The following is a 115343-nucleotide window of genomic DNA, read 5'->3' as shown; positions in this document are numbered from 1 at the left end:
ATAATCCGATTAAAAAATACATCGGAACCAGCATGAGTTCCCAGAATACGTAGAACAGGATCAGGTCAAGTGCCAGAAAAACACCCATAATACCAGCCTCTATGGCGAGCAGGAGCGCAGCGAAAACAGGCCAGTGATACTTGACCGAATGCCATGATACCAATATCGCGATTGGGATGAGTAAGGCTGTCAATAAAACCAATAGCAGGCTGAGTCCATCCATGCCGAGCAGAAATTGAATACCCATGGAAGGGATCCAAGATGCTCGGACGATGTACATATATCCATCAGAGCCGGGATCGGCAAACCACCAGAGACCCAGGGCAATCAGAAGCTCGGCGACAGAAAAAAGCAGTACCGCCCTGCGGGCCATAACAACATTGCTGTGCCAAGCCAGAACGATCAACAAGGCGCCAGATAAAGGCAAAAAGATTAAAACACTCAACCAGTACATCATAAATTTACCATAACCAGTAGCCCAATAAGAAGACAGCCCCAGTACAAATCATCAGAGCATAACGATTCAACAGGCCATTTTGTGCGGTGCTGAGTTGCGCATGTCCGAAACGCAATCCCGACAGCAAACCATTCAATCCCCTATTCAGCACGCCGTACTCGAATCCGGTGCGACAATATGTGGCGAAAACCTTGTATCCGCGTGTCATTTTATGCAGCATAGCGTCAATCAGTAGTGACTCTATCAATTTAAAAAAATGGGCCAGTTTGAAATAACCGCCTACCAGTACAATTTTATACGTAGCATCAAATTTCCAGCCATCACGCAAGAAATCCGACAGTGGAATGCGGTAACCTGCTTTTTCGCGGCGCGCCAGCAAAAAAGCAATGCCCACGCCCAGTAGAGGCAGTAAACTGGCTATTAACTGCAATACGTATACTGTCGCAAGCGGTGGATGTTTTGCTGCGCTAAATTCATTTTCAAGCCAGGTACTCCAGAGTCGTGGTCCTGACCATCCTGCCGGGAACTCCACAAAACCGGCTGTAATACTGAGTATAGCCAGGATGTACAGGGGCCACGCCATTAATCCATTGATGGTGGGGGAAGTTGAATCAGCCTTTTGAGAATTGTGAAATAGCAGAAAATACGTCCGGAATATATAAATTGAGGTTAGGAATGCACCCAACGCCGCAATAACCCAGAGCAGCTGACCGGTCGACGCCGGCCAGACGGCGGTCAGAATGGCTTCTTTGCTGTAAAACCCGGCGGTGATCACGGGGATGCCCGCAAGCGAAGCGGCGCCGACCAGAAAGCACCCGTGCATCAGAAGAGAGTGGCCGCCATGGCTTCCCAGACGGTGAATGTCATGTTCATCGTTGTTGGCCTGAATGATTGCACCTGCGGTGAGAAACAGCAAAGACTTAAAAAAAGCGTGTGTAACCAGATGAAACAGCGCGAATGCATATGCGCCGCAGCCCAGCGCTAGAAACATATAACCGATCTGGCTGATTGTTGAGTAGGCCAGTACGCGTTTCAAATCATTTTGCGCCAGTGCCGAACTGGCTCCATAAAGTACCGTCACCGCGCCAATGGCTGCTACCGTCCATTGTACCAGCGGTGTCAGTTCAAATAGCGGATGCATACGGGCAATCAGATAAACGCCGGCTGTCACCATGGTGGCGGCATGAATCAGTGCGGAAACAGGACTCGGTCCGGCCATCGCATCAGGCAACCAGACTTGTAGTGGAATCTGCGCTGATTTGCCGATAGCGCCGGCGAAAATCATAAAAGCTGTAATTGCGGCCAGTTGCGAATTAGATTGCCACTGTTCAGAGATGGCATCAAACAAAACTGGCAGCGATAGCGTATTAAATTGACTGAACAGCAGAAAGATACCAAGCGCCAGCAACAGATCGCCGATGCGCGTGGTGATAAATGCCTTGCGCCCAGCAGAGGCACGCACAGGGTCACGGTACCAGAACCCGATTAAGGCAAATGAACAGAGTCCCACCAGTTCCCATCCCAGATAGAGTAATAGCAGATTGTCGGCCAGTACCAGCAACAGCATGCCGCCTAAAAACAGATTAAGAAAAAAATAATAGCGGCGAAAGTCATTGTCTTTCGCCATAAAAGCAATCGAATAGAGATGAATCAGAAAGCCGACGCCGCTGACGACACTGACCATAACCAGAGAGAGCCGGTCAAGCATCAATCCGACAGTGGGGCGCCAATCACCAACCGCCATCCAGGTGTATACTGTTTGCTGCAAAGGCTGAGTGTTCGAAGCCCCGTTAAGCCATGCCAACAGCACGGTCAAAAAAGCTGCGGCTGCTGCGCAGCTGGCAAGAACGGCGACATGTCTGTATCGCAAGAAGCCACCCAGCAATACGATGATCAAGGCGCCGAGGATGGGTGCGCCGGGTATCAGCCATAGCAACTGATTCACGGCGGGCCTCTGTCGATATTGTCTTTGAGCAGGTTTAATTTGTCTGCCCGTGTTGTATTAAGGTGCTCAAATGCGAGCCATACCAGAATCAGCGCAATCGCCAGTTCTGCGGCCGTGACAACCGTCAGGAAGATCGTCAGTATCTGACCATCGGCGTTCTTCCAGTACTGACCGGCCGCTATGGCTGTCAACGCGGCGCCGTTGAACATAACTTCCAGTCCCATCAAAATAAACAGCAGCTCGCGGCGAACCAGGATGATCAGCAATCCCAGCGAGAACAGCAACGCGGCGATGATGAGACTATGGCTGAGCGGGATCATAAGCGCTTCTTTCGGCTGAGATAAAGTACGGCAATGAGCGCGGCCAGCAGTAAAACAGCCGCAGCTTCCACCACCAGAAGATAAGGCCCGAATAACGATTCGCCGACCACTTTGGGTTCGATAACTGTGATTGTTTCATCTGTTGATTCGGGTAAAAGTCCAAAAAATAACACCAGCAATTCCAGCCATAGAATCAATGCCAAAAGAGCAGGTCCTTTCCAGCCAGCAGAGAAAATCGGCAGTTGTTCCTGTGTGGGCCGCAGATTCATTACCATAATCAAAAATAAAAATAACACCATGATGGCGCCTGCATAAATCATGACTTGCAGTGCAGCCATCAATGGGGCGCCGAGCAGGAAAAACAACAGTGCCAGCGCCAGTAAGGCAACGACAAGATACAGTGCTGCGTGTATCGGGTTTCGAACGATCAGTATCGAACCGGCTGCCAGCACGGTAACAGTAGCGGTAAGATAAAAAATAATTTCATACATAACTGTTTCCACAGATTCGATACAGTTTCAAATTATCCTTGCTATATATTCTCGTGTACATCATGCAGATTATGGTAAGTTGCTGTCCCGATCAACGGGCGGGGTGTCGCACTCAGCTTCACCAATTGCCTTGCCGGCTATAGCTACGCCAGCGCGGCGATAAAAATTGTAACCGGGATGTTTTCCCTGCCCGTCAATCAATAATTGCTGTTTGTCGTAAACCAGGCTTGCATGGTGTTTTTCACACATTTCAAAATCCGGTGTCAGCTGGATGGCCAGCGTTGGACAGGCTTCCTCGCAAAACCCACAAAAAATGCAGCGGCTGAAATCAATGGTGAAAGTTTCAGGGTAGCGCCGCCCTTCGTCCAGTTGCCGCGACTGCAGATGGATGCAGTCCACGGGACAAACCGCCGAACAGAGATAGCAGGCTACACAACGTTCCTCGCCGTCAGGGTCGCGCGTCAGCACGATGCGTCCACGCCAGCGGGCTGGCAAAGGGCGCTTTACGTCAGGGTAAGGTATCGTATCGCGTTTGGTAAATGCATGGCGAAGCACTGTCCATAGTGATCGTAGTAATCCGGTTCCATGCCTTGATTGGTAAGATGGGGTCGGTTTTTTTAGCATGAATCAGCCTTTTATCCAGAACAGCCCGATTACGGCAGTTATCATGAGGTTAATCAGTGCCGCAGGCAATAACAGTTTCCAGCCAAAGCTCATCAACTGATCGTAACGCAACCTGGGCATGCTTGTACGCAGCCAGAAGAACAGAAGAATCAATATCAGCATTTTTATTGCAAACCAACAGACACCTGGCAGCCAGGGACCATGCCATCCGCCCAGAAACAGTACGGTTGCAAGTGCGGCAATCAGCAAAACACCTATGTATTCACCTAAGAAAAAGAGCGCAAACTGAATACCACCATATTCGGTGTTATAACCTGCAGCCAGTTCATTTTCCGCTTCGGGAAGATCAAATGGCAGGCGGTTTGTCTCTGCAATGCCACAAACCAGAAATATAAAAAAGCCAATTGGCTGCAAAAAAATAAAAGGTAACGACTGGGCTGCGACAATATCGACCAGACTGAATGATCCGCTTAGCATCACTACGCCCATAAGCGCAAGCCCCATTGGTAATTCGTAGCTGATCATCTGCGCCGCGGACCTTAGACCGCCAAACAGGGGATATTTGCTGTTTGAGGCCCATCCGCCAAGCATGATGCCGTAAACCCGCAGCGATGAGAGTGCCAGAACAAACAACAACGCGATGTTGATGTCAGCCAGCCACCAGCCATCATCGACGGGTACGACAGCGAAACTCAGTAGTGCAGTAAAAGGTACAATGATCGGTGCAATAGTATAGATACTGCGATCAGCAAAAGGGGGAGTGAAATGCTCTTTGGTGATCAGCTTGAGAAGATCAGCGACAGGTTGCAACAACCCGAAGGGCCCGGCGCGGTTCGGGCCGAGCCGGTCTTGCAACAAGGCCAGTACACGCCGTTCTGCATATACCATGAATGCAGCAATTAAAAACAGCGAAAGCAGAACCAGCAACAGTATTGAGAATGCAAACAGCCATTGGGTAATCGTCATACAAGTTGCTCCAGATTAAGCGAATCTCCATGGCCGATACCCAGTCGGACAAGCATGCTGCGCGGGATGGCGATAGTCTCATTTGCAACGCTCGGGTTGATTTGTACGCATGTTTCCACAGAATAGACAGAATTCCATAGTCTGACGCTGCTACCGCTTTTTAAACTGGCACGAGCGGCTGATTCAGGATTGATCAGTGCTGTGTCTGGAGGTGCAAGTTCCGTCAGCGCGGGAGAAAAGCCGGCGAGCGGTTCGTCGCCTAACCAGCTTGTCAGTGCTGCTTGCCAGCCGTTATCGGATGAGTACGGCTCGGTTTGCATCAATTCGTTATTTCGTATGGGCAAGTGTTGGGCGGAAATCTGTACACCTGGCGTACCGGGTGTTGGTGCTTGAAAACCGGGAAAGCTGTCCTGTAGCATGGATGCGGCATCACAGAGCTGGTTTTCCAGCAAGCGGGATATCTCTGAGATGATATCTGCTGTGCTGGGTAGATATTCCGGACGATGAAATACTGTGGAAAATCCCTGGGCACGACCTTCGTAATTGACAAATGTGCCGCTACGCTCAGGCCAGGCGGCAACGGGAATCAGTATATCGGCTGCCTCTGCCGTAGCGGTTGCGATACAGTCCAGTACAATCAGTGTATTAATTTTTTGGCGTGCTACGCGCCAGCGTGCTCCGGAACGTGGCTCGCTGAACGGATCGCTGCCGGCCACGATCAGTGTCTGGACTTCGCCTCGTTCAACTGCTTTCAGCAAACTAACTGTATCGCCCGCCGCGGAAAGCAGGGCGGCGCCGTAGGCATTGGGGCCGGGTAATACATATATGAGCTGTGCTGCTGGCTCGAATGCTTTAGCCAACTCCGCCAGCGCGATTATGTCTTGTGCAGTCGAAGTTTCTACAACACCGGCCATCAGAGGCTGGCGTGCCTGTGACAGTGTTGCAGCGATTGTTTTTATAGTTTGAGTGACTGCATCGTTAGTCTCGGGTTGTCTGCTAATCTGCCTGTACAGTTGCGTTAGCATATCGTGTATTTCACGGGGGGCTACAGTTGCAGCCGTGGATGCGAATTGCGTCAATGGCGCAACGCTGCTGTGCAGCATGGCCAGTTTGGCGCCATTGCGCCAGGCCTGGCGCAAGGCAAGGTCAATCATTGGTGCATGAACGGTCAGATCGCCTGTAATTAAAGCAGCGTCAATCTGCTCCAGGGCTGCGAGATGCGGTGTATTGTCGAGTTCCTGCATCCGGCTGACAGCGGTGAGCGTTGCTGCTTCCAGTTCGGGATCATTGAATGCCGTAAAAATGCCTTTCAAATCATTTAACAAACTCCGAAGCATCACGTTGCCTTCCAGATCTTCGCGCACGGATCCGATTCCGCCAGTACGTTCCGCTGCAGCCTGTATTTTTCTGGCTGCCGCGGCAAGAGCACTCCGGTAATCTGTATTGATTCCTGAAACGCGTGGTGACAAGGGCCGGGTATTGTGTTCACTATACTGATGGCCGTATCGCCCCCTGTCGCAAATAAACCAGCGGTTCAATTCTTGGTGTGCGCGATTACGCACTCTGCGTAGCGTGCCATCCCGGGCTCCCGGCAGTGTATTGCAGCCGACGCTGCAATGTGGGCAAATGGACGGTGCGGTTTTTAAATCCCAGGTGCGTGCAAAATGCTGACGAAAGACAGCATCGGTAAATACGCCAGTCGGACAGATTTCAACCAGGTTGCCGGCAAAGGGGTTTTCCAGCGGGCCATCCTGAAAGCGGCCGAAATACACTTCGTTACGCAAGCGCATGGCACCAAGGTCATTGCCCAATGCATAGTCCTGGTAAAAACGTGTGCAACGGTAGCAGGTGATGCATCGGTTCATTTCATGGTGGATCAACGGGCCAAGATCCTGGTTTGGGAAGGTGCGCTTGTTACCACGGTAGCGTCGGTAAGACGGACCACAGGCAACAGTCATTTCCTGCAGATGACACTCACCTCCTTCATCACAGATGGGACAGTCATGAGGGTGATTGATCATCAGCAGCTCGATAACATGCCTTCTGACCTGTTGCGCTGCTGCGGCTGAGAGCGATACTTCCAACCCTTTTTGGGCGGGTTCAAGGCAGGCCATAACCACGCGTGCGTTTTTATCAGAATCCTTGGGGTTGATTTCGACAGCACAGAGACGGCATGCACCCAGACTGCCAAGCGCAGCGTGATAGCAAAAATGTGGAATCTGGATATCCGCTTCCAGCGCGGCCTGCAGAATATTTTCTCCGGGTTCGAATGTAACGCTTTGGCCGTCAATCAGAAATGTATCCATTTTATACCGCTTCCTTTCTGCTAGCATCGAATGGGCAGCGTTGGGTTATGATATGCTGCTCGTAGTGTTCATGAAAATCTTTAAGGCTGCTGACGAGTGGCATGACCGCTCCGGGTGCAAAAGCGCAAAAGGATTGCGTTGCTATTGTGGAACAGAGTTCATCCAGCAGTGCCAGATCATCGGCTGAACCATTCCCGGTTGCAATGGCGTTCAGAATTTGTACCAGGTAGGGCAACCCGTCGCGGCAGGGAGTGCAGAATCCACAGGATTCGCGCGCAAAGAAGCGCGTGAGATTCAACACGGTTTCGATCGGACAGGTGGTGTCGTCCAGAATAATCAGACTGCCTGTACCGAGCCGGGAACCTGCTTCGGCAACCGGATCGAAATCCATGGGTACATCCAGATGCTGGGGCAGCAAAAATGGAGTTGAAGCACCGCCGGGCAGAAAACCGAGCAACGTTCTCTCGTCATTATCCAAACCTCCAGCATGTTTATAGATCAATTCCCTTGCCGGCGTGCCGCAGGGCAATTCGAATACACCCGGATGCTTTACTTTACCACTGATGCAGAACAGCTTCGTTCCGCAGCCGCCATTGATACCAAGACGGCGAAACCATTCGGCACCGTTCATCAGTATATGCGGCACATTGACCAGAGTTTCGACATTATTGGTAGTCGTAGGTTGTCCCCAGAGCCCGTGCGTGCTCGGACGCGGAATTTTAGGACGTGGATTGGGGCGTTTGCCTTCGATGGCATTGATCTGGGCGGTTTCCTCGCCACAGATATACCGTCCGCCACTGAGGTGAACGTCGATATGCAGATCAAAACCGCTGCCCCCGAGATTGCGTCCCAACAATCCGGCTGTTTCCGCTTCACGGATTGCCTGAATCAGCCTGTGGCCACCTTTGGCGTACTCGCCCCTGACAAATATAAAAGCGCGTTCGGCCTGGAGTGCGAAGGCAGAAACAATAACGGACTCAATAATGGCATGTGGAGCGCCGTAAAGCAGGTAACGATCCTTGAATGTGCCCGGTTCGGATTCATCAAGATTACATACCAGATAACGCGGTGACGGCGCATCTGCTCCCCGCAAACGCCATTTCATTCCGCATGAAAAACCGGCGCCGCCCCGACCGCGTAGATTGGCAGCTTCCACTGTTTCAATTATTTTTTCAGGTTTGAGATCAAATGCGGTATTCAGACTGCGATAACCCCCAGTAGCCTGGTAAGCGGCCAGATTCTGCGGATTGTCTTGATCGAGATGACGCGTCAATATGGCTTCCATACACTATTCTTCTGTTTGTAGACGTTTCAGTAGTGTTTCCAGCAATGTGCGATTCAAAGGGCCTGCAGCTTCGCCGTCAACCAGGGCTGCAGGTGCCTTGTCACACAGGCCCAGACAGATGCTTGGCAAGACGGTTGGCGCGCATTCTGACGCGAGGCCGCCAAGGGGAGCACCGAGATAGTTTTCGGCTGCGGTCAGTAGCTGGTCCGCGCCGCGCATGCTGCAACAAACGCTGTCGCATATCTGGACAATATGGCGTCCAGTCGGGCAACGGTAAATCAGGCTGTAAAATGTCGCCAGTTCTTCAATCTCTGTTGAGGACAAGCCAGTGACTTCGGCAATTTTTTCAATGGCGGCGTCGTCAAGATATCCGGTTTCGGATTGCAAGGACAGCATGGCCGGTACCGCTGCTTCCCGGCGATCCGGATGATCGGGTGGCAGATTGGCCAAATCTTTTTGCAATGTATCTATATCAGTCATACGAACGCTCCCGTTAACGGTCGATATCAGCCAGGATATAATCAATGGACCCGAGAATGGCAAACAGGTCAGCGAGAAAATGCCCGGTTGCTAGTAACGCCAGCGCCTGCATGTGCGGAAAAGAAGGCGTGCGGATGCGCAGACGGTGTGGGTGTTCGGTGCCATTACTGACCACATAATAGCCATTCATGCCTTTGGGTGCCTCAGTAATAAACAGGCTTTCTCCTGCAGGAAACGTCATGCCATGCCCTACAGTGATAAAATGATGAATCAGCGTTTCAATGTCCTGCAACGTTGCCGCTTTTCTCGCAAAGGCGTAACGTGCCTGGTCGGAGAGTACTGGCCCTTCCGGCATATTTGCCATTGCCTGTTCGACAATACGCAGGCTTTGACGAATTTCTTCCAGTCGTAATTCGGCGCGGGCCAGCGAATCGCCTTCTGTAGCAGTCGGCACATCGAAATCATAGTGTTCGTAGCCGCTGTAGGGGCGGCGTTTACGCAAATCCCAGTCAACCCCGCTGGCGCGTAGATTGGGGCCGCTGATTCCCCAGTCAATTGCATTCTGCGCGGACATTATGCCGATGCCACGGCTGCGGCGACGCATAATAGTATTTCCGGTCAGTAATGCCTGGTATTCATCGACCGCATCAGGCATGCGCTTTAAAAAAGCCCGTAGTGCTGGGTTCCACCCCTCCGGTAGGTCCAGGGCAACGCCGCCGATACGGAAGAAAGCCGGATGCATGCGGCCACCCGTTATCATCTCCATAACATCGAACAGATATTCGCGATCGCGAAAGGTGTAAAATGGCGGGGCCAACGCACCCAGGTCATGTGAATAGCTGGCCAGCCAAACCAGATGACTGGAGATACGAAACAGTTCGCAGAGCATGACGCGCATGACCTGCGCCCGTTCCGGCACTTCAATTCCGGCTAGTTGCTCGACTGCCAGGACATAGGGCAATTCATTCTGTACACCGGAGAGATAATCGATCCGGTCGGTATAGGGAATATAGCTGTGATACGTCTGGCGTTCGGCCATTTTTTCAGCACCGCGATGGTGGAAACCGATCTCCGGACGTACACTGCGGATTGTTTCACCTTCCAGCCGGACAACCAGGCGCAGCAAACCGTGGGTGCCGGGATGCGTGGGGCCGATATTCAGCGTGATTTCATTTTCAGCGCTTCCGGGCTCGTGATAATCCTCGGCACGATAGCTCTCCATGATTGTACGATATCGTTCTTCCGGAAGACTGTAGGGCGCCATTTCCGTGGCGCGACTCGGATGTTCCTTGCGCAGAGGATGGCCCTCCCAGTATTCAGGCATCAGAATACGCTGCAGGTTTGGGTGATCGCTGATATAAATACCGAACATGTCGTAGAGTTCGCGCTCGTACCAGTTGGCACATTGCCAGACAGAGCAGATGCTGGGCAATACCGGAGCGTTTGAAGGTACGTGCACCTTAATACGCAGGTCCGTATTACCGGATAGCGATAACAGTTGATAAAATACTGTCAATTTGCTGTTGCGTTCTGTATCGTCGATTGCGGAAAGATCGAAAAGCATCTCATATCGCGGTGTCGCAGTATATTTCAGAAATTTCAGGGTGTCAGCAATCTGCTCCGGAGCCACTGATACGGTACTAATACTGTCGCACGGCAATCTGTCGATAACAGCGTCGAAGCGGGTTGTTAGCTGATTCATGAGTTTCGCATCCGTATCAGCCATCTTTGTCTCCGACTCTCAAACCAAGCGGGCGATGTTCGCGGCCGATCGAATCCTGTAGCAAAACCAGTCCTTCAAGTAAGGCCTCAGGTCTTGGCGGGCAGCCTGGTACGTAGACGTCGACCGGGAGAATACGGTCAATCCCCTGAACTACGCTATAGATATCATACATTCCGCCGGAATTGGCGCAAGAACCCATGGAAATAACCCATTTAGGCTCAAGCATCTGATTGTACAGGCGCACAATCATGGGGGCCATTTTGATGAACACAGTACCTGAAACAATTAACAGATCAGCCTGCCTCGGTGAGCCGCGCATTACTTCAGCGCCGAAACGGGCGATGTCGTGGCGTGGTGTAAATGATGCCATCATCTCAACGAAGCAGCATGAAAGGCCAAAGTTAAATGGCCACAAAGAATATTTTCGTCCCCAGGAGACCATTTCCTCGAGTCGGCCGAAAACTGCTGTTAATGGTCCTTGGTTGTTTTGTCCGAAATCCACTCCAGACCCCCCTTTCGCCACTCATAAATCAAGCCAAACAGCAGAATCAAAATAAAAACACACGCGCCGATTACTCCTCTGATGCCGAGCTCCCAGTAAGTCACCGCCCAGATAAACAAGAATGCGGCTTCTATATCAAATATCAGAAAAGAGACTGCAATGACGTAGAATGATACTGGCATACGTGTTCGTGCATCACCCGTTGGTGGAACACCGCACTCAAATGGTTGTTCTTTGTCCCACTGAGCACGATAACTGCCCAGCCATCGTGCTATCCATAACAAGCTGCCTAACACAAACAGAATCAACAACGAAAAAGAACCGATTAAGGCAGCAGGTTCCATATTTTGCACTTTGGACACCTCCCATGGACATATATACAGTCGGGTATTTGTCGACTGCACGAAAAAATATTTGCGCAGAAGCGGCTATAGCGATTAAAGAAAATAATCGCCCGGGTAATATAAGTTTCAATAAAACGCTACGATAAGTCAAATTAAAAGTCAAGCCGGGTGATTCGAGTGTCTCAGCGAAATGTGAGCGTACTGGACTAGAGTGCTATACTGTGCTTATAGTGCCTGTAGACGAAACGGATTGTGCAAGTATTTCTAGGAAACCAGTAGGAGATATAGAATGAAAACTGTAGGGCAATTGCTTGATGAGAAAGGTCATGAAGTCAAAAGTATCGCGCCGGAAACTGCGCTCACAGAAGCCATGCAGCTGATGGCAGACAGTAATATCGGTGCTTTGCTGGTTATGCAGGATGAAAAACTTGTGGGAATTTTGACAGAAAGGGATTTTTCTCGAAAATCGTATTTAATGAACAAACCTGTCAAAGATATGCGAGTCAATGAAATCATGACGCGTCAGGTAGCTTATGTACATCCGGATTATACCAACAAGGACTGTATGGCGTTGATTACCGAAATGCGTGTGCGTCATTTACCTGTTCTGGAAAATGACCGCGTAGTTGGCCTGATTTCCATTGGTGATCTGGTAAAAGACATCATTTCAGAGCATCAATTCATCATTCATCAGTTGGAGCGTTATATATATAGTACACCGGAATAACACGCACCGGTAACAGCTTGAGAGCAGGAGTTTAAAAGACTGTCTGCCTAGGCTGAGTGTCAGTGTCTGTCGTGTCTGGTTCTTTTGGTTTCATAATCGCATGAAGGTTTTTAGTGTGCTGTTTAAGTGGCCGGTTCATTAAACCGGCCATTTGAAACCAGAACGATTGGAACAGTCCTGCTTTTATGCAGATCATAGCTCAGAGATATTTTCTTTTGGGCCTACACGACTGCTATTAAACGATGCTATACATTACATTGTTACAATTTGTCTGCGTGATCACGAAGGTACTCTGAGACTCCCTCCGGACTTGCTTTCATGCCTGTATCTCCTTTTTTCCAGCCAGCCGGGCAGAGTTCACCCTGTTCCTCAAAAAATTGCAACGCATCTACCATTCGCAACATTTCGTCAACATCGCGTCCAAGTGGCAAATCATTGACGACTTGGTGTCGAACAATGCTTTTTTTGTCGATCAGAAAAGAACCTCTAAGAGCGACATGATTCGGATGACTGATACCGTATGCTTTCATAACCTCGCCACCGAGATCCGATACCAGGGTGATATCAATCGGTCCGATACCTCCTTGGGTTATGGGTGTGTTGCGCCATGCATAATGTGTAAAATGTGAATCTACAGATACACCGATGACTTCTACATTGCGTTGCTGAAAATCCTTGGCACGATGTGAGTGGGCGATAATTTCCGAAGGACAGACAAAGGTAAAATCCAGCGGATAAAAAAACAGCACTGCATATTTGTCTCGAATATGTGCATGAAAATTAAAATTTTCATCAATACTGCCGTCGGGTAAGACAGCAGGTTTAGTAAAATCGGGAGCAAGAGACGTGACAAGTGTAGACATAAATTAACCTTTTAATGTTATTTGAGAGTTCTGGATTTTAGGTGATCCGGCTTATACATTTCAGTTCAGTGCATACAGATAATTTAAATAAAATCTGTTTCATTTTATGAAATATGTTTGTTGGTTTTACTACGTAAAGGTTCAGTAATAATGCTCGTAAAGCTACATTTAAAAGTATGGAAACTACAAAAAGATGAATGAACATCAATCTGAATACAATGCAGTCTTACGAAACAAATCCGCTTTGGAGATTGTAAACTGGGGTATTTCCAGAGCGAACAATCGGGCAATGGTGTCAACCAGTTTCGGCCCTCTGGAGGCCGTTGTTCTTCATCTCTGCACCCGGGTGCAGCCTGATATTCCTGTACTTTGGATAGATCATGGGTACAACAGACCTGCGACTTATCGACATGCCGAGAAACTCAGGGAAACGCTGAATCTTAATCTCAAAATCTACGTACCCAGGCTGACTGCCGCGTATCGAGACGCAATTTATGGGCCTGTTCCGAGTATTGACGATGAAGCAGAGCTTATGAAATTCAGCGAGATGATGAAATTAGAGCCTTTTAACCGTGGTATGAATGAACTTGCACCGACCGTTTGGTTCACGTCATTACGCAGAGTACAAAATCAGTTTCGTGAAAAACTGGATATTGTCTCCGAAGACAATATTTACGGGACAATTAAACTAAACCCTGTTTTTATTGGACAGATGCCGATATGGAGGCCTATCTAGTACAACATGGTCTTCCAAATGAATGGGATTACTTTGATCCGGCCAAAGCGGAACAAAAACGAGAATGCGGACTGCATGTCAGATGAATGTTTATTTCTGGTTTTGTAGAAATTGGGCATTCAACAATCAGATAAAAAATATCATGTTGAAATGACTGGCTTGCAATTGCAGCGACGGCAGCTTCAATCGTTTTTCTTTGTCTGGATGAAATACGATGCAATGGGTTATTGATTATATTCAGCCTTATTCTACTGCAAGTAGCAAATACCAGCTACATACAGAGGGTCTCAATACAATTCCAGAGGATTCAAATAATGGCTTGCGGTTTCATGCAAGCCATTATTAAAAAAACAGGGATATATACAAGTTTAATGTTTGATGACACGATTCGTCATTTTATCCTCTGCGCCCGACTGAATTGTAGCTGCCGAAGCTGGTATTGGCGTTGGTACAGATTGCGGTTTGTGTTCAAGCGCAATCTCCAGAACCTGGTCAATCCATTTGACAGGTTTGATGGTTAGGCTGCTCTTGATATTTTCTGGAATATCCGCAAGATCTTTGACGTTTTTTTCTGGAATGATCACTTTCTTGATACCGCCGCGGTGTGCAGCCAGCAGTTTCTCCTTGAGGCCACCTATTGGCAGTACTTCACCGCGCAATGTGATTTCTCCGGTCATTGCTACATCAGATCTAACGGCAATATCTGTCAGCGTTGATACCATGGCTACACAGATACCGATACCAGCACTGGGGCCGTCTTTCGGAGTGGCGCCCTCGGGCAGATGAATGTGAATGTCCTTTTTCTGATAGAACTCTTCCTGTATGCCCAGTAGATGAGAGCGACTGCGAACAACCGATAATGCCGCCTGTATGGATTCTTGCATAACTTCACCGAGTTTACCGGTGGTTATGGTTTTTCCTTTGCCCGGGACGACCACAGCTTCTATGGTCAGTAACTCACCACCCACTTCTGTCCATGCCAGTCCAGTAACCTGTCCGATCTGGTTTTCTTTCTCGGCAACGCCGTACGAGTAACGACGCACACCCAGAAACTTGTCAAGATTGCGTGAGGTAACAGATACCTTTTTCTTCTCACTGTCCAGCAACAACTCCTTGACAGATTTTCTGCAGGTTTTGGAGATTTCGCGTTCCAGCGCGCGAACACCTGATTCACGCGTGTAGTATCGCACGATGTCGCGCAATGCCGTGTCTGAAAGCGAAAGCTCGCTTTTCTTCAACCCATTGTTTTTTAACTGCTTTGGCAGTAGGTATTTTGAGGCTATATTCAGTTTCTCATCTTCGGTATATCCGGACAGATGAATTACTTCCAGACGGTCGAGTAGGGCAGGCGGAATATTCAATGAATTGGCAGTTGCCACAAACATCACATCCGATAAGTCATATTCGACTTCGACATAATGATCGACAAATGTATGATTTTGTTCTGGATCAAGTACCTCCAGTAATGCCGATGCAGGATCACCGCGAAAATCCATTCCCATCTTATCCACTTCATCCAGAAGAAATAACGGATTCTTAACACCAACTTTGGTCATATTCTGCAGGATTTTTCCAGGCATTGAACCAATATACGTTTTACGGTGACCGCGTATTTCAGCTTCATCCCTGACGCCACCGAGCGCCATACGAATAAATTTTCTATTTACTGCTCGTGCAATGGATTGTCCAAGAGATGTTTTGCCAACTCCGGGCGGTCCAACAAGGCAGAGTATCGGTGCTTTCAGTTTGTCAACCCGTTGCTGAACAGCCAGGTATTCGACAATTCGTTCTTTAACTTTTTCTAAACCATAATGATCTTCATTTAAAACAATTTCGGCTGCACTAAGATCCATGCTGATCTTGTTTTTCTTTTTCCAGGGCAAACCAATCAGCACATCAATATAGTTACGCACAACGGTTGCTTCCGCGGACATTGGCGACATCAGGCGCAGCTTTCTGAGTTCGGATTCTGCTTTTTCGCGTGCTTCCTTGGGCATATGGGCCGCTTTGATTTTGCGCTCAATTTCCTCCAGATCAGCGCCATCTTCTCCTTCTCCAAGTTCTTTCTGAATGGCCTTAACCTGTTCATTCAGATAATAGTCGCGCTGACTTTTTTCCATCTGACGCTTAACCCTGCCGCGTATACGTTTCTCTACCTGCAGGATATCCAGCTCGGTTTCCAGAAGTCCAAGCAAGTGTTCTAATCTTTTGGCGACATCAATAATTTCCAGTATGTCCTGTTTCTGCTCCAGCTTTAAGGGTAGGTAAGCGGCAATAGTGTCGGCAAGACGACCAGCTTCATCTATTCCTCCCAGCGACGTAATAATTTCTGGCGGGATTTTTTTATTGAGTTTGACGTATTGATCAAATTGCGTCATCAAAGCCCGTCGCATTGCTTCTGCCTCGGGTTTATCGTCCGGCTCTTGTCCGATTGGTACGGCTTTTCCATCGAAATGGCTTTCGGCGTCAATGAATTCAAGTATACGGGCACGTTGATTGCCTTCAACCAGAACTTTAACAGTACCATCCGGTAATTTAAGCATCTGTAAAATATTGGCAATACTGCAGACATCGTACATGTCGTCAGGTTCCGGTTCATCTTTGGACGCTACTTTTTGTGCGACCAGCAAAATGTTTTTGTTGGACTCCATTGCAAGTTCAAGTGCTTTAATTGATTTTTGCCGTCCGACAAATAACGGAATTACCATATGCGGAAATACGACCACGTCCCGCAGTGGGAGTAGTGGCAGTATCAATTGTTCAGAATTATCTACTAGGGAAGTCATATCTGTTTACTTTTTAAATTGAATTGTTGCATCTAACAATGAGTATATGTCCGCTTATCAAAATCTCAAGCCTATATTGTGTATAACAGTAACATAGTTCCAACTACAAAATGATAAAAACAGTAGGGTAATTTTATGTTTTTTCGATTATGTTAAAGGTATCACTGCTGTCCCGTTTAGGGGTTTAACTCGTTGAAATTACTAAACAAACAATTCTCATGTCCTAGACAAATCTAAACGTTTAATTTTTCATTTATTTCAATAAGTTATAACAACATTGGCTTCAAGTTAACGGGACAGCAGTGTAAAGGTATCAATTGTCATGTCGAATCCATGACATGCTTCAACACATTTAACAATAAATGATGGATTGAAGGCAAAGAAGAGAGTGAAAGGCTGAGGGCGAGATGCAAACAGAAATATTTTGAATTTAGGTCATTACAATCAAGCAATGCAATATTTCTGTTTGATCAAAAAATGTTGGGACTAACTTGAAGTTTTTGCGACTTTTTGTTGTTCTGAATAAATTAATATTGGCTTAATATCTTCATTCGCTACATTGAAATCAATAACAACTTTTGTTACGTTCTCGAGAGAAGGCAGATCGTACATGATATCAAGTAAAATATCTTCCATGATTGAACGCAAGCCGCGTGCACCGGTTTTGCGTGAAAGTGCTTTCTGGGCAATAGCCTTGAGAGCGGCCTCGCGGAATTCCAAATCGACGCCGCCTTCCATGTTAAACATTTTCCAATACTGTTTAACCAGTGCATTTTTGGGTTCGGTCAGAATCTGCACCAGAGCATCTTCGTTGAGTTCATCCAGCGTAGCAACAACAGGCAGGCGACCGACGAATTCAGGAATTAAACCAAATTTGACCAGATCTTCGGGTTCTACACCCTGCAGGACTTTATTGATGTCCTTACGCTTCTGGCTTCTTACATCGGCACCAAATCCAATTCCGCCTTTTTCCGAGCGTGCACGGATGACTTTGTCCAAACCGTCAAATGCACCACCACAAATGAATAATATGTTCGTTGTGTCGACCTGGACAAATTCCTGGTTCGGATGTTTGCGACCGCCTTGTGGCGGAACCATCGCAGTAGTACCCTCGATTAGCTTTAACAGCGCCTGCTGAACACCTTCACCGGAAACATCGCGAGTGATTGAGGGGTTATCGGATTTGCGCGAGATTTTGTCTATTTCATCAATGTAAACGATACCACGCTGCGCTTTTTCAGCATCGTAATTACATTTTTGCAGTAGTTTCTGAATGATATTCTCGACGTCTTCACCAACATAACCGGCTTCTGTCAATGCGGTTGCGTCCGCCATAATGAAAGGTACATCAAGCAACCGAGCCAGCGTTTGCGCCAACAAAGTCTTTCCCGAACCTGTCGGGCCAATCAGCAGGATATTACTCTTGGACAGCTCTATTTCATCACTATCGTTCGGTTTTGAAATATTCTTCAATCGCTTATAGTGATTGTATACAGCAACCGATAGAATCCTCTTGGCAGATTCCTGTCCAATAACGTATTGATCCAGCGTTTGTTTGATTTCATGTGGCACAGGCAAGTTGGATTTGACCAGCTTGGTAGCCTCGTCACCCTGCATTTCCTCGCGAATGATATCGTTACACAATTCAATACATTCATCACAAATAAAAACCGAAGGACCTGCAATCAGTTTTCTTACCTCATGCTGGCTTTTACCGCAAAATGAACAGTAAAGCAGTTTCTCGCTATTAGTTTTTTCTGCCATATAATCTTTATCCTGACGTCATTTAGCCAATGGCAATGTTAAAAATACAATACACTATTATTAAAAATGTTTAATCGGCAGTTTCATCGCGATGTGTTAGTACAGCGTCTACCAATCCATAACTAACTGATTCTTCAGCGCTTAAAAAGTTATCACGATCAGTGTCCTTTTCTATTTCTGTTATCGGCTGGCCGGTATGCTTTGCCATAATTTCGTTTAGCCGCGATTTCAAATAAAGAATTTCTCTTGCATGAATTTCAATGTCAGACGCCTGACCCTGAAAACCACCAAGCGGCTGGTGAATCATCACTCGTGAATTCGGCAGACAGTACCGTTTGCCTTTTGCGCCTGCTGTTAATAGCAATGCTCCCATGCTGGCCGCTTGTCCGATACATAATGTACTGATATCTGGTTTAATGTATTGCATTGTATCGTAAATGGCAAGTCCTGCTGAGACCACGCCGCCAGGAGAGTTGATATATAAATGAATATCCTTTTCAGCATTCTCCGATTCAAGGAAAAGCAATTGCGCAACTACAAGATTCGCGGTCGTTTCATTCACCGGCCCAACCATAAAAACGACTCGTTCTTTTAACAGTCGCGAATAAATGTCGTATGCGCGTTCTCCACGTCCACTTGTTTCTATGACCATCGGAATCAGTCCAAGGTTTCTTGGTTGCATGGCTTGCTGCCATTCAAAGTTTTCCGTCATATCAGGCAATCCCCATCAATTCGTCAAATGTCACTGGCTTCTCAACCACTTTTACCTGTTGTAACACCCATTGCACTACATTGGCTTCTAAAGCTATTGATTCTGCTTCCTGAAGACGGTCTTTGGATGCATAATGCCATTTCACAATTTCTTCAGGGTTTTCGTAGCTCCGGGCACTTTCTTCAATTACTTTTCGTACTTGTTCGGGTGTTGCTTTTAGCTGATGTATTTTAAGCAGTTCGGCCAAGATGAGCCCGAGCTTTATTCGATGCTCCGCTTTATTTTTGAACATATCGGGTGTTAGTTGGATGTCATCAGCCTGCATACCTCGCGCGCTAAAGTCCTGACGCGCATTTTCCATCAACCGCGTGGCTTCCTGATCAACAAGCGCTTTTGGTGCGTCAATCGGTATGGCTTCCATTAGGCGCTGCATTGCCTGATCTTTGAGCTTTGAATTGATGCGCTTCGTGATTTCGTGTTCCAGATCGTGGCGTATGTCTTCGCGCATTTTTTCAAGGTCACCATCCTGAATACCCAGTTGTTTTGCAAATTCTTGATCTACCTCCGGCAGCACGGGCAGTTCTACAGATTTCAGTTTGACATTGAAAACAACAGTTTTTCCAGCGATTTCTTTACCGTGATAATCTTCAGGGAATACTACGTCAAATGTTTTTTCATCGCCTGCCTTCATTCCTATTAGTGCGGCTTCAAAATCTTTGATGAATTTTCCATCGCCAGCTGTCAGATAAACATCTTTACCTTCGCCTCCCGGAAAATCTTCTCCATTGATCTTTCCGTGAAAGTCGACTTTAACACGATCACCCTCTATGGCTGCGCGTTCGGCAGTTTGATATTGAACATGTTGTTTCCGTATCATTTCAATGGTTTTGTCAATATCCTCTGCAGCAACCTGAGTTACCGGCTTCTCGATTGATAACTCGCTTAAATCGCCTACAACTATGTCCGGGTATACTTCAAATTGGGCACTGAACGCATACAGTGCGGAATTATCGCTGTTTTGTTTGGTTTCATAGCGTGGGTAGCCGACGACCTGAAGATTATGTTCCTTGACAGCTTCACTGAATTTTTTGCTTAATGCATCCCCGAGCACTTCCTGTTGTACTTCTGCGCCATACCGTTGCGATACCAGTTTTAATGGAACTTTACCAGGCCGAAAACCATGCATCTTGACTTTCTTTGCCAGTTGTTTCAGGCGCTTGTTTACTTCTTCCTGTATTTGGTCTTGTGGAATGGATATATCGATACGACGTTCAAGGGCTCCGAGATTTTCTACATTTGATTGCATTAAAATTCCTGACTGATTGAATAACAAGGTAAAAAAAAATATTCAAGTGTACATTAATATATTGTGACTACAAAAAAAAGAGCTTTGCTTTGTAATTAATTAGCATGCAGTAAGCCGAATATCGAAAAACAGCAAAGACAAATAATCAATTTGTGGTGCGAAAGGGGGGACTCGAACCCCCACACCTTGCGGCGCCAGAACCTAAATCTGGTGCGTCTACCAATTCCGCCACTTTCGCTCAGTTCTTGTTTTGAATTTCCTTTTAGCGTGTGTTTTATACAACCTTATGATTATACCCGTTTAACTGGAATTTAGTATTAAATGATGCATTTAGCATAGAATGATTTCGCCTTTTATTGCCCGGCTGTCAGGGCCCATAAGAAACAAGTATACTGACATCAGGTCTTCCGGTTGGGGTAACGTTTTTTTTACTTCTCCGGGATGCGTTTTTACGCGTTGTGGTGTATTAACCGCTCCGGGAATTAATGCGTTGATACGCAAATTAGGTAGCATACTCCATTCATCCGCCTGTATTTTTACGAATGCTTCAATTCCTGCCTTGGCGACCGAAAATCCTCCCCAATATGCTTTGGGGTAATGGCCATATGTGCTTCCCGTCATAATGATGCTGGCATCAGGCGCGGTTTTCAATAGGGGCAAGCAGGCCTTGGTCAATGCAAATGGCGCTATCAGATTGACTTGTAACAGGGTCTGCCATTGTTCGAGTGTCTGAGACTCCATTGGACTCGGTCCATGAAGAAAAGCCGCATTATGCAAGATGCCGTCGAGTCGTCCCAATTGTTCAGTAATCGCCTGCGCTAACAGGGTGTAATCTTTTTCTGCTGCTTTTTCCAGATCCAGTGGGTAAATGACGGGTTGCGCAGTATCGAGTGATTCAATCTCGTCATATACGCGTTCCAGTTTCTTGGTTGATTTGCCATGCAGTATGACGATTGCTCCATGTTTTGCAAAAGTAATTGCCGCGGTGCGTCCTAACCCCTGTCCAGCGCCTGTTACAAGAATGACGCGATTTTGCAACAAGTTTTCGGGTGCTGAATAATTTCTATACTGGTTCATGTAGCAAACTGTATCATGTATCAGGTATCTCGATAAAAGAATAAGGGACGTAATTGTTTTGTATTCCCAGGCATTCCTGCTAAACCAGATCATCTGGATTACATTTACTTAAAAAAAAGCAACAACCCGATGCGAACAGGGTTGTTGCTTGATGTTGGCAGGTTCGCTATGGCAATGAACCATAACGCTTTGGGCGTATTACATATCCATGCCGCCCATGCCGCCCATGCCGCCCATGCCGCCCATGCCGCCCGGGACACCGGCAGGTTCCTCTTTCGGTAATTCCGCAACCATGGCATCAGTAGTCAGAATCAAACTGGCAACAGATGCAGCATTTTGGAGTGCGGAGCGCGTTACTTTAGTAGGATCAAGGACGCCGCTTTCAACCATGTCCCCGTACTCTCCTGTAGCGGCGTTATAGCCAAAGTTACCGCTACCCTCGACTACTTTGTTAACAACAACAGAAGGTTCATCGCCCGAGTTCAGCACAATCTGACGCAGTGGCTCTTCAAGTGCGCGTATAACGATCTTGATTCCGGCATCCTGATCATGGTTCTCTCCTTTCAGTTTATTGATAACCGGAATTGTCCTCAGCAGTGCGACACCGCCACCGGCAATGACGCCTTCTTCGACAGCTGCGCGTGTTGCATGCAAGGCATCTTCAACACGTGCCTTTTTCTCTTTCATTTCTACTTCGGTCGCAGCGCCGACTTTAATCAGTGCAACACCGCCGGCAAGTTTGGCTACCCGTTCTTGAAGTTTCTCTTTATCATAATCGCTGCTTGCTTCTTCAATGAGTGCGCGAATCTGTTTGACACGGCCTTCGATATTGGCTGCATCACCCGCGCCATCAATGATTGTCGTATTTTCTTTGCCAACTTCGACGCGTTTTGCCTGACCCAGGTTGTCCAGCGTGACTTTCTCAAGCGACAAACCAACTTCTTCTGAAATAACAGTACCGCCGGTCAGAATGGCGATATCTTCAAGCATGGCTTTGCGGCGATCGCCAAATCCTGGCGCTTTAACAGCGCATGTTTTCAAGATGCCGCGAATGTTGTTTACCACCAGTGTAGCCAGCGCTTCGCCTTCAATATCTTCTGCGATAATCAGTAATGGTTTGCTGGCCTTGGCAACTTGCTCCAGAACAGGCAGTAAGTCCCGTATATTGGATATCTTTTTATCATGAAGCAAAATATAAGGGTCTTCCAGTAGTGCAATTTGTTTTTCAGCACTGCTGACAAAATAAGGAGACAGGTAGCCACGGTCGAACTGCATGCCTTCAACCACTTCCAGTTCATTCTCGAGCCCTGAGCCGTCCTCAACCGAGATCACACCTTCTTTGCCTACTTTGTCCATCGCGTCAGCAATAATTTTGCCAATTTCAGCGTCTGAATTTGCAGAGATGCTGCCAACCTGGGCGATTTCTTTTGCTGTCGCACAGGGTTTTGACATTTTTTTCAATTCTTCCACCGTAGCACTGACTGCCTTGTCAATACCGCGCTTTAAATCCATCGGGTTCATTCCTGCGGCGACATAGCGCATACCTTCTTTAACAATTGATTGTGCCAGTACTGTTGCGGTTGTCGTTCCATCACCAGCTACGTCGGATGTTTTGCTGGACACTTCCTTGAGCATTTGAGCGCCCATATTTTCAAACTTGTCTTTCAGTTCGATTTCTTTAGCAACTGAAACGCCATCCTTGGTAATTGTTGGTGCGCCGTATGCGCGGTCCAGCACAACATTACGACCCTTTGGTCCCAGCGTCACTTTAACTGCATCAGCCAGTATATTGACTCCATCAATCAGTTTATGGCGTGCTACATCTCCAAATTTTACTTCTTTTGCTGACATAATTTTCTTTCTCCTAATTCTTTAACCTATAGTTTTGCAAGACACATCTTAATTTAGCCGGATAACATCAGCTTTCGATGACACCCATGATGTCTTCTTCGCGCATCACCAACAGCTCTTCGCCCTCAACTTTGACAGCCTGACCGGAATATTTGCCGAACAATACTTTATCGCCCACTTTTACTTCTAATGCGCGTACATTGCCATCATCGCCTACTTTACCTTTACCGACCGCCAGAATTTCACCCTGATCGGGTTTTTCAGTGGCGCTGTCTGGAATCACGATCCCCGATGCTGTTTTGCGCTCTTCCTCCAGCCGTCTAACGATTACGCGGTCATGTAATGGACGAATTTTCATGCTTTTGTCTCCTATTAAAAATTTACGCAACTATTTGAAATATTGAGTCAATCAATTGATATGCTGTTCTGATAAGCCCAGGATTTTATAATCTGGAAAAATATTAGCACTCGCTATCAATGAGTGCTAGCAATAATAAGGCCTGTTTCGAAGAATTTCAAGGCTATCATTAAGAAATTTTTTTGTTGTGAAAGGGAAAAGTGCAATTGGGGTGTTCAGAAAGAAAACCCGGATCGAAGAATCGAATCTGTTCAGATATATTGAGATTTGATATGTTGTGACTGTTGTTTAGAGTAACAGACTTTCTGACAGTAGTAAGAAAAGCGAATTCAAGTTTCTCGGTTCAACCAGTCTTCACGCATTTTTCGCGCCTGAGAGAATGATTCTTTTAGCGCTTTTCCGTCACTGTTTGTCAACATAGACTGTAGACAGCTTAACTCTTCCTGATACGCTATTATCTGTTTTATCAGCGCTTCCCGGTTAGCTAAGCAGATATCGCGCCACATTTCAGGTGAACTGCTGGCGATACGAGTGAAATCACGAAACCCACTGCCGACAAAACGCAGTAAATTTTCTGAATGATTTGAGTTTTTGTGCAGATAATTCATTAGTGTGAATGCTAGGATATGCGGCAAATGACTGGTGGCGGCGAGTATCTCATCGTGTTCCTCCATTCGCATATGCGAGACTTTCGCTCCACAAGCCAGCCATAGTGCTGAGGTCAATTCGATTGCCATTTTTTGTGTTTCTTCAATAGGGGTGAGAATGACATGTTTGTTGATATACAGGTCATTCTGCGCTGCCAGAACGCCACTGTATTCGGCACCTGCAATCGGGTGTCCGGGAACGAAGTTTTTCAGATGAACGCCTAAATGATTGCGTGCTGCTGCGACGACATCCTGTTTGGTGCTGCCGGCGTCAGAGATGACAGTACTGTGTTCCAGACATGGTGCAATCTGTGCCATGATGTGTTCGGTTTGGCCGACAGGCATGGCGAGCAGAATAAAATCAGCTCCTTCCAGCGCCGATGTCAAATCCGTTGCAATTTCATCAATCACGCCAAGAGCCAGCGCGCGCTGCATATTTTCCTGACTGCGCCCGACGCCGACTATATTACTGGCGATGCCCGCCTTGCGTATAGCAAGACCAAACGAACCGCCAATCAGACCGACACCGATAATAACTAGTTTGTTCAGCGTGATGAGTGCCATGAATATTTTGATAATGATTTAAGTGTTCGATCTACAATTAGATCTGGGTAGTATCATATTGATAGAGCACTAGTGCTATTTCAATTTGATATTGCCGGATAAAGCTGTTTAAGTTTTATCCGTGCATCCTCAGTTGTAAATCGCCACTCAATTGTCATAGCAGATCGGTTTCGTGTTGTTGTCCATGCATCGACTTCTTTGCGTACAGTTTCCATATCAGCTAATCGACGATTAAGACATTGCCCCGACAATGCACTGATATTAGGCAATATCAAGTTGATAGAGCACTAGTGTAGATACCGGCCGATATAAACGGTTGTCGTGAGCGCTACTTACGAGTTTCTACCTGCATTAGTTCTTCCGTGTCTGCCGCAATCGTATTTTGTGGTTTGCGTCTCGGTCTTCTTGCAGGTGCAGATTGATCTTCCTTCAAATCGATTTTTTCGGGTGGCGTTTCAATCATGACCAGGCCGCTCTCCTCCAGATCCAGATCTTTTGCAGTTGGTTGCTCGACACGCTCTGCCGGTTCGAGTGCGGGTGTGTCCCCCGATTCTTCTGGCTGCGATGACCGGGCTGAGAAAGCAGGTTCTGTAGTCGCCGTTTCACTCGTATCTGCGGATTGTTGCGTTTCGTCGGTTGCGGTTTTTTTCCCCGCATTACGTTGTTGCGTGGAATCCTCTTCAGACTGATTCCGTGAATCATCTGGAGAAGACATCGACACGACCGGGATTTCTTCAGCAGAATGGTCCGACTTTGGCGGTGATTGAATAGCCGGTTCATTTTCGGCGGTGGTCGCGGCCTGTTCAGAAACTTCTTGTTTGGCAGCTGTGGCCGTTCGATTACGGGCTGAACGGTCCCGCTGTTTTGTATTGCGGCGCCTGCGTGGCCGTTTCTTTTCGTCCGGTGTTGTTGCAGGACTCTCAATTCCTTCGGAATCTGGAGAAACGGGCGTATCTGACGACAGCAGTTGTGACGTTGCTCCACCCTGATTCAATTCTTGTGAAGAAGGCTGTTGCTTGTTTTGCGTGCTTTGTTTTTCAGCATCGACTGATTCAGCAGTTGCAGGTGGCTCACTGGTTAACATGTCGGGTTTGCTGTTTGTGGAGCTTTGGCTAACAGTTTCCCTGGGAGACTGTTTCGATTGCATATAATCTTTACGGTCACTACGATTGCGCGAGCGACCCCGTCCGCGGCTGGATCGTTTCGGTTTTTCCTGAGATGATGAAATGATTCGCTCGTTTGCGATGGCCTGTTCCTGGTTATCGCCGTTTTCTTCGCTATGCGCCGGTTTGAACCAACTGAAAAATTTGTCCAGCAGTGAGGAGTCTCTGGATTTTTCTTCACGAACAGGTGCGGGCTGCGCTGGTGTGACACCCTGGACGACCGCTTTTTGGCGTTCCTGTTTGGGTTTTTTTTCTGTTAACTCGGGAATCAGATCCTCGGTGACCTTTTCGACCATTTTATAGCTTGCCTGCAGCTCGCTTTGTTTGATGTCTTCATGACGCAACCTGGTGATTTTGTATTTGGGCGTTTCCAGGTGAATATTGGGGATCAGGGTTATATCGACCTTGAGACGCTCTTCAATTTCGTATATTTCCGAACGTTTTTCGTTCAGCAAATAGGTGGCGACATCGATGGGTAACTGCACATGCAATGCGCTTGTGCGTTCTTTCATGACTTCTTCCTGAATAATACGCAAAACATGCAGCGCTGACGAATCGGTCCCCCGAATGTGTCCGGTACCATGGCAACGTGGACAGGGTGTGTAATTGCTTTCTCCCAGTGACGGGCGCAATCGCTGCCGCGATAGTTCCAAAAGTCCGAAGCGGGAAATCCTGCCGACCTGTACGCGTGCACGATCCTGGCGCAGTGCTTCGTGAAGACGCGCTTCGACTTCTCGTTGATTGCGTGATGCGTCCATATCGATGAAATCGATGACAATCAGTCCACCCAGGTCACGCAAACGCAATTGTCTTGCAATTTCATCTGCAGCTTCAAGATTTGTGTTCAATGCAGTATGTTCGATATCTGCACCACGGATTGCGCGCGCTGAATTAACGTCAATCGCTACCAGGGCCTCTGTATGGTCAAGTACGATTGATCCGCCTGACGGTAAAGTTACCTGCCGCGAATAGGCTGTTTCGATCTGATGTTCGATTTGAAAACGGGAGAACAGGGGGACATCATCATGGTAAAACTTAAGGCGATCGACATTGGCAGGCATTACGTGCGTCATAAACTGGCAGGCCTGCTCGTATATTTCACGGTTATCGATCAGGATTTCACCAATTTCATAATTGAAGTAGTCCCGTATCGCGCGAATTACCAGACTGCTTTCCTGATAAATGAGAAACACGCCGCTCTGGTTGTTGGCCGCTTCTTCAATGGCGTGCCAGAGTTGTGTCAGATAATTCAGGTCCCATTGCAGTTCATCTTCGCTGCGTCCGATACCTGCGGTGCGCGCGATGACGCTCATGCCTTCAGGTATTTCCAGTTTACCGAGGACTTCGCGCAATTCATTACGCTCATCTCCTGTAATACGTCTGGAAACGCCACCACTATTGGGGTTATTAGGAATCAGTACAAGATAACGCCCGGCAAGCGAGATATAGGTGGTTAATGCCGCTCCTTTCAATCCGCGTTCGTCTTTGTCTACCTGAACAATCAATTCAAGGCCTTCATGAAGATGGTTCTGGATGCGATTTGCAGATATATCCGATTGCTCTCCAAAGCAATACGGTGAAATTTCCTTGAATGGAAGAAATCCGTGGCGTTCGCAGCCGTAATCGACAAACGCCGCTTCAAGACTGGGTTCTAGTCGTGTGATAACGGCTTTATAGATATTGCTTTTGCGTTGCTCTTTACTAATTGATTCGATATCAAGGTCAACCAGTTTCTGACCATTGACGATTGCAACACGCAACTCCTCGGGTTGTGTTGCATTAAATAACATTCGTCTCATTTATATGCCTAACGTGTATTTACACAATGATAAATTTTTAAAAACATAATTGAGATGACGAGATTTGAGCCGGATTGGTATGGTGTTTTAGTTTTATTGTTTTGAATAAGCAATTTTTGTTATAAACAAGCTTTTTTGGCTGCTTGTCTGTCAGAAACAGACTTTTTTGTTTATTATTATATTATCTATTATGAGAAATTATTGAATTAAATTCGTGAATCTTGAATATATATTTCATTCACTGTATTTAAAAAAAGACAGTTTGATTTGGCGATTTGGCTGATGTTAAGTAAAATAGGCGCTATCGGGGAGGAAGTGAAGCAAGAAAAGAATAAATAGAAAACGGAAAATCCTGATACCACAACACACAAAAATCAAAAATAAATTCCTATAATCTCATCCGGATACTACATCTTTCTATTTTATTAAAATACTACGCCACTACGCGCTTTAATAAAATACACTGTACATCACAAAAACGTAATTATAAGTAAAATACAACACACAGGCAAAATTTTCTTTTGAATGCATCAGTTGTAATTGAAAGCATTGTTGAAGACGGCGACAATCAGCGAATTGATAATTTCTTTTTCAAACGCTTTAAAAACGTACCGAAAAGTCATATTTACCAGTTGTTGCGCAGCGGACAAGTGCGGGTAAATGGTAAACGGGTAGGTTTTCACTACCGTTTGCAGCAAGGCGACCAACTACGTATTCCACCAGTTCGCACTGCTTCGACACACCATTCGCAGCGGCAAAAGAAACATCCATCCACCTTTATCTCTTTTGATGTTGTCTTTGAGGATGCGGTATTGCTGGCCGTGAATAAACCATCAGGAATTGCGGTACATGGTGGAAGCGGTGTCAGTTTTGGTGTGATCGAGCAGTTGCGCGCGCAGAGACCGGATTGCAGATTTCTTGAACTGGTACATCGACTGGACAGGGAAACGTCTGGCGTATTGTTGCTGGCAAAAAAACGCAGTGCACTGGTTGAGTTGCATCGACAGATTCGTACAGGTCAGACCAAGAAGCATTACCACGTTATGGTAAAAGGAAAGTGGTCCAATCCGAAACAGGATGTAACAATACCGTTAATTAAATACAAGACTACGGAAGGTGAGCGACGTGTAGCGGTCGCAACAGCCAGTAAAGCCCGGTTTCATGGTAACGATGCGCCTAAAGTGATGGCTGCGCATACACAGTTCAAGCTGATTAGGGCGTGGCAAAATTTTAGTTTGCTTGATGCAGAACTTAAAACAGGACGTACGCACCAGATCCGTGTTCATCTGGCTCATCTGGGTTATCCGATCGTTGGTGATGACAAGTATGGTGATTTTGCTTTAAACAAAAAGCTGAATAAAAACCGCAACAAGTATGATGAGGTGCCCACTTTGGCAAGAATGTTCTTACATGCAGGCAGTATTATGTTTCAACATCCGTCAGGCGGGCAATGGCTAAAACTTAAGGCACCCCTGCCTGAGGAATTGCAGGCGTTTATGACACGGCTAGACGCGGCTGTAAATAAATGGACATAATAGCGAAGAAAACTACAGAAATATAAATTTTGGAGAAAATTTGTATCTTATAATTGTGAGTCTGGGTTTCAGCTTCCGGAATGAATGGTTGCCAAATCATCGTGTATCATGGTTCGCAGGACAGTCCAGACATTTTCGGCGATTTTTTTCTGGGCCAAGGCGGTTGGATGGATACCATCTCTCTGAAAAAACTCATGTTTCTCACCAAATCCGGCCAATAGAAAAGGAACCAGACCGGTTTGATAGTTATGTGCAAGTTGCGGGTAAATGTCTTGGAACTTCTGCGTATAGGTCATGCCATAATTGGGCGGTAGCTGCATGCCGACGAGCAGGACAGATGCATTGTTTTGCTGGCAAATCTTGATAATCGCTTCAAGGTTTTCGTAAATTGTTTTGATAGCGGTACCACGTAGACCATCATTGGCGCCTAGACCCAGAATGACAATATCCGGACGGTGTTGTTCGATCGCCCGGGTGATTCGATTTCTTCCGCCGAGGGTGGTTTCGCCACTGACGCTGGTATTAACTACGCGAAAAAAAGGAGACAGTTCCAGTAACTGTTGTTCAAGCAGATGAACCCAGCCGGCCTCTGTTGGGATACCATAGTTTGCAGAAAGACTGTCTCCAAACACCATAATGGTCGTTGTTTGCTGACTGGTCGCTGTTGCAGCGCCGGGTGTTACAAATAAGAAAAAAACTATAATTGTTAGGAAATGTTTCATGGCTTCACCTAAACTTGTTAAAGAATTATTATTACAGACTGATACGCTGACTAAACAGGTCAGTACCGGCGACAAAAAACTGACTATTTTAAAGGACATTACCCTTGAAGTGAAAGCCGGTGAAGCTGTCGCAATTGTTGGCGCGTCTGGTTCAGGAAAATCGACCCTGTTGGGTTTGCTTGCAGGTTTGGATGTGCCAACGTCCGGTAAAGTTCATCTGGATGGAACAGACATTTTTGCATTGGATGAAGACAGCAGGGCGGCCCTGCGTGGAAAAATTCTCGGTTTTGTTTTTCAGTCGTTTCAATTGCTGCCTGCTTTGACGGCATTAGAAAATGTCATGTTGCCGCTCGAGCTCTCCGGTAGTCCCTCCGCCGATTCGACTGCCTACAAGTTACTGGAACGCGTCGGCTTGAAAATGCGTTTAAATCATTACCCCAAGCAACTATCAGGCGGTGAACAGCAGCGTGTTGCAATCGCGCGGGCGTTTGCCACTGATCCAAAACTATTGCTTGCCGATGAACCGACAGGTAATCTTGATTCGTCAACCGGTAAACAGATCATCGAGCTGATGTTTGAACTCAATCGTGAACACGGCACAACGCTGGTGTTGGTGACGCACGATGAAGAATTGTCTCAACGCTGCTCTCGTCAGATTCGACTGGTCGATGGTATGCTGGCATGAACGACCGCTAAATATTCCAACTATCTCATTAGACCAGACAGGCCGGGTTTCTAATCAGAACCGTTTAATTGAACATTATTTTCTCCCGGGTATGGCTTTATAAGCGCCAAACTTCGATTTGGCAATAATGAGATTACAATGAAGGATGAATAGTGGGGTTGATAGCGGTGCTGGCGATCAGGTTTTCTAAATGATCCGGTTTGGCACGATATGCATTATTGAATGCAATAAACCTGAAAATTTTTTTTGTCACCAGATATCAGCCGGTAGTTAAGAATACCTTGGCTAATGCTGATCAAATTCGTTAATCGATAACATCAAATCCTGCATCTTCGATAGCGGTTCTTAATTGATTAACGCTCACAGTGGACGGGTTGTGTTCAATGACGGCCTCACCGGGGTCGAGAGAGACTTCAACCCGGCTGATATCCGGCAGTTTCCCAAGTACGGTTTTGACACTGTTGACACATCCCTGGCAGGTCATTCCCTGAATTTTTATAGTGGTTGTCTGCATTTATTTGCACTTCCTTTAATGATTGGCTTGCCAGCGCTTCAATAATAGTGAATTACTGACTACAGATACTGAGCTCATTGCCATGGCAGCGCCGGCAATAATCGGATTCAGCATGCCGACTGCAGCCAGCGGAATACCCAGTGAATTATAGATGAAGGCAAAAAACAGATTCTGGCGTATTTTTCTGAGTGTGGCACGTGACAGCGAAATGGCATCGGCCACGCTCATCAGATCGTTGCGTATTAACGTAATATCTGCTGTTTCAATAGCCACATCCGAGCCTGTACCAATAGCAAAACTAACATCTGCTTCGGCCAATGCCGGTGCATCATTGATGCCGTCACCCACCATGCCGGTAAATTCTCCATTTGCTTTCAGTTTTCTGACCTCTTCCGCTTTGTCCTGCGGTAATACTTCAGCACGGTATTCAGTGATGCCGGTATGCTTGGCGATCGCGTCAGCTGTGATCTTGTTATCGCCAGTTAGCATAACTACTTTTATATCCATTTGCTGCAAGCGTTCAATCGCGCGCACAGATGTATCCCGCAATTGGTCTGCGATAGCAAGATAGCCCAGAACCTGTGGACTGTCATCCAATCCAGTTTTCGCCACAGCGATGACTGTTTTGCCTTCCGTCTGCAACGTGACGATTAATGATTTGTCCAATTGAACGTTATGTTGTGTTAGAAATCTGGGGGAGCCTAGGATATACAGGCTGCTCTCTATTCGAGCCTTGATGCCGCCACCCGCGACAGCAGAAAATTCTGCTACCGGTTTAAGCTTAATCTTCATTTTTTTTCCGCATTCGTTTACAGCCAGAGCAAGCGGATGTTCTGATCCTTGTTCCAGCGATGCAGCAATCTGTATCAAATCAGTCTTGCTGATCGACTGGACGGGCAAGATATCGGTTACCTTGGGTTTTCCTTCGGTCAAAGTGCCGGTTTTATCTACAATGATTGTTCGAATTTTTTCAGCGTGTTCCAGGGCTGCTGCATTCTTGACCAGAACACCCGTCTGGGCACCACGCCCGGTACCGACCATGATAGCCGTCGGTGTTGCCAGTCCCAGTGCACACGGGCATGCGATGACGAGTACAGACACGGCATGGATCAATGCTGTTACGAATATACCGGTTAGCCACCAGGTTAAGGCAAGTGTGAGAATGCTGATAACGACAACGACTGGCACGAAAACTCCTGAGATAGTATCGGCCATGCGTTGGATCGGGGCTTTTGAGCCTTGCGCTTCTTCGACTAAGCGTATAATGGCGGCAAGCTGTGTTTGTGCGCCGACGCTGGTTGCTCGACATTTAAGCATGCCTTGCTGATTAGTGGTTGCCGCAAAAACCTTGGTTCCGGGCTGTTTGCTGACCGGCAGGCTTTCACCGGTCAGCATCGATTCATTGACACTGGAAGAACCTTCTACAACAATACCATCGACTGGAAGGTTTTCACCGGGGCGAACGATGAACACATCGTTTACCTGCAACGTATCTGCAGGTACCTCAACCATTTGACCATCTTGTTCGATACGCGCTGTTTTTGGCTGCAGTTTGATGAGCGCCTCAATCGCATCTGAAGTCCTGCTTTTGGCGCGCGCTTCCATCAGTTTTCCCAGCAACACCAGTGTAATAATTGCCGCACTGGCCTCAAAATAAACATGCTGTTCCAGTGAGAACGCCGTTACAACAGCGCTGAAGATATACGCCATGCTTGTTCCCAGTGCAACCAGGACATCCATGTTGGCTCCGCCGCCGCGCAATGCATTCCAGGCACCCGTATAAAAACGCTTGCCTATCCAGAATTGTACCGGCGTTGCGAGCATCCATTGAAGCCACCGCGGCAGCACATCCATATCATGACCGGTAAACATGGCGCCCATCTGCGATACCAGAGGCAGAGTGAGTGCGGCTGAAATCCAGAATAAACGCAGTTCGGCCTGGTAGGCGGCCTGACGGCGTGCTTTCTCTTCGGCATGATTTGTTTCGCTGATTTCTTTGGCGCCATAACCTGCTTTTTCGACCGTGGTGATGAGTTGGTCTTTGGTCACCAGGCCGGGTATGAAATCAACTTTCGCTGTTTCTGTCGCAACATTAACCTGTGCTTTGACACCGGGCAACGCATTCAATGCATTCTCGATATGTCCTCCGCACGCGGCACAGGTCATCCTGTACAGCTGCAGTTGCAGCATCTGTGGTGCGATCTGAAAACCGGCCTTTTCGATAGCGTGGATAAGCGTACTTGTTTCGATCTGCCGGTCGTCATAGTGGACACGCGCTTTCTCGCTGGCGAAATTGACAACCGCTTCTACACCCGGCAGTTTATTCAGATTTTTTTCGATGCGGGCCGCGCAGGCTGCACAGGTCATGCCCGCTATTGGAAGCTCAATTTGCTTGAGCGTGGCTGTGTTCATTTTTGTTCGTCATATTTCAGTCCAGTCAATCGATAGTTTGTCATCGACACAAACAATATGTCAGTCATGACTATCATATGGCGTGAAAAATTGTAAAATTCAAGTGTGTAGCCGACAATTTTTAATGATTGAAATGATTCGGTACCAGCAGGCCGTCAATCAATTGAATGCTGTCACCGCGGTGCAGGTAAGATGCGTCGGGAACCCGGATTATTTGCTGTGTGCCATCATTCATGGTAACGCCCACGTGATAATCAGGATGATGTCCACCAGTACGGCCGGAATGCGGATGTGCGCCGTGCTCGACAATTTCTTTTGCTATGGTGCCCGCCACGATACCGCTGGTGATCGCGCTGTGTGTGTTTTCCTGACCAATGATACGAATGAAGTCAATGACCCCGCAATTAATACAGCCGGATTGCGCTGATGCTTGAGGAAAAGGCGTACTTTGAGGGATCGTTGCAGGTGGACAATGAATAATACCCGCATCGGTGCTTTTGATGCTGATGCTGTTCCTGGCCCCTTTAATTGCAGTACCTGTACGCTGCATGGTTCGGGGCGGCGGGTATAAATCGGGTTTAGAGCCAGGAACAGGTATCAATGATTGCCTGGCGGATTGCTGCGCTTCGGATTCATTGGTCTCGCCAGGCTGACTCCATGCAGCTGTGGCAGCTGAAATCAAGGCGGCAGTCCAGGCAGCCAGAATCAAGCTTTTTTTGCTAACGCGCATTATATTACCTCACCGTATTGATTCTGATTTGTAATAAAGTAATTACAGAAGCCAAACTTTGAGTCTAAAAGAAAGGATAAGTTTCTTCAACTTTGTGCAATGTGCAATGGCCATTGCAAGGAAGATCAGAAATAACAATCACTATGATTATTCATCATAGTTATGTGTTGTCATTTTCAGAATGATCTGACCTTGTTTTATCGTTTTCTTGTTTGTCTTTTTTTAGAGTCAGCGCAGCAATAATGATACCGGCCTCATATAACAGGCATAATGGGACTGCCAGCATGAACTGGGAAATGACATCAGGCGGTGTAACAATGGCAGCAATGACAAACGATCCAACGATAACGTAAGGACGAATCTCCCGAAGTTTTTCAATCGTAATAAAGCCGGTTTTGACGAGAACCATCACGACAACAGGCACTTCAAATGTTATGCCGAACGCCATGAACATGGATAAGACAAAACTGAGATATTTATTGATGTCGGTCATTACAGCAACGCCTTCCGGTGCAAAATAGGTGATAAATTCGAACACCAGAGGGAGAGCTGCAAAATAAGCGAACAGCATACCAGAAAAAAATAGCAAACTGCCGGCGAACACGAGTGGCAGTGCCAGACGCTTTTCATGTGTATACAGGCCAGGGGCGATGAAGGCCCAGGTCTGATACAACGTATGTGGCAGCGCAATGACAAAGGCGAGCATCATTGCGACTTTCATTGGTACAAAAAAGGGGGTGGCGACATCTGTAGCAATCATTTGTCCCCCTTGAGGCAGTTTTTCCAATAGCGGCTGTGCCAGCATTGTGTAAAGTTCCCGGGCATAAAATGCGCAGGGTATAAAACCGATCAACAGGCCGCTGATTATACGAATCAGCCGGGTGCGCAATTCCACCAGGTGCGATAAAAGCGATCCTTCAATGGTCATGGTGGCTAACTGAGGCGTGTGGACGATGGAGTGGTCATGATTGGTGCAAATCAGAAATATGAGCGACCGTTAAGGTGAAGACTGGTTGTGGTCAGTTGATTGCTGGCGGGATGTAGAAGCAGTCGATTCTGTTTCCGACTCCGGCCCCGATCGCGAACGGGAGTCATTCGGGTGTGTCTGAACAGCCTTGTTGTTTGATTCAGATTCAGTCACCGATTTGATTTCGTTTATCTCCTTGCGTACGGAGTCTTCTATTGATTGCACGGTATCCTGCATGGTGTGATGCATCTGCTTTAGCTCCTCCATGCGTATTTCATTATGAATGTCGGTTCTGACACTGTAAACAAACTGCCGGCATCGACTGATCAGATGACCCAATGTCCGCGCCACCTGGGGTAACCGCTCAGGTCCCACGACTATCAGAGCAATGATAGATATGATCAAAATTTCAAAAAAACTGATATCGAACATGTTACTGCCGTAAATAGCCAGATACTGTCAAATCAACAATGCTGGAAGCGTCTATTGCCTATATATCATTGCTTTGTCGAGTATTAATCGCAATGAATTGTGTCACGTTTTAGGCTGGGAGTTTTCCTTGTCCTTGGGTGTGCCGACAGTATGATTGTTGTTATCGGATTTCTGTTCGTTTGGTTTATTGGTATTCTGGGCTGTTTCCGTGCCAAATGTTTCTTTATTCGTAGGTTCATCATCAAATGTGAGGCTGTCAGGGTCTGAAGTGTGGGATGCGTTTTTTTCAGAATCTGCATCTTTCATGCCTTCCTTGAAGCTTTTGATGGCGCTGCCAAGATCTCCGCCAAGATTGCGCAGTTTTTTTGTACCGAAAACCAGAACAACGATAATTAATACAACGATCCAATGCCAGATACTGAATGTACCCATTTCTGCCTCCTGTGTTCTATCGAACAGTATTAGCTTTTTTGCATCATGGCAGGCAGACGCTCCTTACTGCCGATAATATGGATATGCAAATGAAAAACTTCCTGGCCACCAACACGGCCAGTATTAATAATCGTGCGAAAGCCTTCAATACACCCCTGTTCTTTCGCAAGCTCTGGTGCCAATAATAGCATTTTTCCGAGTATCGCCTGATGCGTTTTTTCGCATTCCATGAGCGATGCAATGTGCATTCTGGGTATAATCAGAAAATGTACCGGTGCAGCCGGATTAATATCATTAAATGCAATGAGATCATCATCCTCATAAACGATCTGTGCTGGAATTTCTTTGCGTACAATTTTGCAGAATATACAGCCGTCATTTTCCATCATGTTTATCCTTTTTCACCAGCATCCCGAGAGGCTTTTTCGACGATGCCGGAAACACCTTCGCGTCTTTCCAGTTCCTGTAGCACGTCTGCTGGCGTCAATCCATGATATGCCAGCAGGATCAGACAATGAAACCAGAGATCCGCGGTTTCCCGGACAACGTGCTGCGCATCGCCATCTTTTGAAGCCATTAATGTCTCTGCAGATTCCTCTGCAATTTTTTTTAGAATTTTATCATGCCCGCTGTGAAGCAGTTTTGCGACATATGAACTGTCAGCATCAGCATGCTTGCGAGTTTCGATGGTTTCTGCCAAACGATCCAGTATGGTAGGTTGCATTATTTCTTATAAATCGTATCCGGATTTTTTAGAATTGGTGATGTTATAACCCATTGTTTATTTTCAAGTTTCCTGAAAAAGCAATGATGCCTGCCGGTATGGCAGGCGATGCCGCCATTCTGTTCTACGCTTAACAGTACAACATCGCCGTCGCAATCAAGGCGGATGTCTTTTATTTTTTGTGTATGGCCTGACTCTTCACCCTTGTGCCAGAGCTTTTTGCGAGAGCGGGACCAGTAGACTGCTTCGCCTTTTTCAACCGTTAATTTAAGCGCATCCCGGTTCATCCAGGCAACCATTAAAACTGTTCCACTTTCGGCTTCCTGCGCAATCACCGGAACCAGTCCATCATCAGACCAATTAATTTCACTCAACCATGTCGAAGTCATCGGGTGTAAATAATAAGATAATCTCGATTTATTCTATCACTATAGGCGGACTTCGATACCATTATCGGCCATACGCTGCTTGGCCTGGTTGATGGTGAATTCTCCATAATGAAAGATACTGGCGGCCAGTACCGCGTCCGCATGACCATTCAGAATGCCATCAACCAGATGGTCCAGGTTGCCAACGCCGCCGCTGGCAATAACAGGAATGTCGATGGCGTCTGCAACAGCGCGCGTCAGTGCAATATCAAAACCATTACGCGTACCGTCTCTGTCCATGCTGGTCAACAGAATCTCGCCTGCGCCCAGTGCCTGCATTTTATTGGCCCATTCAATCACGTCAATACCTGTTGGTTTTCGTCCTCCATGTGTGAAGACCTCCCAGCGGGGTTCGTGATTTTCAACGATAACCCGCTTGGCATCAATCGCGACCACAATGCACTGTGCGCCGTAGTGGTCCGAAGCGTCGGACACCAACTGTGGATTAAGAACAGCCGATGTATTGATGCTGACTTTGTCGGCCCCGGCGTTGAGCAGTCTGCGCACGTCTTCAACTTTTCGAATCCCCCCGCCAACTGTCAACGGAATAAAAACCTGCGACGCCACAGCTTCAATAATATGAAGAATCAGGTCACGGTCGTCCGAACTGGCGGTAATATCCAGAAAAGTCAATTCATCCGCGCCCTGTTCATCGTAGCGGCGTGCAATTTCGACAGGATCGCCGGCATCGCGTAACTCGACAAAGTTAACACCTTTTACAACGCGTCCATTGGTGACGTCAAGACACGGAATAATTCGTTTAGCAAGACCCATGGGTTGGATGCCTGTAAAGGGAAAGTTTAGGAAAGTGCATGCAGCAACGAAAACAGTAAGGCAACGTTATCAGAAACCGTAGCTCTTGCGGAGTTCGTCGGCGAGTGCCTGCGCAGCTTTAAAATCCAGCGTGCCTTCATAAATCGCGCGGCCAGTGATTGCGCCCATGACACCTTCAGTTTCAATTGAGCACAATGTTCGCACATCTTCCATATCAGTAATGCCGCCGCTGGCGATGACAGGGATGGTCAGCTTGCTGGCCAGATCAACAGTCGCCTTGACATTGACGCCATTGAGCATGCCATCGCGTCCGATATCGGTATAAATAATGGCCTCAACACCGTAATCCTCGAATTTAACAGCCAGATCAATGACGTCATGGCCGGTGACTTTAGACCATCCGTCTACCGCGACCTTGCCCTCTTTTGCATCAAGTCCGACCAGGATATGACCTGGGAATGCGTTACAGGCGTCGTGCAAAAAACCGGGAATCTTGACTGCGGCCGTACCGATAATGATATAACTGACACCTTCGTCAAGATAGCTCTCTATGGTATCCAGATCGCGGATACCGCCACCCAGTTGAATCGGGATTTGGTTGTCGATCGCCTGTACGATTTCCCGAATCGCATTTTTATTTTTGGGTTTACCGGCAAATGCGCCATTCAGGTCAACCAGATGCAATCGTCGTGCGCCCTGGTCCAGCCAGTGTGCTGCCATTTCTCCCGGGTTTTCCGAGAAGACGGTGGCGTTTTCCATCACGCCTTGTTTCAGACGTACACAGTGTCCATCTTTTAGATCAATTGCAGGAATAATCAGCATGCCAAATTCATCAAGAGTTGAGTTGTTAAACCGAGTTTGTCTGTACCTACTTGTACGAAAGAAGGCAATTTCAGGTTTCCGGAGTCCATCTTGTAAAGTTGCGTAAAAGCGTCAGTCCCGTATGATCACTTTTTTCAGGATGAAACTGTACCGCGAAAATGTTGTTTTTTGCAACTGCGCAGGTAAATGCAAACGGATAATGGCTCTGTGCGGCAATAATGGTGGAGTCCGGTGTGTCAACATAATAGCTGTGGACAAAATAAAACCGTTCATCGTTGGCAATATCCGACCAGAGCGGATGGTCATGCGTGTGGAATACCTGGTTCCAGCCCATATGGGGTACTTTAAGTTTTTGCCCGTCAGGCATCGTCATGGCTGCTGCGGGGAAATGTACAACTTTGCCGGGCAGAATACTTAACCCCCTGACATGACCTTCTTCACTTTCCTCGAACAGCATCTGCAGGCCGATGCAGATACCAAGGAACGGTTTGTTTTGGGCCGCCTGCACGACTGCGTCGTGTAGCCCGTGTGTGTTCAGCGCATGCATGCAGTTTGGCATCGCTCCCTGACCGGGGACGACAACCCGCTGTGCGCGACCGACAACTGCCGGATCACTGGTCACGGTGACCGTGGCCTCAGGCGCAACATGCTCGAGTGCCTTATGGACGGACCGCAGGTTTCCCATTCCGTAATCAACTACTGCTATATCGGTCATTGCTGGTTAAAAAGGGAAGAATGAGATCAGCTTATAACATGCCTTTGGTTGATGGGACGACGTCAACGGCTTTCTGGTCATATTCGAGTGCCATTCGCAGCGCGCGGCCAAAGGCCTTGAATATGGTTTCTGCCTGATGGTGTGCATTTTTACCGGCCAGATTATCGATATGCAAAGTAACCAGTGCATGGTTGACGAAGCCCTGAAAAAATTCATTGATCAGGTCGACATCGAAATCGCCAATACGGGCCCGGACGAATTCGGCATTCAACGACAGGCCGGGGCGCCCTGACAAATCGATGACAACGCGGGAAAGCGCTTCATCAAGCGGCACATACGCATGTCCGTAGCGGCGGACGCCTTTTTTGTCACCGAGTGCCCTGGTGAAAGCCTGGCCGAGAGTAATGCCGATGTCTTCAACGGTATGGTGCGCGTCGATATGCAGATCGCCTTTGGCCGAAATTTCCAGATCCAGCATGCCATGACGTGCGATCTGGTCGAGCATGTGTTCCAGAAACGGTACACCTGTATTCATTACGGCGTGGCCGCTGCCATCCAGATTCAGGCTGACCGCGATCTGGGTCTCCAGCGTGTTACGTGTGACTTGGGCCTGGCGCATGGATCAACAAGGTTATTGAAGCAGGTTTTGCGGACCGGGATTGGTTGAATCTGAATTTATTCACTTAACACTTAATAATAATGTTTTTAATGCTGTAATGAATTGTGTGTTTTCTTCTGGCGTGCCAACTGTAACACGCAGGCAATTATCCAACAAGGCATGCGTGCGATCAAGATTTTTAATTAAAATATTGCGCTGTTTAAGCTTATGAAACAGATCACCGGCATTATTGACACGAAACAGGATGAAATTGGCGTCCGAAGGAAATACCTTCAATCCATCGATGGCGCTTAACTGTGCGTGCAATCGCACACGTTCGTTTTTGATAAGTTCCGCTTGATTCAGCAGTACATCCATGTGGCGTAACACTGTTTGTGTGACGCGTTGCGTCAATATGCTGACGTTATACGGCAGGCGCAGTTTTTCAAATTCGGACAGCCACGCCGGGCGGCCAATGAGCAACCCCAGCCGCAGCCCCGCCAGTCCAAGCTTGGACAATGTGCGCATCAGCAGCAGATTGGGGTAATCAGCCAGCTTGCCTATGACACTGGCATCGGCAAACGCGTGATACGCTTCGTCGATCACCACGATTCCGGGCGTTGCCTCAATAATTTTCAGTATGGTGCTTTCGTCAAACAGGTTGCCGGTTGGGTTGTTGGGATAGGCGAGAAAAATAACAGCCGGATGATGGCGTGCTATGGCTTCCAGCATGGCGTCGAGGTCAAGTGCAAAATCCGCAGTCAAAGGCACGCCTGTGTACTGCATGTTGGCAAACGTCGCAATCATGCGAAACATGACAAACGCAGGTTCAACACTCATCACAATGGCGCCGGGCCGTGCTGTCGCCATGGCAATAATCTGGATGATTTCATCAGAACCGTTGCCGAGCATGACATCCATTTGGTCCGGAATTATCAGCGCTTTGCGCAGCGCCGTTTTCAAATCAGTTGCGTTCGGATCGGGGTAGCGGTTGATCGGTGCGGCAGCTGCAATGCTCGAGATCTCGCTTTGCAAAGCCTGCGGTAACGCATACGGATTTTCCATTGCATCAAGCTTGACCATGCCGGTTGCCGGCGGAACATGGTAGGCCTTCAGCGCGAGAACTTCAGGACGGATAATGTCGGATGGGTTATAAGAATGTGGCATTCCGGCATTTTAACTTGGATGGGGCAAATTTTGTTGCAAAAACGAATAATAAGTGTAGAGGAAATTTTTATGATCCTGATTGGTAGCCGTCAGTATATAAAAAAACACCCCTGTTACGGGGTGTGCATATTGCTGTGAAGCGAAATATGTTTTAGCAAATGGAGCTTGCAGTTGCTGTAGATGTTTGGCAGCCTCCAGTAATCTGCCAAGTGAGTGTGCCAGCCCCAGCAACAGGTACAGGTGTAAGCACGTATGTGTCAGCAGCTGTAATGCCATTAGAAGCAACTGGCGTGGCTGTTATTACACCCGCATTATCAACAACGATACCTCCAACTTGTCCTGTTGCAACTGCCAGATCATTAGGTACACCAAATAGTGCTCGAGATGCGGCTCCTGTTGTACCGGTTGCTGGAACCTGAACTGCGCCGGCATTATTGCAGCCACCCGTTTGGAAACATACCTCGACAGCGGTTTTGTATGGAGCTGTAGCATTTATAACCTCTGTATATCTGGCTTTCAATGTGTAGTTTTGATAAGCAGGTACTGCAATCGCAGCCAGAATACCGATAATCGCGACAACGATCATCAATTCAATCAATGTAAAACCTTGTTGTGTTTTGTGCATGTTGAGTCTCCTAAAATTAGTTTTTTTCATTCCACACAGTGTGTGTGATTTATTAAAAGCAGGAATCGTGCCAGTTTTTGTTCTAACATCTTTTTAATTGCCAAAAACTTCATTCCACAGCGCGATAACGGCAAGGCGGCCGTCGTTTAACTGCTCGGTTTCGACACGGTTAAGTGCCTGCACAGTGCCGTCGGTTGTAGGCGTGCCTGTCAGGTTGTCGTCGCTGTTGAGCCGCTGGCGGTGCTGGGTGCGACGGAATTCGCGATAAGCGCGGCGGGCTTTCTCCGCGTTTTCGGCCGAGATCAGGTTCAGTTGCGCAGCCAGTTTCAGTAACGCGATATTACCGATGTTGCCCGTCAGTTCGGGGTGTCGGTGTGCATGACCGAGGATGAGGAATTGTACGATAAATTCCACGTCAATAATGCCGCCACGGTCGTGTTTGATGTCAAACAGTGCAGTCTGGTTAGGGTGCGCGTCGCGCATTTTTTCGCGCATGGATAATATGTTCTCTTTCAGTTGCTGTAAATCACGTTGCCGGCAAAGTATTTCTTTTCTTGTTGATTCAAAGGCCTGCGCAACTTCCCCGTCGCCGGCGGCGCAGCGGGCGCGGGTCAGGGCCTGATGTTCCCAGACCCATGCCTGGCCGTGCTGGTATTGCGAAAAGGCCTCGATTGAATGTACCCACAAGCCGCTGTTGCCGTTGGGCCTGAGACGTAAATCAGTGGCATAAAGCAATCCGGCCGACGTCTGGCTGGTGAGCCAGGTATTGACGCTGTGTGCCAGTTTTGTATATGTTTCCGCTGCATCGGGGTGGTCGTCGTCAAACAAAAAAACAATATCGAGGTCGGACGCATAGCCGAGTTCTTTACCGCCCAGCTTGCCGTAACCAATGATGGCGAAGCGCGGTGTGTTACGATGTCGCTTTCTGAGACCGTTCCAGGCCAGTATCAGCACGGTTTCCAGAACCAGATCTGCCAGTGCGGTCAAATGATCGCTTAACGTTTCCAGTTTAAGCGAACCTTCCAGGTCTGTCGCCAGCAATCGAAAGACCTGCGCATGCTGAAAGTGACGCAAATGGTCCATTTGCCACCCAATTACGTCACTTTTAGGCTTGTTGACATGATTGAGCTGGGAAGCCAGCTCGTTTTTCAGTGCTTCCCAGTCCGGCAGGGGGTTGGGCTCCTGATGCCGCAACAGTTCATCGAGTACAATTGGATGCCTGCCCAGGTAATCGCTGGCCCATTGACTGATGCTGACAAGTTTGGCCACGCGCGGCAGTGTATCGGGGTGCTCCAGCAGGAGCGTCAGGTAGGATGCCGGCGATGATTTCTGCGAACTGATGGCTTCAAGCAGTTTGAGCATGCGTTCCAGCGTGGTTTCCACGGGTGGAAACCGGACAATTGTCTCAATCATGGCGGGCAACAGCATGCGGATCTTGTGCTGACTCAGTTCGGGCAGCTGCAGATAAAACTGGCTTTGATAGAACTGTTGTACACGTTCAGAGATTTTTGTGGGCTCGTCGAAACCCAGCGTGCTCAATTGTGATGCAGCAGCCTCTTTTTGCGCTGCATTCTCCGGCTGGGCTTGCCACAGGTGCGACAAAATATCGTGCGTGGGTGATTTTTTAGGCGCTGCAAAGATCAGCTCAAAATGATGAGAAACATGCATGCGGTGGACTTCGAGTTGCTGCAAAAACTTTTCGTAGCTTTGAAATCCCATTGATGTTGCGATAATCTCCCGATCTTCATTGCTGCCTGGCAGTGTCTGCGTTTGCTGGTCGTCGAGAAATTGCAGACGGTGTTCAAGCTTGCGTAAAAAACGGTATGCATCCACCAGTTCTGTGACTGTTTGGACGGGTAGCTGCTGTTTTCGCTGCAACTGCTGCAGAACGTCCAGTGTCGGACGGATGCACAGGTCGACGTCATGTCCGCCGCGTATCAGTTGAAAAACCTGTGTGATGAATTCAATTTCACGAATGCCGCCCGGGCCCAGCTTGATGTTGTCGTGCATTTCACGGCGTTCCACCTCTTTACGCACCTGTCTGTGCAGACTGCGCATTGAAGCGTATGCGCCGAAATCCAGGTACTTGCGAAATACAAATGGTTTGACGACTTGTTCCATCAGTCTGGATTCATCGTCTACAGATGTGTTTTCGGAAATCACGCGCCCCTTGATCCATGCATGGCGCTCCCATTCACGCCCTTGCGTCTGAAAATATTCTTTCAGCATATCGAAACTGATTGCCAGTGGACTGCACTCGCCATGCGGACGCAGCCGCATATCGACCCTGAAAACATATCCGTCAACGGTGTAGTCGTTCAAACTGGCGATTAACTTTCGGCCTAGGCGTGCAAAGAATTCATGATTCGAAATGGATTTCTTTCCATCGGTTTTACCATCTTCAGGATATACGAATATCAGATCGACGTCGGAGGATACATTGAGTTCGCGACCGCCGAGTTTGCCCATGGCGACGACCAGCAATTGCTGAGACTGGTTAGTGCCTTTCTTTTTTGGCGAACCGAAACGCTCGGGAGCGGACAGCCATTTTTCATGGTGGCTGAGCGCGTAGTTGATACTGATTTCAGCCAGATCGGTCATGGTTGACATCACTTCTGCCAGTTCGGCGTGTCCGCTGATATCGCGAACAGCCAGCCGCGATATGACCTGTCTGCGCAATATGCGCAAAATGCTGTTTAACCCGAATTCATCATGTACAGCGATGTTGGTGCCACACTGCAAAAAATCCTGCATTTCGGTCTTGTGGAAAGGGCGGGATGCGCTGCTGAGTAGCCTGGCTTTTTGCGAAGGATCGCTGTTGATAATACGCTGAAGAAACCGGCTGAAGGAGATTGCCTGCTCGAAATCAATAGTGATTGTCGGATTGTTTGTGTTCATGGCTTATTGTAACGCTAGTAAAATGATTTCCGAAAAAATGGTGCTTAGTTATATGTTGCTGTTTTTGAATTGTATAAAACAAAATAATGTCATCGGATAATTGAAAATAGAATCACACCAGAGTAGATGTTAGAATCAGTGTTTGGTTTTAGTGCGAAGCATGTCGCGCCGATTGATTTGCGTGTCAATCAATTTGCGACTAAAACCCCGGTATTTTTATAAGAATAAGATAGTTGAAAATAAAAATTGTGTGACCATGTTGAACGATCCTGAAAATTATAGCCATGTTGCCTCCGAAGATGGCAAGGGATTCCTGGTTGCAGCCATACAAATGGCGTCGGGCCCCAGTGTTGATGCGAATCTGGAAGAAGCAGCACGGCATATTGAAGATGCAGTTTCGCAGCAGGCAAGACTGGTTGTATTGCCAGAGTATTTCTGCATTATGGGGATGAAGGATGCAGATAAGCTATTGGTGATGGAACAGTTTGAGGACGGACCGATCCAGAAGTTTCTCAGCGAAACTGCAAAACGTTTCGGCATATGGCTGGTCGGTGGTTCTGTGCCCCTGGTTTCTCCCGATCCGAATAAAGTCTACAATAGCTGTCTGGTATATGCTGACGATGGCAGCCTGGCAGCGCGATACGACAAAATTCATCTGTTTGGTTTGAGCATGGGACAGGAAAACTATGCGGAGGATAAAACCATCATGGCAGGTGATGAAATTGTGACCCTGGATTCCCCTTTTGGCCGAATCGGGTTGTCGATCTGTTATGATCTACGGTTTCCGGAACTTTATCGCAGGATGGAAGCTGTAGATATCATTCTTGCACCCGCGGCGTTTACCGCTGTTACCGGTAAAGCGCACTGGGAAGTTCTGCTGCGTGCCCGTGCAATTGAAAATCTGGCATATGTAATTGCTCCAGCGCAGGGCGGGTATCATGTCAATGGGCGCGAAACCAATGGGGACAGTATGATTGTGGATCCCTGGGGGTGTGTTATTAAACGTCTGCCGCGAGGATCGGGTGCGGTCGTGGCTAAACTGGATCCGGAATACCAGGCCCGGATACGTAAAAGTCTGCCGGCGCTCAAACATCGTAAACTGCATTATATGTAACCATAACCGCGATTATGCTGGTTGAATTCAAACAAAAACGAATAGTGAGATCATGACCGAAGCATCCGATTTTTTTGTTATAGCTGATAATTGCTTGTTATCGCCTTATAATATCGACACAAATAACCTGCAGCAGGTTTTCGGCCAGTTACTCAGGCATCAAATTGATTATGCGGATTTGTATTTTCAGTATCACCGCTCGGAGAGCTGGGTGCTGGAAGAGGGTATTGTCAAGTCCGGCAGTTTTAATATCGAGCAGGGCGTCGGTGTACGGGCAATCAGCGGTGACAAAACGGCTTTTGCGTATTCAGACGATATCAGTATGGCAGCGCTGGAGTCAGCCGCAAAAGCGACGCGGGCGATCGCAAATCAGGGAGAAAATCGATCGGTAAAAGTAGGCCGAAGTGTGAATATTCAAGGCCGGTCTTTATTGTATGCACCCGAAGATCCTTTGTTGAGTCTGGGCGATACAGATAAGATTTCAATCCTGGAAAGACTTGAAAAGCTTGCCCGTGCACAGGATACGCGTGTGATTCAGGTGATGGCGTCTCTTGCCGGTGAATATGAGGTCATTCTGGTGACGAGAAGTGACGGTGTGCTGGCTGCCGATGTCAGGCCGCTTGTACGTTTGTCGTTGCAGGTTATTGCCGAGGAGAATGGACGCAGGGAACAAGGTGTGGCCGGCGGAGGTGGCCGGTTTGACTATGATTATTTTTCAGATGCCGTATTACAGGAATATGCGGCAAAGGCAGTGCATCAGGCTGTAACGAATCTCGAAGCGCGCGCTGCGCCGGCAGGAACGATGACAGTTGTTCTAGGCAGCGGCTGGCCTGGCATATTGCTGCATGAAGCGATCGGGCACGGTCTCGAGGGTGATTTCAATCGTAAAGGAAGTTCAGCGTTTTCAGGACGAATTGGGCAGCGCGTAGCAGCTCCGGGCGTCACTGTGGTGGATGACGGAACGATCCCGCGCAGAAGAGGTTCTTTGAATATTGATGACGAGGGTAATCCCACGCGGTGTACGACACTCATCGAAGATGGCATTCTACGGGGCTATATGCAAGACAGTTTGAACGCGCGCCTGATGAATCTGCCGGTCACGGGAAACGGGCGTCGTGAGTCTTTTGCACATATTCCGATGCCTCGCATGACGAACACCTACATGCATAATGGCAATATGGATGTAGAGGAGATTATTGCATCCGTTAAAGACGGGCTTTATGCCGTCAACTTCGGTGGCGGTCAAGTAGACATTACCAGTGGTAAATTTGTTTTTTCCGCCGCCGAGGCCTATCTGATAGAAAATGGTAAGATTACCAGCCCGGTAAAAGGTGCGACACTGATAGGCAACGGGCCCGATGTGCTGACCCGTGTATCCATGATCGGAAATGATTTGTCTTTGGATCCGGGTGTTGGTACCTGCGGTAAAGACGGGCAAAGCGTTCCTGTTGGTGTGGGCCAGCCAACACTGCGTGTTGACGGCCTTACAGTGGGCGGTACAGGACATGAATAACCGCTGATAAAAGGGTATTTTATATTTAACAGAAATTGATTTTGGGATGCAAACAGGATGAATGAGGAATTAACCGGAGCGGAGATTACAATTCGCTGCCTGCAAGCGGAGGGAGTTGATTGTATTTTCGGCTATCCGGGTGGGGCAGTACTGTTTATTTACGATGAATTGTTCAAGCAGGACAAAGTAAGGCATATTCTCGTCAGACATGAGCAGGCTGCAGTGCATGCGGCTGACGGATATGCTCGGTCCAGCAATAAAGTGGGCGTGGCGCTGGTGACATCAGGGCCAGGTGTAACCAATGCCGTTACAGGCATCGCAACAGCCTACATGGACTCGATTCCCATGGTTGTGATCAGCGGACAGGTACCAACCAATGCGATCGGGCTGGATGCTTTTCAGGAAGTCGATACCGTTGGCATCACACGCCCCTGTGTAAAGCATAACTTTTTAGTCAATGATATCAGTGAATTGGCCAATACGATAAAAAAAGCGTTTTATATAGCGGCAACCGGTCGGCCTGGCCCGGTGCTGGTTGATATTCCCAAGGATGTGACACAGCAGAAAATGACCTTCACATACCCGGAAAAAATTTCGATGCGTTCATATAATCCTGTCATTCGGGGTAATCTGAAGCAAGTCAAAAAAGCAGTGGAACTGATTCTGAGTGCGAAAAGGCCGGTTGTTTACACCGGTGGTGGCGTTATTCTCAGTGATGCCGCGAAGCAGTTGACCGAACTGGTTAAAATGCTGGATTTTCCCTGTACCAATACATTAATGGGGCTGGGCGGTTTTCCAGCCACGGACAAGCAGTTTATCGGTATGCTGGGTATGCATGGTACGTACGAGGCCAATATGGCGATGCAGTATTGTGACGTACTGATTGCCATTGGAGCGCGTTTTGATGATCGTGTCATCGGGAATCCCAAACATTTTTACAATGAAAACCGGAAAATCATCCATATTGATATTGACCCGTCGTCGATTTCAAAGCGTGTAAAAGTCGATATACCGATTGTTGGAAATGTACCTGATGTCCTGAAGGAATTAATAAAATTGCTAAAAAGCACCAAGGAAGATCCGGATCAGACTGCATTAGCTGAATGGTGGAAGCAGATAGATTTATGGCGCGAGCGCGACTGTCTCAAGTTCGACAGACAAAGTGAAATAATCAAGCCACAGATGGTCGTCGAGAAACTTTATGAGATTACCAAGGGAGATGCGTTTGTAACCTCCGATGTTGGACAGCATCAAATGTGGGCTGCACAGTTCTACAAATTTGATAAGCCGCGTCGATGGATTAATTCGGGTGGCTTAGGCACGATGGGTTTTGGAATGCCAGCCGCCATGGGGGTGCAGCTTGCCAATCCCAAAGGTAAGGTTGCATGTATAACGGGTGAAGCCAGCATTCAAATGTGCATACAGGAATTATCGACATGCAAGCAGTATAAACTGCCGCTAAAAATCGTTAATTTGAATAACCGCTATATGGGTATGGTGCGGCAATGGCAGGAATTTTTTCACGGTAACCGTTATGCCGAGTCCTATATGGATGCATTGCCTGATTTTATCAAGCTTGCGGAAAGCTACGGCCATGTCGGTATACGGATAGAGCGTCCTGAAGATGTGGAGGGTGCGTTGCAGGAAGCATTCAAGCTTAAGGATCAGCTGGTATTTCTGGACTTTATTACTGACCAGACTGAGAATGTGTTCCCAATGGTGCCGGGGGGTAAAGGCCTCTCGGAAATGATTCTGGTATAAAACAAATGCGACATATTATTTCACTGTTAATGGAAAATGAAGCGGGCGCGTTATCTCGTGTAGCAGGCCTTTTCTCTGCTCGAGGGTATAATATTGAATCGCTCTCGGTGGCGCCTACCGAAGATCCGACGTTATCTCGAATGACACTGGTAACATCTGGGTCCGACGAAGTGATTGAGCAGGTTACGAAGCAGCTTAACAAGTTGATTGAAATTGTTAAAGTGATTGACCTGAGCGATGGAAATCATATTGAACGTGAGCTGATGCTGGTAAAAGTAAAAGCAGTCGGTGTAGATCGTGATGAAATAAAACGACTGGCCGATATTTTTCGCGGCTGCATTATCGATGTTACGGATAAATCGTATACGATTGAAGTGACGGGGACAAGCTCCAAGCTGGATGCATTTCTGGAAGCTATTGATAATAGCGCCGTTTTAGAGACAGTTCGAACGGGTGCTTCCGGTATCGGACGCGGAGATTGGGTTTTGAAGGTATAATCTGCGTTTATTCTCAAAAGATGGCGGTTCAGTTACTCGAGACTGGAAACCGCTTGCCTAGCTTTGGCTGATTGTAATTAATTATAAAGGGAAATAATGAAAGTTTTTTACGATAAAGATGCAGATTTATCTTTGATCAAACAAAAAAAAGTAACCATTGTCGGTTATGGCTCACAAGGACATGCACATGCAAATAACCTGAGTGAATCCGGTGTTCAGGTAACAGTTGGACTGCGTAAAGGGGGAGCATCCTGGGGAAAGGCTGAAAAAGCAGGGCTGAACGTCAAGGATGTAGCGGATTCAGTCAAGGATGCGGATGTTGTCATGGTGCTATTGCCCGACGAACAAATGGCGTCCGTCTATGTCAACGAAATTGAGCCCGGATTAAAGCAAAATGCCACATTGGCTTTTGCGCATGGCTTCAACATTCACTATGGCCAGATCTCTCCACGCGATGATCTGGATGTGATTATGATTGCACCAAAGGGACCTGGTCATCTGGTTCGTTCAACATATCTTCAGGGTGGCGGTGTGCCGTCGCTGATCGCGGTACATCAGGATAAATCCGGTCAAGCCAGAGATGTGGCATTGTCGTATGCGGCTGCGAATGGCGGTACTCGCGGGGGCGTTATTGAAACAAGTTTCCGCGAAGAAACGGAAACGGATTTGTTCGGGGAGCAGGTCGTTTTATGCGGTGGACTGACAGCATTGATTCAAACCGGATTTGAGACGCTGGTTGAAGCAGGCTACGCGCCGGAAATGGCCTATTTCGAGTGTCTGCACGAAGTGAAATTAATTGTGGATTTGATTTACGAAGGCGGCATTGCCAATATGCGTTATTCGATTTCTAACAATGCTGAATATGGTGATATTTCAAGAGGGCCACGAATCATCACGGAGGAGACACGTGCCGAGATGCGAAACATTCTGCGCCAGATACAGACTGGTGAATATGCCCGTGAATTCATTCTTGAAAACCAGTCAGGTGCATCGATGTTGAAATCAAGCAGACGCCTCGCGTCCGAGCATCAAATTGAACAGGTAGGCACCCAACTGCGCGCTATGATGCCATGGATTAAAAAGAACCAGCTGGTCGATCAAGGTAAGAACTAATTCGATGTGATGCGATCATTAAGGTTATGTTGGTTACTACACACTTTTTGTTATAGAGTCTTATGTCAAATTATCCGCATCCATTGATTGCCAGAGAAGGCTGGCTTTTTATCGCGATTGCTTTTCTGGCCGCTATCCTGGTAAATATTTACGCCGGTTTTATCTGGGCGGTATTTTTCTGGTTAATCGCTGTTTTTGTGTTGCAGTTTTTCCGTGACCCACCGCGTGAAGTACCGCTGGTTCCCAACGCGGTGCTGTCACCAGCCGATGGCAGGATCGTTGCTGTAGAGCAGGTGCACGATCCTTATTTAAACCGAGAAGCCGTCAAAGTCAGCGTGTTTATGAATGTTTTCAATGTACATTCCAACCGTAGTCCGGTTGAGGGTGATGTCCATGATAAATGGTATTTCCCCGGAAAATTTTTTAATGCGGATTTACCCAAAGCTTCTCTGGAAAATGAGCGTAACGCATTATGGATCAAAACTGATGACGGCTCTGATGTGACGTGTGTGCAGGTGGCGGGCCTTATTGCCAAGCGAATATTATGCAGTGTAGTACCTGGTGATCATCTGTCTAAAGGTCAACGATTTGGATTCATTCGGTTTGGTTCGCGTGTTGATGTATATCTGCCGCCCGAAACCAAAATTAACGTCAATATCGGTGATAAGGTGTACGCGACGACAACAGTATTGGCAGAGCTTAGAAAAGCATAAAACCGTCGGGTTACACGTATTGCTAAATCGGCCGTTTTATCCATATCTTCTATCAGAGGAGTTTGATATTGATTCACGTGACACTCGTATAATTCGTGGTATAGCATTTTTATTTTATTTTTCTGAGAAATCACAACATGTCTGAATCTCAGCCCGAACCTGTCGTGACACAATCTCGGTTACGCCGTCGCGGTATTTATTTGCTGCCCAATCTGTTTACAACCGCAGCGTTGTTTGCCGGTTTTTATGCGATTGTTCAAGCGATGAATGGAAATTTTGAACATTCTGCAGTTGCCGTTTTTATTGCTATGGTGCTTGACGGTCTAGATGGCCGTGTAGCAAGAATGACACATTCACAAAGCGAGTTTGGTGCTGAATACGACAGTATGTCAGACATGGTTTCATTCGGAGTCGCCCCTGCACTGATTATGTACGAATGGGCGTTAAAAGAAATGGGGCAACTGGGTTGGATTGCGGCATTTATTTACTGTGCCTGTGCGGCATTGAGACTGGCACGTTTCAATACCAATATTCATGTCATTGATAAACGGTTTTTCCAAGGGCTGCCCAGTCCTGCAGCCGCAGCCCTAATTGCGGGCCTGGTATGGGTGATGCTTGATTTTCAGGTGTCTGGAACTGATATCAAATGGCTTGCGTTAATTGTGACTCTGTTCGCCGGTTTGACCATGGTCAGTAATATTCCTTTTCACAGCGGTAAAGATATCAATCTGAAAAAAAGAGTGCCGTTTGTTACAATTTTGCTGCTGTTGCTGTTCTTTTTTGTATTAATTCCAAGTCATCCGCCTGTGGTGTTATTTTGTCTGTTTTTGGGCTATGCGTTGTCGGGATATATAATCAAAGTATGGCGGTTCGGTAAGAGCAGAAAAAAAAATGATTCTTCGGATTTATCATCATAACTATTGCACAAAATAAAAAAAGTATTTATATTCCTGCATTATGATGTGTATACCGTTTTCATATCCTAATTATCTCCTTGCCCTGTTGCCTGGTTCTTTAGAATTTTGGTGGCTGCTGCGCCTTGTGCGCTGAATATCTAGAATCCCTCCTTTTTGTTTCAAACTTATAAAATCCAACTGAGCGGATTTTATATCCCGAGTATGATATTTCTTCCAGAAGCGGAGCTATAGATGCAAGAACATTTGATTATTTTTGATACGACATTGCGCGATGGTGAGCAAAGCCCAGGTGCTTCCATGACAAAAGAAGAAAAGGTGCGCATTGCATGGCAACTGGAGCACATGGGTGTAGATGTGATTGAAGCAGGTTTTCCTGCAGCGTCTAATGGTGATTTTGAGGCGGTCAGGGCTGTGGCCGAATCGGTCAAGGAAAGTATAGTTTGCGGTTTGGCACGTGCGATAGAAGCCGATATCAGACGAACAGGGGATGCCCTTAATAATACCGGACCTTCGCGTATTCACACATTCATAGCGACGTCTCCCATCCATATGAAAAATAAGCTGCGCATGTCGCCAGAGCAGGTGATAGAGCAAGCGGTTAAAGCAATCAAATGGGCAAGCGAATATACCGACAATATCGAATTTTCACCAGAAGATGCGGGACGTTCTGAAATCGATTTTTTATGCAGAATCATTGAGAAAGTTATCGAGGCTGGAGCTAAAACAATTAATATTCCGGATACTGTTGGTTATACCATGCCTGAGCAATTTGGCAAATTAATCCGTACATTACGTGAAAAGATACCCAATTCGGACCGGGCTGTTTTTTCCGTCCACTGTCACAATGATCTTGGGCTCGCTGTCGCAAACTCATTATCAGCAGTATTGAATGGAGCGCGCCAGGTTGAGTGCACCATCAACGGGCTTGGTGAACGCGCTGGCAACGCATCATTGGAGGAAATCGTAATGGCCGTTCGAACACGCCAGGATTACTTTCCGTGTGATACTAAAATCAACACTAAACACATCGTGCCAGCCAGTAAGCTGGTTTCAGGTATTACGGGTTTTCCTGTGCAGCCCAATAAGGCGATTGTGGGTGCCAATGCCTTTGCGCACGAATCCGGCATTCACCAGGATGGTGTATTAAAGCATCGTGAAACTTATGAAATCATGCGAGCAGAAGACGTGGGTTGGGGAGCAAATAAATTGCTACTCGGTAAACACTCCGGTCGTAATGCATTTCGTAGCCGATTAAAAGAGCTCGGTATTGAGCTGGAATCTGAGGAAGTGCTGAACAATACATTTATGCGATTTAAGGAGTTAGCAGATAAAAAGCATGAAATTTTTGATGAGGATTTGCAGGCGTTGGTGTCGGACGAGGCGCTTGTGCCACAGGAGCGGTATCGTCTGCTGTCTTTAAAAATACGTTGCGAAACGGGTGAAACTCCATATGCCTGTATTGTTATTTCCGATCATGGTAATGAAATGCAGGCGGAATCGGACGGTAGTGGTCCGGTTGACGCGACATTTTGTGCCATAGAGAAACTGTTGAGAAGCGGAGCGCAGCTTCAGCTGTTCTCGGTTAACAATATTACCAGTGGAACCGATGCGCAAGGGGAAGTGACTGTCCGTTTACAGAAATCTGATCGAATCGTCAATGGTCATGGCGCGGATACGGATATAGTCGTAGCTTCTGCTAAGGCCTATTTGAGTGCGTTGAATAAATTGCATAGCAAGCTGGAACGCGCGCATCCACAGGTTTAGGTTGCCGTTTTCCCAGATTGCTGGTAACAGCGCCACAATTGAAAATGAAGTATGAGAATCGAAATGACGACCAGACGTGTTCCTGGACAGACATTGAGACGCGATGGCGCTGACTGTTTCAAGCTGTAGATGTTTTGATTAATACTTAAAAGGTAACGACGCATGTCTGGACGGTTTTTTAGTTTTCCGTGTGGTTTTCTGATGCTGTTGCTCGCGATTGAAATACAGGCATTTCAATTCAAAGATACTGACGGAAAGGTTCATACACTGGCTGACTACAAGGGGCGCTGGGTAATTGTCAACTTTTGGGCAACATGGTGCCCTCCCTGCCTGGAGGAAATTCCTGACCTGATAGCTTTGTATGAAGACCGTAAAGATGTGATGGTAATTGGTGTTGCCATGGAGTTTACTGATCCGGCTGTGGTAATGGAGTTTGCCCGGTCTTTGGAAATTACTTATCCGACAGTACTTGGTAACAGGCGAATGGCTTCACAGCTGGATGATATTTCGCTGCTGCCAAGTACTTATTTTTTCGATCCTGAGGGAAGGCCTGCGGCTCGTCAGCGAGGAATCGTAACGCGTGAAAGTATTGAGGATTTTATAAACACAAGATAACGTTCGTGTCGAACATTGATCGCCTTGTTTATATGGCTGGTTGTGAATATTGCCAGGTACTGTGTAATAAATTAAATACAAGCTGTGGGTATGTGGCTTGTCCCAGACTGCCATTGTAACGGCCGAGTGCGCGGAAATAGTCGCCGTTTTCTTTGTTGAGATAATGCCTGAGTATCATGCAGCCATATCTTAAATTGACACGAAGATGAAACAGGTTATGCGTTTCTTCCCCGATTGTTTCAATCCAGAATGGCATAATTTGCATGTATCCTCGCGCACCGGCATGAGATATGGCATATTTCCTAAATCCGCTTTCAACCTGAATTACACTGAGTACAAGCTGTGGATCGAGTCCGGCACGTGCTGCTTCATAATAAACGGTTCGTAAAAACGATTCGCGTTCGTCCTTATTTGGTTTAAAGCGTTTAAGGCGTTCACTCATTACAGATAGCCATGTATTGTCTGTCGCTAGCTTGGCATATTCCTGGTTAGTCACTGCAATATCATTGATCTCTGTTTGTGTGAAGATTTGCGTGCTGATAATGAGGTGTTCATAACGCTGAATGTTGGCGTATGCGGTGATCGGAAATAGTAAAAGTAAAAGAGTAGCAGTTAATTGATACATAGTTTCGCTTTGATAAAAGTGTTGATTTCATCCAGGGCGACTGTTTGTGCTTCTTGATCGGTACGTCCTTTATATTCAACGCATGCCTGTTTTAAACTGCGTTCACTGACGACGATCCGGTGAGGTATGCCAATCAACTCCATATCGGCAAACATTACACCAGGCCGTTCATTACGGTTATCCAGCAATACATCGATGCTTGAACATAAAAACTGCGTATAAAGTTTTTCAGCTTCGAAACGTACCTGTTCACTTTTGTGCATACCGATGGGGATAATAGCCAGTTGGAACGGCGCCATGGATTCTGGAAAAATAATACCTTGATCATCGTTATTTTGCTCTATTGCCGCTGCAACGATACGAGAAATACCAATGCCATAACAACCCATTTCAAGGTTTTGGGTCTGTCCGTGCTCATTCAGATATTGTGCTTTCATCATCTCTGAATATTTTGTGCGCAATTTGAATATGTGACCTACTTCGATACCTCGACAGATTTCCAGAATTCCTTTGCCATCAGGTGATAACTCACCTGCGGCTACGTTGCGAATATCAAATACATGCCGGGGCTGCTCAAGATCACGCCCAAAGTTGACATTGATGAAATGAAAACCTTCTTCATTGGCGCCACAGATAAAATTATTCATATCCATGACTGCCGTATCAGCAATAACTGTAGTTTTTAATCCTACGGGTCCGATATAGCCTGGAATTGTGCCGGTTTCATTCAGGATGGTTGTTTCATCGGCCATCTCATAACCAGTTAAAAAAGGTATTTTCCGAACCTTGAGTTCATTTAGCTGATGATCGCCTCGCAATAATATTAAATACAGGGTGTCGTTTGCAGAAACTGCGAGTGTTTTAACCGTTTTGTGTATCGGTATATCAAGAAAATCAGCAACTTCAGTGCATGTTTTCTGATTTGGGGTGGATATTTTTTTTAATTCACCGACTGGATCATCCGGCGTTGCATCAGGTAAACGCGATGTGGCGAGTTCTATATTTGCGGCATAATCCGAGTCAGGGCAAAATACTATGATGTCTTCTCCCGATTCTGCCAGGACGTGAAATTCATGTGACCCGCTTCCGCCAATAGCGCCTGGATCAGCCGAAACAGAACGGAAGTTGAGTCCAAGCCGGGTAAAAATCCGGTTATAAGTTTCATGCATGAGTTGATATGTGTCATCCAGGCTGGTGGGATTGGCATGAAAAGAGTAGGCATCTTTCATCAGAAATTCTCGTGCTCGCATGACCCCAAAACGCGGTCTTATTTCATCACGGAATTTTGTTTGTATTTGATAAAAATTGAGTGGCAGTTGACGATAACTGCTGATCTCGCGACGAGCAATATCAGTAATAATCTCTTCGTGGGTTGGACCAAAGCAAAAATCATGATCATGGCGGTCCTTTATTTTTAACATTTGTGGACCAAAAACATCCCACCTGCCTGATTCTTGCCATAATTCGGCGGGCTGTATGGCTGGCATAAGCAGTTCGATAGCCCCACTTCGATTCATTTCTTCGCGGACGATAGACTCGATTTTCCGCAAAACCTTCAGGCCGATCGGCATCCAAGTATATAGGCCGCTGCCAAGTCGTTTGATCAACCCTGCGCGTAGCATCAGCTTGTGACTGATAAGTTCGGCTTCAGCAGGTGCTTCTTTAAGCGTGGAAATAAAAAATTGCGAGACGCGCATGCCAGATTCCATTATGATTAAAAAGGAAGCAATTCTACCGTGAATTATATTTTCAGGTATAAATACTCTTTCTTGTTTGTAACAAAGGAATTATTCCTGATTTCACATAGAATGAATGTTTATTGCGTCGGTTTAATCTATTGCTGTTTGAATGATACTTTTAATCTGCACCAAAGTATGAAAAAATCCACATTATATTTTAATGGGGCAGATGGATTGTTTGCATGATTGACCGTAATGGATATCGCCCAAATGTCGGCATTATTTTGCTTAATTCGAAAAATGAGGTGTTTTGGGGAAAACGAATCAGGCAAAATTCATGGCAATTTCCACAAGGGGGCATAAAGTCGGGAGAGAGCCCTGAGCAGGCTATGTATCGGGAATTGGCCGAAGAGGTTGGTTTGCTTCCCAACCATGTCAGGATTGTAGGCCGTACTCGAGATTGGTTGCGTTACGAGGTGCCAGAAAAATGGATCAGACGCGAATGGCGTGGGAATTACAAAGGACAAAAGCAGATCTGGTATTTGTTGCGACTGATTGGCAAGGACAGTGATGTGTCTTTGCGTAAAAGCGCTCATCCCGAGTTTGATGCCTGGCGGTGGAACCAATATTGGGTAGAACTTGATTCCGTAGTTGAGTTTAAACGTAAAGTCTATAAGCAGGCATTGACGGAGCTGTCTCGCTTGTTGTCTGTTAACGTGGAGAACACGACTGATAAATAGCGATGCTCCGAGATGTTTGCTCTGGTTATAGTAGGTTTGTGTGTATGGGTCGAAAAAGTTTTTAGAAATGGAAAAACTTGTCATGCGTATCCTTTGCTTTAAGGATATGCAGGTCAATAACAAGAGAACAGGGGCAGAATCATGCTCCTTTTTTATTGAGTTCCCACTGAAGTTTTTTTAGGCGTAATCGGCTGCGCCCTTTTTAGCCGAAGGAATTTAAGGGAGATTATCGATGATGATACGTATACTGATGACATCGATGCTGTTAATCAGCACGCTTGTCGTTTCGTCCGCTGTGTCTGCTTCAAACGAGCCAATTCAACCAATCAAGGCTGTTACACCAAAAGATCCTGCTCTTGTAGAGTTAGGTAAAATGTTGTTTTTTGATCCGCGCCTATCCAAATCAGGCTGGATATCCTGTAACTCATGCCATAATCTGAGCATGGGTGGAACAGATAATATTCCAACATCGATAGGTCATGCCTGGCAGGAGGGACCTATTAATGCACCAACAGTGTTGAATTCAAGCATGAATCTTGCGCAGTTTTGGGATGGGCGCGCTAAAGATTTGAAAGAGCAGGCTGGTGGACCAATCGCGAATCCAGGGGAGATGGCTTCTACACATGAACTGGCTGTCAGTGTTTTAAATTCGATACCACAATATCGGGCAAAATTTGAAAAGGCTTTTGGCTCGGATAAGGTTGATATCGACCGGGTGACGACCGCAATTGCTGCATTTGAGGAAACGTTGGTTACCCCTGGGTCGCGCTTCGATAAATGGCTTGAAGGGGACAAAAACGCACTTAATAAACAAGAACTCGATGGGTATAAGCTGTTCAAGAGCAGTGGTTGTACAGGCTGTCACAATGGTCCAGCTGTGGGCGGAGCGCTCTACCAAAAACTTGGTGTTCATCATCCGTACGAAACAGATAGTAAAATTGAGGGTCGTAAGGCTGTAACCGGCAAAGACACGGATTTAAATGTTTTCAAAGTACCAACGTTGCGCAATATCGAACTGACTTATCCTTATTTTCATGACGGTGCGGTTTGGACGCTTGAGGAAGCTGTTAAAATAATGGGCAAGCTACAGCTCGACCGTGATTTCAATAAAAAAGAGATCGACAGCATTGTCGCCTTCCTGAAAACGCTCACAGGTGAACAACCTGATATTAAATTACCTATTCTTCCACCATCCAATAACGATACACCAAGACCCCAGCCATTTTAGGGATTAAATGACTTGGTTTGTTTCAGAAAAGGAAGTAAACTATTTTATCAGTTAGTTAGTCTTTCCCAGGCTGTTTAATCAGCCTGGCTATCTTGATAACATTGCTATTGCTTTGTTTAACCGGGCTGGGAATCATTTTAGCCTTACGCTTTTTAATTATATTGAGGTGCTAATGACTTGCTAAGAAAAACTAGTATTCTGAAAAGTATCAGGGGTACTGGATTTGCATATCAAAATCAAGTAGAGTCATTACTCCTATAATTAATAATTAAAACAGGGAGCCACGCATGGGTACCAAGGGCCAGTTATTGCAGGATCCGTTTCTGAATATTTTGCGTAAAGAACATATACCTGTATCGATTTATTTAGTGAACGGCATTAAATTGCAAGGACATATTGACTCTTTTGATCAGTATGTTGTGTTATTAAAAAATTCGGTGACACAAATGGTATATAAACATGCTATATCAACTGTCGTACCTGCGAGAGCAGTGACCTTGCCTATTGAAGTTCCTGAATCGAGAGATACTTAATGCCTGACAGGTCAGGTATTCAACATACACGAAACAAGAATGCCGCGATCTTAGTCAATCTTGACTTTGGTGACGGTATGAGTAATGAGCGCCTGCAAGAGCTGCAGCAGCTTGCAGCCAGTGATCAGATTACAGTATGTGCTGTCGTTGAAGGAAAACGTATGTGTCCCGATGCGAAAACATATGTAGGCAGCGGAAAAGTTGCAGAAATTGAGCAGCTGCTCGCAAGTGCTGGTGCCAATATGGTAATTTTTAATCATGATCTCAGTCCTGCACAGCAACGTAACCTGATGCAGCAGCTGGATTGCCCAGTAGTTGATCGTACCAGTTTGATACTGGACATTTTTGCGCAGAGAGCCAAAAGTCACGAAGGGAAATTGCAGGTTGAACTCGCGCAGCTAGAACACCTGGCAACACGTTTAGTTCGTGGCTGGACTCACTTAGAACGACAAAAAGGTGGTATCGGTCTGCGTGGACCAGGAGAAACACAGCTGGAAACAGATCGTCGCTTATTGAGAAAGCGTGTCAAACTGCTTAAGGAAAAGTTAGTGAATCTGGAACGTCAACGCAAAGTCCAACGCCGTTCTAGGAGACGATCAAAAGTTTTGTCGGTTTCCATAGTAGGTTATACCAATGCAGGCAAATCAACTTTATTTAATCGACTGACGCGATCAGAAACATATGCAGCGGATCAATTGTTTGCGACACTGGATACAACAACGAGAAAACTGTTCATTCCTGAACGCGGCCCGGTTGTCATTTCGGACACAGTAGGGTTTATTCGAGACTTACCTCATACACTGGTTGCAGCATTTCGGGCAACACTTGAGGAGACTGTAGAGGCCGACATATTGTTGCATGTCGTGGATATTTGTAGTCCAAATAAAGATGAGCAGATAGAAGAAGTAAATAAACTCTTGGCGGAAATAGGAGCAGACGAAATTCCCCAAATTATGGTGTATAACAAAATTGATTTATGCGATTCGCAAGAAAAGTGCGTAGGTTTTATGCGGGATGAATATGATAGAATATCGCGCATACGACTAAGTGCTAAAACGGGAGAGGGGCTTGATTTTATTAGACAGGCATTGTCTGAGGCACTTTCGAAAGAAGTTGAATCAATGAATAAGACGCTGGCGGGCTGTATTAATTGAGCGCGGAAGTGCTGTGGTTTGATTTAATTTTAAACAAATGAAACAGGAAGAATTATGGGTTTAAATGATCCTCAATGGGGAAAAAACAAAGGTGATTCCGGGCCACCTGATCTGGATGAGGTTTTACGTAACGTTAATAAAAAGATTAATAACATATTTGGTTCTAAAGAAGGCAAAGGCGGCGGTCCACGAGGTAAGGAACCAAAGCAGCACAGCCGCGGTAGTATCATTCTGATCCTGGGTTTATTGCTTGTTGTCTGGGTGGCCAGTGGGTTTTATATTGTCAACGAAGGTCACCGAGGTGTGGTTTTGCGTTTTGGTGCATATGTCAATACGACTCCAGCTGGTTTGCGTTGGCATTTGCCATATCCGATTGAGAAAGTTGAGCTTGTTAATGTCAGTCAGGTTCGTACGGTAGAAATCGGTTATCGTAATAATGTCAGAAGTAAAGTTTTACGCGAGTCACTGATGCTGACTGACGATGAGAATATTATTGATATCCAGTTTGCTGTACAGTATATCTTGAATGATCCAGAAAAATTTCTGTTCAATAATAGAGACCCGGACGATTCCGTACTACAGGCCGCTGAAACGGCGATCAGGCAGATCATCGGTAAAAGTAAAATGGACTATGTTCTTTACGAGGGTCGCGAGCAGGTTGCGTCGGCTGCAACAGTTCTGATGCAGGAGATTCTTGATCGCTACCAGGTCGGTATAGCAATCAGTAGAGTAACAATGCAGAATGCGCAGCCGCCAGAACAGGTTCAGGCAGCCTTCGATGATGCTGTTAAAGCTGGTCAGGACAGGGAGCGCCAAAAGAATGAAGGTCAGGCATATGCTAATGACGTAATACCAAGGGCGCGAGGTGAAGCTGAACGCTTGATCGAACAATCGCAAGGTTATAAAGCGCGTGTTGTTTCAAGTGCAAAAGGTGATGCGAGCCGTTTTGAACAAATTCTTCAGGAATACAGCAAGGCCCCGGGTGTGACTCGTGAGCGTCTTTATCTGGATATGATGCAGCAGGTATTGTCCAGCACCAGTAAAATTATGGTTGATCAGCAAAGTGGCAGTAATTTGTTGTACTTGCCTCTGGACAAGTTAATTGGCAGCGGCTCATCCTCAACAGCGTCGCCAGCAAAGAACACAACACAATCATCCATGGTACCTGAGACGATGACAGACAATAGTGTCCGGTCGCGCGAGTCGTTTCGTGGACGCGAAAGGGAGATGAGATAAATGAAGAGTTTTACATCAGTTTTAATGGGCGTTGTAGTCGTGGGCTTTTTACTGGCTACCTCTGCAATTTATATTGTCGATGAACGACAACAGGCTATTTTGTTTCAACTGGGTGAGGTTGTCGATGTCAAAACTGAACCCGGGTTGTATTTTAAAATCCCAGTCGCACAAAATGTACGCTTTTTTGAAAAACGTATTTTAACGATGGACTCAGAGGAACCGGAGCGCTTTATTACTTCGGAGAAAAAGAACGTTCTTGTGGATCTGTTTGTGAAGTGGCGTATCATCGATGTGAAACAATATTTTATCAGTGTGCGTGGTGATGAAAGCCTGGCGCAGATTCGTCTGGCACAGACGATCAATGCAAGCTTGCGTGACGAATTTGGTAATCGAACGGTTCACGACGTGGTATCTGGTGAAAGAGACGTGATCATGGAGATCATGCGTCAGAAAGCTGATGTCGATGCACGAACCATTGGCGTAGAGGTGGTTGACGTACGCTTGAAACGTGTAGATTTGCCACAGGAAGTAAGTGAGTCTGTCTATCGCAGAATGGAGGCTGAACGTAAGCGTGTAGCGAATGAACTACGTTCGACGGGTGCAGCCGAATCAGAAAAAATTCGTGCTGACGCAGACCGCCAGCGTGAGGTCATTTTGGCAGAAGCCTACCGGGAGGCCCAGACAACTATGGGTGAGGGAGACCGGGAAGCAGCCGCGATCTATGCGGGTGCATTTGAACAAGATGCTGAATTTTATTCATTCTGGCGTAGTATGGATGCCTACAAAAATACCTTTAAGCATAAAAACGATATGATGGTATTGGAACCTAAATCAGAATTTTTCAAGTATCTTAAAGATCCGACCAGCAATTGATACATGATGGCAAAAATTTTGTTGAGAGACAGTTTGCATACAAGCTTTACTGATTCGATAGCTAAACCTGTTGCTTCGTTGTGACAGTAATTACGATCGTGTCAGAATAGTGAATCTGATTATTGGTATATTAGTTTTTAGCCTAAATCAGTGTATCAATAAAACAAAAGGCGCTCGCTGAAGAAGATAGTTTTACTTCCATTTGCGGCGCTTTTGTTTTTTTACAGCGTAATAATCCTATAAATTTCAAATATACTGAGTTTGGTGAGGGGAAGTGTTATATGTTTGAGACTTTTCTGATGGCATTTGCACTTATGCTGATTCTAGAAGGTTTGTTACCGTTTATTTCACCACGTATTTGGCGTGAGACATTCAAGAAATTAACAGAGATCCATGATGGACAGATTCGATTTATTGGATTGACATCAATGCTCATAGGGTTGGCGTTGTTTTTGATACTAAGCTGATTTTTCCATTTTACTCATTTCTATAGTTTTACCATGCGTAATTGGCTACTGCCTGAGTATATTGAAGATATTCTGCCTGCAGAGGCGTTGCATATTGAAACGATGCGAAGGCGCATTATTGATTTGCTGCTGCTCCATGGCTATCAACAGGTTTTTCCGCCTTTACTTGAATATGAGGAATCTTTGTTGACCGGTAGTGGAAGCGACATGAGTCTGCAAATGTTCAAGGTAATTGATCAGCTCAGTGGCAGAATGATGGGTTTGCGTGCTGATATGACCCCACAAGTAGCGCGAATTGATGCGCATTTATTAAACTGTGATGGTATAACTCGGCTCTGTTATGCAAACAGCGTGTTGCATACAGTACCAATCAGTCTGACACAAACACGTGAACCGTTGCAGATTGGGGCAGAGCTATACGGTCATGGTGGAATGGAAAGTGATATTGAAATCCAGCAATTGATGTTGGCATGTCTTGCGATTGCCGGATTGAACCAAGTACATCTGGATCTTGGACATGTGGCAGTCTTTAGAGGAATTATCAAAAATGCCAATATTTCATCAGAGATGGAAGCTGAATTGTTTACAGTATTGCAGGCAAAGGATATCTCAGCGTTAAAAGAAATTTGTCGTAAACTTAAACAAAGTACACGGGAGGCATTGTTGCTGCTACCCGAATTATATGGTGGTATGGAAATTTTGCGGGAGGCAAAGAAGCGTTTGCCTTCGCAGAATGAGATTTTATCAGCTATTGATCAGCTCGAGTGGATCAGTGAAGAACTGCAGCCGATTGTTGAGACCGTTGCCTTTGATTTGGCAGATTTGCGAGGGTATCACTATCATACCGGCATGGTTTTTGCCGCATACGCACGAGGTTGTTCGAATGCCATCGCACTGGGTGGGCGATATGATGAGATTGGTAAGGCATTTGGAAGAGCCAGGCCTGCTACGGGCTTCAGCATGGATTTGCGAGAGTTGTCCAGGCTTGTTGAGCAAAAATCATATCCGAAGGGTATAAGTGCTCCCTATAACAAAAAAGACAAGGAATTGAATTCGATAATAGCGCGTTTACGTCAAGAAGGACATATTGTCATCATAGAATTACCGGGGCAATCAGAAATTGCCCTGAATTGCGATAGACGGCTTGTTATGCATAACGGTACGTGGAATGTAGAGCAGATTGAATTCATTGAAAATTAGAGGATGAATCTAGAGATTTTGTATGGTAACTAAAAATGTTGTTGTGATTGGCACACAATGGGGAGATGAGGGCAAAGGGAAAGTTGTTGATTGGTTGACAGACCATGCCCAAGGTGTTGTTCGTTTTCAAGGCGGTCACAATGCGGGTCATACACTAGTAATTGGCGAAAACAAAACAATTTTGCATTTGATTCCGTCAGGAATTTTACGCGATGATGTGATCTGTTACATAGGAAATGGCGTCGTTGTGTCGCCTGAAGCGCTATTAAAAGAAGTAGATATGCTTGAGCAGATGGATGTTGATATCAATGGTCGATTACGTATCAGCGAAGCATGTCCACTTATATTACCTTGTCACACCGCACTTGATCATGCCCGCGAGCGTGCCAGGGGTGTTAGTAAAATTGGTACAACCGGACGTGGTATCGGTCCGGCCTATGAAGATAAAGTCGCACGTCGTGCAATACGGTTGCAGGATTTGTTTCATAGAGACCGTCTTGCAGCAAAACTTGGTGAAGTATTGGATTATCATAATTTTGTTTTAAAAAACTATTTCAATGCATCTATAGTCGATTTTCAAAAAACGCTGGATGATTTGATTATGCAGTCAGAGCGCATAAAACCGTGGGTTGCAGACATACCTCAACTTTTATTTGATGCTTGTAAGGCTGGTGATAATTTATTGTTTGAAGGTGCCCAGGGCACGCTGCTAGATATTGATCATGGTACTTACCCCTTTGTAACTTCCAGTAATTGTACAGCTGGAGCAGCAGCAGCCGGGAGTGGGGTTGGTCCACAGATGCTGCATTATGTGCTAGGTATTACTAAAGCCTATACAACTCGTGTTGGCTCCGGTCCGTTTCCAACAGAACTGGAGGATGAAATTGGCCATCGCTTGGCTGAACGCGGCCATGAGTTTGGTTCGACGACCGGTCGTCCAAGGCGCTGTGGTTGGTTTGATGCTGTTGCAATGAGGCGATCAATACAGATTAATGGTGTCACAGGGCTGTGTATGACCAAGCTAGACGTACTGGACGGTGTAGAGGTATTAAATATCTGTGTTGGCTACCGACTGAGTAATGGTCAACAGTCTGATGTGTTGCCGGTTGGTGCGGATGATCTGCACCAATGCGAGCCAATCTATGAGGCGATTCCGGGGTGGTCAGCCGGGACAGGTGGTATCCAGAATTTTAGCCAATTACCAAAAGCGGCTCAAAATTATTTAAAGAGAATTGAAGACATATGTCAGACGCCGATTGACATGATTTCTACAGGTCCGGATCGAAAGGATACCATTGTTCTACGTCATCCATTTGAATAACCGGGAGAATGCGCCACAGTTTCATTAGGGGCATTTTTTCCAGTATAGCCTTTGGTATTTGAGCACGTGGCAATAATTGTAGATCAATGGAGTATCAACATAATGGAAAATATGGTTGAAACTGGCTAACCGGCATCCAATTCATTTTGAGTTTGAATCTGAGCAGGCGGTTATATCGATTCTCGAAATATTTTAAGTGTTATTTGGATTCAATCGTAACAGTCCATTAATCCTGCTAAGTTTTCATTTACACCAATTCCTGGCAACGTTCATTTTTCTGAGAATCTCTCTTACTAGAGTAAATATACATGAATAATTTAATCCTTACTGATGTAGCAGTCGACACATGGGTGCAAGACGGTCCGGCAAAGATGGAGGATTTACTGGGCTCCGTAGTACTGATTGAGGTTTTTCAGGTAAATTGTCCTGGTTGTTTTTTGTATGCGCTTCCGAATGCAATACAGCTCCATGAGAAATATAGTGACCACGGTCTTGTAATAATTGCCCTGGCAACTGCTTTTGAAGATTATGATAAAAATACATTGGAGAATCTTCGGTTGCTCGTTGGAACCGGAGAAGTGATCGGGGAAACATTTAAAGCACTCAATCAACGCGGTTTGCTGGTTGATCATTCCAAACTGCCATGGAAACTTCCTTTTGCAGTGGGTATGGACCGGATAGAGCCGGATAATGAGCCAGTAACAGAAGAACGTGTGCTGGCCTACGCGCGACAATTACTGGGGCAATTTGATCAGTTGCAAGAGGATCAACAGCAGGCAATCAAGAATCAAATCCAGACTTTTCTTGAACAAAAACATATGAAAGCTGAAACATTTGAGCGTTTCTCGTTACAAGGGACGCCCTCGGCTATTTTGTTTGACAGAAAAGGAATGCTACAGGATGTGTCATTTGGTCAAGTGGCTCATAAACAGTCAGCCATTGAACAGCTTTTGGCCCAAAATTGAATACGCTGAATATCAGAGCCAGCAACTAACTTTAGTAAGTGCATAAATTTTCATGCTAGTACTATCAATATGATATTGATAGAGTACCAGATAAATCGGTAGTTTTGAAAAATCGTCTTCCTGCCAGTATTTTGCATGATTCAGTTCGCCGGCCCTGAGCTGTCAGGGAAGAATGAAATGAATAGAAGCGGAGAATGTGTTGTTTAATCTGTGCCTGAATATAATTCAGACTCTTAAAACAACGATCTAACTGTAAAATAGATACAGATTAAAATAAATAAAAGGGGGCTCCCCGCAGATGCCGTCAGACCATCATCTTGAACCTGATGGTTCAAGGTGGTCGTCTCCCGGGTACTTCAGGCAAACCCGTACAGGTTCGCACACCAGCACCACTTTAGTCAACAACCAAATTTGATAATTGGTTCAAAGAATTTCAGCCTTAAACGCGCATAGCAGGGAGCTATTTTTATTAAACAGATAAATGCTTGATTACTATTAAATACACTGATTATCAAGCGTTAAAGCTATTTCTTAATCAATACATCATTAATTCTTTTACGAATATGAGCTATTCTACGCTTAATCTCGTCAATGTCAAAGCCGCTTGATTGGCGCAGAATAAGCAATTCGTGCGCTATGCTCAGTGCAGCGGCAATAACAATTCGATCAGAATCAATCATTTTGCCCTCCTGCCTGATTTTTTGAATTTTGTTTTCCAGTAATTCTGCAGCTAATAACAGTTCGGAGCGTTCTTGCTCGGAACAGCTGATATTGAATTCGCGTCCCATGATTGTGACTTTTAGAATATCTTCCTTATTCATGATCAGGTAGATGCTGTAAAAGGATTTCCAGACGACTGCTGGCAATATGAATTTTTTCTGTTAATTTTTCGTTCCTGGCACTGGTTTCTGCAAGCTGCTGACGTAGCTTTGTATTTTCAATGCAGATCTCCTGATACTGACGTATGAGCCGGTCGACTTCCTCCGCTAGAAATTTGAGTTCTGAGTCCATGAATATCCAAGGAAGATCTGCAAGACGATGCTCAGGTAAGACTATTCGATAATAGAGATTACTTCAAGTCTACCACACCCACTATAGTTTGTTGTGTGTACCATCACAGAATGGTGCATTACCTGTTTTTTTGCATGTACAAAGCCAGGCCGATTTATTTTCATTGACGGAGAAAGCTCTGGGTGTAAAAGTCGTATTTTTATGCGATCCATCACAAAATGGCTGTGATTGGCTGCGACCGCATGAGCACCAAAAGTATTGCTTGCTTGCTTCCAACTGAACTTCGATCGGTGAAAAGGTTTTTTTACTTTCTTGGTTCATATACGTGCTCCAGTTTAATTGATACGGTATTCGGTTTATTCAGACGGGTGGATATTTGTTTATGTAATAGGTTTGTAAATCAGGACAGTCTCTCAATTGAATAAACGCAAAGCATTGGAGCCGCCAGCGACAATATTATTTTCTTTCATGGAGGCCTGAATATTAACCAGCTGCTGTTTGCTTCTGGCAAGCCCATTCTCACTAAGCGGGACGCGGTTGTCATCGACCATAATACCCCCAAGTGTATTGGCAAAAATCTTTGCCAGATGTGTCATCTGATCAAAAACCTTTTCACCATTGGCCACCCGAGGCACATCCAGTAAAAAGGTAACGCCGTGCGTGGTAATTGTTTTCATTTTCTCCGGTTTGAATGAGTCCGATTCATAATTTGTAAGTGTAAACAAAACATGATTATTTTCGTCACGATATTTGAAAATACCATCGGCTTCGAGCTTAAAGCCGGAAGCTTCTGCGAGTGCTCTGATTTTTGTACCGACAAAAGCACCGTTATCTTTGCTGATAATATTGATGCCAATCATCACATCGACATCAGCGCAAAATTTATCGAGAACAATAGCCTGTTCATGGGCGTTTACGATATCAGGGCAATCGGCATTGGCTCTGATGTGCGAAGCAAAATCCTGTACCGTGTCCCGAAACTTCGATAGATCGATTTCTCTGATCGGCCCCGATCTATCTGCCAATAAAAGACAGCCTTTCAGGCTGATATAATTTGAATTCTCAGCCGTTGCTCCCGCAGTTATTTCCTCCCATGTGCTGGATTTTTGTCTTCTTCCAAGCCAAATCAGAGGCTTGCTGAATTCATACTTTCTTTGTATAAGCTTGTTTAGTTCGTCACCGGGAATTATTTCGTCTGCAGATATGATAACAACATAATTTGAACGGCTATCATATACGTCTGCAGTAGGTAAAGTTTCTGTCGAAGAAGATGTTTCAATTTCGGGGCTGTCGATTTGCAAGCTATTATCTCCAGAGAGATTGTCTGGCTCGTCGATTAGGGAATGTTGGGGCGGGGATGGATTGTTTGAAAAGAAGCCTTGACCGAGTTCTGGTTCTATTCTTTTGTGCGGTTCACGCTGTTTGTGGTCATTGTTTTTTTTAAATAGAGCATCGTCATGTTGATGATCCAGGGTTGATTCAATTTTACGTCGGTAACGTATTTGTTGTACCCAGTTAAAAATAGCAACGCCGACAATGATAACTATGCCGATAAAAATCAAACTGACTTGTAAGTCGCTCATATTCAATAAATCCATACTATTTCCTTAACATCTCGATACACATGAATATTCCTGAAAAGGCAATCATTTTCATGGCTGCCGGGTGAAACTTTTACTACTATGAAAGTGCAGTCTCCTTGTTTCTGACCGGATTTACAGCATTTGCAATATCTACAGCAACAACACTGGAGATTCCTTGATTCTGCATTGTAATGCCGATTAGCTGCTGCGCAATTTCCATTGTAATTTTATTATGACTGATAAACAAAAACTGTGTCTGTTGTGACAGTTTTTTAACCAGTTCGCAAAAGCGTGTCGTATTTGCATCATCAAGGGGTGCGTCAACCTCGTCCAGCAAACAGAAAGGGGCTGGCTTTAAACGAAATAATGCAAAGATCAGTGCTAATGCGGTAAGTGCTTTTTCACCGCCGGATAACAGGTGCAGCGAATTGTTTTTTTTGCCGGGGGGTTGTGCGGTCAACATCAATCCAGATTCGAGTATTGTACCTTCGCAAAGAATCAGCTCGGCTTTTCCACCAGAAAATATAACTGGAAAAATTTCGTTTAAATTGTGATTTACCGCATGGAAAGTTTCCTGCAAACGTTTCCTGGTTTCTTGATCGATTTGGTCGATGGCATCTTCAAGGATGTTCATGGCTTCTTTAAGATCCCGGACCTGAGTGTTTAACGTGTCTGAACGTTGACTGGCAGCTTCGAGCTCCTTAATCGCCGCGAGGTTGACAGTACCCATCGCTGTTATTTGTTTGTTGATTTGATTAATCTCGGCCTGCAAAGCGGATATGCTTTTCTGATTTACGAATTCCATCAATTCAGCTTCAGCCGCCTGAGATTCGCTGAGTTGCTCTGCATATCGTTCTTCCAGCAGATTGTATTCCTGTGTTTTTAAGTGCAGCTTGCTCAATGATTCTCGTATTGCTGTTTGTTTTTGTTCCGAAGCCATCAGCATGTTTTCAATCGTCTGAATCTGTTTTCTAGCAATATCTAGCTGATTGCGCCTCTCCGTAACGCTTTTTTCCAGGGCCGTGCTTTGTAACCTGCATTCATGTAGTTGATTTGTTAGCAGCGAGTCGTCCTGCCCGTTTTTCTCCGATAATACTTGATTGTGCTTTGCAGAGAGATGTGTAATTTCCGCTTCACATGTTTTGATTGAATTTAATATATCACTGATTTTATTCTGACATATTTTTTCGTTAAAAACTGCTTCCTGAATTTTTTTGTTGTAGTTTTGAATTTTTAACTGACGGTCTGCAAGCTGTTGGCGGGCAATTGCCAATGCATTTTTTGCTGAATCAACTTGTTGCCTTGTGGTTTCGATTTGGCTCTGGAGATCTGATAATTGTGTTTCGGCATGTGTTTTTTGAGTAGTTTCTGTGACCAGCTCCTGATCGATCTCTGCAAGCTCTTTCGTGATCATGCTTTTACGTTGTTCGACCTGTTGATGAATTTGAGAGAGTTTTGTTTTTTCAAGCTGCAAACGATGCTGTTGCTGTGTCAGTTGCTGCAAGCGTGTGCGCTCCGCTTGAGTGGCTTCATAGAGCTTATCCAGGTTTGTCGAGGACTGATCAAGAAATGACTGCTGAACTTTCAGTTTTTTTTCCAGCGCATTTATTTCAGTTTGTATTTGGTCGAGTTCACGCTGCCTGGACAGAACGCCATGTAGCTGTGATTCTGGAGAATGAAAGCTGATGCTGCTGCGGGTAATAATGTGACCCTCAGGTGTGACAAATTTTTCATCTGAATTAAGATGGCCCCTTTGCTGAATGGCGTCATGTATATGATCTACAGCAAACACGTGTTTGAGCCATTCATTAAGGACTGGCTCGATAGATTGATCGCTGCACGACAAAAAGCCTGCCAAAGCTCGCCAGTTTTTACGATTGGCAGGAAAATCCGGATGATCAGCGTTATTATGGTCTTCATGCTGACGGAACTCAAAGATAGACAGTTTTCCCGGAGGGATATCATTTTTCCAGTTGTGGACAAATTCCAACTGCGCAAATCCCAGACTGTTGAGGCGTTCGCGTAAAATGGACTCAAGTGCATTCTCCCAATCTTTCTCGATATATATGCACTGCCATAAGCGCGGCTGAGTTTCCAGATTATGTTTGTGTAACCAATCTTTTAGCGCATCATTATTTTCAATCTTTTGCTGTAAATTGTGCAGCGCATTAAATTGGGCCTGTAAATGGGATATTTTTTTTTGAAGTTCGTTTACTTGTGAAGCGATTTTATCTTTACGGGCACTCTCTAATGAATAATCGGTATTTGTCTGCTTTAATGTTTTTTCTGCCTGGCTTAACTGGTCGCGTATTTTTTCAGAATTCAGTTCAAGGTTTTGTATTGTCTCGTGATCAGGGGCTGGCAGCGTATTGAATTCTGTAAGCAAGCGATTATTGCGCGATTGGAGTTGCTGAATCATTCTGTTTGCATGCTGAATGTGGGTTCTTTTCAGGCTATCGGCTCTTTCAGCCATGATTAGCTTTTGTTGAAGTGAATCGAATGCTTTTTGACATTGATCATAAGCTTGCTCTGATTCGGGTAGGTTGTCATTTTCTGCTTGGCAGATTTGCATACTGGTTTCGCGCAAGGCCTGTGCCTGATTACTTTCTTCATGCCAGTGCTTCAGGTTGTCTTTAGCAGTGTCGATCTGCTGTCGATTTCGGGTGATCTGTTTTTCTAGATCAAGTATCTGGACTGCAAGTCGTTCCCTGTTTTTATGAAATTGCGTTATTTCCTGTTCGATACGGGCTTTATCTGCGTTGGCGGCATATAACCTTCCCTGCAGCTCATGCAACTCTTCACCAAGTTGATGTTCGTGTGTACGTGCTGTTTCCCTTTGGGCTCTGCAGGATTGTGTTGAAGTGATTTCCGTTTCTAGTGCTTGTTCTTCTGCCTTAATTTCTTTATCTAAGCGCTGACGCTTGTTAATGACTTCATTTTTTTGTTGTAGCCAGAGTATTTGTTGTGTTTTTTGCAGCTGCTGCTTGAGTGAATTGTATTTGCAGGCGATCTCAGCCTGACTGTTTAGGTGATCTATCTGTTTGTTAAGTTCACTGAGGATATCTTCAATGCGAGTAAGGTTTTTGCGAGTATCAGCAAGCCTTAATTCTGTTTCGTGTCTTCTTTCACGATATTTGGAGATGCCCGCTGCTTCCTCAAGAAAATATTTTAATTCCTGAGGCTTCGCCTCTATGATGCGTGAAATCATGCCCTGTTCAATGATGGCATAACCGCGGCCACCGATACCGGTACCGTGAAAAAGGTCGGCTACATCGCGGCGCCTGACATGAATATTGTTGATGTAATAATTCGAATTGCCTTCTCGTTGAATAATGCGTTTTATGGCAATTTCCGAGTAACCGGACCAGGCACCGATTGCTTTGCCCTGACTGTTATCAAATACCAATTCGACACTGGCCCGGCCAACAGGTTTTCGTTGCGCAGTGCCACCGAAAATAACATCCTGCATGGATTCGCCGCGTAGTGCCGACGCTTTGGATTCACCCAGTACCCAGCGTACAGCATCTATAATGTTGGATTTGCCGCAGCCGTTGGGGCCTACAATACCAACCAGATCGTTGTTTACCGGAATAGCAGTCGGTTCAACGAATGATTTAAAGCCGGCAAGTTTGATTTTAGTAAGACGCAATTTATTGAGCTGGATACAGTTATAATAGGATAATTCCATAGCGCGTACTGCATGCGAAACTGCGGGTAGCGATATTTGTTTTATTGTAACTGAATTAATCGTAATAAGAGAATGTTGAATGTCAACTAAACCCAGCAAGCAGCTTGAAACATTTCCCAATCCTTTCGTTAAAAGGGATTATCAAATTCATATGGAGATACCAGAGTTTACGTGTGTATGCCCTAAAACCGGTCAGCCTGATTTCGCCACTTTGACATTGGATTACATTCCAGATAAAAAATGTATCGAGCTTAAAAGCCTCAAATTATATATCTGGTCATATCGAGACGAAGCTGCTTTCCATGAAGCGGTGACTAACCGGATACTTGAAGACCTTGTAGGTGTGTTAAAACCGAGATATATCCGTTTGGCTGCACGTTTTTTCGTGCGTGGTGGTATATTTACCAATGTGATTGCTGATCATCAAAAATCTGGCTGGACGCCGCAGCCGCTTATAACACTGCATCATTGTGATGAGCAATCAAGCACAAGGAAATGACGGATTCATACTATATTGCAGTAATCACTACATGAAGATTGTGGATTCAGACAGAAATAAACGGCAATAGCCATTTCCGCACCTGCTGAATCCACATAGTACGGCGCACAGAGCTACAGTAATTATGTGAGAGGTATTTAATAATTTTTTGCGCTATTATTATGATTGTAATGTCTCAATGTTAGTAGCAGAACTATCTCAAGCGGTTGAATAGCTGGGTGTTCCGAATAATACTTGCAATACTATATGCATGAATTCCGTTAGGAATTTGGCATGAGTTTTCAGTTGTAGCGGATGATCAATGAACTATTGCACTTGGTTTGTTGTCTTCAATAAAGTAGCTAATTGGTTTTCGTGATCCTTTTGAATAGGTATACTTGATCCCGCTGGCTTTTAATCAAAGCCATGTTGCAATTAAAGCAGTTTTATTAATTCTTAATGCGCAAGGATCAGGCAGGATGGGCGATCGTGAAATCGATCAGCAATTAGTGGAGCGGGTACAAAATGGCGATAAGCGGGCGTTTGACTTATTGGTAGCTAAATATCAGCGCAAGTTGACACGTTTACTATCACAGTTCATACGGGATTCGTCCGAAGTTGAAGATGTCGTGCAAGAGGCTTTTATCAAAGCCTACAGGGCACTGCCTTCGTTTCGAGGTGACAGCGCCTTTTACACTTGGTTGTACCGAATAGGTATTAATACCGCTAAAAACTATCTGGTGTCTCAAGGTAGAAAAGCGCCGACCTTGCAGGGCATTGATAGTGACGAAGCTGAAAATTATGAAGAAGGCGGCGTTTTGCGTGAGATGCATACGCCTGAAAGTGAACTGATGAGTAAACAGATTGCTCAAACAGTGAACCAGACGCTGGAAGAATTGCCAGATGAGTTAAGAACTGCAATCATATTGCGAGAAATAGAAGGACTGAGTTATGAAGAAATCGCGAACATCATGGAATGCCCGATAGGTACAGTACGTTCGCGTATTTTTAGAGCGCGTGAAGCAATATCTGAGAAATTACGCCCGCTACTGGGTACAAGCAAAGATAAGAGGTGGTAAAGTGAAAAGCAAGGTTTCCGAATTAATGGATGGTGAACTCACTGGCTCTGATGCCAGTAAAATAATTGAAGCACTCAAAAAGAACCAGGAATTGCATCAGGATTGGGAAACTTTTCATTTAATCGGTGATATCCTTAGGCAACCGGATACTCCGCCAACAGACCTTACCGATCGTGTCAGACAACAACTTGAAACAGAACCTACAGTACTTTCACCCAACAAACCCACTCACAGAAATTCCAAAGCAAAAGTATTTGCATTTGCAACAGCAGCATCGGTAGTTGCAATGGTAACTGCATGGTTTGTCATGCATGATGTATACCTGCAAACGCAACCAGTCGTTGTGGCGGAACAATCAGGCAGCCAAATAGAGACTGATAGAACTGTGGGTTCAGGTTCAATGCTGGTGTCTCACCCACAAACTGCTCGACCTTATCAGGTTACTCATCCATATCCAAATACTTCAGCAGAGGAAATGAACAACTATCTTTTTTATCATAATTTCCAAAACCATTATAAAGAATTATCTTCTGGACAGGCCAAATATGGCAGTCAATCAGCCTATATTTATCCAGTGACTGGCGCTCACGATAATTTCCATGATCAATATGGTAGATGAAAAACCCTGTATTACCTGTTTTTTTGTTGTTTGTACTGACATTCCAGGCGGTTGGCGCTGAACCTAATACCCAGTCTCATGCACGTGCATACGACTGGTTACAGAGAATCGCTGAAGCACCGCGTCAACAAAATTATCACGGAACCTTTGTATATTATGCCGATGGTCATATAGAAACATCACAAATCACGCATCGCGTGGATCATGATGATGAGTATGACAAAATAGAAGTTTTGGATGGCATGGCGCGTATTGTTTATCGCTACAACGATGAGATGAAGTGCTACATGCCGGGCAGTAAGAAAGTCTATACCGAAACACGCTGGTTTAGAAAATTTTTTCCGGATCTGCTGCCGCATCCAACAGAGCGAATTCGTGATAATTATAATATGGAGATTGATGGACAGGAGCGTATCGCAGGCTATGACGCCCAGATTATAAAACTGATACCAAAAGATAACTTGCGATATGGGCACAAATTCTGGATTGATATTGACAGCGGCCTGCTGCTGAAAGCCGCTGTGATAGACAAAGAAGATATCGTTGAACAATATGCGTTCGCGCAGCTGAAAATCGGTAAAGATATTGACGAAGAGTCGCTGAGTACAGAATCAATATCAACCCAAAACTGGAAGCAGGTAGATTTAACGACGGTACATCTGGATGAAGGTGAACTGAAATGGCGATTAGGAGAATTACCTGCAGGGTTTGAAAAGCTTGCTGAAATGAGACGTAAGCTTGCGGGAAAAAGCACGATGATTGATCATATTGTTCTATCCGATGATATAGCTACCGTGTCTATTTTTATAGAACCAGTCAAGACAGATGATACCCCTCCGGTTCCGGGTTTCTATTCAAGTCGTGGCGCGATAAATATATACGTGCGCGAACTGGAGAACAACAAAATAACAACTGTGGGAGAAGTTCCGCTAAACACGATTAAGTTAATTGGTGATGCTGTGTTTGCACAACAATGAAGATAACTCCTGTCACGATTTGTCGTTGTTTCGACAATACGTGAAGCAAAATACACTTGCTATGAATCGCGCTATGTAAGCGCTTTTTTATTGGCGGTTCAAGTAGGATATGCCTGTTATCACTTTCAGCAGCCGGGCGGGAAATGTAATGAACTACCCGTTTCTTTACTTTATAGAAAAAACTAGTTTATGGTATACATAGCTTAAATATGATGGAAATACAGAGGTTAATAATAATGGTGCGTAACTTAATAGGGATGTGGTTAATTGTCGCCACAGGGATTGTTTATGCTCAAACGAGTGAGTTGCCGAATTTTACAGGTCTCGTGGAAAAATACGGTGCGACCGTCGTTAATATTAGTACAACGCAGTCACAGCAGAATGCAGTTACACAATTTTTTCCTGAGATCCCAAACCTTCCCAAGGATTCACCATTTTACGAATTCTTCAGACGACACATGGAGCCATTTGCAACACCCAGAAGATCCGAGCCAAGATCAATGGGTTCCGGTTTTATTATCAGTGCTGATGGTTATATTCTGACAAATGCGCATGTCGTTGAATCAGCGGAGGAAATTACCGTCAAATTGAATGATAAACGTGAATTTATCGGTGACGTGATCGGTACCGATAAAAAAACTGATATAGCGTTGATAAAAATTGACGCCGAAAATTTACAAACTGTTAATCGAGGCGATCCGGAAAAACTCAAAGTCGGAGAATGGGTGGTTGCGATTGGATCGCCATTTGGTTTTGAAAACAGTGTTACAGCCGGTATTGTCAGTGCAAAAGGGCGGTCTTTGGCGCAGGAAAATTATGTGCCTTTTATTCAGACTGATGTTGCCATTAATCCGGGTAATTCCGGTGGCCCCCTATTCAATATGCATGGTGAAGTGGTTGGTATTAATTCACAGATTTACAGTCGAACAGGCGGATTTATGGGGCTGTCATTTGCCATACCGATCAATGTTGCAACAGATATAGCAGACCAGCTTAAAATATCCGGGGTCGTTCGGCGTGGAAGAATCGGTGTGCTAATACAAGAGGTAACAAAGGAATTAGCCGATTCATTTGGTTTGTCCGATACACGTGGGGCACTGGTTGTTTCAGTTGAAAAAAATGGTCCAGCAGATGTTGCCGGTGTACAGGCGCGTGACATTATTTTGTCTTTCAACGGTGAGGAAGTTGAGGCTTCTGCTGATTTGCCGCGCATTGTTGGAAATACAGCGCCCGACTCGAAAGTAAAGGTAAAAATCTGGCGGGATGGCTCCATCAAGATGCTTCAGTTGAAAGTGGGGGAAATTCCTACCGAGGAATCAGACCAGCATTCTCAAAGTAAACAAAATCAAATAACCGACAAATCCAATCGTCTGGGACTTGTGCTGAGTGAATTGACTGATGAGCAGAAAAAGCAACTGGAAATAGAGAATGGTCTGCTGGTGGAGGATATACAACCAGGAATTGCAAGCCAATCAGGTGTGCGCAAAGGCGATATTATTTTAGGTTTTAACAGTAAAGATATTGGAAGTGTTAAACAGTTTAATCAGTTGCTGGAAAAAGTGGAAGGCGGGCGCAATATTGCCTTGCTGGTCAAACGGGGTGATCTGACGACCTTTATCACTATGAAATTAATTAACGACGAATAATAATGTTTTGTTAGTCATGATAAAAACTGATTCGGCTGTCGACGATCTGGTTGTTTACAGTCGTGAGGCGTGTCATTTATGTACACAAATGATACAAGCACTGAAGGAGTGTCAGGAACGGTTATCGTTTGATTTTCAAGTTATTGATATTGATACGGATCCAGAACTGGTGAGTAGATTCAACGATAAGATACCCGTATTAGCGTCACTCTCTAATCAAGAGATAATCTGTCATTATCATCTGGATATGAATGCTCTGGATGATTATCTTGCCAGATTTCGATAAAATGCTGCATCGTAATTCAGAATCATGGATGGTCCGGCTGTTAAACAGCTGGAGTTCAGATAACTTCGGTTCAATTGACTAGTCGGATCATTCCCTCGAAATCCTAATGCAGCGAATACGTAATTTCTCCATTATTGCCCATATTGATCATGGCAAATCGACACTTGCAGATCGTCTTATTCAATACTGTGGCGGTCTGTCGGAACGCGAAATGGAAGAACAGGTTCTTGACTCCATGGATCTGGAGCGTGAAAGAGGTATCACCATTAAGGCGCAGACAGTCGCGTTGCAGTATAAAGCGAGAGATGGTGAGATCTACCTGCTCAATTTGATTGATACGCCTGGCCATGTGGATTTCTCATATGAAGTTTCACGATCCCTGGCTGCTTGTGAAGGTGCTTTACTGGTAGTTGATGCATCTCAGGGTGTGGAAGCGCAGACTGTTGCAAATTGCTATACTGCAATCGATCAGGGCGTTGAGGTGGTACCTGTTCTGAATAAAATTGATTTGCCGGCCGCCGATCCTGAAAGAGTAATTGAAAATATCGAGGATGTTATTGGCATAGATGCGCATAACGCTTTACATGTCAGTGCCAAAACGGGCGTTGGTATAGAAGCAGTCCTAGAGTCTGTTGTGAGCCGGATTCCAGCTCCGGTTGGTGATCCTGATGCGCCGTTAAAAGCGCTCATTATTGATTCCTGGTTCGATAATTATGTCGGTGTCGTCATACTGGTGCGTATTTTTGACGGCGTGCTCAAACCCGGAGAAAAGATTCTGTTGATGGCTAGCAACGTTACCCATCTTTGTGAACAAGTAGGTGTGTTTATACCCAGGGCTTTAAATCGGGATGCATTGAGTGCAGGCGAAGTTGGTTTTGTGATTTCTGGGATTAAAGAACTTGACGTTGCCAAAGTAGGCGATACTGTTACATTGGCACAAAATCCAGCAAAAAAACCTTTACAGGGTTTTAAAGAGATCAAGCCACAGGTTTTTGCCGGATTATATCCGGTGGAATCCAACCAATATGATGCATTACGATCAGCCCTGGAAAAGCTCAGACTCAATGATTCCTCTCTTCAATTCGAGCCGGAAACTTCTCAGGCGCTCGGTTTTGGATTCCGCTGCGGGTTTCTGGGGCTATTGCATATGGATATTGTGCAAGAACGTCTCGAAAGAGAATATGATATGGATTTGATCACGACAGCGCCTACCGTTGTCTATCAGATTCAGATGCGGGACGGATCAGTAATTGAAATCGATAATCCATCAAAAATTCCGGACCTGTCAAAAATCACCGAAATTCGGGAGCCTATTATTTCGACCACCATTCTGGTGCCTGAAGAGTATGTCGGAGCTGTAATAACCCTTTGCGTCAATAAGCGTGGTATCCAAAAAAACATGCAATATATGGGTAAACAGGTCATGCTGACATATGAAATGCCTTTAAATGAGGTCGTGATGGATTTTTTTGACCGGTTAAAATCTACCAGCCGCGGTTATGCATCACTTGATTATGAGTTTAAGGAATTCCGTGCATCGGACCTGGTCAAGTTGGATATACTGATAAATGGTGACAGGGTCGATGCGTTATCGTTAATTGTTCATCGCAGCAGCAGTCAATACCGTGGCCGGGAACTGGTGCAAAAAATGCGACAACTTATTCCCAGACAAATGTTCGATATAGCCGTACAGGCAGCCGTAGGTGCACATATTATTGCCAGAGAAACTGTCAAAGCTTTGCGGAAAAATGTACTGGCAAAATGCTATGGAGGCGATATCACCCGCAAGCGTAAATTGCTCGAAAAGCAAAAAGCTGGTAAAAAAAGGATGAAGCGGGTTGGTAATGTAGAGATTCCTCAGGAAGCTTTTCTGGCAATTTTACAAACTGACACCAAATCGTAAATGGCAGCATGCCGAAAAAATACAAAATTTAATCCCAAGGGAAATGTAATTGAAGTCGAGCTGATCGTTCAGTATATTCGATGCAGTTGAAACAAGGCTAAAACAGGTGAATCGAGATGAATGGGCTGTGTAATAAGTGAATATGCTACTTTTTAACGCAGCAGTGACAACATGGATGGTTTCTCGGCTGCCTGATAATAATTACATAAAAAACACAGAAAGGTAATTACATGAATTTTCCTTTGATTTTATTTTCTTTGCTGGTGATTACCGGTGCCGTATGGGTGCTTGATTATTTAATATGGCGCCATAAACGCAAGCAGGATGAAGATGAGCCTTGGTGGATTGAATATCCTAAGAGTTTTTTCCCAATCATTTTAATTGTATTCTGTTTGCGTTCGTTTATTATTGAACCATTCAAGATCCCTTCAGGTTCCATGATTCCAACTTTGATTGTTGGTGATTTTATTCTGGTCAATAAGTATGTGTATGGTATTCGGCTGCCGGTTATTAATAAAAAAATAATTGACATGGATAGCCCTGAAGCCGGAGATGTTCTGGTATTTCGTTTTCCTGAGGATCCTTCCATAGACTACATTAAACGTGTTGTCGGTGTTCCCGGTGACGTAGTTACTTATCATAATAAGAAGTTGTTTATTAATGATAAAATAGTTGAGCAGGTGTATGAGGGTGACTATAAATATGTAGAACCCGGACTGGGTTACATTTATTCTGAGAAATATACTGAATATCTCGGAGAAGCCAATCATTCGATTCTGGTAAGCCGTGAAGTCAATGGCTTGCAATATGCCAGCGTGCGCGAGTTTCCTTTTCGCGAAAACTGTCAATACAGCCGTACTGGATTTACTTGTACAGTTCCGCCGGGAAACTACTTTACTTTGGGTGATAACAGGGATAGCAGTAGCGATAGTCGGTATTGGGGATTTGTACCGGACGAAAATATTGTAGGCAAGGCATTTATGATCTGGTGGAATTTTGGTGATTTTGATCGAATCGGTCAGTTTATTCAGTAGTCTGGTCCATTTTTCTCGGGAGGGTGTCATGAATCTGTGTGGGCAACATACAAATCAATACGGTATTACTTTAACAGGTATGCTGTTCTGGTCTGTAGTGCTGATTCTGTTTGTGTTGCTGGGTATGAAAGTAGCGCCGGTTTATATTGAAAATGCATCGATAAAAAAAAATCTGGTGGCGGTTGCTAGTGATTCCGCACTAAATAAAGCAACTCCCAACCAGATCAGGCTTGCATTCTCCAAGCGTGCACAGATCGATGGTATTACGGCGATTACAGCAAAAGACATTAAGATAGCCCGTGAGAACGGACAAAACATTCTGAGTGTGGTTTATTCAGAAAAAGTACCCCTGTTTGCAAATATTTCTTTGCAATTCGATTTTGATATGCAAAGTAACTGACGTAGCAGAGAAACTGAAGATAATTACTATAGAAATAACATGCGGACCAATCGGGAAAACAAGGTGAATTTATTCTGCAACCGGCTCGGATACCAGTTTGTCAGACCTGAATTGCTGCATGAAGCCTTAACGCATCGCAGTCACAGTATAGTGCACAATGAACGTATGGAATTCTTGGGTGACAGTGTGCTCAATTGTGCGGTTGCCGCGTTAATCTACAAAAAATTCCATGATCTTCCTGAAGGACGACTTTCCCGTTTGCGTGCGGGTATGGTTAATCAGAAAGCTTTGTCTGAAATGGCGATGCAGTTGGGGCTGGATCAGTTGATTCGGTTGGGCGAAGGCGAAATCAGAAGCGGAGGAGACCAGCGGCCGTCAATTCTGGCCGATGCTCTGGAAGCTGTTTTTGGCGCGATTTATCTGGACAGCAGTTTTGCTCAGGCAGAGACTGTTATTGCCAGATTATATACGCCCGTCCTTGAAACAATCGATCATTCTACGCATGGAAAAGATCCCAAAACCCTGTTGCAGGAATTAATGCAAAGCCAGAAACTGAATTTGCCGGCATATACTGTAGTTACTACAACAGGGAAAGCACATCAGCAAAAATTCAGAGTGGAGTGTTTCATACCGGAATTCAATATTCGTACGTTTGGAGAAGGTTCCAGTCGCCGCAGTGCCGAACAGGCCGCTGCAAAAAAAGCTTACGAGATTGCCTGCGTTGCTGACTCTCTTTCGTAGCCATTTTTGATGATAGCTGTATAACAAAGCATAATAAAATAACAGGTCTCGTCATGCAGTCTGATACTCATTTTCGCACCGGTTATGTTGCTATTGTAGGTCGGCCAAATGTTGGCAAGTCGACCTTGCTTAATAGTCTGATTCAACAAAAAATCAGCATAACATCCCGAAAAGCTCAAACAACGCGTTATCGAATACACGGTATTTTGACAGAACAGCATTCACAGATCATTTTTGTGGATACGCCAGGTTTTCAGGTGCGATACAAAAATCGTATGAATACCGCGATGAACAAGGTTGTGGCGCAAAGCATGCAGGAGGTCGATGTGATTTTATTTGTCATCGAGGCGTTGCGTTTCGATGAGCGAGACAGTCTTGTGCTCGAACGTTTACCCAGGACAGTGCCGGTTATACTGGTCGTGAACAAAATTGACCGAATAACGGATAAAAACCTGTTGTTGCCCTTCCTTGACGAGATGAGCAGGCAATTTGATTTTGTAGCGTTGTCTCCGGTGAGCGCAGCTGGTCGATTGCAGCTGGGGGGGCTGGTTGATGCAATTCGTCCGTATTTGCCGGAAAATCCACCTTTATATCATGCAGACGATATAACCGATAAAAATGTCCGCTTTATTGCTGCTGAACTGATACGTGAGAAACTATTTCGTTTGATTGGAGATGAAATACCTTATTCCACAAGCGTGATTATTGACCGGTTTGTCGAAACAGAAAAGCTGATCACAATATATGCGACAATTCTGATTGATAAGCCCGGACAGAAAGCTATTATTATTGGAAAAAAAGGTGAAAAAATGAAGCTGATCTCGAGTCAGGCGCGTAAAGAAATGGAATTGCTGTTTAATAAGAAGGTTTTTTTGCAGGTTTGGGTGAAGGTGCGTAGTGGATGGGCAAATGATGCGCATGTTCTGAAACAGCTTGGTCATGAATAGTCTTGTTTCAGTGATAATTCAACTGAGGATACGGCAAGCGACATTCTGAAAACGATTGGAAACAAGTCTGGCTTTAAAGGGCCTTTAACGTGGAATGAAACAATATGGTGGAACTTGGCGTCAATATTGATCATGTGGCAACACTTAGACAAGCACGTGGCACCATCTATCCGAGCCCTGTCGATGCGGCACGCATTGCCGAATCGGCGGGTGCCGATGCGATAACGCTGCATTTGCGTGAAGACAGGCGGCATATTCAGGACAGTGACGTGGAAGAGTTGCGCGCTATACTGACAACACGAATGAATCTTGAAAGTGCGGTGACAGTTGAAATGATTGAAATTGCGCTGCGTATCAAACCGGATGATATATGCCTTGTACCAGAGCGTCGCGAAGAATTGACTACGGAAGGAGGGCTTGATGTTGTTAAACAGTTCGAACAGATTAAACGCGCATGCCAACAATTAAACCAAGCGGGCATACGTGTTTCGCTTTTCATCAACGCGGATCCGGAACAGATCGATGCTGCCGCTCAATCGGGTGCATCGGTTATCGAAATTCACACGGGTAGTTATGCCGATGCAACAACTGAAGAATCAAGAATCAAAGAGCTGGAGAAAATAAAGCATGCGGTTGCATTTGGTATTCAGCGGAATCTGAAAGTCAATGCCGGCCATGGGCTGCACTACCAGAATGTTCAGGCGATAGCTGCAATCCCAGGTGTATCGGAGCTTAATATTGGTCATGCCATTATTGGACATGCCATTTTTGTGGGTCTTGACAAGGCAGTAAGAGAAATGAAACGGTTGATTTCCGAGGCAGGCAGGTGATTTATGGAATCGGTACCGACCTGGTCGATCCGGCAAGGATCGCGCGTTCGATAGAACGGTACGGCGATAAATTTGCGCGTCGTATATTGACGCAGCCTGAATGGCAGGAATACCAGAGCAGTAGTAAACCTGTATTGTTTCTGGCAGGACGGTTTGCAGCCAAAGAAGCATTCTCAAAAGCAATAGGCACAGGGTTGCGTCATCCGGTAAATCTTGATTTCATTACGATTGCTCATGATAAGCTTGGCAGGCCTTATTTTGAATTTCATCCCGTACTCAACCGGTATATTTACGACCAGGGCATTGTTGGCCATTTCCTGTCTATCAGCGATGAAATGAACGCCGCCTGTGCGTTTGTTGTTCTGGAGAAATAGCGATGGCTCTTGGGCCAATCATGCTGGATATCGGTGCCACTGAACTGACAGATGAGGATAAGCGGCGATTGATGCATCCTCTGACCGGCGGCGTTATTCTGTTTTCACGAAATTACGCGTCCCGAAAACAGCTGATGGCGCTGGCTCAGGAGATTAAAGCACTCAGAACACCGCATTTGCTGATCGCTGTTGACCAGGAGGGTGGTCGGGTACAGCGTTTTAAAACAGATTTCTCCCGGCTGCCCGCGATGCGTGAACTGGGAAAAATCTGGGATCAGAATCCGGTACGGGCGCGTCATCTTGCCAGACAGACAGGGTTTGTACTTGCAGCTGAATTAGTGGTCGCCGGAGTTGATCTGAGCTTTACTCCTGTTCTGGATATTGATCATGGGCAAAGCAGTGTTATTGGCGATCGGGCGTTTCATCGGGATCCTCAGATTGTCTCAACACTGGGACATGCGCTAATGACCGGTCTGAAAGCCGGCGGTATGCAGGCTGTTGGCAAGCATTTTCCAGGTCATGGTGGTATACAGGCTGATTCGCATCTTGAGAAATCTGTTGATCTGCGTCGGTATGCTGATATCGAGATGGACGACCTGGTTCCGTTTCAACGCATGATCAATTTGGGATTGGCTGGCATCATGGCGGCGCATGTGATTTATCCAGATGTGGATCAGTATCCCGCAGGATTTTCGAGCAGATGGCTTGAAAGCATACTGCGACAGCAGCTGCAGTTTGAAGGCTGCATTTTCAGTGACGATTTAAGTATGCAAGGTGCTGCGTATTTCAGTTCTATTGTTGCACGCGCTTCGGCTGCGCTCAAGGCGGGATGTGATATGATTCTAGTTTGCAATGACTCAGATGCCGTTGACGAATTACTGGATACGCTGCAATGGGATAGCTCGGCGATCAGTATCGCTCGAGTGGCGCGTATGCACGCTAAAAGGGCTTTTGCTTCAATGGTCAAGCTGCGGGAGAATGAAGCATATGCACAGGCCATCCGAGAGGTGGCTGCTATTGGTGATCCGAACGGATTATTGCCTTTCTAGTCTGGGTCGCACTACTCGCATTGACCTCGTATAGATCCCTCACAGGTGATCGGCTACTATTTTTTGTGTGTATCAATTCTACTAGTGCGTTATAGGGAACGGGGCGGCTGAAATAATATCCTTGCTGATGATAGCACTGATGCTGCAGTAATATCTGGTTTTGCTCTGCCGTTTCGACACCCTCTGCGACAACCATTAGTCCCATGTTATTTCCCAGGCCAATAATGGCCTGAACAATTGTTAGATCGCTTTGGTTCTGATCGAGTGTTCGCACGAAGGACTTATCGATTTTCAAAATATCTATTGGCAGTTCCCGCAATAGTGTCAGTGAAGAATAACCTGTGCCAAAATCATCCAGCGCAATAAGAATGTTTAACTGCTTGAGTGTTTTCAGGATAATGCTTACGCGCTCAATGTTATTGACGATGGAGCTTTCAGTGATTTCAAGTATCAAAGAACCGGCCGGTAATTGAGTATCCTGCAGCGTCTTTAAAATGGTTTGTAGAAAATTTTTATTCATTAACTGGCGAGGATTAACATTGACTGCTACATTGACCGGATATCCCTGTTGCAGAAGCCGATAGGCGGATAGGCAGGACATTCTCAGCACCAGTTCACCCAGTTGTTCAATCAAACCAACATTTTCCGCCAGCGGGATAAATTCGCTGGGAGATAAAAATCCCCTCGTGGGATGTGGCCAGCGTACCAGTGCTTCCATGCGGGTTATCTGGTGGGTTCTGGCATTTATGATGGGTTGAAAAAAAACCTGAAGCTCATCATTAAGAATAGCGGTCCGCAGCTCCTTTTCCAGTTCCAGACGATCACGGGTCCAGGCTATGGATGATTCGGGAGAATAATATTCAAAACGGTTGCCGCCTTCCCGTTTTACAGTGTGCATGGCTGTTTCTGCTCGTTTCAGCAAAATTTCACTGACCAATCCGTCATTCGGATACCGGCTGATTCCGATGCTGGCGGCAACAAAAATTTCCATACCATCAATTTCAAATTTTTGTTTAATGGCATCCAAAATTTGCTGTGCCATTTCAGCAGAAGAATCAAAATTTTCCAGATGGTCGAACAGCACAATAAATTCATCGCCCCCCCATCGGGCAATGCAATCGTTGTGCTGCACTGTTTCAAACAGACGGGAAGAGACCATTCTAAGTAATTTATCCCCAGCCTGATGGCCCATTGCATCATTGATTTTTTTAAAATTATCCAGTGCAACAAAAAAAACGGTGATTCTTTTGCCAGTATCTTCAGTTTCCTGAATCATCTGTTCAAACTGTGACAATAATTTTGAACGGTTTGGCAGTTTGGTCAACGCGTCATAACTTTCCTGGTATGCAACCTGCTGGGCCAGTTCGATTGTATCGGTAAGATCAGTGATTGCAATAACAGAACCGATCAGTATTTTTTGTTCGTCATACAATTGATTGCGCGTAATTCTTACCGAACGTTCATCGCCATATCGTGTTTTCAGTCTGCATTCCATGACACCGGGGCTGTCCAGATCGTGTGTCAATATTTTGTTCACGGCGCTTTCGCCGGGCAGGCTGGCGCAATTCGAGTGAATATGCAATATCTGCTGCAGATTTCTATTCTTGATCAGATTGAATTCCGTGCGCAATATATTCTCTGCACCTTTGTTGACATAGGCAACAAGATCGTTGGCATCGGTTATGATGACACCATCCTTTATTGATTCCAGCGCCATGCTGGAACGTAATTTAGTAATCAGGAAAGAGCGTATAAACTGATTAATGCGCTGCCAGTTTGCTAAGGGATAAGCCGCCAGTGTCCCCAATAAGGCCGCGCCGGGGGGGATCCATATATGAACGGTTTTAAGTAACTGATAGATTGAAAATATACCGGTTATTGATATAAAAATCAGTATTGGGACAGTCAGATTTCTTTTTGTCAAACTGGTGCCCAGCAGCACAAGCATGATCCAGGCGACCGAGATTATTGCAACCCACGTGTTTGGAACCGGATATGTAGCGCGATCATGCTGCAACATTGAATAAACATTCGCGTGCCACTCGGCCCCTGACATGAATTGATGATTCAAGGAGGATGTCGGCGTCGCAAAACGTGTTCCGATACCTGCAGCAGTTACTCCGACAATGAGTGTCTTGTCTTTCAGGCTGGCGAGAATATCATCATCGAACAGAACATTTGCGTAGGATATCTGATTAAAACTGCCGGGTCTGCCCAGATAGGGTATTAATACTTCATCGGCACGATACCAGTGTTTGCTTTGGCCTGACGGTTTTTCATCTTCTTCTCGGAGAAAATGCTGTTTTGCTGATGCCGGATTGATCAGTGCCTGCGCCAAGGCGGGCCACGTCGGAGTATTAATGCCGGCGTTGAGAAACACGCGCCGAACTATGCCGTCACTATCAATTTCTATGTCGGCATGCCCCAGTACGGCATGATTTCTGAAGAGCGGAAGCGGTGCGACGATGTGAAGCGATTCAGTGTGCGCTGTAGATACCGGTGCCAGTGGTAACACGACATTGCCATGTGACGCAATCGCCGAAGCCAGTAACTGATCGGCATGCGGGTTGTTGGATTGCGGTTCTGAAAAAAGCAGATCCAGAGCGAGATGCTGATTGCCAATCAAATTCAGACGATTGATAAGCGCTGCATGTATGTCTCTAGGCCATGGCCATCTACCGATAATACCGAGACTCTGATCATCTATGGCAATGATGACGATGTCCGAATCCTGTGAATAGGGGATCAATGTAGATAATTTATCGTAGATCATGAAATCAAGTCGCTCCAGAATCTCTGTAAACGCAAGAATGCCAACACTCGTCAGAAGTATCGAAATACGTAAAACATATGTATTTATTTTGCGTCCCAGATTTTGAAGAAAAATCATATCAGCACAAGCAAAGGGAGAAGCAGTAATAGCATCATCCAGTAAGGAAAGTCGCGCGGTATTTCAACCATTTGCGGCAACCCCCAAGGCCCTTCAAAACCATCTGACTCAATTGTTTTGATGCGTAAAAAATATGTCCCGCCAGCAGGTTTCTGGATCGTGATACTGGAGGCTTCGGTTGTTTCGTCATGAATAATGTCAGAAAATGATTCGTCGCGTGCAAATTGAAAATGAAATCGCTGCCCTTCTGCAGCGGCTCGCCAGGCAAACGTCAGGTCCTGCTCATCAATTTCTGTTTTTTCCAGAGCGGGACCAGGGAAAGGGACTCTGAAGGGCATGGCATCACTGAACGGACCAGCGCCTTCCGTTGGTGAAACTGCAGCAATTTGCCAGAAGTAGTGGCCGGGTGCGAGCGATTCGGCCTTGGATAGAGCCAGGGCATTTTTTTTCAGTTCAGGATTAAAGTAGACCAGATCGCTAAAATCGATGTCTTTACTAATCATCACTATATAATGTACCGGTTCGGATTGACTGGTCCAGGTGAATTCCTGATTGTCTGGTGTCGTTGCGCTGCCGGGAAGCGGAGCTGTGACAAAGGGTGGCTCGGGGCGGGCATTCAGCGCAAAAGGCATGACGGCGTCTTTTCCCTCTAAACCGAATTTATCGATGCCGCGTATTCGAAGCCAGTATTCACCGTCGGGTATATCGCCATCGCGAAATGGGAGCGTTGTGGTAGTAAATTCAGAAACAAGATTGTCGAAGTCCGGATCCAGCGCTATTTGCGTACGGTAGGCATGGGCCCCGTTAAGGGGGGTTAAATGAATAACCAGTGGCAGACTCTCGTAATAACCGGACGTCCCGGACAAATCAGGTGGCGGTAAAAGGACGACGGGTGTCATGGGAGGTTCATCCCGGGAAGTGACTGTGCCAAAACCGGCAGGAACAATGACATGTTTTTTGGAACCACTGACATTGATGATGCCGGACAGTACCTCGCTGGCGGTTCCGGATCTCATTTCAACTGTGCCAACACGGAAGTCGGTGCCCCTAACGGAACTGACTGCCGATGGTGTTTGAATACGAAAACGCTTATCCTGATGAGTATCACGTGGTACAGAGTTTTCAGTTCGCCCCTGTTCAAGATGAATTAGCGTGTCGATCAGGCCAAAGTCACCGTATATACGCATTTTATCCAGACGAATGCGGCTGTTATCCTGAACGCGCATACGAGAGTTGTCTGCGAACTCAATGGTGACAAACGAGTCATTCTCAGCTCGAATTGTGTCGCCTGTATATAATTCCATTCCCGGTTCTGCAAGAATCTCGCCCCGGTTGCTACGCTCAATGAGCACCGTGCCCTGGACATGGTTGACTCGCGCAGTAACTGCATCCGATATCTGTGACCAGGCAACCGGTATTCTGAGTTTCTTACCAGGAGGAATGACATAAGGATCCTTGATGCGATTCATTTGCTGCAGGCGCTGGACATACTGTACACCTGTCAGATGACGCTCTGACAGATTCCATAGATTGTCGCCGGGTTTTACAGTATAAATCCATTCATTAGCGACCGCACGAGCTGGTAAACATAATAAGAGGGTACACAGACAGCAAAGTAAGCGGTTTCGAAGCAGGTTAGATCCTTGATAAATAAAATCCAGGTACATGCCATTTCCTCGTCAATAATTTTAGATTGGAAAGATTTGCCTAATGTATATTCTCAGAATTTCGGTGTTATTGGATTTAATTGCAGATTTGCAATCTGGTTCCAATCGTCAATTAATATCTGTATTCAGGAAATCAAGCAATTATATCGACCTGTGTGCCGACGGCTACTCTGTCAAACAAATCCAGTAGATCGTGATTTGAGATACGGATACATCCGATAGAGCCCGGTTTTCCCATTTCAACGCTATCGGGGCTACCATGGATGTAAATATATCTCTGCATGGTGTCGACTGTTCCGAGTCGATTGAAACCCGGTTCGCAGCCTGACAGCCATAAAATTCGTGTCAGAATCCAATCCCGGGCCGGGTATCGTTCTCCTAACTCGGGTGAATATATTTCTCCGGTCGGTCGGCGGCGAACGAACACTGTATTGACTGGTTGCTCGGAACCAATTTTGGCGCGAACAATATGCTTCCCCAGCGGTGTGCAGAAGCTTCCGTTTTGTTGGCCGGTGCCATTTTTTGCAGAAGAGATCTGATAACGGCGGATGAGTTGACTGTCATCGTTAAGTAAATCGAGTTGTTGCTTGCGGATGGAGATATTTATTTTCATCATTGCCGGATTGCATTGGAGCAGGTTACAGCGTTGATTGTTTTTTTGCGGCGTCGAGCAAAGAAATGTTTAAGCAACATACTGGCTTCATCGGCTAATACCCCGCCCTCGACCTGCATATGATGATTCAGTCTTGTTTCTGCGGGCAGGTTGATGATGCTGCCGCATACACCGGTTTTGGGATCGGTCGCAGCGTAGACCAAACGTTCAATTCGTGCGTGAAAAAGCGCACCGATACACATCGTACAAGGCTCCAGCGTGACATACAGTGTACAGTTAAGAAGGCGGTAATTATTCATGTTGTAACCGCAATCACGTAATGCCATGACCTCAGCGTGTGCCGTTGGATCTCGTGTTGTGATAGGACAATTAAAACCGCGTCCGATAATCCTTTCGTTGTGTACGATTATGGCACCAACTGGCACTTCGCCCAATTGTTGCGCTTTACTGGCCTGCTCGAGCGCTGAACGCATGAATTGAATATCTCTCATTATCTGTACCACTTGTGACAGTTTAATGCAATCTCGTAAAGATTCAAATCCCTAAGTAAGTTTTATGATACATTTCGGCAATATCATATTGATAGAGTACTAGTTCTGTTTCAGTTTAATGACAGTTATTGGTAAATGAATACACAGGCAACAGATCAGTTAAACACTGTACGTGACTGGTTGCGTTTTGCAGTCAGTAAATTTAACAAGGCTGGACTTTTTTTCGGTCATGGCTGCACGAACGCCTACGATGAAGCGGCCTATCTTATTTTGCATACACTGCATCTTTCTCCGGATCAACTCGAACCGTTTCTCGATGCCAGACTTACTTTTGATGAGCGGAATGAAGTTGAGAAAGTGCTTCAAAGGCGTATTCAGGAAAGAAGACCCGCGGCCTATCTTACACGCGAGGCCTGGCTCGGTGACTATGCTTTTTACGTGGATGAACGAGTGATAATTCCACGTTCATTTATTGCGGAGCTTTTACATAATCATCTGGAACCCTGGATCACAGAACCCGAACATATTCAGCATGCACTGGATTTGTGCACTGGTTCTGGCTGTCTTGCCATTTTGATGGCGCAGGTGTTTGATGAGGCTGAAATCGACGCAGTGGATATTTCTCAGGATGCACTCGCAGTTGCGAAAAAAAATGTTGACGATTATCAATTGTCACATCGAATCCACTTGATACACTCTGATATGTTCGATGGAGTGTCCGGGAAGCGATACGATCTGATTGTCAGTAATCCGCCCTATGTTAATGCAGCGTCGATGGCAACCCTGCCCGATGAGTATCGCTATGAACCGTCCAATGCGCTGGCCAGTGGGAAGGATGGACTGGATGCGACTCGCTGTATTCTATCGGTCGCGACCAACTATCTGACTGATCGAGGAATGTTGATTGTGGAGATCGGCCACAACAGGGAGGCATTGCTGAGCATGTATCCAGGATTGCCTTTCACATGGCTGGAGACCAGTTCCGGAGACAGTTTTGTATTTTTGATAAGCCGCGAGCAGCTGGCAGGTTGGCAGATTCGTTCAAGCCAGTAGCGTTAGCAGTCTTCGGGTTTCTTTTTCGTCGAGTTCCAGCCATTTCCCGCGTTTGATACGTGCAGGCAGATTAACCGGACCAAACCGCACCCGTATCAGACGGCTAACAGTTATCCCGAGTGCTTCAAACATGCGCCTGATTTCTCTGTTTTTGCCTTCTTTCAGGATGACCCGATACCAGTGGTTGACGTTTTCGCCGCCCTGTTCTATCAGCTGATCGAAAGATACGATACCGTCTTCGAGCTGGATGCCGGTGGTCAGCTGGGTGATGTGTTCGTCCGATAATTTCCCGATTATGCGAACGGCATATTCACGTTCTACTTCAAATCGTGGATGCATGAACCGGTTAGCCAGCGCCCCATCGGTAGTGAAAATTAGCAGACCGCTGGTGTTAAAATCAAGACGGCCGATTGCAATCCATTTGGAAGACCTAAGATGAGGTAATTTGTCGAATACAGTTGGGCGGTTTTCAGGGTCAAGCCGGCTGACAATTTCACCTTCAGGTTTGTGGTACAGTAAAATCCGCGGCAGCCGCTCTGCGAAGTCAAAACGAATGATGCGTTTACCGATCTGAACACGGTCTTGTGCGCCAACACGGTCACCCAGAACAGCCTTTCTACCGTTGATGATGACCTGACCACTGGCAATCAACGCCTCCATCTCGCGTCTGGAACCCAGCCCTTTTTGGGCCAGCAACTTCTGCAGTTTATGGGTGACTGCAGAGACCGGAATGCCATGTTTGTCAATATTGGTTGCCCGAAGTGGAGATTTGGGTTTACCTGGTCTGGCTGGTTTATGTGTGCGCATAAAGCTGTTTGATCAGTTGTAATTAGAACGGAAGCTTCATGCCGGGCGGCAGACCCAAGCCACCGGTTAGTTCGGCCATTTTTTCCTGAGTCGTGGTTTCAACGCGTCGAACAGCATCATTGAATGCCGCAGCTATCAGATCTTCGAGCATTTCCTTGTCGTCGCCATCCCCGACCAGGCTGTCATCAATCTGTACGCTTTTGACATCATGACGGCAGGTCATGACGACCTTAACCATTCCAGCACCTGACTGGCCCTCAACTTCCAGTGTGGCCAGTTTTTCCTGCATCTGTTTCATGCTTTCTTGAACCTGTTGTGCCTGTTTCATCATGTTTGCCAGATTAGCTTTCATGGTAAATCTCCTTTAATTTTGAATAGGTTTGATGGAAGATTCTATGATTTTTGCATCAAAACTGTCTACCAGATCCTGCACGATCGGATCTTTTTCAATGGCAGCAATTGCTTCTGTCTGTTTTTGCTGGTTTTCTAGTTGCTGTATTGCAACCGGTGTCATGCCTGTAATGCTGCCAACTTTGAAGCTGAGTGCGACCGGTTTTCCGAAGTGATCGTTCAGTGCGGTCTGAATGGCATTCTGGTATTTTTTGTCGAGTAAATGTTTATGGACATCGGGAACTAACAACTCAATAGTATCTGCTGATATGATTTTTGCCTCACTATGCTGTGCCAGCATTTTGGCCATACCAACCAGATTCAGTTGCTTAACCAGATCATGCCAGCTTGGTACTGTTGCGTTTGCGGGCATTTTCTGCGCTGTCGGTAGCTTCTCGAGGCTTGCTGAAGAATCGGAAGCAGACATTGTATGACTGGTCTGGGTCGATACATTAATCCTATTTATTGTACCTGGCTGTTGAGGTGTTGAGCCCGCTTGTTGTATTGCCGGATTGAGTGGCGGGTTATCAGGCATAAATGCGAGCAAGCGGATTAGCGTCATGGTGAAACCGGAAAATTCGTCGGGAGCAAGGTTTAAATCACGGCGTCCATGCAGTGTTATCTGGTAAAACAGCTGAATATCCTCGGCTGTAAATGTTTCCGCGAACCCCTTTATGCGCTGGTATGCCGGCATGTCTTCATGAACTGACTGGGGCACTGCTTGCGCCAGTGCAATTAGATGCAACAGTGCTGAGACATCATGCAGTACGGCATCAAACGAAAAGCCATGAGATGCAATCTCATCTGCAATGGCTAACATTTGCGATCCGTTCTTTTGTTCCAGCGCGTCCAGCAGGTCGTGTAGATAATGCTGGTCAACGGCTCCAAGCATGTTTCGAACAGTCTTTTCCGTTACATTCCCTTCACCAAAAGCGATTGCCTGGTCTAAAATGCTCAAAGCATCTCGCATACTGCCCTGGGCCGCCTGCGCAATAAGTGTCAAAGCTGCCCCATCCACCGGTATACCTTCATGGGTCAGAATCAGTTTGAGGTGTTCCGTAATTAACGCTGCTGGAATTTGCTTTAAATTGAACTGCAGACATCGGGAAAGTACGGTTACGGGGATTTTCTGCGGGTCTGTCGTGGCCAGAATAAATTTGACGTGTGCAGGTGGCTCCTCGAGTGTTTTCAGCATTGCGTTAAAAGCCGATTTGGATAGCATATGCACTTCGTCAATTATATAAATCTTGAACCGCGCTCCAGTCGGTGCGTATAGTGCATTTTCCAGCAAGTCGCGCATATGGTCGACCTGCGTATTTGATGCAGCATCTAATTCGATCAAATCTATAAAATGTCCCTGATCAATTTGAGTACAGGCGCTACAATTGCCACATGGTGCTGCTGTTATTCCGGTTTCACAATTTAGCGCTTTAGCGAGAATGCGTGCTACCGTGGTTTTACCCACACCACGTGTGCCCGTGAACAGATATGCATGATGTAAACGGTTATGTGCCAGCGCGTTCGTCAGTGCCCTGACGACATGATCCTGCCCGGTCAGTTCAGAAAAGCTTTTTGGTCGCCACTTGCGTGCAAGGACTTGTGATTGTGACACGTCGAATAATTGAATAATAATGTGCCTGTCGCATATTATATCAGGTCACGCAATTGCTATGCATCAATTCGTAAGTCAGAGTTTAAATAGGAAGGCGACTGCGTGCGTGAGATAAGATTTCAAACGACAGGGTGGCGAGCCAGACCCCCGGCACTTGCAAAAAATAGCTGTGGCTGCTTCCTTCCGGACCTGACCAGGTTCACTACCTTGCAATGCGGGGAGGCCCGCCTTTGATCTTGGCCGGACTGCTCACCCAAGAAGCGAGAGTATACCAGCACACTGTTGCTAAACAAAGTGCTTTGCGCGATTCGAGCACGCGATTTCAAATTGACAGTAACGGTAGCGGCTTGGGCTTATTTATTTATCCGTAGCCGGTTTGGATTTGGATTCACGGCCGTTTTCCTGTGCGGTCCGGAACAGATAGCCTGCGATAGCGCCAAGTATGCCGATAGCCGCCGTCAACTGTTCTGAGGTGTCTACGATAAGAACCAGAATAATTGTACCGAAAACAATTAGGATCAGACCTGCCCCGCTGACAATATCATTAGGCTGGGCGTCTTCTTTAAGCTTAATCAGGAAATACAGCACAATACTGAGAGATAGCAGGCACATGACGGATAGAATAATGACATAATAAAATTCATTTGCCACACGTATGTGTCGAATGGAACTAATTGAGTCAGCGGAGTCTAGCGATGGTGCCGACTCCTCGCGTACGATTTTGTCGAATACTTTGTCAAAGGAGAGTGCGTTAAGTTCGGCTGCACCGTTTTGTTCCCTGCTTTCGGTGTCAGAATCCTGGGCGTAAATGCTTGAGCAGAGTAATGCCAAGAAAAAGAATACAATCAGAGGTCTCATGCTTTAGCGCTCAACTTGTTCCAGAATGCCCCTGTAGTAGGCTGCCTTTAAATAATCGCCGGCCTCGATTGCCTGTTCCAGCCTTTTTTCATATTCCCGAATCCATTGGGATTTTTCCTCTGCCTTCATATTATTCAAAATTTGAATTGAGCGCTGCATTTTATCGTTTAGGCGCCGCCTGATATCGTCGGGAGCGGGTTGCTGCTGGATAAGCGACGTTGGTGAATCATCCATATATTTATTCAGCGGAGCGGCAAGCACAGGCGAAATCTGGAGGGCCATAACCATTATTGCGACAAATCCTGATACAATTCCCATAGTATTCTTTTATCCTTCTAATCAGCTGCGTTCATGCATGCGTATCCCGGAATCCAGTACAGTTATCATTACCTGATCTGTAAAAATAGTCAATCTGTAAGATCGGGATGGTAAATTAAGAAAATTTTACATGCACAGTACCAGTACGCCAACGATCAAAGCCAGCGATGCCGTTACATGGATTTTTTGCAGGCGCCGCATGTGGCTGGAATTTCACCAGCCAATCAGATACGACGCCGATCCATTTATGCAGTTATTGAGTGATGCAGGTCTGCAGCATGAACGCCGTATCCTGCAACAGTTCCAAAGCGATCATGTCGTTCAACAGGCAGCATCGTTTGACGATACACGCGCATTGATGGAAGAGGGAGTGCCGGTTATTTATCAGGCGCGGTTAAAGGATTATGAAACAGGTCTGGTAGGCTTTCCTGATTTTTTAATCCGTCATGAAAACGGCTTTTATCAGGCTGCCGATGCTAAACTGACGCAGCGTGAAAATAAAAAAGCGCTTCAGATTCAACTGGGTATGTACCGGCGGTTACTGGGGGGTCAGTTACCCGCTGTCGTTTTTCTTGGGAATGGGCGTACTGCGAGTATTGGCTGCGAGGTTGATATGCTTGTTGATGAATTTATCAGGGACATGCGTCAGTTGCATACTTTGTCGGAGCAGCCGCATGTACGATATAGTCACAGTCGTTGCCGTGTTTGCCCTTATTTTTCGCAGTGTCATACACAATTTGAAGCCAGCCAGGATACTTCTATGCTCCACGGCATGCACGGGCGGACAGCCGAACTTCTGGCGCAAGCAGGAATCAGGACAATTGCACAGCTCGCTGCTCAGGTCCCTGAAAACATTCCTGATGTTCCGCATCTGAGCAGTCTGAAAAAAAAGCAGCGCATTGTCCGGCAGGCACAATCGGTTTTGCACGATGAAATCGTTCAATTAAACGATATCAGTTTACCGGATGGCACCTGGATCCATTTCGATATTGAAGACAACCCAATGGCACGGACGTGCGACAGACATGTTTATTTATGGGGGTTGTTGGCGCCACCTTATAGCCATGACGATTTTGATTATGTATGGACAGATGACGAGACGCAGGATTACACAGGCTGGCAGGCGTTTCTGGAAAAAATCGAACAGTATCGTGCAGAGCATGCTTCACTGGTTATCGCGCATTATTCGAACCATGAAAAAGTCATTATCAGAAAATATGCTGAACGATACAGCATGATCGACGATGGTACTGTACGGTGGCTGCTGGGTCTGCATGGTGAAGCAGGCCCGCTGTTTGATATCCAAAATGCAGTGCTTGACAATCTCGTGCTGCCAGTAGCGGGTTATGGATTAAAAGAAATCTGCAAACATCCGAAACTGGTGAATTTTCAGTGGGAACTTGAGTCATCCGGTTCACAGTGGTCTGTTGTACAGTTCAACCGGTTTCAGAAAACCACTGACGAGTGGACCAGACAACAGCTAAAAACTGAATTGCTGACATATAATCGAGACGATGTAATAGCCACGCGCAAGCTTGAGTTGTGGTTGCGCGGTTTTTCAAATAGAGAAAATGTCCATACAATCAGCCCTCATTGATACGTCTTTATAGTAAACAACTGCTATTTGCCTGTGCGACCTGTTTTTCACAGCAGTTTTCGGGGAGCGGTGCAGATGTAACTTACACAAGCGTTTTCGATGAAAAAGTATTAGAATTTCCCAAGCGAACGGAACAGTGCGTATATCTGTCTGACAATCAATACGGTATCGAATATGGATTTTCTAGTGCTTATTTATTCAATTTTTGGATTCTTTTATGTTCATCAGTGTTCTTGATCTTTTTAAAATTGGGGTAGGTCCTTCCAGTTCCCATACCATGGGGCCGATGGTTGCTGCCAAGGATTTCCGCAATCGTTGCTCGAAGTTTATAGCCAGTAACAGCAGTGATCAGCCCTTTCATGTACGGTGTACGCTAAAAGGTTCGCTGGCATTTACCGGAAAAGGTCATGCAACCGACCGTGCTGTTATTTTGGGTCTAAACGATTACACACCTCCGGAACTGGCCAAAGAAGATGTCAATACGTTGGTAGATGATCTTTCCTCTCGAACAGTAATTGATTTCGAAGGCGAAGATGTCATCTTTTCTCCAGTAGATGATATTGTATTCGACCGTGGAGAACCGCTTCCGGAGCATCCGAACGGAATGATTTTTCAGCTGATGAATGCAGTTGGAAAAACCGTATTGCAGGAAACCTATTTTTCAATTGGTGGCGGTTTTATTACAACATTGGCCGAAATCAGCCAACTGGTTGCGCCGATTAAACTGGAAGTGACAAGTTCCTGTGGCTATCCTTTCGAAAACGCGAACCAGATGATGAAAATGTCGGCTGACAGTAATCTGTCTGTTGCCATGATGAAACGCAGCAATGAACTGGAGCGTTTTGGTGAAGCGGAATTGAATGCCGGCCTGGATGCTATCTGGGAAGCCATGCACACCTGCACACAGAATGGGCTGTCAGCTGATGGCATTCTGCCTGGCGGACTCAAGGTACAAAGGCGCGCCAAGGCTTTGTACCGCCAATTGCAGGAAAAGCCACAACAGGCGAGTCTAAATGACTGGCTGTGTGCCTATGCAATGGCTGTGAATGAAGAAAATGCCGCTGGCCATATGGTCGTCACAGCGCCGACGAATGGCGCTGCAGGTGTTATCCCTGCCGTTCTTTATCACGCGGTAAAGCATGAGGGAGCGACACATGAACAGGTGCGGGATTTTCTACTGGTTGCAGCAGCCGTTGGCGGACTGATCAAGCATAACAGCTCTATTTCGGGTGCTGAAGTAGGGTGTCAGGGAGAAGTGGGGTCAGCTTCAGCGATGGCGGCTGCTGGACTTTGCGCAATTAAAGGTGGTACAACTGAACAAATTGAAAATGCGGCGGAAATTGCACTCGAGCATCATCTGGGAATGACCTGTGATCCGGTAGGTAGCTTGGTCCAGGTACCCTGTATCGAACGCAACGGATTTGGTGCGATCAAAGCATATACTGCTGCATCGCTGGCGATTCGTGGCGACGGTAAGCATTTTATGTCACTGGACAACTGTATTGCAGCGATGAAACAGACCGGGCTGGAAATGTCAGTCAAATTCAAGGAAACATCACTAGGCGGTCTGGCTGTCAGTATTACGGAATGCTAACGTTTAATGACGGGCCGAGGCGGGCGGTATTACTTCTTAGAATGCTGCTTGTTTACCAGGTTGCGAATGCGCCGGACAGCAAAAAATACACCGATAACGACAACCGGAATGGCCATGCCTGTGATCAGTTCTACATTGATCATATAACCGGTTGCTTTGATGGCCTTGAGTCCATAGCCAATCAGACCGAGCAGGTAATAACTTAAAACTACAACTGACAACCCTTCTACAGTTTCCTGCAACCGCAGTTGCAGATGTGCGCGATTATCCATCGATTTAAGCAGATCGCGAATTTGCGCTTCCATGGAAATATCAACACGCGTTCTCAACAGTTCCGAAGCGCGTGCGACATGCAAGGATAAATTCTCCAGTTTCGAATGTACCAGTTCGCAGGTTCCCATCGCTGAAGATAACCGCTGTATCATGAACTCTTGCAACATTTGCAAACCTTCTATGCGCTCCTCGCGTAATTCCCTGATACGCAGTTTGACAATATCATAATATGCGCGGGAGGCGTTAAACCGATGGCTTGTCTGGGCCGAGAGCACTTCGATCTCGGCGGCCAGTGTGGTTAATTCGTCCAGCAGTTGCTGTTCATCATCAATGTTAATGAGTTCGGTGTTTCTTAACATAGCCAGCCGATGATCCGCTTGTGCGAGCTTGGGTATCATGTCCCGGGTCAAAGGCAGCGGCAGCATCGCCAGCATACGATATGTCTCTATCTCAAGCAGTCGCTGGACCAGGCGCCCGACCTGACGACTGCGTAAATTGTCATCATGAATCAATATGCGGCCGAAACCATCTTGATGAATCTGATTATCGCTCCACACACTGGCACTTCCGCCGGCCACTTTGGAACCGATGACGGTATTGGAAGAGAACAGTTGCGCCAGTTCGTTTAAGCTGCGCTTGGGACGCGAACGGTCATCGAGTGCTATATGTGTCGCAACGAGCACCTCTCCCGGCAGGCATGTCAGCCATTTGCGTGGCAACCGCTTGATCGGAGGCTGTTCAAAGGGAATTTCAAATGATCCCGCTTGATAAATTGTGTATGTCGAATATTCTGTGTGACGTTCCCATCTGAGTTGTACATCACCCATTACGACAGTAAATTCATTGGTGTTGCTATTGGGTGGGGTGGTATTGTACTGGTCGCACAATTGGCCAAGCAGCTTGCGTTCCTGACTGATAAATTGCCTGTCTGATAAGAGAACCAGATGCGAAAGTTGTGCGGGAATGGCCAGAAACTCATACGCGATTGCGTTCAACTCATTATGAAGTTCCTTTCTTTGCTGGTACTGAGCAATACCCAGCAGGTCATCGTTGAATCGATGGTTGGCCGTTTGTGATGACAAGGAATCAGCGTTCATAGACGTAGCTTATGAGATAAAAAGACGGAAACTCCATACTATAAACAGAATACCGACTGCTTTGGAAAAAAAACGGTACCGGGGCGGGACGATTTTCTCAGCGAAAACAAGCAGTGTAATGAACACCATACCCAGCAGACTCATTACACCAACTGCAAACATAATCAGCATTTGCGCCCAGCAGCAGCCAAGACATGCACTGCCGTGCTTTATACCCATTTGGAAAGCGCCCATGGTTCCTTCACGCCATTCGGTCAAGACAAACCCCATCGGCGTGCGGCATGACTGTAAAAACTTGTTCTTCTGTGGCGTGAATTGGTAAGCACCTGCCAATAAAAAAAGGATTGCTGCCAACTGGTCATGTTGCATATCCATCATGGGGGTTAGGAAATTCAGACCATGCATCTGCCATTGCAATGCCGACAGGGCTATACTGAATACGAGCCAGACGACAAGATAAGCAAAAACAAACAATAAGGTATGAGTGTAGGCTGTTTGGTAGCGTTGTTCGCAAATTTTTGTGTACACAGCGACCATTGGGATCGCGGTTGGCAGCATCATCGCGATCATCATCACAGCCCACATTGTGTAAACCAGCCAAAAGTCTGTCCACTGCCAGTTGTAAATATCAGCCGAAGGCATCCACATTTCCGACATCGGCAGCGATGTCATCAACCAATGCTGGTAATACAAATATAACCATGCGGCAATAATAACAGTCAACAGGGTTAAGAGAATGGTTGCTTGATTTCTGGACATGATTTGAGCTGAACTACCACACAGAGGATCTGCTGCCGGCCAACAATGGGACCGGCAGTATTGTGTGAGTGATCAGGGTTGATAGGTAAACTGGGAAAAATAGCTGTTACGGTTTGAGAATTTCCAGGACTTGTTAAAATCATGATACGCATAGTTGGATGAGCGTGCGACGACTGCAGGATGACTGGTAACCACACATAAAGGCGGGTTTTCAATTGTCGCTTCGCCGTCCTGAATGCCCTGGATGGATTCGACCGCCATTTCTGCAATACCGGGTATTGTCAGTTCACGCTGATTGCCATGCGCATAATAGTCTATTTTTACCTTTCGGATGCCCCAAATTTCGGTGACGAAGCTCATCAGAACGGCGGGATGGCCGCCATGCTTGCCGCTGTATATTTCAGTAACCGCATTAAACTGCTCATCACTGGCGTGCTCATCTACATAAAGCGCTGCTTGCCAGTTGCCGTCTTTCATGTGCCCGGGAGAGAAACAGGCGAGCGCTACATTCAGGTTGTCCAGCGATTCTCCATTTAAATGGCCGTTATCTATGTGCCATGCCACCAGTAGTTTGCAATTACCTTCCGAAGGTGGCTGCAGCCAAATACATGGGCATGCGGTTTCACAGTTACATGCCTCAAAATAACTGCCTTGCAGTTTCCAATCTGTTAATGTATTCATTGTTAAAGTCCAGTAATGGTTTCTTCAATCAACTCGGTTTAAAAAATTTCTTTGTATGGTCTCAGATCAAGCTCGTGTGTCCATGCGCTGCGTGGCTGTTGATGTATCGCCCAGTAAGTTTGGGCGATTGCGTCGAGTTCAAGCAAGCCGTCGACGCCTTTGGCCTGCACAAATTCAGGAAATTGCTGTCGCGCCCGATCACCGTCGATCACGCCGTCAATAATTGTGTGCACGACATGTATGCCTTGTGGTGAGAATTCCCGTGCAAGTCCCTGTGCCAACGCCCGTAATCCTGCTTTGGCAGTTGCAAATGCCGTGAAAGGGGGTCTGGCTCTGAGCGATGCGGTTGCACCGGTAAAAAATACGGTTCCCTGTTTCTGAGCCTGCATGATAGACATCAATTGTTTGGCGAATAAAAAGGCGCCCAGACAGTTTTGTTGCCATAAATTTGTAAATGTTTCAGTGCTGGTTTCAAGAAAAGGTGCGGGAATATTGCTGTCGACGTTATAAGCCGCGACATGGATCCTGTCGCAACGTGCGCGTATCTGGTCAAACAGCGATTGTACGCTGTTCTCAATTGTCACATCGGCTGCAATCGGGGTTACAGCACCGCCCGATCGCTGAATAGTTGATGCGACTCGATGCAGTCTATCCTCACTGCGACCGAAAATAAAGACATGCAAACCGTTTTTAGCGAAACAGCGCGCTAGCGCAGCGCCCAGGCCTTGTTCAGGTCCGACGCCTGCAACGATGGCTGAACCGGATGACATCATCAGTTATTTTTTTCCGAAGATTAATGAAAAGTTATTGCTCGGCATGTCAATGATTTCTTTCAGTTCCATACCATGAACTGCGGCCGCTTTCTTTAAATCAGCGATATCCTTGAGCCCCCATTCAGTCACACCGGCGGAACTCAGCGTATCGTGGAATTCCTTGTTGGAGTCCGTTGTGAATTTGCCTTCAATCTGGAAGGGGCCGTATATCAGCAGAAAACCGTCGTCCTTCAGCAGATGTGATGCACATTTCATCATGCCGTCTGCAATTGAAATTGGTGCAACCTGAAAAATATTGATACAAAAAATCACAGCAAATGATTTTTCCGGACCGGGATTGAACCAGGTATCGGGGTTGGTCAAATCCAGATGCACAGGGTCGGCGATATTGTTGTTGCCTTGCTGAGTGGCCAGGTTCCTGATATTGTCAAAAACTTCGGTATCCCTGTCGGACGGGTGAAAATGTAAATGTTCGAAATGTGGTGCGAAATAATTGATATGCATGCCGCTGCCGCTGGCCATTTCCAGCACCCGTTCCGGATCTTTAGGTAATTTTTCCTTCAGGACCCCTAATATCGGTTCGCGGTTACGTCCACCCGCCCAGGCAACATATTCACTGAGGGGATGCGGATCTAACGGAGGTATTTCCTGATTCATATGACTTGTCCTTTATTGAGAATTCAGTTGCAAATGCAAAAAAAGCTAGATGCTCCAGAGTTTAAAGCGTATCAGCTTAAGTCGGTATAGCCAATACCCTGTTGATTCCAAATACAGTAATGGTGCGAAAACACTGAATGACGAACATGCCGCTGCTGCGGTAATTTTTCAACGCAACTGTGCTGCCCCTCTGATAATATTATTACTGCTGTAGAAGGCAAATAGCACCTGGTATCACACATACAGCATTTCTGCATTTCTCTGTTGTAAGGCGTGTGTAATTTAGAACACAATCAAATTATGAGGGATTCGAGTAGTTCAATCTAGAAAAAATTAACTAAAATGCTGAAACATCTGCCAAATACATTGTCTTTGTTACGCCTGGCGCTGGCCTTTGTTTTTCCATTTGCGCCAGAACAATATCGCTTGGCTATCGTTGCTTTGGCACTGGCAACTGAATATTTCGATGGTGCCTTGAGCCGCTGGTTTAATCTGCAAACACCTCTCGGTGCGTTGCTGGATCCGATAGCCGATAAATGCTTTGTTTTATCAGTTGCGGTAATCATGTTTCTGGAAACCGACATGACCTGGTGGCAGTTTTTATTATTTGGCGCCCGTGATATTGCTGTATTTTGTGGCGCCTCGTTTATCGCATGGGAAAAAAACTGGCGGGCTTTTTTTAATGTGATTCCCAGAATTCCCGGTAAAATCGCGACTGTATTTCAATTTCTGGTTTTTTTAAGTTTTGTCGGTCTGCATATGATTCCGCAATGGCTGCTGATTTTGACAATTGTCATGAGTGTTGTCTCGGCACTGGATTATATTCAATTGTTTGTCAAAAATAATTTTTATCGTGGTATGAGGAATGCATAGTCGGTTGCAAACACCTGCAAATCGAATTGTTTTACTCGGTGCAAGCAATCTGATTTTTTCGCTTCGCATGATTATCCAATTGATGCAACAGCATTGTGGGTCACCAAGTGAGGTGCTGGTTGCAGCGGGACATGGACGCTCGTACGGACAAAATAGCCTGGTCCTGGTGCGCGAATTACCGGGGATTGTTCAGTGTGGTCTATGGCGGCAGTTGGGTTCAGCAAAGCCGATGCCGGTGTATGCTTTTTTGACGGATGTTGGAAACGATATTCTTTATGGCTATTCACCACACCAGATTCTCGCCTGGGTATCATGGTGTATTCATCAGTTGCATCAAAGTGGTGCGCGTATTGTTATGACGAATTTGCCGATGGCCTCAGTCAGAGCGATGCCGGAACGTCGATTCATGTTATTGCGAAATATTCTGTTTCCAACATGCAGACTTTCCCGTGACCAGATAGTTGAGCGTGCGTCCACGGTATATCAGGGTTTGCATACATTGGCTGAGCGGTATCAGCTGGTTTTGTACGAACCAAAGCCGGAATGGATGAGTATTGATGGTATTCACGTTTCTATATGGAAGCGTCGAACATTTTACCGGCAACTGTTTTGTGGTTGTGCAGACTCAGGACAGTTTTTGCTTGATCAGACGCGTAAGGTTTCTGATCTGGGCAGGCAGGCAAAGGATGAATCATCAAACTGGCAGCGGCGTCCCCGGTTCGCTGTGCGCAGACTGTTTGGAAAAATACAACGTGCTGAACAGCCCAGTGGCAGCCTGGAAGACAATACTACAGTTGCCTTGTATTAATCTGACTGGAATGAATTGTTGCGCTGACTGAATTTCGAAAAAGACAACTGCACGGAGTGTTCCTTGCTGGATATTGGTGGCAGAAAAAGTATCAGTGGGAGTAAGATATACAACTTTTTACCGGTGCCTATGGTAGAACGTGAATATTGAGCTGCTATACTGGACAAGGCGAAAGAGCGGACAAATTACTTGAAAACCGAATCATGCAGGAGGCAGAATTGAATAACGCTCAATTTATTGTGCGCAAGGTAGCAGTGCTGGGTGCAGGTGTCATGGGTGCACAAATTGCAGCCCATATGGTTAATGCCAATATTGAAACCATATTGTTTGAATTACCGGCTGAAGCAGATGATCCTAACGCCAGTGTTGTTAAAGCGGTTGAAAAGCTGAAAAAGCATGAACCGGCGCCGTTGTCGGTGAAAGCCAAAGCCGGGTTTATTCAAGCAGCCAATTATGATCAGCATCTTGAACAGCTTAAAACATGTGATGTCGTAATTGAAGCGATTGCAGAGCGAATGGACTGGAAACAGGCACTTTACGAAAAAGTTGCTCCGTTTCTGGGTGAACAGACAATCTTTGCAAGCAACACATCCGGTCTTTCCATAGATCAGCTGGCGCTGGCATTTCCGGAAGCATTGCGGCATCGTTTTTGTGGTGTTCACTTTTTCAATCCGCCACGGTATATGCATCTGGTTGAATTGATACCCTGTGCGCATAGCGATGCGCTGATGCTCGATAACCTGGAGTCTTTTCTGGTAACTTATCTTGGCAAGGGTGTTATTCGAGCGAAAGATACCCCGAATTTTATTGCCAATCGTATAGGCGTGTTTTCATTACTGGCAACCATGCACCATGGGCAGTCATTCGGACTGGGATTTGATGAGGTGGACGCTCTGACAGGTACACTGATTGGTCGGCCAAAAAGCGCAACTTTCAGAACTGCAGATGTTGTTGGTTTGGATGTACTGGCGCATGTCATTCATACCATGCGTGACACGTTGAAAGACGATGACTGGCATGCTTATTTCGATACACCTGACTGGTTACGCGGACTGATTGATGAGGGCGCGTTCGGGCAAAAAACCAAACGGGGAGTGTATCAGAAGGTTGGCAAAGAAATTCAGGTGTTAAATTTGGCTGATAATTCATACCGTGTTTCCCGCGGTGAAGCCAATGATGAGCTTAAACAACAGCTTAAATACAGCAAGCCCGCAGATAAAATTGCTGTGATGCGTAACAGCCAACATATGCACGGCCAGTTCCTGTGGGCTGTTCACCGTGACTTATTTCATTACTGTGCTGTTCAACTGGAGCATATCGCCGATAATGCACGTGATTTGGATCTGGCTTTACGATGGGGTTTTGGCTGGGAACATGGTCCTTTTGAAATCTGGCAAAATTCCGGTTGGAAACGGGTAGCTGATTGGATCAATGAGGATATCGCAGCGGGTAAATGTATGCGTGATACACCGTTGCCTTCCTGGGTTACGAAAATCAGTGAACAGGAAGTGGCGGCTGTGCATACACCCCATGGTTCCTTCGCACCCGCGTCAGGCTTATTGCATAAACGTTCGGCACTGCCCGTTTACCGGCGGCAATTATATCCCGATCTGCTGATCGGTGAAGATGCCACCTATGGTGAAACCATTTTCGAAACCGATGCGGTCAGAATGTGGCATACAGGTGATAAGACAGCCATACTCAGCTTCAAGAGCAAAATGCATACCATAGGCAAGGATGTGCTAAACGGAATTCAGGATGGACTCGAAGAGGCCGAGAAAAACTGGAAGGCCCTGGTGATCTGGCAGACGGAGCCGCCTTTTTCCGTAGGTGCTAATTTAAAACAGGCAACTGAACGCCCGAAACCGCCTCAAGTTGAAAAACGTGAGCCGGCGCCGCCATCCGTATTTGAAAAGTTTTTCAAACAGTTTAAAAAATCAGCACAGGCGACTGTCCTGAAGGCTGCCCGAGAGCTGGATATGGCGGATGCGCTGATGGCAAGGAAGCTGGCTGAAGTGGAGGTCATGATTGCCCAGTTTCAGCAGATATCGCAGGCACTGCGATATTCTATGATTCCAACTGTAGCAGCTGTGGACGGCATGGCACTGGGGGGTGGGTGTGAATTTATCATGCATTGTGACCATACTGTCGCTACTATGGAGACCTATATCGGCCTGGTAGAGGCGGGTGTCGGCTTGCTGCCCGCTGGCGGTGGTTGTAAGGAACTGGCGTTCAGAGCCGCACAAACCGCAGTGGAGAATGATCCGTTTCCGCAATTAAAAAAATATTATCAAACAGTAGCAATGGCAGAGTTGGCAAAAAGCGCGGAACAGGCTAAGGAATTCGGTTTTTTACGTCCGGCCGACACCATTATTATGAATCGTTTTGAATTGCTGCACGCTGCTAAATTACAGGCATTGGCCCTTGCTGAATCGGGCTATCGTCCACCGCTAAGACAACGGGCAATACCTGTAGCCGGAAATACCGGTGCTGCAACGATTGAGAGCATGCTTGTCAATATGCATGAAGGTGGTTTCATTTCCGATCATGATTTCCTGATCGGAAAAAAAATAGCATTTGTCATGTGTGGCGGCGATCTGACACCGGGAAGCCTGGTTGATGAAGAATGGTTTCTCGAGCTTGAACGCGCTGCCTTCATGGAACTACTTGCGACGGAGAAAACGCAGGCTCGAATTGAACATACATTAAGAACAGGCAAACCACTCAGAAACTGAACGATAATTCATATCGAGTGCAATTGTAACAGGCGAGTGGTACCTGTAATCCAAGGAGAATCTGATGGTCAAGCAAATACAAGACGCTTATATCGTGGCTGCAGTACGCACGCCAGTCGGTAAGGCGCCGCGTGGCATGTTTAAGCATGTACGCCCTGACGACATGCTGGTTCATGTGTTGAAATCCGTGATGGAGTTGTGCGAAGGGGTTGATCCGGCTGCAGTTGACGATGTGATTGCCGGTTGCGCCATGCCCGAAGCAGAGCAGGGAATTAATGTGGCGCGTGTAGCTTTGCTGCTGGCGGGTTTACCCAATAGCGTACCGGGTATGACCGTAAACCGGTTCTGCGCGTCAGGCTTGCAGTCGGTTGCTATTGCTGCCGATCGTATCCGCCTGGGCGAAGCCGATATTATTATTGCAGGCGGGACGGAAAGTATGAGCATGGTACCGATGATGGGAAACAAAGTGTCGATGAATCCGGCGATGTTCAAACATGATGAAAATGTTGCTATTGCTTTCGGTATGGGCATGACAGCTGAAAAAGTAGCCGAACAGTGGAAAGTGGATCGTGAGGCACAGGACGAGTTCGCACTGACAAGCCATCAGCGTGCTCAAGCAGCAATTGAAAGTGGCGAATTCAGACAGGAAATTGTGCCATATACCATTGATGAGAAATATCCTGACCTGAAAACACATCAGGTGCGTGAAGTAAGCGTGGCCAGGGATACTGACGAGGGGCCACGAGCGGATACAAGCCTGGCAGTGCTCGCAAAACTTAAACCCGTGTTTGCGGCGCATGGTTCGGTAACGGCGGGTAACAGTTCACAAATGTCTGACGGTGCCGGTGCGGTCATGTTGATGAGCGAGTCTGCCATGCGGCGTTTTAACCTTTCTCCGTTGGGAAAGTTTGTCGGTTATTCAGTTGCCGGTGTCCCGCCGGAAATTATGGGCGTCGGGCCTATCAAAGCGATTCCGAAGGTATTAGAGCAAACTGGTGTCAAGTCAGATGATCTTGACTGGATTGAATTAAATGAGGCTTTTGCCGCACAAAGCCTGGCAGTTATTCGTGAACTTGGATTAGACCGTGAGAAAGTCAATCCGTTGGGCGGTGCGATTGCACTGGGGCATCCTTTGGGGGCAACTGGTTCTATCCGTGTAGCCACACTTTTGCACGGTCTGCGCCGGCACAAAATGAAATACGGTATGGTGACCATGTGTATTGGCAGTGGTATGGGAGCAGCGGGTATATTTGAAGCACTATAACCTGTAATACAACACAGCGCCTGGAAATATCGGGTGTAAAAAATTTTCCGCAGTCATCGGGAAGCGTTTAACGTATCTTGATGATATTTCAGGTGCTCAGCTATAAAGGTGCTGATGAAATAGTAGCTGTGATCGTAACCGGGATGATAACGCAGCGTCAGTTTCTGGCCGGTATTTTGACACACTTTTTCTAATTGGCCCGGGCATAATTGTTCGGTTAGAAATGGGTCCTCCAGGCCCTGATCTATCAAAATGTTGGCGATTCGATTGCCGTCTTCTATCAAAGCAGTTGCATCATGGTTCCGCCAGATTTCCTGGCTGTCGCCCAAATAGTGTGTGAAGGCTTTCTGTCCCCATGGGCACTGAATCGGTGCGGAGACAGGTGCGAAAGCAGAAACAGAGCGGAATTTTTCTGGATAACGTAACCCCAGCGTCAGGGCACCATGACCGCCCATCGAATGACCTGATATGCCAATTCGATTCGGGTCCGCAGAAAATTCATTAATGATGATTTCGTACAGCTCATGTACGATATAACTCTCCATCAAATAGTGTTTTGACCAGGGTTTCGCGGTTGCATCTAGGTAAAAACCAGCGCCTGATCCAAAATCCCAAGTCTCATTTTCGCCTGGAATACCGGTTTCTCGGGGGCTGGTATCCATAGTGACAAGCGTAAGGCCGAGCTTCGCCGCATACTGTTGGGCGCCTGCTTTGATCATGAAAGTTTCATCAGTGCAGGTAAGGCCGGCAAGAAAGAATATTGCTGGATTAGGCTGATGATTCGTGTGAGGGGGTTGATAGACTGAAAAACGCATCGGTAGACCGATGGTTGATGAATCATGCTGATAGAAGCCTTGAGCCCCTTCAAAACAGCGATGTTGGTTGCGTATTTCCAGTGATTGTCTCATCAGTAAACAACAACCGAGCGTATGGATTTTCCGGCTTTCATCAACTGAAAGCCTTCATTTATATCCTCCAGCTTCAGGGTATGCGTGATTAATGTATCAATATTGATTTTGCCTTCCATATACCAATCAACTATTTTAGGAACATCTGTGCGACCGCGCGCTCCACCGAAAGCGGTGCCCTCCCATTTGCGGCCGGTTACCAGTTGAAATGGACGCGTGCTGATCTCCGCGCCAGCTTCAGCCACGCCAACAATAATGCTGCGTCCCCACCCTTTATGGGTGCATTCCAGCGCCTGGCGCATGACCTTTGTATTGCCGATGCATTCGAAGCTGTAATCTGCGCCTCCGTCTGTGAGTTGTACAACAGCGTCAACAATATCAGCTTCATTATTGGGATTCAGGAAATGTGTCATACCAAAATCGCGTGCCATAGCCTCCCGCTCCGGATTGATGTCTATGCCAATGATTTTATCAGCGCCAACCATTTTGGCCCCTTGTATGACATTCAGGCCGATACCGCCTAAACCAAAAACTGCGATATGACTGCCTGCTTCTACCTTTGCTGTAAACAGCACTGCTCCGATGCCGGTTGTAACGCCGCATCCGATATAACAGACTTTATCGAATGGAGCGTCAGGGCGTATTTTGGCCAATGCGATCTCGGGTACAACTGTAAAATTTGAAAATGTTGAAGTGCCCATATAATGAAACAACGGTTTGTTGTTGAGCGAAAAGCGTGATGTGGAATCGGGCATTAAACCTTGACCTTGTGTGCTTCGAATCGCCTGACAGAGATTGGTCTTTTGTGATAAACAGAATTTGCATTCGCGGCATTCCGGCGTATACAGCGGGATTACATGGTCACCGGGTTGTAAGGACTTGACGTCTTTGCCAACATCAACAACTATTCCGGCGCCTTCATGTCCAAGAACCGCAGGAAACAAACCTTCCGGATCGGCACCTGATAGTGTGTAGTAATCGGTGTGGCAGATGCCAGTGGCTTTGATTTCCACTAGTACTTCACCTGTTTTGGGTCCATCCAGATCAATGTGCTCGATAGTAAGAGGTTGTTTTGCCTGCCAGGCTACGGCTGCTCTAGTTTTCATCAAATTTTTCCTGTTTGCTGTGCTTTTATAAATAAATGCATGCCACTTTCTCAATTCCAAATCAATTTTATCGTGTCTGATTTCCATTTGTACACTGACTTGTTATCTTTATGTGTGGTTTAGTCAATTATATTTTTCAGAAAACACGCTGCGCATATTTAAACGCCGATCATCTAGAAGAAATAAATGCTTTTGGTTGTAGTCTGCATTGTGGTTTAGGTATTTTGGTACTGTAGTCCAATTGTTTTATTGATATGCACTGACTATGATCAACAAGAACCTGTTCAAAACAATAGATAATGATATGTGTATTTTATTGCAATGGGTGTATTGAACGGGGATATTTTGACTGGGACCGGACAGTGCATATTTTTGAGTTTTTTTTGCACATGATAAATTATGCGGTTTATTTCGGCTTTATTCTTGCTTAAGAAACTTAGTGTATCGATTAGTATCTGATACTATGGCATTATGTTATAAATGGTTTTCTTTGGCTTTTCTTGGTTAAATGTATAAGAGGAAACTTCTGTGAAAAAAATCTCCATGAGCACAGGTGGCCTGTTGCGCTCTCTTTTTTGTTGTTCTGTTGTTCTGCTTCTGTTTGGTTGTTCTACATATCCTCTGTTAAGTGATTCAGAAAATGAGATTGTATCCCGGGATTATTTGATAGGACCTGGCGATAATGTGGATATTATTGTGTGGCGTAATCCGGAAATTTCTATGTCGGTTCCGGTAAGACCTGATGGAAAAATCACAACACCACTGGTTGAAGATTTGCCCGCTAGCGGAAAAACATCTACGCAGCTTGCACGCGACATTGAGGAAACATTATCCAAATATATTCAAGAACCGGTAGTTACAGTCGTTGTGACCCAATTTGTAGGCCCCTACAGTGAACAAATCAGGGTAATAGGAGAGGCGACAGAACCTCAGGCGCTACCTTATCGGGAAAATATGACGTTGATGGATGTCATGATTGCAGTCGGCGGTATGACAGATTTTGCTGCAGGAAACAGGGCAAGGGTAATTCGCAGTATTAATGGTGAGCAAAAGCAGTTTCGTGTTCGGTTAGATGATCTCATAAGAGACGGTGATGTTTCTGCCAATGTTCCCATGCTGCAAGGTGACGTACTGGTGATACCAGAAAGTTTCTTTTAGTTCTTATCATTTGGACATTACGGAAAAATGTGCTGTTAGGAGTGTTGGTTGGGAAATATGGTTAAAACAATGTTACATAGTTTGCGTCTGGAACAATTTGTCTAAGATGTTTTGTTCGATTTCAGTATTGGCCCATAAGCAACCGCGATTTAAAGAGAGTATTCTTCATGGATGAGTTAATAACTCGATTGTATGTCAGTATCAAAGGAATTTGGAAATATCGTTTCTTGGCAGTCATTGTCGCATGGATGATTGCAATTGCGGGTTGGGTTTTCGTGCTTAAATTACCGGATAATTTTGAGGCGTCCGCGAGAATTTATGTTGACACACAAAACATTATCAGGCCGTTGATGGAAGGTATTACCGTCTCAACGAACGTGCAGCAACAGATATCCATAATGGGGCGCACATTAATCAGTCGCCCAAATGTTGAGAGAGTGATACGTATGGTTGATCTCGACGTGCAGATTACGAACGAGAAGGAAAAGGAACAACTGATAGCCGGCCTTATGCAGGAGATCAAGTTGGGAGCAGCTGCCGGCGATAACATTTTTACAATCACCTATAACAATAAAGATCCTGTATTGGCCAGAGATATAGTGCAATCGTTATTGACAATTTTTGTCGAGGAAGGTCTTGATGGTAAAAAAGATGATTCTTCGTCTGCACTGAGATTTATTGATCAGCAAATAGCGGCCTATGAAGAAAAATTAATAGCCGCAGAAAATGCCTTGACAGAGTTCAAGCAAAAGAATCTGGGACTGTTACCAGGGCAGGGCGGTGACTATTATGCGCAATTGCTAAAAGCCGAGGAAGACATGAGACAGGCTCAATTGGCGTTAAAGGAAGCTGAAAAAGGCCGTGATGCCATCAGGAAGCAAATCAGTGGTGATGAACCGGTCTTGGTCTTGGAACCATTCGTCGTTGAGAACGAAACTATTGTTAATCCGGAAATTGATGCACGCATACACAGCCTGAATGAGAAACTGGACACACTGCGACTCAACTATACCGAATTGCACCCGGACATCGTTTCTACCAAAAGACTTATTGAGCAGCTCGAAGAACAAAAAAAAGAGGAAGCCAAGCATAATTTTTCCGGTGCCAAAGATCCCGGCAGAAACTATAGTCCAATGTTGCAGCAATTGAATATTGCCCTGGCAGATGCAGAAGCCATAGTCGCTTCAATGGCTGCACGGGTTGAAGAATATACCGCCCGGTATGAGCGATTAAAATCGCTAAGTGCCGCTATTCCACGAGTGGAGGCGGAGTTTACCCAGCTCAACCGTGACTACACTGTCAATAAGACGAATTATGAGCAATTGCTGGAACGTCGTGTTTCAGCAAGAATGTCAGGAGAACTGACATCGGCTTCAGGGCTTTTATCATTCAGGATTATCGATCCACCGCAGGTTCCCGAGATTCCGGTTGGCCCAAACCATAGAATTATGTTCTCTATGGCATTTTTTGCTGCGTTGCTGGCGGGTGTTGCTGTTGCATTTGTTATCAGTCAGGTCAGGCCTTCATTTTACAGTCAGAGTAACCTGCGAGAAGTAACAGGGCTCCCTGTTTTAGGGTCCGTGCCAATGATATGGACGTCTCAGCAAAAGGCCAAGCGAAAGCGGAGGCTTTTTATTTTTGGAATAGCTATTTTATTGCTAACGGTAATTTATGCGCTGTTGATGCTGTATTTCAGAAAACTGGGCGGAATAGTGAATATGTTACCTTTTTAAAAATAACGCCGGTTTAACAAGAAATAATTCGAGATTTGTTCCGATTTCATCAAGGACTAACATGAGTATCATCGAGAGAGTAATTAGTAAACTGGAGAAGGAAGTTGGCAATAAGGCGGCAAAGGCTTCCGGTCGTTCTAAGTCAAGGATAAAGTCTGATAAAGAACAAAATCCGGTTGCGGTACCCGAGTTTGATCGCAAGCCGGATAATGGGGTGGTTTTGAATGCACACCTAACCGATCCTGCCAGTACAAATTATATCGATATTGATCTTGACCGGCTTAACCAATTGGGAATTGTGACGCCGATACAAGGAAAAACACAAATAGCCGAGCAATTCAGAATTATCAAAAGACCTTTGTTAACAAAAGCGTTTGCCAAAAAAAATAACAATCTGATCATGATTTCCAGCGCACTGCAAGGGGAAGGAAAGAGTTTCTGTTCAGTGAATCTGGCAATGAGCATAGCTTCCGAGATGGACCACAGGGTTTTGCTCATCGACACGGATGTTGCCAGGCCTTCTATACCCAATCTCCTGGGCTTCAAGACTCAAGCAGGGTTGATGGATATCCTACTGGGTGAAACAAATGATGTTTCCGATGTTTTGATAAAAACCAACGTGGAAAAGCTGAGCCTGATTACTGTTGGAACCGCGCATTCACACGCGACGGAATTGCTTGCTAGCCAAACGATGGCCTTGCTGCTTGAGGAACTCGCCCAGCGCTATAATGACAGGATAGTGATCTTTGATGCGCCGCCAATTTTGCTGACAAGCGAAGCGCGTGTGCTGGCTGAACGTATGGGGCAGATTGTCTTGGTAGTTGAAGCTGAACGCACAACGCAACAGGCGGTGAATCACGTGATCAGTCAATTTAATTCCCGGGCTAACGATCATTTCGGTAGACGCCACCCCTGATCATGAAAGAAACTTGAGAGGAAGGTGGCAGGAAGAGGTCGCACATTTTTTTGGTGACTTGAT

At 46.0% G+C, this 115343-nt stretch carries 109 protein-coding genes, 1 tRNA gene, 2 other RNA genes and 1 pseudogene (1 of these 113 running past the window's edge); 47 read left to right on the top strand and 66 right to left on the bottom strand.

The window, feature by feature from the left end; all coding sequences use genetic code 11:
* The 12 genes from BMY62_RS03865 to BMY62_RS03810 all read right to left on the bottom strand — a co-directional run.
* Positions 1–457: the beginning of a complex I subunit 4 family protein gene (locus BMY62_RS03865; RefSeq protein WP_090656859.1), read on the bottom strand. The gene continues 1046 nt to the left of window position 1, outside the view; only the first 457 of its 1503 coding nucleotides appear in the window; its start codon is at positions 455–457; the stop codon falls past the left edge of the window.
* A 4-nt stretch (positions 458–461) separates the two neighbouring features.
* Positions 462–2402, bottom strand: a complete 1941-nt coding sequence (nuoL, locus tag BMY62_RS03860; RefSeq protein WP_177170280.1) for an NADH-quinone oxidoreductase subunit L — start codon at positions 2400–2402, stop codon at positions 462–464.
* Entirely contained in the window at positions 2399–2722 is a 324-nt protein-coding gene (nuoK, locus tag BMY62_RS03855; RefSeq protein ID WP_090656857.1) for an NADH-quinone oxidoreductase subunit NuoK, read from the bottom strand. Before nuoK ends, nuoL begins: the two co-directional genes overlap by 4 nt.
* Entirely contained in the window at positions 2719–3213 is a 495-nt protein-coding gene (locus tag BMY62_RS03850; protein ID WP_090656856.1) for an NADH-quinone oxidoreductase subunit J family protein, read from the bottom strand. Before BMY62_RS03850 ends, nuoK begins: the two co-directional genes overlap by 4 nt.
* A 69-nt stretch (positions 3214–3282) precedes the next feature.
* Positions 3283–3837 carry an NADH-quinone oxidoreductase subunit NuoI gene (nuoI, locus tag BMY62_RS03845; protein WP_090656855.1) on the bottom strand — a complete coding sequence of 185 codons (555 nt, stop codon included), beginning with the start codon at positions 3835–3837 and terminating at the stop codon, positions 3283–3285.
* A gap of 3 nt (positions 3838–3840) precedes the next feature.
* Positions 3841–4803, bottom strand: a complete 963-nt coding sequence (nuoH, locus tag BMY62_RS03840; protein ID WP_090656854.1) for an NADH-quinone oxidoreductase subunit NuoH — start codon at positions 4801–4803, stop codon at positions 3841–3843.
* Complete coding sequence (gene nuoG, locus BMY62_RS03835; protein WP_177170279.1) at positions 4800–7109, bottom strand: NADH-quinone oxidoreductase subunit NuoG; 2310 nt, start codon at positions 7107–7109, stop codon at positions 4800–4802. The genes nuoH and nuoG overlap by 4 nt, the downstream gene beginning before the upstream one ends.
* 1 nt (position 7110) lies before the next feature.
* Positions 7111–8394, bottom strand: coding sequence for an NADH-quinone oxidoreductase subunit NuoF (nuoF, locus tag BMY62_RS03830; RefSeq protein WP_090656851.1), 1284 nt, complete (start codon positions 8392–8394; stop codon positions 7111–7113).
* A gap of 3 nt (positions 8395–8397) precedes the next feature.
* A complete protein-coding gene (locus BMY62_RS03825; protein ID WP_090656850.1) occupies positions 8398–8874 on the bottom strand; it encodes an NAD(P)H-dependent oxidoreductase subunit E in 477 nt (158 codons plus the stop codon).
* A 13-nt stretch (positions 8875–8887) separates the two neighbouring features.
* Positions 8888–10600 carry an NADH dehydrogenase (quinone) subunit D gene (nuoD, locus tag BMY62_RS03820; protein ID WP_090656849.1) on the bottom strand — a complete coding sequence of 571 codons (1713 nt, stop codon included), beginning with the start codon at positions 10598–10600 and terminating at the stop codon, positions 8888–8890.
* Positions 10593–11099 (bottom strand): NADH-quinone oxidoreductase subunit B, encoded by a 507-nt coding sequence (locus tag BMY62_RS03815; RefSeq protein ID WP_256207413.1) that lies wholly within the window; start codon positions 11097–11099, stop codon positions 10593–10595. Before BMY62_RS03815 ends, nuoD begins: the two co-directional genes overlap by 8 nt.
* Positions 11066–11443, bottom strand: coding sequence for an NADH-quinone oxidoreductase subunit A (locus BMY62_RS03810; protein WP_090656847.1), 378 nt, complete (start codon positions 11441–11443; stop codon positions 11066–11068). Before BMY62_RS03810 ends, BMY62_RS03815 begins: the two co-directional genes overlap by 34 nt.
* Positions 11444–11732: 289 nt before the next feature.
* On the opposite strand from BMY62_RS03810, the gene BMY62_RS03805 reads away from it, so the two are divergent.
* Positions 11733–12170: a CBS domain-containing protein gene (locus tag BMY62_RS03805; protein WP_090656845.1), complete on the top strand. Its 438-nt coding sequence runs from the start codon at positions 11733–11735 to the stop codon at positions 12168–12170.
* Positions 12171–12430: 260 nt separating this feature from the next.
* On the opposite strand, the gene BMY62_RS03800 is transcribed toward BMY62_RS03805, so the two are convergent.
* Positions 12431–13033 (bottom strand): peroxiredoxin, encoded by a 603-nt coding sequence (locus BMY62_RS03800; RefSeq protein WP_090656844.1) that lies wholly within the window; start codon positions 13031–13033, stop codon positions 12431–12433.
* Positions 13034–13226: 193 nt separating this feature from the next.
* On the opposite strand from BMY62_RS03800, the gene BMY62_RS03795 reads away from it, so the two are divergent.
* Positions 13227–13769 carry a phosphoadenosine phosphosulfate reductase domain-containing protein gene (locus BMY62_RS03795; protein ID WP_218142929.1) on the top strand — a complete coding sequence of 181 codons (543 nt, stop codon included), beginning with the start codon at positions 13227–13229 and terminating at the stop codon, positions 13767–13769.
* Between the two features lie 368 nt (positions 13770–14137).
* On the opposite strand, the gene lon is transcribed toward BMY62_RS03795, so the two are convergent.
* The 11 genes from lon to BMY62_RS03745 all read right to left on the bottom strand — a co-directional run bounded on the left by lon (position 14138) and on the right by BMY62_RS03745 (position 27796).
* The gene (lon, locus tag BMY62_RS03790; protein ID WP_090656843.1) at positions 14138–16555 is read right to left on the bottom strand and encodes an endopeptidase La; all 2418 of its coding nucleotides are present in this window, start codon (positions 16553–16555) and stop codon (positions 14138–14140) included.
* 486 nt (positions 16556–17041) lie between these two features.
* Entirely contained in the window at positions 17042–18319 is a 1278-nt protein-coding gene (gene clpX, locus BMY62_RS03785) for an ATP-dependent Clp protease ATP-binding subunit ClpX (protein WP_090656842.1), read from the bottom strand.
* A gap of 70 nt (positions 18320–18389) precedes the next feature.
* Positions 18390–19031 (bottom strand): ATP-dependent Clp endopeptidase proteolytic subunit ClpP, encoded by a 642-nt coding sequence (gene clpP / locus BMY62_RS03780; protein WP_090656840.1) that lies wholly within the window; start codon positions 19029–19031, stop codon positions 18390–18392.
* 1 nt (position 19032) lies between these two features.
* Positions 19033–20337 carry a trigger factor gene (tig, locus tag BMY62_RS03775; protein ID WP_090656838.1) on the bottom strand — a complete coding sequence of 435 codons (1305 nt, stop codon included), beginning with the start codon at positions 20335–20337 and terminating at the stop codon, positions 19033–19035.
* Between the two features lie 153 nt (positions 20338–20490).
* Positions 20491–20575, bottom strand: a tRNA-Leu gene (locus BMY62_RS03770).
* 92 nt (positions 20576–20667) lie between these two features.
* A complete protein-coding gene (locus BMY62_RS03765; protein ID WP_090656836.1) occupies positions 20668–21414 on the bottom strand; it encodes a YciK family oxidoreductase in 747 nt (248 codons plus the stop codon).
* Between the two features lie 198 nt (positions 21415–21612).
* Positions 21613–23265: a chaperonin GroEL gene (groL, locus tag BMY62_RS03760; protein ID WP_090656832.1), complete on the bottom strand. Its 1653-nt coding sequence runs from the start codon at positions 23263–23265 to the stop codon at positions 21613–21615.
* 67 nt (positions 23266–23332) lie between these two features.
* A complete protein-coding gene (gene groES / locus BMY62_RS03755; RefSeq protein WP_090656831.1) occupies positions 23333–23623 on the bottom strand; it encodes a co-chaperone GroES in 291 nt (96 codons plus the stop codon).
* Positions 23624–23952: 329 nt separating this feature from the next.
* Positions 23953–24834: a prephenate dehydrogenase gene (locus BMY62_RS03750; protein ID WP_090656830.1), complete on the bottom strand. Its 882-nt coding sequence runs from the start codon at positions 24832–24834 to the stop codon at positions 23953–23955.
* An 80-nt stretch (positions 24835–24914) separates the two neighbouring features.
* The gene (locus tag BMY62_RS16460) at positions 24915–25049 is read right to left on the bottom strand and encodes a hypothetical protein (RefSeq protein WP_256207412.1); all 135 of its coding nucleotides are present in this window, start codon (positions 25047–25049) and stop codon (positions 24915–24917) included.
* A gap of 113 nt (positions 25050–25162) precedes the next feature.
* Positions 25163–27796: an Rne/Rng family ribonuclease gene (locus BMY62_RS03745; protein ID WP_090656829.1), complete on the bottom strand. Its 2634-nt coding sequence runs from the start codon at positions 27794–27796 to the stop codon at positions 25163–25165.
* Between the two features lie 521 nt (positions 27797–28317).
* Here BMY62_RS03745 and BMY62_RS03740 point away from each other — a divergent pair.
* Complete coding sequence (locus BMY62_RS03740) at positions 28318–29331, top strand: RluA family pseudouridine synthase (RefSeq protein ID WP_090656825.1); 1014 nt, start codon at positions 28318–28320, stop codon at positions 29329–29331.
* A 68-nt stretch (positions 29332–29399) separates the two neighbouring features.
* On the opposite strand, the gene BMY62_RS03735 is transcribed toward BMY62_RS03740, so the two are convergent.
* Positions 29400–30053 (bottom strand): arylesterase, encoded by a 654-nt coding sequence (locus BMY62_RS03735; RefSeq protein WP_256207411.1) that lies wholly within the window; start codon positions 30051–30053, stop codon positions 29400–29402.
* On the opposite strand from BMY62_RS03735, the gene BMY62_RS03730 reads away from it, so the two are divergent.
* On the top strand, positions 30052–30738 hold the full coding sequence (locus BMY62_RS03730) for an ABC transporter ATP-binding protein (RefSeq protein WP_090656818.1): 687 nt from the start codon (positions 30052–30054) through the stop codon (positions 30736–30738). The genes BMY62_RS03735 and BMY62_RS03730 overlap by 2 nt on opposite strands.
* 304 nt (positions 30739–31042) lie before the next feature.
* On the opposite strand, the gene BMY62_RS03725 is transcribed toward BMY62_RS03730, so the two are convergent.
* The 16 genes and pseudogenes from BMY62_RS03725 to glnE all read right to left on the bottom strand — a co-directional run bounded on the left by BMY62_RS03725 (position 31043) and on the right by glnE (position 44976).
* Entirely contained in the window at positions 31043–31252 is a 210-nt protein-coding gene (locus BMY62_RS03725; RefSeq protein WP_090656814.1) for a heavy-metal-associated domain-containing protein, read from the bottom strand.
* A 15-nt stretch (positions 31253–31267) separates the two neighbouring features.
* The gene (locus BMY62_RS03720) at positions 31268–33664 is read right to left on the bottom strand and encodes a heavy metal translocating P-type ATPase (protein WP_090656812.1); all 2397 of its coding nucleotides are present in this window, start codon (positions 33662–33664) and stop codon (positions 31268–31270) included.
* Positions 33665–33785: 121 nt separating this feature from the next.
* On the bottom strand, positions 33786–34394 hold the full coding sequence (locus BMY62_RS03715; RefSeq protein WP_090656810.1) for a hypothetical protein: 609 nt from the start codon (positions 34392–34394) through the stop codon (positions 33786–33788).
* A 160-nt stretch (positions 34395–34554) separates the two neighbouring features.
* On the bottom strand, positions 34555–35322 hold the full coding sequence (gene tatC, locus BMY62_RS03710) for a twin-arginine translocase subunit TatC (protein WP_090656808.1): 768 nt from the start codon (positions 35320–35322) through the stop codon (positions 34555–34557).
* Positions 35323–35391: 69 nt separating this feature from the next.
* Positions 35392–35793, bottom strand: a complete 402-nt coding sequence (gene tatB, locus BMY62_RS03705; protein WP_090656806.1) for a Sec-independent protein translocase protein TatB — start codon at positions 35791–35793, stop codon at positions 35392–35394.
* Positions 35794–36063: 270 nt separating this feature from the next.
* Positions 36064–36225, bottom strand: a pseudogene (gene tatA / locus BMY62_RS16675) (Sec-independent protein translocase subunit TatA); the annotation flags it as partial.
* Between the two features lie 29 nt (positions 36226–36254).
* Positions 36255–36614 (bottom strand): histidine triad nucleotide-binding protein, encoded by a 360-nt coding sequence (locus tag BMY62_RS03695; RefSeq protein WP_371264064.1) that lies wholly within the window; start codon positions 36612–36614, stop codon positions 36255–36257.
* Positions 36615–36616: 2 nt separating this feature from the next.
* Positions 36617–36949, bottom strand: a complete 333-nt coding sequence (locus BMY62_RS03690; protein ID WP_090656799.1) for a phosphoribosyl-ATP diphosphatase — start codon at positions 36947–36949, stop codon at positions 36617–36619.
* Positions 36949–37338, bottom strand: a complete 390-nt coding sequence (gene hisI, locus BMY62_RS03685) for a phosphoribosyl-AMP cyclohydrolase (protein ID WP_090656797.1) — start codon at positions 37336–37338, stop codon at positions 36949–36951. Before hisI ends, BMY62_RS03690 begins: the two co-directional genes overlap by 1 nt.
* Positions 37339–37377: 39 nt before the next feature.
* On the bottom strand, positions 37378–38151 hold the full coding sequence (gene hisF, locus BMY62_RS03680) for an imidazole glycerol phosphate synthase subunit HisF (protein ID WP_090656792.1): 774 nt from the start codon (positions 38149–38151) through the stop codon (positions 37378–37380).
* Positions 38152–38220: 69 nt separating this feature from the next.
* Positions 38221–38973 carry a 1-(5-phosphoribosyl)-5-[(5-phosphoribosylamino)methylideneamino]imidazole-4-carboxamide isomerase gene (gene hisA / locus BMY62_RS03675; RefSeq protein ID WP_090656790.1) on the bottom strand — a complete coding sequence of 251 codons (753 nt, stop codon included), beginning with the start codon at positions 38971–38973 and terminating at the stop codon, positions 38221–38223.
* A 70-nt stretch (positions 38974–39043) separates the two neighbouring features.
* Complete coding sequence (hisH, locus tag BMY62_RS03670; protein ID WP_090656788.1) at positions 39044–39688, bottom strand: imidazole glycerol phosphate synthase subunit HisH; 645 nt, start codon at positions 39686–39688, stop codon at positions 39044–39046.
* Positions 39689–39719: 31 nt separating this feature from the next.
* The gene (gene hisB / locus BMY62_RS03665; RefSeq protein WP_090656786.1) at positions 39720–40307 is read right to left on the bottom strand and encodes an imidazoleglycerol-phosphate dehydratase HisB; all 588 of its coding nucleotides are present in this window, start codon (positions 40305–40307) and stop codon (positions 39720–39722) included.
* Positions 40308–40367: 60 nt separating this feature from the next.
* Positions 40368–41453, bottom strand: a complete 1086-nt coding sequence (gene hisC / locus BMY62_RS03660; RefSeq protein WP_090656771.1) for a histidinol-phosphate transaminase — start codon at positions 41451–41453, stop codon at positions 40368–40370.
* Between the two features lie 151 nt (positions 41454–41604).
* Entirely contained in the window at positions 41605–42108 is a 504-nt protein-coding gene (locus BMY62_RS03655; RefSeq protein WP_371264063.1) for a pilin, read from the bottom strand.
* Positions 42109–42171: 63 nt separating this feature from the next.
* Positions 42172–44976 (bottom strand): bifunctional [glutamate--ammonia ligase]-adenylyl-L-tyrosine phosphorylase/[glutamate--ammonia-ligase] adenylyltransferase, encoded by a 2805-nt coding sequence (gene glnE, locus BMY62_RS03650; RefSeq protein WP_090656766.1) that lies wholly within the window; start codon positions 44974–44976, stop codon positions 42172–42174.
* 256 nt (positions 44977–45232) lie between these two features.
* On the opposite strand from glnE, the gene BMY62_RS03645 reads away from it, so the two are divergent.
* The 9 genes from BMY62_RS03645 to BMY62_RS03605 all read left to right on the top strand — a co-directional run bounded on the left by BMY62_RS03645 (position 45233) and on the right by BMY62_RS03605 (position 54983).
* Positions 45233–46090, top strand: coding sequence for a carbon-nitrogen hydrolase family protein (locus tag BMY62_RS03645; RefSeq protein ID WP_090656881.1), 858 nt, complete (start codon positions 45233–45235; stop codon positions 46088–46090).
* Between the two features lie 52 nt (positions 46091–46142).
* Positions 46143–47603, top strand: coding sequence for a metalloprotease TldD (gene tldD, locus BMY62_RS03640; protein WP_090656764.1), 1461 nt, complete (start codon positions 46143–46145; stop codon positions 47601–47603).
* A 57-nt stretch (positions 47604–47660) separates the two neighbouring features.
* Positions 47661–49364, top strand: coding sequence for an acetolactate synthase 3 catalytic subunit (locus tag BMY62_RS03635; protein WP_090656763.1), 1704 nt, complete (start codon positions 47661–47663; stop codon positions 49362–49364).
* A gap of 5 nt (positions 49365–49369) precedes the next feature.
* The gene (gene ilvN / locus BMY62_RS03630) at positions 49370–49861 is read left to right on the top strand and encodes an acetolactate synthase small subunit (protein WP_090656762.1); all 492 of its coding nucleotides are present in this window, start codon (positions 49370–49372) and stop codon (positions 49859–49861) included.
* A 96-nt stretch (positions 49862–49957) separates the two neighbouring features.
* Positions 49958–50974, top strand: a complete 1017-nt coding sequence (ilvC, locus tag BMY62_RS03625) for a ketol-acid reductoisomerase (protein ID WP_090656761.1) — start codon at positions 49958–49960, stop codon at positions 50972–50974.
* 62 nt (positions 50975–51036) lie between these two features.
* Positions 51037–51687, top strand: a complete 651-nt coding sequence (locus tag BMY62_RS03620) for a phosphatidylserine decarboxylase (RefSeq protein ID WP_090656760.1) — start codon at positions 51037–51039, stop codon at positions 51685–51687.
* A 137-nt stretch (positions 51688–51824) separates the two neighbouring features.
* Complete coding sequence (gene pssA / locus BMY62_RS03615; protein ID WP_090656759.1) at positions 51825–52604, top strand: CDP-diacylglycerol--serine O-phosphatidyltransferase; 780 nt, start codon at positions 51825–51827, stop codon at positions 52602–52604.
* A 231-nt stretch (positions 52605–52835) separates the two neighbouring features.
* Complete coding sequence (locus tag BMY62_RS03610) at positions 52836–54368, top strand: 2-isopropylmalate synthase (RefSeq protein WP_090656758.1); 1533 nt, start codon at positions 52836–52838, stop codon at positions 54366–54368.
* Between the two features lie 162 nt (positions 54369–54530).
* Positions 54531–54983, top strand: a complete 453-nt coding sequence (locus BMY62_RS03605; RefSeq protein ID WP_090656755.1) for a TlpA family protein disulfide reductase — start codon at positions 54531–54533, stop codon at positions 54981–54983.
* Between the two features lie 28 nt (positions 54984–55011).
* On the opposite strand, the gene BMY62_RS03600 is transcribed toward BMY62_RS03605, so the two are convergent.
* Positions 55012–55608, bottom strand: coding sequence for a lytic transglycosylase domain-containing protein (locus tag BMY62_RS03600; protein ID WP_090656745.1), 597 nt, complete (start codon positions 55606–55608; stop codon positions 55012–55014).
* On the bottom strand, positions 55596–57305 hold the full coding sequence (locus BMY62_RS03595) for a proline--tRNA ligase (RefSeq protein ID WP_090656742.1): 1710 nt from the start codon (positions 57303–57305) through the stop codon (positions 55596–55598). Before BMY62_RS03595 ends, BMY62_RS03600 begins: the two co-directional genes overlap by 13 nt.
* A 224-nt stretch (positions 57306–57529) precedes the next feature.
* On the opposite strand from BMY62_RS03595, the gene BMY62_RS03590 reads away from it, so the two are divergent.
* The 10 genes from BMY62_RS03590 (at position 57530) to BMY62_RS03545 (ending at position 67004) form a co-directional block, all read left to right on the top strand.
* Entirely contained in the window at positions 57530–58027 is a 498-nt protein-coding gene (locus BMY62_RS03590; protein ID WP_090656739.1) for an RNA pyrophosphohydrolase, read from the top strand.
* 232 nt (positions 58028–58259) lie between these two features.
* Positions 58260–59255 (top strand): cytochrome-c peroxidase, encoded by a 996-nt coding sequence (locus BMY62_RS03585; RefSeq protein ID WP_090656735.1) that lies wholly within the window; start codon positions 58260–58262, stop codon positions 59253–59255.
* A gap of 287 nt (positions 59256–59542) precedes the next feature.
* Complete coding sequence (gene hfq, locus BMY62_RS03580; protein WP_090630139.1) at positions 59543–59788, top strand: RNA chaperone Hfq; 246 nt, start codon at positions 59543–59545, stop codon at positions 59786–59788.
* Positions 59788–60942: a GTPase HflX gene (gene hflX / locus BMY62_RS03575; RefSeq protein ID WP_090656734.1), complete on the top strand. Its 1155-nt coding sequence runs from the start codon at positions 59788–59790 to the stop codon at positions 60940–60942. Before hfq ends, hflX begins: the two co-directional genes overlap by 1 nt.
* Before the next feature lie 54 nt (positions 60943–60996).
* The gene (gene hflK, locus BMY62_RS03570; protein ID WP_090656733.1) at positions 60997–62178 is read left to right on the top strand and encodes an FtsH protease activity modulator HflK; all 1182 of its coding nucleotides are present in this window, start codon (positions 60997–60999) and stop codon (positions 62176–62178) included.
* Complete coding sequence (gene hflC, locus BMY62_RS03565; RefSeq protein ID WP_090656732.1) at positions 62179–63051, top strand: protease modulator HflC; 873 nt, start codon at positions 62179–62181, stop codon at positions 63049–63051.
* A gap of 281 nt (positions 63052–63332) precedes the next feature.
* On the top strand, positions 63333–63518 hold the full coding sequence (locus BMY62_RS03560; RefSeq protein WP_090630125.1) for a DUF2065 domain-containing protein: 186 nt from the start codon (positions 63333–63335) through the stop codon (positions 63516–63518).
* Between the two features lie 33 nt (positions 63519–63551).
* Positions 63552–64718, top strand: a complete 1167-nt coding sequence (locus BMY62_RS03555; protein ID WP_090656731.1) for an ATP phosphoribosyltransferase regulatory subunit — start codon at positions 63552–63554, stop codon at positions 64716–64718.
* A gap of 22 nt (positions 64719–64740) precedes the next feature.
* Positions 64741–66039, top strand: a complete 1299-nt coding sequence (locus BMY62_RS03550) for an adenylosuccinate synthase (RefSeq protein ID WP_090656729.1) — start codon at positions 64741–64743, stop codon at positions 66037–66039.
* A gap of 308 nt (positions 66040–66347) precedes the next feature.
* Positions 66348–67004: a thioredoxin domain-containing protein gene (locus BMY62_RS03545; RefSeq protein ID WP_090656726.1), complete on the top strand. Its 657-nt coding sequence runs from the start codon at positions 66348–66350 to the stop codon at positions 67002–67004.
* A gap of 285 nt (positions 67005–67289) precedes the next feature.
* Here the strand turns inward: BMY62_RS03545 and ssrS are convergent.
* The 6 genes from ssrS to smc all read right to left on the bottom strand — a co-directional run bounded on the left by ssrS (position 67290) and on the right by smc (position 73286).
* Positions 67290–67466: non-coding RNA, 6S RNA (gene ssrS / locus BMY62_RS03540), on the bottom strand.
* Positions 67467–67528: 62 nt separating this feature from the next.
* Entirely contained in the window at positions 67529–67825 is a 297-nt protein-coding gene (locus BMY62_RS03535; protein WP_090656724.1) for a cell division protein ZapA, read from the bottom strand.
* Positions 67818–68015, bottom strand: a complete 198-nt coding sequence (locus BMY62_RS03530) for a hypothetical protein (RefSeq protein ID WP_090656721.1) — start codon at positions 68013–68015, stop codon at positions 67818–67820. Before BMY62_RS03530 ends, BMY62_RS03535 begins: the two co-directional genes overlap by 8 nt.
* An 81-nt stretch (positions 68016–68096) precedes the next feature.
* Positions 68097–68336, bottom strand: a complete 240-nt coding sequence (locus BMY62_RS03525) for a CDGSH iron-sulfur domain-containing protein (protein ID WP_090656718.1) — start codon at positions 68334–68336, stop codon at positions 68097–68099.
* Between the two features lie 92 nt (positions 68337–68428).
* On the bottom strand, positions 68429–69613 hold the full coding sequence (locus tag BMY62_RS03520; protein ID WP_090656715.1) for a cell division protein ZipA C-terminal FtsZ-binding domain-containing protein: 1185 nt from the start codon (positions 69611–69613) through the stop codon (positions 68429–68431).
* Between the two features lie 82 nt (positions 69614–69695).
* Positions 69696–73286 carry a chromosome segregation protein SMC gene (gene smc / locus BMY62_RS03515; RefSeq protein WP_090656711.1) on the bottom strand — a complete coding sequence of 1197 codons (3591 nt, stop codon included), beginning with the start codon at positions 73284–73286 and terminating at the stop codon, positions 69696–69698.
* A 79-nt stretch (positions 73287–73365) separates the two neighbouring features.
* On the opposite strand from smc, the gene queF reads away from it, so the two are divergent.
* From queF to nagZ, 14 genes are all read left to right on the top strand, one after another.
* Positions 73366–73785: a preQ(1) synthase gene (gene queF, locus BMY62_RS03510; RefSeq protein ID WP_090656708.1), complete on the top strand. Its 420-nt coding sequence runs from the start codon at positions 73366–73368 to the stop codon at positions 73783–73785.
* A gap of 458 nt (positions 73786–74243) precedes the next feature.
* Positions 74244–74843 carry an RNA polymerase sigma factor RpoE gene (gene rpoE, locus BMY62_RS03505; RefSeq protein ID WP_090656705.1) on the top strand — a complete coding sequence of 200 codons (600 nt, stop codon included), beginning with the start codon at positions 74244–74246 and terminating at the stop codon, positions 74841–74843.
* Between the two features lies 1 nt (position 74844).
* On the top strand, positions 74845–75462 hold the full coding sequence (locus tag BMY62_RS03500; protein WP_090656702.1) for a sigma-E factor negative regulatory protein: 618 nt from the start codon (positions 74845–74847) through the stop codon (positions 75460–75462).
* On the top strand, positions 75459–76439 hold the full coding sequence (locus BMY62_RS03495) for a MucB/RseB C-terminal domain-containing protein (RefSeq protein ID WP_090656698.1): 981 nt from the start codon (positions 75459–75461) through the stop codon (positions 76437–76439). Before BMY62_RS03500 ends, BMY62_RS03495 begins: the two co-directional genes overlap by 4 nt.
* Before the next feature lie 236 nt (positions 76440–76675).
* Entirely contained in the window at positions 76676–78085 is a 1410-nt protein-coding gene (locus tag BMY62_RS03490; protein ID WP_090656695.1) for a DegQ family serine endoprotease, read from the top strand.
* Positions 78086–78101: 16 nt separating this feature from the next.
* The gene (locus tag BMY62_RS03485; RefSeq protein WP_090656692.1) at positions 78102–78371 is read left to right on the top strand and encodes a glutaredoxin family protein; all 270 of its coding nucleotides are present in this window, start codon (positions 78102–78104) and stop codon (positions 78369–78371) included.
* 106 nt (positions 78372–78477) lie between these two features.
* Positions 78478–80274 (top strand): translation elongation factor 4, encoded by a 1797-nt coding sequence (gene lepA, locus BMY62_RS03480; RefSeq protein WP_090656688.1) that lies wholly within the window; start codon positions 78478–78480, stop codon positions 80272–80274.
* 230 nt (positions 80275–80504) lie between these two features.
* On the top strand, positions 80505–81308 hold the full coding sequence (gene lepB / locus BMY62_RS03475) for a signal peptidase I (RefSeq protein ID WP_090656685.1): 804 nt from the start codon (positions 80505–80507) through the stop codon (positions 81306–81308).
* Positions 81274–81708: a DUF4845 domain-containing protein gene (locus BMY62_RS03470; protein WP_256207409.1), complete on the top strand. Its 435-nt coding sequence runs from the start codon at positions 81274–81276 to the stop codon at positions 81706–81708. Before lepB ends, BMY62_RS03470 begins: the two co-directional genes overlap by 35 nt.
* A gap of 39 nt (positions 81709–81747) precedes the next feature.
* Positions 81748–82449, top strand: coding sequence for a ribonuclease III (gene rnc, locus BMY62_RS03465; protein ID WP_090656680.1), 702 nt, complete (start codon positions 81748–81750; stop codon positions 82447–82449).
* Between the two features lie 53 nt (positions 82450–82502).
* On the top strand, positions 82503–83396 hold the full coding sequence (gene era / locus BMY62_RS03460) for a GTPase Era (protein WP_090656677.1): 894 nt from the start codon (positions 82503–82505) through the stop codon (positions 83394–83396).
* Positions 83397–83500: 104 nt separating this feature from the next.
* The gene (pdxJ, locus tag BMY62_RS03455; RefSeq protein ID WP_090656675.1) at positions 83501–84226 is read left to right on the top strand and encodes a pyridoxine 5'-phosphate synthase; all 726 of its coding nucleotides are present in this window, start codon (positions 83501–83503) and stop codon (positions 84224–84226) included.
* Positions 84223–84600 (top strand): holo-ACP synthase, encoded by a 378-nt coding sequence (gene acpS / locus BMY62_RS03450; RefSeq protein ID WP_090656672.1) that lies wholly within the window; start codon positions 84223–84225, stop codon positions 84598–84600. Before pdxJ ends, acpS begins: the two co-directional genes overlap by 4 nt.
* Before the next feature lie 2 nt (positions 84601–84602).
* Positions 84603–85649 (top strand): beta-N-acetylhexosaminidase, encoded by a 1047-nt coding sequence (gene nagZ / locus BMY62_RS03445; protein WP_090656669.1) that lies wholly within the window; start codon positions 84603–84605, stop codon positions 85647–85649.
* Here nagZ and BMY62_RS03440 read toward each other — a convergent pair.
* From BMY62_RS03440 to tadA, 4 genes are all read right to left on the bottom strand, one after another.
* Positions 85615–88539 carry an EAL domain-containing protein gene (locus BMY62_RS03440; RefSeq protein WP_090656666.1) on the bottom strand — a complete coding sequence of 975 codons (2925 nt, stop codon included), beginning with the start codon at positions 88537–88539 and terminating at the stop codon, positions 85615–85617. The two genes, nagZ and BMY62_RS03440, sit on opposite strands and share 35 nt — an antisense overlap.
* On the bottom strand, positions 88536–90206 hold the full coding sequence (locus BMY62_RS03435) for a FecR family protein (RefSeq protein ID WP_090656663.1): 1671 nt from the start codon (positions 90204–90206) through the stop codon (positions 88536–88538). The genes BMY62_RS03440 and BMY62_RS03435 overlap by 4 nt, the downstream gene beginning before the upstream one ends.
* A gap of 133 nt (positions 90207–90339) precedes the next feature.
* A complete protein-coding gene (locus tag BMY62_RS03430; RefSeq protein WP_090656879.1) occupies positions 90340–90819 on the bottom strand; it encodes a L,D-transpeptidase in 480 nt (159 codons plus the stop codon).
* Positions 90819–91310 (bottom strand): tRNA adenosine(34) deaminase TadA, encoded by a 492-nt coding sequence (tadA, locus tag BMY62_RS03425; protein WP_090656661.1) that lies wholly within the window; start codon positions 91308–91310, stop codon positions 90819–90821. The genes BMY62_RS03430 and tadA overlap by 1 nt, the downstream gene beginning before the upstream one ends.
* Positions 91311–91445: 135 nt before the next feature.
* On the opposite strand from tadA, the gene prmB reads away from it, so the two are divergent.
* On the top strand, positions 91446–92363 hold the full coding sequence (prmB, locus tag BMY62_RS03420; protein WP_090656659.1) for a 50S ribosomal protein L3 N(5)-glutamine methyltransferase: 918 nt from the start codon (positions 91446–91448) through the stop codon (positions 92361–92363).
* On the opposite strand, the gene rluB is transcribed toward prmB, so the two are convergent.
* From rluB to BMY62_RS03390, 6 genes are all read right to left on the bottom strand, one after another.
* On the bottom strand, positions 92352–93170 hold the full coding sequence (gene rluB / locus BMY62_RS03415) for a 23S rRNA pseudouridine(2605) synthase RluB (protein ID WP_090656655.1): 819 nt from the start codon (positions 93168–93170) through the stop codon (positions 92352–92354). The genes prmB and rluB overlap by 12 nt on opposite strands.
* Positions 93171–93192: 22 nt before the next feature.
* Entirely contained in the window at positions 93193–93522 is a 330-nt protein-coding gene (locus BMY62_RS03410; protein WP_090630009.1) for a YbaB/EbfC family nucleoid-associated protein, read from the bottom strand.
* Positions 93523–93534: 12 nt separating this feature from the next.
* Entirely contained in the window at positions 93535–95172 is a 1638-nt protein-coding gene (dnaX, locus tag BMY62_RS03405) for a DNA polymerase III subunit gamma/tau (protein WP_090656652.1), read from the bottom strand.
* Between the two features lie 130 nt (positions 95173–95302).
* Positions 95303–95401: signal recognition particle sRNA small type (ffs, locus tag BMY62_RS03400), an RNA gene on the bottom strand.
* Between the two features lie 128 nt (positions 95402–95529).
* Complete coding sequence (locus BMY62_RS03395; RefSeq protein WP_090656649.1) at positions 95530–96030, bottom strand: hypothetical protein; 501 nt, start codon at positions 96028–96030, stop codon at positions 95530–95532.
* A 3-nt stretch (positions 96031–96033) separates the two neighbouring features.
* The gene (locus BMY62_RS03390; RefSeq protein ID WP_090656646.1) at positions 96034–96348 is read right to left on the bottom strand and encodes a UvrB/UvrC motif-containing protein; all 315 of its coding nucleotides are present in this window, start codon (positions 96346–96348) and stop codon (positions 96034–96036) included.
* A 130-nt stretch (positions 96349–96478) separates the two neighbouring features.
* Between BMY62_RS03390 and BMY62_RS03385 the strand changes: the two genes are divergently transcribed.
* A complete protein-coding gene (locus BMY62_RS03385; protein ID WP_090656644.1) occupies positions 96479–97945 on the top strand; it encodes a TM0106 family RecB-like putative nuclease in 1467 nt (488 codons plus the stop codon).
* A 217-nt stretch (positions 97946–98162) separates the two neighbouring features.
* A complete protein-coding gene (locus tag BMY62_RS03380) occupies positions 98163–99539 on the top strand; it encodes an L-serine ammonia-lyase (RefSeq protein WP_090656641.1) in 1377 nt (458 codons plus the stop codon).
* Positions 99540–99568: 29 nt separating this feature from the next.
* On the opposite strand, the gene BMY62_RS03375 is transcribed toward BMY62_RS03380, so the two are convergent.
* The 5 genes from BMY62_RS03375 to BMY62_RS03355 form a co-directional block, all read right to left on the bottom strand.
* Entirely contained in the window at positions 99569–100909 is a 1341-nt protein-coding gene (locus BMY62_RS03375; RefSeq protein WP_090656638.1) for a DUF3422 family protein, read from the bottom strand.
* 9 nt (positions 100910–100918) lie between these two features.
* Entirely contained in the window at positions 100919–101668 is a 750-nt protein-coding gene (locus BMY62_RS03370; protein WP_090656635.1) for a DUF2182 domain-containing protein, read from the bottom strand.
* Between the two features lie 72 nt (positions 101669–101740).
* A complete protein-coding gene (locus tag BMY62_RS03365) occupies positions 101741–102349 on the bottom strand; it encodes a DUF1326 domain-containing protein (RefSeq protein WP_090656632.1) in 609 nt (202 codons plus the stop codon).
* A 38-nt stretch (positions 102350–102387) separates the two neighbouring features.
* Positions 102388–103119 (bottom strand): SDR family NAD(P)-dependent oxidoreductase, encoded by a 732-nt coding sequence (locus tag BMY62_RS03360; RefSeq protein WP_090656877.1) that lies wholly within the window; start codon positions 103117–103119, stop codon positions 102388–102390.
* 6 nt (positions 103120–103125) lie between these two features.
* Entirely contained in the window at positions 103126–103779 is a 654-nt protein-coding gene (locus tag BMY62_RS03355) for a DUF938 domain-containing protein (protein WP_090656629.1), read from the bottom strand.
* Positions 103780–104121: 342 nt separating this feature from the next.
* Between BMY62_RS03355 and BMY62_RS03350 the strand changes: the two genes are divergently transcribed.
* The 4 genes from BMY62_RS03350 to BMY62_RS03335 all read left to right on the top strand — a co-directional run bounded on the left by BMY62_RS03350 (position 104122) and on the right by BMY62_RS03335 (position 109459).
* Positions 104122–104652, top strand: a complete 531-nt coding sequence (locus BMY62_RS03350; RefSeq protein ID WP_090656626.1) for a CDP-alcohol phosphatidyltransferase family protein — start codon at positions 104122–104124, stop codon at positions 104650–104652.
* Complete coding sequence (locus BMY62_RS03345; RefSeq protein ID WP_090656623.1) at positions 104645–105460, top strand: hypothetical protein; 816 nt, start codon at positions 104645–104647, stop codon at positions 105458–105460. The genes BMY62_RS03350 and BMY62_RS03345 overlap by 8 nt, the downstream gene beginning before the upstream one ends.
* A gap of 146 nt (positions 105461–105606) precedes the next feature.
* Entirely contained in the window at positions 105607–108195 is a 2589-nt protein-coding gene (locus BMY62_RS03340; protein ID WP_442753236.1) for a 3-hydroxyacyl-CoA dehydrogenase/enoyl-CoA hydratase family protein, read from the top strand.
* Positions 108196–108259: 64 nt separating this feature from the next.
* A complete protein-coding gene (locus BMY62_RS03335) occupies positions 108260–109459 on the top strand; it encodes an acetyl-CoA C-acyltransferase (protein ID WP_090656620.1) in 1200 nt (399 codons plus the stop codon).
* 53 nt (positions 109460–109512) lie between these two features.
* Here BMY62_RS03335 and fghA read toward each other — a convergent pair whose 3' ends face one another.
* Both fghA and BMY62_RS03325 read right to left on the bottom strand, forming a co-directional pair.
* The gene (gene fghA / locus BMY62_RS03330; protein WP_090656617.1) at positions 109513–110367 is read right to left on the bottom strand and encodes an S-formylglutathione hydrolase; all 855 of its coding nucleotides are present in this window, start codon (positions 110365–110367) and stop codon (positions 109513–109515) included.
* Positions 110367–111473 carry an S-(hydroxymethyl)glutathione dehydrogenase/class III alcohol dehydrogenase gene (locus BMY62_RS03325; protein WP_090656874.1) on the bottom strand — a complete coding sequence of 369 codons (1107 nt, stop codon included), beginning with the start codon at positions 111471–111473 and terminating at the stop codon, positions 110367–110369. Before BMY62_RS03325 ends, fghA begins: the two co-directional genes overlap by 1 nt.
* Before the next feature lie 543 nt (positions 111474–112016).
* Here BMY62_RS03325 and BMY62_RS03320 point away from each other — a divergent pair.
* The 3 genes from BMY62_RS03320 (at position 112017) to BMY62_RS03310 (ending at position 115280) form a co-directional block, all read left to right on the top strand.
* Entirely contained in the window at positions 112017–112631 is a 615-nt protein-coding gene (locus tag BMY62_RS03320) for an XrtA/PEP-CTERM system exopolysaccharide export protein (RefSeq protein WP_090656614.1), read from the top strand.
* Between the two features lie 167 nt (positions 112632–112798).
* On the top strand, positions 112799–114364 hold the full coding sequence (locus tag BMY62_RS03315) for an XrtA system polysaccharide chain length determinant (protein ID WP_090656611.1): 1566 nt from the start codon (positions 112799–112801) through the stop codon (positions 114362–114364).
* Positions 114365–114425: 61 nt separating this feature from the next.
* Complete coding sequence (locus tag BMY62_RS03310) at positions 114426–115280, top strand: XrtA-associated tyrosine autokinase (RefSeq protein ID WP_090656608.1); 855 nt, start codon at positions 114426–114428, stop codon at positions 115278–115280.
* Positions 115281–115343: the final 63 nt, after the last annotated feature.

The organism is Nitrosomonas marina (assembly GCF_900111605.1).
Taxonomy (GTDB): domain Bacteria; phylum Pseudomonadota; class Gammaproteobacteria; order Burkholderiales; family Nitrosomonadaceae; genus Nitrosomonas; species Nitrosomonas marina_A.
Note: the sequence above shows the minus strand (reverse complement) of the source record. Positions and strands in the feature narration are given on the sequence as shown.

Coding starts and splice junctions, on each gene's coding strand:
- nuoK (WP_090656857.1), bottom strand. CDS start 2,722: ATGATCCCGCTCAGCCATAGTCTCATCATCGCCGCGTTGCTGTTCTCG.
- BMY62_RS03850 (WP_090656856.1), bottom strand. CDS start 3,213: ATGTATGAAATTATTTTTTATCTTACCGCTACTGTTACCGTGCTGGCA.
- nuoI (WP_090656855.1), bottom strand. CDS start 3,837: ATGCTAAAAAAACCGACCCCATCTTACCAATCAAGGCATGGAACCGGA.
- nuoH (WP_090656854.1), bottom strand. CDS start 4,803: ATGACGATTACCCAATGGCTGTTTGCATTCTCAATACTGTTGCTGGTT.
- nuoG (WP_177170279.1), bottom strand. CDS start 7,109: ATGGATACATTTCTGATTGACGGCCAAAGCGTTACATTCGAACCCGGA.
- nuoF (WP_090656851.1), bottom strand. CDS start 8,394: ATGGAAGCCATATTGACGCGTCATCTCGATCAAGACAATCCGCAGAAT.
- BMY62_RS03825 (WP_090656850.1), bottom strand. CDS start 8,874: ATGACTGATATAGATACATTGCAAAAAGATTTGGCCAATCTGCCACCC.
- nuoD (WP_090656849.1), bottom strand. CDS start 10,600: ATGGCTGATACGGATGCGAAACTCATGAATCAGCTAACAACCCGCTTC.
- BMY62_RS03810 (WP_090656847.1), bottom strand. CDS start 11,443: ATGGAACCTGCTGCCTTAATCGGTTCTTTTTCGTTGTTGATTCTGTTT.
- BMY62_RS03805 (WP_090656845.1), top strand. CDS start 11,733: ATGAAAACTGTAGGGCAATTGCTTGATGAGAAAGGTCATGAAGTCAAA.
- BMY62_RS03800 (WP_090656844.1), bottom strand. CDS start 13,033: ATGTCTACACTTGTCACGTCTCTTGCTCCCGATTTTACTAAACCTGCT.
- BMY62_RS03795 (WP_218142929.1), top strand. CDS start 13,227: ATGAATGAACATCAATCTGAATACAATGCAGTCTTACGAAACAAATCC.
- lon (WP_090656843.1), bottom strand. CDS start 16,555: ATGACTTCCCTAGTAGATAATTCTGAACAATTGATACTGCCACTACTC.
- clpX (WP_090656842.1), bottom strand. CDS start 18,319: ATGGCAGAAAAAACTAATAGCGAGAAACTGCTTTACTGTTCATTTTGC.
- clpP (WP_090656840.1), bottom strand. CDS start 19,031: ATGACGGAAAACTTTGAATGGCAGCAAGCCATGCAACCAAGAAACCTT.
- tig (WP_090656838.1), bottom strand. CDS start 20,337: ATGCAATCAAATGTAGAAAATCTCGGAGCCCTTGAACGTCGTATCGAT.
- BMY62_RS03765 (WP_090656836.1), bottom strand. CDS start 21,414: ATGAACCAGTATAGAAATTATTCAGCACCCGAAAACTTGTTGCAAAAT.
- groL (WP_090656832.1), bottom strand. CDS start 23,265: ATGTCAGCAAAAGAAGTAAAATTTGGAGATGTAGCACGCCATAAACTG.
- groES (WP_090656831.1), bottom strand. CDS start 23,623: ATGAAAATTCGTCCATTACATGACCGCGTAATCGTTAGACGGCTGGAG.
- BMY62_RS03750 (WP_090656830.1), bottom strand. CDS start 24,834: ATGGCACTCATCACGCTGAACAAACTAGTTATTATCGGTGTCGGTCTG.
- BMY62_RS16460 (WP_256207412.1), bottom strand. CDS start 25,049: ATGGAAACTGTACGCAAAGAAGTCGATGCATGGACAACAACACGAAAC.
- BMY62_RS03745 (WP_090656829.1), bottom strand. CDS start 27,796: ATGAGACGAATGTTATTTAATGCAACACAACCCGAGGAGTTGCGTGTT.
- BMY62_RS03730 (WP_090656818.1), top strand. CDS start 30,052: ATGGCTTCACCTAAACTTGTTAAAGAATTATTATTACAGACTGATACG.
- BMY62_RS03735 (WP_256207411.1), bottom strand. CDS start 30,053: ATGAAACATTTCCTAACAATTATAGTTTTTTTCTTATTTGTAACACCC.
- BMY62_RS03725 (WP_090656814.1), bottom strand. CDS start 31,252: ATGCAGACAACCACTATAAAAATTCAGGGAATGACCTGCCAGGGATGT.
- BMY62_RS03720 (WP_090656812.1), bottom strand. CDS start 33,664: ATGAACACAGCCACGCTCAAGCAAATTGAGCTTCCAATAGCGGGCATG.
- BMY62_RS03715 (WP_090656810.1), bottom strand. CDS start 34,394: ATGCGCGTTAGCAAAAAAAGCTTGATTCTGGCTGCCTGGACTGCCGCC.
- tatC (WP_090656808.1), bottom strand. CDS start 35,322: ATGACCATTGAAGGATCGCTTTTATCGCACCTGGTGGAATTGCGCACC.
- tatB (WP_090656806.1), bottom strand. CDS start 35,793: ATGTTCGATATCAGTTTTTTTGAAATTTTGATCATATCTATCATTGCT.
- BMY62_RS03695 (WP_371264064.1), bottom strand. CDS start 36,614: ATGATGGAAAATGACGGCTGTATATTCTGCAAAATTGTACGCAAAGAA.
- BMY62_RS03690 (WP_090656799.1), bottom strand. CDS start 36,949: ATGCAACCTACCATACTGGATCGTTTGGCAGAAACCATCGAAACTCGC.
- hisI (WP_090656797.1), bottom strand. CDS start 37,338: ATGACTTCGACATGGTTGAGTGAAATTAATTGGTCTGATGATGGACTG.
- hisF (WP_090656792.1), bottom strand. CDS start 38,151: ATGGGTCTTGCTAAACGAATTATTCCGTGTCTTGACGTCACCAATGGA.
- hisA (WP_090656790.1), bottom strand. CDS start 38,973: ATGCTGATTATTCCTGCAATTGATCTAAAAGATGGACACTGTGTACGT.
- hisH (WP_090656788.1), bottom strand. CDS start 39,688: ATGACCGATATAGCAGTAGTTGATTACGGAATGGGAAACCTGCGGTCC.
- hisB (WP_090656786.1), bottom strand. CDS start 40,307: ATGCGCCAGGCCCAAGTCACACGTAACACGCTGGAGACCCAGATCGCG.
- hisC (WP_090656771.1), bottom strand. CDS start 41,453: ATGCCACATTCTTATAACCCATCCGACATTATCCGTCCTGAAGTTCTC.
- BMY62_RS03655 (WP_371264063.1), bottom strand. CDS start 42,108: ATGAAAAAAACTAATTTTAGGAGACTCAACATGCACAAAACACAACAA.
- glnE (WP_090656766.1), bottom strand. CDS start 44,976: ATGAACACAAACAATCCGACAATCACTATTGATTTCGAGCAGGCAATC.
- BMY62_RS03645 (WP_090656881.1), top strand. CDS start 45,233: ATGTTGAACGATCCTGAAAATTATAGCCATGTTGCCTCCGAAGATGGC.
- tldD (WP_090656764.1), top strand. CDS start 46,143: ATGACCGAAGCATCCGATTTTTTTGTTATAGCTGATAATTGCTTGTTA.
- BMY62_RS03635 (WP_090656763.1), top strand. CDS start 47,661: ATGAATGAGGAATTAACCGGAGCGGAGATTACAATTCGCTGCCTGCAA.
- ilvN (WP_090656762.1), top strand. CDS start 49,370: ATGCGACATATTATTTCACTGTTAATGGAAAATGAAGCGGGCGCGTTA.
- ilvC (WP_090656761.1), top strand. CDS start 49,958: ATGAAAGTTTTTTACGATAAAGATGCAGATTTATCTTTGATCAAACAA.
- BMY62_RS03620 (WP_090656760.1), top strand. CDS start 51,037: ATGTCAAATTATCCGCATCCATTGATTGCCAGAGAAGGCTGGCTTTTT.
- pssA (WP_090656759.1), top strand. CDS start 51,825: ATGTCTGAATCTCAGCCCGAACCTGTCGTGACACAATCTCGGTTACGC.
- BMY62_RS03610 (WP_090656758.1), top strand. CDS start 52,836: ATGCAAGAACATTTGATTATTTTTGATACGACATTGCGCGATGGTGAG.
- BMY62_RS03605 (WP_090656755.1), top strand. CDS start 54,531: ATGTCTGGACGGTTTTTTAGTTTTCCGTGTGGTTTTCTGATGCTGTTG.
- BMY62_RS03600 (WP_090656745.1), bottom strand. CDS start 55,608: ATGTATCAATTAACTGCTACTCTTTTACTTTTACTATTTCCGATCACC.
- BMY62_RS03595 (WP_090656742.1), bottom strand. CDS start 57,305: ATGCGCGTCTCGCAATTTTTTATTTCCACGCTTAAAGAAGCACCTGCT.
- BMY62_RS03590 (WP_090656739.1), top strand. CDS start 57,530: ATGATTGACCGTAATGGATATCGCCCAAATGTCGGCATTATTTTGCTT.
- BMY62_RS03585 (WP_090656735.1), top strand. CDS start 58,260: ATGATGATACGTATACTGATGACATCGATGCTGTTAATCAGCACGCTT.
- hfq (WP_090630139.1), top strand. CDS start 59,543: ATGGGTACCAAGGGCCAGTTATTGCAGGATCCGTTTCTGAATATTTTG.
- hflX (WP_090656734.1), top strand. CDS start 59,788: ATGCCTGACAGGTCAGGTATTCAACATACACGAAACAAGAATGCCGCG.
- hflK (WP_090656733.1), top strand. CDS start 60,997: ATGGGTTTAAATGATCCTCAATGGGGAAAAAACAAAGGTGATTCCGGG.
- hflC (WP_090656732.1), top strand. CDS start 62,179: ATGAAGAGTTTTACATCAGTTTTAATGGGCGTTGTAGTCGTGGGCTTT.
- BMY62_RS03560 (WP_090630125.1), top strand. CDS start 63,333: ATGTTTGAGACTTTTCTGATGGCATTTGCACTTATGCTGATTCTAGAA.
- BMY62_RS03555 (WP_090656731.1), top strand. CDS start 63,552: ATGCGTAATTGGCTACTGCCTGAGTATATTGAAGATATTCTGCCTGCA.
- BMY62_RS03550 (WP_090656729.1), top strand. CDS start 64,741: ATGGTAACTAAAAATGTTGTTGTGATTGGCACACAATGGGGAGATGAG.
- BMY62_RS03545 (WP_090656726.1), top strand. CDS start 66,348: ATGAATAATTTAATCCTTACTGATGTAGCAGTCGACACATGGGTGCAA.
- BMY62_RS03535 (WP_090656724.1), bottom strand. CDS start 67,825: ATGAATAAGGAAGATATTCTAAAAGTCACAATCATGGGACGCGAATTC.
- BMY62_RS03530 (WP_090656721.1), bottom strand. CDS start 68,015: ATGGACTCAGAACTCAAATTTCTAGCGGAGGAAGTCGACCGGCTCATA.
- BMY62_RS03525 (WP_090656718.1), bottom strand. CDS start 68,336: ATGAACCAAGAAAGTAAAAAAACCTTTTCACCGATCGAAGTTCAGTTG.
- BMY62_RS03520 (WP_090656715.1), bottom strand. CDS start 69,613: ATGGATTTATTGAATATGAGCGACTTACAAGTCAGTTTGATTTTTATC.
- smc (WP_090656711.1), bottom strand. CDS start 73,286: ATGGAATTATCCTATTATAACTGTATCCAGCTCAATAAATTGCGTCTT.
- queF (WP_090656708.1), top strand. CDS start 73,366: ATGTCAACTAAACCCAGCAAGCAGCTTGAAACATTTCCCAATCCTTTC.
- rpoE (WP_090656705.1), top strand. CDS start 74,244: ATGGGCGATCGTGAAATCGATCAGCAATTAGTGGAGCGGGTACAAAAT.
- BMY62_RS03495 (WP_090656698.1), top strand. CDS start 75,459: ATGAAAAACCCTGTATTACCTGTTTTTTTGTTGTTTGTACTGACATTC.
- BMY62_RS03490 (WP_090656695.1), top strand. CDS start 76,676: ATGGTGCGTAACTTAATAGGGATGTGGTTAATTGTCGCCACAGGGATT.
- BMY62_RS03485 (WP_090656692.1), top strand. CDS start 78,102: ATGATAAAAACTGATTCGGCTGTCGACGATCTGGTTGTTTACAGTCGT.
- lepA (WP_090656688.1), top strand. CDS start 78,478: ATGCAGCGAATACGTAATTTCTCCATTATTGCCCATATTGATCATGGC.
- lepB (WP_090656685.1), top strand. CDS start 80,505: ATGAATTTTCCTTTGATTTTATTTTCTTTGCTGGTGATTACCGGTGCC.
- rnc (WP_090656680.1), top strand. CDS start 81,748: ATGCGGACCAATCGGGAAAACAAGGTGAATTTATTCTGCAACCGGCTC.
- era (WP_090656677.1), top strand. CDS start 82,503: ATGCAGTCTGATACTCATTTTCGCACCGGTTATGTTGCTATTGTAGGT.
- pdxJ (WP_090656675.1), top strand. CDS start 83,501: ATGGTGGAACTTGGCGTCAATATTGATCATGTGGCAACACTTAGACAA.
- nagZ (WP_090656669.1), top strand. CDS start 84,603: ATGGCTCTTGGGCCAATCATGCTGGATATCGGTGCCACTGAACTGACA.
- BMY62_RS03440 (WP_090656666.1), bottom strand. CDS start 88,539: ATGATTTTTCTTCAAAATCTGGGACGCAAAATAAATACATATGTTTTA.
- BMY62_RS03435 (WP_090656663.1), bottom strand. CDS start 90,206: ATGTACCTGGATTTTATTTATCAAGGATCTAACCTGCTTCGAAACCGC.
- BMY62_RS03430 (WP_090656879.1), bottom strand. CDS start 90,819: ATGAAAATAAATATCTCCATCCGCAAGCAACAACTCGATTTACTTAAC.
- tadA (WP_090656661.1), bottom strand. CDS start 91,310: ATGAGAGATATTCAATTCATGCGTTCAGCGCTCGAGCAGGCCAGTAAA.
- prmB (WP_090656659.1), top strand. CDS start 91,446: ATGAATACACAGGCAACAGATCAGTTAAACACTGTACGTGACTGGTTG.
- rluB (WP_090656655.1), bottom strand. CDS start 93,170: ATGCGCACACATAAACCAGCCAGACCAGGTAAACCCAAATCTCCACTT.
- BMY62_RS03410 (WP_090630009.1), bottom strand. CDS start 93,522: ATGAAAGCTAATCTGGCAAACATGATGAAACAGGCACAACAGGTTCAA.
- BMY62_RS03395 (WP_090656649.1), bottom strand. CDS start 96,030: ATGAGACCTCTGATTGTATTCTTTTTCTTGGCATTACTCTGCTCAAGC.
- BMY62_RS03390 (WP_090656646.1), bottom strand. CDS start 96,348: ATGGGAATTGTATCAGGATTTGTCGCAATAATGGTTATGGCCCTCCAG.
- BMY62_RS03385 (WP_090656644.1), top strand. CDS start 96,479: ATGCACAGTACCAGTACGCCAACGATCAAAGCCAGCGATGCCGTTACA.
- BMY62_RS03380 (WP_090656641.1), top strand. CDS start 98,163: ATGTTCATCAGTGTTCTTGATCTTTTTAAAATTGGGGTAGGTCCTTCC.
- BMY62_RS03375 (WP_090656638.1), bottom strand. CDS start 100,909: ATGAACGCTGATTCCTTGTCATCACAAACGGCCAACCATCGATTCAAC.
- BMY62_RS03370 (WP_090656635.1), bottom strand. CDS start 101,668: ATGTCCAGAAATCAAGCAACCATTCTCTTAACCCTGTTGACTGTTATT.
- BMY62_RS03365 (WP_090656632.1), bottom strand. CDS start 102,349: ATGAATACATTAACAGATTGGAAACTGCAAGGCAGTTATTTTGAGGCA.
- BMY62_RS03360 (WP_090656877.1), bottom strand. CDS start 103,119: ATGTCATCCGGTTCAGCCATCGTTGCAGGCGTCGGACCTGAACAAGGC.
- BMY62_RS03355 (WP_090656629.1), bottom strand. CDS start 103,779: ATGAATCAGGAAATACCTCCGTTAGATCCGCATCCCCTCAGTGAATAT.
- BMY62_RS03350 (WP_090656626.1), top strand. CDS start 104,122: ATGCTGAAACATCTGCCAAATACATTGTCTTTGTTACGCCTGGCGCTG.
- BMY62_RS03345 (WP_090656623.1), top strand. CDS start 104,645: ATGCATAGTCGGTTGCAAACACCTGCAAATCGAATTGTTTTACTCGGT.
- BMY62_RS03335 (WP_090656620.1), top strand. CDS start 108,260: ATGGTCAAGCAAATACAAGACGCTTATATCGTGGCTGCAGTACGCACG.
- fghA (WP_090656617.1), bottom strand. CDS start 110,367: ATGAGACAATCACTGGAAATACGCAACCAACATCGCTGTTTTGAAGGG.
- BMY62_RS03325 (WP_090656874.1), bottom strand. CDS start 111,473: ATGAAAACTAGAGCAGCCGTAGCCTGGCAGGCAAAACAACCTCTTACT.
- BMY62_RS03320 (WP_090656614.1), top strand. CDS start 112,017: ATGAGCACAGGTGGCCTGTTGCGCTCTCTTTTTTGTTGTTCTGTTGTT.
- BMY62_RS03315 (WP_090656611.1), top strand. CDS start 112,799: ATGGATGAGTTAATAACTCGATTGTATGTCAGTATCAAAGGAATTTGG.
- BMY62_RS03310 (WP_090656608.1), top strand. CDS start 114,426: ATGAGTATCATCGAGAGAGTAATTAGTAAACTGGAGAAGGAAGTTGGC.